Source organism: Pantoea sp. B65 (assembly GCF_047308185.1).
GTDB lineage: Bacteria > Pseudomonadota > Gammaproteobacteria > Enterobacterales > Enterobacteriaceae > Erwinia.
This window is the reverse complement of the sequence record NZ_JAHXPU010000015.1, coordinates 346,028-461,370: the sequence shown is the minus strand read 5'-3', so window position 1 is coordinate 461,370 and position 115,343 is coordinate 346,028. Positions and strand designations below refer to the sequence as shown.

At 54.2% G+C, this 115,343-nt stretch carries 96 protein-coding genes (1 of these 96 cut by a window edge); 42 read left to right on the top strand and 54 right to left on the bottom strand.

The annotated features are described in order from the left end of the window. The 8 genes from JWF83_RS04925 to pilM all read right to left on the bottom strand — a co-directional run. On the bottom strand, positions 1-537 hold the 5' portion of the coding sequence (locus JWF83_RS04925) for an SPOR domain-containing protein (RefSeq protein WP_413649087.1). It extends 471 nt beyond the left edge of the window; 537 of the gene's 1,008 nt are visible here — the first part of the coding sequence; the start codon lies at positions 535-537; the stop codon falls past the left edge of the window. Positions 538-625: 88 nt separating this feature from the next. Beyond that, positions 626-1,714 carry a 3-dehydroquinate synthase gene (gene aroB, locus JWF83_RS04920; protein WP_413649086.1) on the bottom strand — a complete coding sequence of 363 codons (1,089 nt, stop codon included), beginning with the start codon at positions 1,712-1,714 and terminating at the stop codon, positions 626-628. Between the two features lie 191 nt (positions 1,715-1,905). Next, on the bottom strand, positions 1,906-2,427 hold the full coding sequence (gene aroK, locus JWF83_RS04915; RefSeq protein WP_017802997.1) for a shikimate kinase AroK: 522 nt from the start codon (positions 2,425-2,427) through the stop codon (positions 1,906-1,908). Between the two features lie 525 nt (positions 2,428-2,952). Beyond that, positions 2,953-4,197 (bottom strand): DNA uptake porin HofQ, encoded by a 1,245-nt coding sequence (hofQ, locus tag JWF83_RS04910; RefSeq protein WP_413649085.1) that lies wholly within the window; start codon positions 4,195-4,197, stop codon positions 2,953-2,955. Beyond that, positions 4,142-4,525: a HofP DNA utilization family protein gene (locus tag JWF83_RS04905; protein ID WP_413649084.1), complete on the bottom strand. Its 384-nt coding sequence runs from the start codon at positions 4,523-4,525 to the stop codon at positions 4,142-4,144. The genes hofQ and JWF83_RS04905 overlap by 56 nt, the downstream gene beginning before the upstream one ends. Further along, positions 4,515-5,012 (bottom strand): hypothetical protein, encoded by a 498-nt coding sequence (locus JWF83_RS04900; protein ID WP_413649083.1) that lies wholly within the window; start codon positions 5,010-5,012, stop codon positions 4,515-4,517. The genes JWF83_RS04905 and JWF83_RS04900 overlap by 11 nt, the downstream gene beginning before the upstream one ends. Then, entirely contained in the window at positions 5,005-5,550 is a 546-nt protein-coding gene (locus tag JWF83_RS04895; RefSeq protein ID WP_413649082.1) for a PilN domain-containing protein, read from the bottom strand. The genes JWF83_RS04900 and JWF83_RS04895 overlap by 8 nt, the downstream gene beginning before the upstream one ends. Further along, a complete protein-coding gene (pilM, locus tag JWF83_RS04890; RefSeq protein ID WP_413649081.1) occupies positions 5,550-6,377 on the bottom strand; it encodes a pilus assembly protein PilM in 828 nt (275 codons plus the stop codon). The genes JWF83_RS04895 and pilM overlap by 1 nt, the downstream gene beginning before the upstream one ends. 157 nt (positions 6,378-6,534) lie before the next feature. Between pilM and mrcA the strand changes: the two genes are divergently transcribed. Next, positions 6,535-9,087, top strand: coding sequence for a peptidoglycan glycosyltransferase/peptidoglycan DD-transpeptidase MrcA (gene mrcA, locus JWF83_RS04885; RefSeq protein ID WP_413649080.1), 2,553 nt, complete (start codon positions 6,535-6,537; stop codon positions 9,085-9,087). Between the two features lie 43 nt (positions 9,088-9,130). Here the strand turns inward: mrcA and nudE are convergent, their stop codons facing one another. Beyond that, on the bottom strand, positions 9,131-9,697 hold the full coding sequence (gene nudE, locus JWF83_RS04880; RefSeq protein ID WP_413649079.1) for an ADP compounds hydrolase NudE: 567 nt from the start codon (positions 9,695-9,697) through the stop codon (positions 9,131-9,133). A gap of 482 nt (positions 9,698-10,179) precedes the next feature. Here nudE and JWF83_RS04875 point away from each other — a divergent pair, with 482 nt between their 5' ends. The 5 genes from JWF83_RS04875 (at position 10,180) to pckA (ending at position 16,658) form a co-directional block, all read left to right on the top strand. Continuing rightward, positions 10,180-12,318, top strand: coding sequence for an intracellular growth attenuator family protein (locus JWF83_RS04875; RefSeq protein WP_413649078.1), 2,139 nt, complete (start codon positions 10,180-10,182; stop codon positions 12,316-12,318). 56 nt (positions 12,319-12,374) lie between these two features. Continuing rightward, complete coding sequence (gene yrfG, locus JWF83_RS04870; RefSeq protein ID WP_413649077.1) at positions 12,375-13,046, top strand: GMP/IMP nucleotidase; 672 nt, start codon at positions 12,375-12,377, stop codon at positions 13,044-13,046. 16 nt (positions 13,047-13,062) lie between these two features. Continuing rightward, the gene (gene hslR, locus JWF83_RS04865) at positions 13,063-13,464 is read left to right on the top strand and encodes a ribosome-associated heat shock protein Hsp15 (protein WP_413649076.1); all 402 of its coding nucleotides are present in this window, start codon (positions 13,063-13,065) and stop codon (positions 13,462-13,464) included. Positions 13,465-13,486: 22 nt separating this feature from the next. After that, on the top strand, positions 13,487-14,362 hold the full coding sequence (gene hslO / locus JWF83_RS04860; RefSeq protein ID WP_413649075.1) for an Hsp33 family molecular chaperone HslO: 876 nt from the start codon (positions 13,487-13,489) through the stop codon (positions 14,360-14,362). A gap of 676 nt (positions 14,363-15,038) precedes the next feature. Further along, positions 15,039-16,658: a phosphoenolpyruvate carboxykinase (ATP) gene (gene pckA, locus JWF83_RS04855; RefSeq protein ID WP_413649074.1), complete on the top strand. Its 1,620-nt coding sequence runs from the start codon at positions 15,039-15,041 to the stop codon at positions 16,656-16,658. A gap of 64 nt (positions 16,659-16,722) precedes the next feature. Here pckA and envZ read toward each other — a convergent pair whose 3' ends face one another. Together envZ and ompR are read right to left on the bottom strand one after the other, a co-directional pair. After that, entirely contained in the window at positions 16,723-18,084 is a 1,362-nt protein-coding gene (gene envZ, locus JWF83_RS04850) for a two-component system sensor histidine kinase EnvZ (RefSeq protein ID WP_413649073.1), read from the bottom strand. Then, complete coding sequence (gene ompR, locus JWF83_RS04845) at positions 18,081-18,800, bottom strand: two-component system response regulator OmpR (protein WP_001157751.1); 720 nt, start codon at positions 18,798-18,800, stop codon at positions 18,081-18,083. The genes envZ and ompR overlap by 4 nt, the downstream gene beginning before the upstream one ends. A 576-nt stretch (positions 18,801-19,376) precedes the next feature. On the opposite strand from ompR, the gene yjbE reads away from it, so the two are divergent. Next, a complete protein-coding gene (yjbE, locus tag JWF83_RS04840; protein ID WP_413649072.1) occupies positions 19,377-19,625 on the top strand; it encodes an exopolysaccharide production protein YjbE in 249 nt (82 codons plus the stop codon). A 161-nt stretch (positions 19,626-19,786) separates the two neighbouring features. Here yjbE and JWF83_RS04835 read toward each other — a convergent pair whose 3' ends face one another. Next, positions 19,787-20,008, bottom strand: coding sequence for a hypothetical protein (locus JWF83_RS04835; RefSeq protein ID WP_413649071.1), 222 nt, complete (start codon positions 20,006-20,008; stop codon positions 19,787-19,789). A 163-nt stretch (positions 20,009-20,171) separates the two neighbouring features. After that, entirely contained in the window at positions 20,172-21,809 is a 1,638-nt protein-coding gene (locus tag JWF83_RS04830) for an EAL domain-containing protein (RefSeq protein WP_413649070.1), read from the bottom strand. A 419-nt stretch (positions 21,810-22,228) separates the two neighbouring features. On the opposite strand from JWF83_RS04830, the gene JWF83_RS04825 reads away from it, so the two are divergent. The 9 genes from JWF83_RS04825 (at position 22,229) to oxyR (ending at position 35,640) form a co-directional block, all read left to right on the top strand. Next, positions 22,229-22,636 carry a hypothetical protein gene (locus JWF83_RS04825; RefSeq protein WP_413649069.1) on the top strand — a complete coding sequence of 136 codons (408 nt, stop codon included), beginning with the start codon at positions 22,229-22,231 and terminating at the stop codon, positions 22,634-22,636. Between the two features lie 173 nt (positions 22,637-22,809). Further along, positions 22,810-24,927: a UDP-forming cellulose synthase catalytic subunit gene (gene bcsA / locus JWF83_RS04820; protein WP_413649068.1), complete on the top strand. Its 2,118-nt coding sequence runs from the start codon at positions 22,810-22,812 to the stop codon at positions 24,925-24,927. After that, positions 24,917-27,268, top strand: coding sequence for a cellulose biosynthesis cyclic di-GMP-binding regulatory protein BcsB (locus JWF83_RS04815; RefSeq protein WP_413649067.1), 2,352 nt, complete (start codon positions 24,917-24,919; stop codon positions 27,266-27,268). Before bcsA ends, JWF83_RS04815 begins: the two co-directional genes overlap by 11 nt. Before the next feature lie 16 nt (positions 27,269-27,284). Next, complete coding sequence (locus JWF83_RS04810; protein WP_413649066.1) at positions 27,285-30,962, top strand: cellulose synthase subunit BcsC-related outer membrane protein; 3,678 nt, start codon at positions 27,285-27,287, stop codon at positions 30,960-30,962. Positions 30,963-30,965: 3 nt separating this feature from the next. After that, complete coding sequence (bcsD, locus tag JWF83_RS04805; protein ID WP_413649065.1) at positions 30,966-31,421, top strand: cellulose biosynthesis protein BcsD; 456 nt, start codon at positions 30,966-30,968, stop codon at positions 31,419-31,421. A 59-nt stretch (positions 31,422-31,480) separates the two neighbouring features. Next, a complete protein-coding gene (locus tag JWF83_RS04800) occupies positions 31,481-32,398 on the top strand; it encodes a diguanylate cyclase domain-containing protein (RefSeq protein WP_413649064.1) in 918 nt (305 codons plus the stop codon). Positions 32,399-32,498: 100 nt separating this feature from the next. Next, positions 32,499-33,395: a UTP--glucose-1-phosphate uridylyltransferase GalU gene (gene galU, locus JWF83_RS04795; RefSeq protein WP_413649063.1), complete on the top strand. Its 897-nt coding sequence runs from the start codon at positions 32,499-32,501 to the stop codon at positions 33,393-33,395. A 76-nt stretch (positions 33,396-33,471) separates the two neighbouring features. Further along, on the top strand, positions 33,472-34,485 hold the full coding sequence (locus tag JWF83_RS04790; protein WP_413649062.1) for a glycosyl hydrolase family 8: 1,014 nt from the start codon (positions 33,472-33,474) through the stop codon (positions 34,483-34,485). Positions 34,486-34,728: 243 nt separating this feature from the next. Beyond that, positions 34,729-35,640: a DNA-binding transcriptional regulator OxyR gene (oxyR, locus tag JWF83_RS04785; protein ID WP_413649061.1), complete on the top strand. Its 912-nt coding sequence runs from the start codon at positions 34,729-34,731 to the stop codon at positions 35,638-35,640. A 117-nt stretch (positions 35,641-35,757) separates the two neighbouring features. Here the strand turns inward: oxyR and JWF83_RS04780 are convergent, their stop codons facing one another. Beyond that, positions 35,758-36,111, bottom strand: a complete 354-nt coding sequence (locus JWF83_RS04780) for a hypothetical protein (protein ID WP_413649060.1) — start codon at positions 36,109-36,111, stop codon at positions 35,758-35,760. Positions 36,112-36,655: 544 nt separating this feature from the next. On the opposite strand from JWF83_RS04780, the gene greB reads away from it, so the two are divergent. The 5 genes from greB (at position 36,656) to JWF83_RS04755 (ending at position 44,070) form a co-directional block, all read left to right on the top strand. Then, the gene (greB, locus tag JWF83_RS04775) at positions 36,656-37,129 is read left to right on the top strand and encodes a transcription elongation factor GreB (RefSeq protein WP_413649059.1); all 474 of its coding nucleotides are present in this window, start codon (positions 36,656-36,658) and stop codon (positions 37,127-37,129) included. A gap of 96 nt (positions 37,130-37,225) precedes the next feature. Then, positions 37,226-39,559, top strand: coding sequence for a Tex family protein (locus JWF83_RS04770; protein WP_413649058.1), 2,334 nt, complete (start codon positions 37,226-37,228; stop codon positions 39,557-39,559). A 163-nt stretch (positions 39,560-39,722) separates the two neighbouring features. Next, on the top strand, positions 39,723-39,947 hold the full coding sequence (feoA, locus tag JWF83_RS04765; RefSeq protein WP_413649057.1) for a ferrous iron transporter A: 225 nt from the start codon (positions 39,723-39,725) through the stop codon (positions 39,945-39,947). 12 nt (positions 39,948-39,959) lie between these two features. Next, positions 39,960-42,272, top strand: coding sequence for a Fe(2+) transporter permease subunit FeoB (gene feoB / locus JWF83_RS04760; RefSeq protein WP_413649056.1), 2,313 nt, complete (start codon positions 39,960-39,962; stop codon positions 42,270-42,272). A 100-nt stretch (positions 42,273-42,372) separates the two neighbouring features. Then, positions 42,373-44,070: an alpha-amylase family glycosyl hydrolase gene (locus JWF83_RS04755; protein WP_413649055.1), complete on the top strand. Its 1,698-nt coding sequence runs from the start codon at positions 42,373-42,375 to the stop codon at positions 44,068-44,070. Between the two features lie 30 nt (positions 44,071-44,100). Here JWF83_RS04755 and bioH read toward each other — a convergent pair whose 3' ends face one another. Beyond that, positions 44,101-44,877, bottom strand: coding sequence for a pimeloyl-ACP methyl ester esterase BioH (bioH, locus tag JWF83_RS04750; RefSeq protein ID WP_413649053.1), 777 nt, complete (start codon positions 44,875-44,877; stop codon positions 44,101-44,103). A 34-nt stretch (positions 44,878-44,911) separates the two neighbouring features. Here bioH and gntX point away from each other — a divergent pair, with 34 nt between their 5' ends. Both gntX and nfuA read left to right on the top strand, forming a co-directional pair. Then, positions 44,912-45,595 (top strand): DNA utilization protein GntX, encoded by a 684-nt coding sequence (gene gntX / locus JWF83_RS04745; RefSeq protein ID WP_413649051.1) that lies wholly within the window; start codon positions 44,912-44,914, stop codon positions 45,593-45,595. Positions 45,596-45,653: 58 nt separating this feature from the next. Next, positions 45,654-46,229, top strand: a complete 576-nt coding sequence (nfuA, locus tag JWF83_RS04740) for a Fe-S biogenesis protein NfuA (protein ID WP_413649049.1) — start codon at positions 45,654-45,656, stop codon at positions 46,227-46,229. A 131-nt stretch (positions 46,230-46,360) separates the two neighbouring features. Here the strand turns inward: nfuA and malQ are convergent, their stop codons facing one another. After that, positions 46,361-48,433, bottom strand: a complete 2,073-nt coding sequence (malQ, locus tag JWF83_RS04735) for a 4-alpha-glucanotransferase (protein ID WP_413649048.1) — start codon at positions 48,431-48,433, stop codon at positions 46,361-46,363. 145 nt (positions 48,434-48,578) lie between these two features. After that, positions 48,579-50,987, bottom strand: a complete 2,409-nt coding sequence (malP, locus tag JWF83_RS04730) for a maltodextrin phosphorylase (RefSeq protein WP_413649046.1) — start codon at positions 50,985-50,987, stop codon at positions 48,579-48,581. A 561-nt stretch (positions 50,988-51,548) separates the two neighbouring features. Between malP and malT the strand changes: the two genes are divergently transcribed. Next, positions 51,549-54,266, top strand: coding sequence for an HTH-type transcriptional regulator MalT (gene malT, locus JWF83_RS04725; protein ID WP_413649045.1), 2,718 nt, complete (start codon positions 51,549-51,551; stop codon positions 54,264-54,266). Between the two features lie 23 nt (positions 54,267-54,289). On the opposite strand, the gene JWF83_RS04720 is transcribed toward malT, so the two are convergent. From JWF83_RS04720 to glpE, 3 genes are read right to left on the bottom strand one after another with little or no spacing between them, the layout of a single operon-like run. Then, positions 54,290-55,048: a DeoR/GlpR family transcriptional regulator gene (locus JWF83_RS04720; protein ID WP_413649043.1), complete on the bottom strand. Its 759-nt coding sequence runs from the start codon at positions 55,046-55,048 to the stop codon at positions 54,290-54,292. Positions 55,049-55,086: 38 nt separating this feature from the next. After that, positions 55,087-55,908 (bottom strand): rhomboid family intramembrane serine protease GlpG, encoded by an 822-nt coding sequence (gene glpG, locus JWF83_RS04715; protein ID WP_413649172.1) that lies wholly within the window; start codon positions 55,906-55,908, stop codon positions 55,087-55,089. 55 nt (positions 55,909-55,963) lie between these two features. Beyond that, the gene (gene glpE / locus JWF83_RS04710) at positions 55,964-56,293 is read right to left on the bottom strand and encodes a thiosulfate sulfurtransferase GlpE (RefSeq protein WP_413649041.1); all 330 of its coding nucleotides are present in this window, start codon (positions 56,291-56,293) and stop codon (positions 55,964-55,966) included. 229 nt (positions 56,294-56,522) lie between these two features. Here glpE and glpD point away from each other — a divergent pair, with 229 nt between their 5' ends. Continuing rightward, positions 56,523-58,031 (top strand): glycerol-3-phosphate dehydrogenase, encoded by a 1,509-nt coding sequence (glpD, locus tag JWF83_RS04705; protein WP_413649039.1) that lies wholly within the window; start codon positions 56,523-56,525, stop codon positions 58,029-58,031. A gap of 103 nt (positions 58,032-58,134) precedes the next feature. Here glpD and glgP read toward each other — a convergent pair whose 3' ends face one another. The 6 genes from glgP to asd all read right to left on the bottom strand — a co-directional run bounded on the left by glgP (position 58,135) and on the right by asd (position 69,084). After that, complete coding sequence (gene glgP, locus JWF83_RS04700; RefSeq protein ID WP_413649037.1) at positions 58,135-60,582, bottom strand: glycogen phosphorylase; 2,448 nt, start codon at positions 60,580-60,582, stop codon at positions 58,135-58,137. Positions 60,583-60,603: 21 nt separating this feature from the next. Further along, on the bottom strand, positions 60,604-62,037 hold the full coding sequence (gene glgA, locus JWF83_RS04695) for a glycogen synthase GlgA (protein WP_413649035.1): 1,434 nt from the start codon (positions 62,035-62,037) through the stop codon (positions 60,604-60,606). 64 nt (positions 62,038-62,101) lie between these two features. Next, on the bottom strand, positions 62,102-63,394 hold the full coding sequence (gene glgC / locus JWF83_RS04690; protein ID WP_413649034.1) for a glucose-1-phosphate adenylyltransferase: 1,293 nt from the start codon (positions 63,392-63,394) through the stop codon (positions 62,102-62,104). Between the two features lie 10 nt (positions 63,395-63,404). Then, positions 63,405-65,393, bottom strand: coding sequence for a glycogen debranching protein GlgX (glgX, locus tag JWF83_RS04685; RefSeq protein ID WP_413649032.1), 1,989 nt, complete (start codon positions 65,391-65,393; stop codon positions 63,405-63,407). Beyond that, positions 65,390-67,573, bottom strand: a complete 2,184-nt coding sequence (gene glgB, locus JWF83_RS04680) for a 1,4-alpha-glucan branching enzyme (protein WP_413649031.1) — start codon at positions 67,571-67,573, stop codon at positions 65,390-65,392. Before glgB ends, glgX begins: the two co-directional genes overlap by 4 nt. Positions 67,574-67,974: 401 nt before the next feature. Further along, positions 67,975-69,084, bottom strand: coding sequence for an aspartate-semialdehyde dehydrogenase (asd, locus tag JWF83_RS04675; RefSeq protein ID WP_413649029.1), 1,110 nt, complete (start codon positions 69,082-69,084; stop codon positions 67,975-67,977). Positions 69,085-69,358: 274 nt separating this feature from the next. Between asd and JWF83_RS04670 the strand changes: the two genes are divergently transcribed. Further along, a complete protein-coding gene (locus tag JWF83_RS04670) occupies positions 69,359-69,952 on the top strand; it encodes a YhgN family NAAT transporter (RefSeq protein ID WP_413649028.1) in 594 nt (197 codons plus the stop codon). A 47-nt stretch (positions 69,953-69,999) separates the two neighbouring features. Here the strand turns inward: JWF83_RS04670 and gntU are convergent, their stop codons facing one another. From gntU to JWF83_RS04650, 4 genes are all read right to left on the bottom strand, one after another. Continuing rightward, on the bottom strand, positions 70,000-71,340 hold the full coding sequence (gene gntU, locus JWF83_RS04665) for a gluconate transporter (protein WP_413649026.1): 1,341 nt from the start codon (positions 71,338-71,340) through the stop codon (positions 70,000-70,002). A gap of 5 nt (positions 71,341-71,345) precedes the next feature. After that, positions 71,346-71,882, bottom strand: coding sequence for a gluconokinase (gene gntK / locus JWF83_RS04660; RefSeq protein ID WP_413649024.1), 537 nt, complete (start codon positions 71,880-71,882; stop codon positions 71,346-71,348). Between the two features lie 139 nt (positions 71,883-72,021). Next, positions 72,022-73,017, bottom strand: a complete 996-nt coding sequence (gene gntR / locus JWF83_RS04655; RefSeq protein ID WP_413649171.1) for a gluconate operon transcriptional repressor GntR — start codon at positions 73,015-73,017, stop codon at positions 72,022-72,024. A 135-nt stretch (positions 73,018-73,152) separates the two neighbouring features. Continuing rightward, a complete protein-coding gene (locus tag JWF83_RS04650; RefSeq protein ID WP_413649022.1) occupies positions 73,153-73,848 on the bottom strand; it encodes a pirin family protein in 696 nt (231 codons plus the stop codon). 428 nt (positions 73,849-74,276) lie between these two features. Here JWF83_RS04650 and JWF83_RS04645 point away from each other — a divergent pair, with 428 nt between their 5' ends. Both JWF83_RS04645 and JWF83_RS04640 read left to right on the top strand, forming a co-directional pair. After that, positions 74,277-75,848 (top strand): AbgT family transporter, encoded by a 1,572-nt coding sequence (locus JWF83_RS04645; RefSeq protein ID WP_413649021.1) that lies wholly within the window; start codon positions 74,277-74,279, stop codon positions 75,846-75,848. Positions 75,849-76,087: 239 nt separating this feature from the next. Beyond that, positions 76,088-76,585: a GNAT family N-acetyltransferase gene (locus JWF83_RS04640; protein ID WP_413649170.1), complete on the top strand. Its 498-nt coding sequence runs from the start codon at positions 76,088-76,090 to the stop codon at positions 76,583-76,585. A gap of 407 nt (positions 76,586-76,992) precedes the next feature. Here the strand turns inward: JWF83_RS04640 and JWF83_RS04635 are convergent, their stop codons facing one another. Next, positions 76,993-78,000, bottom strand: a complete 1,008-nt coding sequence (locus tag JWF83_RS04635; RefSeq protein WP_413649020.1) for a LacI family DNA-binding transcriptional regulator — start codon at positions 77,998-78,000, stop codon at positions 76,993-76,995. A 129-nt stretch (positions 78,001-78,129) separates the two neighbouring features. Between JWF83_RS04635 and JWF83_RS04630 the strand changes: the two genes are divergently transcribed. Together JWF83_RS04630 and JWF83_RS04625 are read left to right on the top strand one after the other, a co-directional pair. Then, positions 78,130-78,960 carry an SDR family oxidoreductase gene (locus JWF83_RS04630; RefSeq protein ID WP_413649018.1) on the top strand — a complete coding sequence of 277 codons (831 nt, stop codon included), beginning with the start codon at positions 78,130-78,132 and terminating at the stop codon, positions 78,958-78,960. Positions 78,961-78,971: 11 nt separating this feature from the next. Then, a complete protein-coding gene (locus tag JWF83_RS04625) occupies positions 78,972-80,114 on the top strand; it encodes a phytanoyl-CoA dioxygenase family protein (protein WP_413649017.1) in 1,143 nt (380 codons plus the stop codon). A gap of 37 nt (positions 80,115-80,151) precedes the next feature. Here JWF83_RS04625 and ggt read toward each other — a convergent pair whose 3' ends face one another. Then, on the bottom strand, positions 80,152-81,903 hold the full coding sequence (gene ggt, locus JWF83_RS04620) for a gamma-glutamyltransferase (RefSeq protein WP_413649015.1): 1,752 nt from the start codon (positions 81,901-81,903) through the stop codon (positions 80,152-80,154). 184 nt (positions 81,904-82,087) lie between these two features. Here ggt and JWF83_RS04615 point away from each other — a divergent pair, with 184 nt between their 5' ends. Further along, the gene (locus tag JWF83_RS04615; RefSeq protein ID WP_413649014.1) at positions 82,088-82,375 is read left to right on the top strand and encodes a DUF2756 domain-containing protein; all 288 of its coding nucleotides are present in this window, start codon (positions 82,088-82,090) and stop codon (positions 82,373-82,375) included. Here JWF83_RS04615 and ugpQ read toward each other — a convergent pair. The 10 genes from ugpQ to JWF83_RS04565 form a co-directional block, all read right to left on the bottom strand. After that, complete coding sequence (gene ugpQ / locus JWF83_RS04610) at positions 82,372-83,112, bottom strand: glycerophosphodiester phosphodiesterase (protein WP_413649169.1); 741 nt, start codon at positions 83,110-83,112, stop codon at positions 82,372-82,374. The two genes, JWF83_RS04615 and ugpQ, sit on opposite strands and share 4 nt — an antisense overlap. Further along, positions 83,112-84,185 (bottom strand): sn-glycerol-3-phosphate import ATP-binding protein UgpC, encoded by a 1,074-nt coding sequence (locus JWF83_RS04605; RefSeq protein ID WP_413649012.1) that lies wholly within the window; start codon positions 84,183-84,185, stop codon positions 83,112-83,114. The genes ugpQ and JWF83_RS04605 overlap by 1 nt, the downstream gene beginning before the upstream one ends. A 3-nt stretch (positions 84,186-84,188) precedes the next feature. Further along, a complete protein-coding gene (ugpE, locus tag JWF83_RS04600; protein WP_413649011.1) occupies positions 84,189-85,034 on the bottom strand; it encodes a sn-glycerol-3-phosphate ABC transporter permease UgpE in 846 nt (281 codons plus the stop codon). Next, positions 85,031-85,918: a sn-glycerol-3-phosphate ABC transporter permease UgpA gene (gene ugpA, locus JWF83_RS04595; protein WP_413649009.1), complete on the bottom strand. Its 888-nt coding sequence runs from the start codon at positions 85,916-85,918 to the stop codon at positions 85,031-85,033. The genes ugpE and ugpA overlap by 4 nt, the downstream gene beginning before the upstream one ends. An 86-nt stretch (positions 85,919-86,004) precedes the next feature. After that, entirely contained in the window at positions 86,005-87,324 is a 1,320-nt protein-coding gene (gene ugpB, locus JWF83_RS04590; RefSeq protein ID WP_413649008.1) for a sn-glycerol-3-phosphate ABC transporter substrate-binding protein UgpB, read from the bottom strand. Positions 87,325-87,529: 205 nt separating this feature from the next. Beyond that, entirely contained in the window at positions 87,530-88,243 is a 714-nt protein-coding gene (gene livF, locus JWF83_RS04585) for a high-affinity branched-chain amino acid ABC transporter ATP-binding protein LivF (RefSeq protein ID WP_413649007.1), read from the bottom strand. A 1-nt stretch (position 88,244) separates the two neighbouring features. Then, positions 88,245-89,012, bottom strand: a complete 768-nt coding sequence (gene livG / locus JWF83_RS04580; protein WP_413649006.1) for a high-affinity branched-chain amino acid ABC transporter ATP-binding protein LivG — start codon at positions 89,010-89,012, stop codon at positions 88,245-88,247. Further along, positions 89,009-90,283, bottom strand: a complete 1,275-nt coding sequence (locus JWF83_RS04575; protein WP_413649005.1) for a high-affinity branched-chain amino acid ABC transporter permease LivM — start codon at positions 90,281-90,283, stop codon at positions 89,009-89,011. Before JWF83_RS04575 ends, livG begins: the two co-directional genes overlap by 4 nt. Beyond that, the gene (livH, locus tag JWF83_RS04570) at positions 90,280-91,206 is read right to left on the bottom strand and encodes a high-affinity branched-chain amino acid ABC transporter permease LivH (protein WP_413649003.1); all 927 of its coding nucleotides are present in this window, start codon (positions 91,204-91,206) and stop codon (positions 90,280-90,282) included. Before livH ends, JWF83_RS04575 begins: the two co-directional genes overlap by 4 nt. Before the next feature lie 136 nt (positions 91,207-91,342). Then, positions 91,343-92,458 (bottom strand): branched-chain amino acid ABC transporter substrate-binding protein, encoded by a 1,116-nt coding sequence (locus JWF83_RS04565; protein ID WP_413649002.1) that lies wholly within the window; start codon positions 92,456-92,458, stop codon positions 91,343-91,345. Positions 92,459-92,858: 400 nt separating this feature from the next. On the opposite strand from JWF83_RS04565, the gene panM reads away from it, so the two are divergent. Further along, the gene (gene panM / locus JWF83_RS04560) at positions 92,859-93,254 is read left to right on the top strand and encodes an aspartate 1-decarboxylase autocleavage activator PanM (protein ID WP_413649000.1); all 396 of its coding nucleotides are present in this window, start codon (positions 92,859-92,861) and stop codon (positions 93,252-93,254) included. A gap of 49 nt (positions 93,255-93,303) precedes the next feature. On the opposite strand, the gene rpoH is transcribed toward panM, so the two are convergent. Continuing rightward, complete coding sequence (gene rpoH, locus JWF83_RS04555) at positions 93,304-94,161, bottom strand: RNA polymerase sigma factor RpoH (protein WP_413648999.1); 858 nt, start codon at positions 94,159-94,161, stop codon at positions 93,304-93,306. Between the two features lie 25 nt (positions 94,162-94,186). Here rpoH and JWF83_RS04550 point away from each other — a divergent pair, with 25 nt between their 5' ends. Then, positions 94,187-94,459, top strand: a complete 273-nt coding sequence (locus JWF83_RS04550) for a hypothetical protein (RefSeq protein WP_413648997.1) — start codon at positions 94,187-94,189, stop codon at positions 94,457-94,459. Here the strand turns inward: JWF83_RS04550 and ftsX are convergent. The 3 genes from ftsX to ftsY are packed head-to-tail and all read right to left on the bottom strand — an operon-like array spanning position 94,436 to position 97,402. Continuing rightward, positions 94,436-95,422, bottom strand: coding sequence for a permease-like cell division protein FtsX (gene ftsX, locus JWF83_RS04545; RefSeq protein WP_413648996.1), 987 nt, complete (start codon positions 95,420-95,422; stop codon positions 94,436-94,438). The genes JWF83_RS04550 and ftsX overlap by 24 nt on opposite strands. Then, on the bottom strand, positions 95,412-96,080 hold the full coding sequence (gene ftsE / locus JWF83_RS04540) for a cell division ATP-binding protein FtsE (protein WP_413648995.1): 669 nt from the start codon (positions 96,078-96,080) through the stop codon (positions 95,412-95,414). The genes ftsX and ftsE overlap by 11 nt, the downstream gene beginning before the upstream one ends. A 5-nt stretch (positions 96,081-96,085) precedes the next feature. After that, entirely contained in the window at positions 96,086-97,402 is a 1,317-nt protein-coding gene (gene ftsY, locus JWF83_RS04535; protein WP_413648993.1) for a signal recognition particle-docking protein FtsY, read from the bottom strand. Positions 97,403-97,600: 198 nt separating this feature from the next. Between ftsY and rsmD the strand changes: the two genes are divergently transcribed. Further along, the gene (rsmD, locus tag JWF83_RS04530; RefSeq protein WP_413648992.1) at positions 97,601-98,206 is read left to right on the top strand and encodes a 16S rRNA (guanine(966)-N(2))-methyltransferase; all 606 of its coding nucleotides are present in this window, start codon (positions 97,601-97,603) and stop codon (positions 98,204-98,206) included. Then, positions 98,196-98,462: a DUF1145 family protein gene (locus tag JWF83_RS04525; RefSeq protein ID WP_413649168.1), complete on the top strand. Its 267-nt coding sequence runs from the start codon at positions 98,196-98,198 to the stop codon at positions 98,460-98,462. The genes rsmD and JWF83_RS04525 overlap by 11 nt, the downstream gene beginning before the upstream one ends. Before the next feature lie 49 nt (positions 98,463-98,511). Here JWF83_RS04525 and JWF83_RS04520 read toward each other — a convergent pair whose 3' ends face one another. Then, on the bottom strand, positions 98,512-98,865 hold the full coding sequence (locus JWF83_RS04520; protein WP_413648990.1) for a DUF2500 domain-containing protein: 354 nt from the start codon (positions 98,863-98,865) through the stop codon (positions 98,512-98,514). A 172-nt stretch (positions 98,866-99,037) separates the two neighbouring features. Between JWF83_RS04520 and JWF83_RS04515 the strand changes: the two genes are divergently transcribed. Both JWF83_RS04515 and JWF83_RS04510 read left to right on the top strand, forming a co-directional pair. Then, on the top strand, positions 99,038-99,664 hold the full coding sequence (locus JWF83_RS04515) for a lysoplasmalogenase (protein WP_413648988.1): 627 nt from the start codon (positions 99,038-99,040) through the stop codon (positions 99,662-99,664). A gap of 128 nt (positions 99,665-99,792) precedes the next feature. After that, positions 99,793-102,060: a zinc/cadmium/mercury/lead-transporting ATPase gene (locus tag JWF83_RS04510; RefSeq protein ID WP_413648987.1), complete on the top strand. Its 2,268-nt coding sequence runs from the start codon at positions 99,793-99,795 to the stop codon at positions 102,058-102,060. An 89-nt stretch (positions 102,061-102,149) separates the two neighbouring features. Here the strand turns inward: JWF83_RS04510 and tusA are convergent, their stop codons facing one another. Further along, positions 102,150-102,395, bottom strand: a complete 246-nt coding sequence (gene tusA, locus JWF83_RS04505; protein WP_413648985.1) for a sulfurtransferase TusA — start codon at positions 102,393-102,395, stop codon at positions 102,150-102,152. Between the two features lie 277 nt (positions 102,396-102,672). Between tusA and JWF83_RS04500 the strand changes: the two genes are divergently transcribed. Both JWF83_RS04500 and JWF83_RS04495 read left to right on the top strand, forming a co-directional pair. After that, entirely contained in the window at positions 102,673-103,338 is a 666-nt protein-coding gene (locus JWF83_RS04500) for a 7-cyano-7-deazaguanine/7-aminomethyl-7-deazaguanine transporter (protein ID WP_413648983.1), read from the top strand. A gap of 122 nt (positions 103,339-103,460) precedes the next feature. Further along, the gene (locus JWF83_RS04495; RefSeq protein ID WP_413648982.1) at positions 103,461-104,018 is read left to right on the top strand and encodes a DcrB family lipoprotein; all 558 of its coding nucleotides are present in this window, start codon (positions 103,461-103,463) and stop codon (positions 104,016-104,018) included. Positions 104,019-104,081: 63 nt separating this feature from the next. Here the strand turns inward: JWF83_RS04495 and iolE are convergent, their stop codons facing one another. The 4 genes from iolE to iolD all read right to left on the bottom strand — a co-directional run bounded on the left by iolE (position 104,082) and on the right by iolD (position 109,019). Further along, the gene (gene iolE / locus JWF83_RS04490; RefSeq protein WP_413648980.1) at positions 104,082-104,978 is read right to left on the bottom strand and encodes a myo-inosose-2 dehydratase; all 897 of its coding nucleotides are present in this window, start codon (positions 104,976-104,978) and stop codon (positions 104,082-104,084) included. A 46-nt stretch (positions 104,979-105,024) separates the two neighbouring features. After that, a complete protein-coding gene (locus JWF83_RS04485; protein ID WP_413648979.1) occupies positions 105,025-105,909 on the bottom strand; it encodes a sugar phosphate isomerase/epimerase family protein in 885 nt (294 codons plus the stop codon). Between the two features lie 74 nt (positions 105,910-105,983). Further along, entirely contained in the window at positions 105,984-106,997 is a 1,014-nt protein-coding gene (locus JWF83_RS04480; protein ID WP_413648978.1) for a Gfo/Idh/MocA family protein, read from the bottom strand. 81 nt (positions 106,998-107,078) lie between these two features. Continuing rightward, entirely contained in the window at positions 107,079-109,019 is a 1,941-nt protein-coding gene (iolD, locus tag JWF83_RS04475; protein ID WP_413648976.1) for a 3D-(3,5/4)-trihydroxycyclohexane-1,2-dione acylhydrolase (decyclizing), read from the bottom strand. Positions 109,020-109,560: 541 nt separating this feature from the next. Here iolD and JWF83_RS04470 point away from each other — a divergent pair. The 3 genes from JWF83_RS04470 to JWF83_RS04460 all read left to right on the top strand — a co-directional run bounded on the left by JWF83_RS04470 (position 109,561) and on the right by JWF83_RS04460 (position 112,805). Further along, positions 109,561-111,480, top strand: a complete 1,920-nt coding sequence (locus tag JWF83_RS04470; protein ID WP_413648974.1) for a bifunctional 5-dehydro-2-deoxygluconokinase/5-dehydro-2-deoxyphosphogluconate aldolase — start codon at positions 109,561-109,563, stop codon at positions 111,478-111,480. A gap of 205 nt (positions 111,481-111,685) precedes the next feature. Then, positions 111,686-112,522, top strand: coding sequence for a MurR/RpiR family transcriptional regulator (locus tag JWF83_RS04465; protein WP_413648973.1), 837 nt, complete (start codon positions 111,686-111,688; stop codon positions 112,520-112,522). Positions 112,523-112,634: 112 nt separating this feature from the next. Next, positions 112,635-112,805, top strand: coding sequence for a hypothetical protein (locus tag JWF83_RS04460; protein ID WP_413648972.1), 171 nt, complete (start codon positions 112,635-112,637; stop codon positions 112,803-112,805). 49 nt (positions 112,806-112,854) lie between these two features. On the opposite strand, the gene iolB is transcribed toward JWF83_RS04460, so the two are convergent. After that, positions 112,855-113,670: a 5-deoxy-glucuronate isomerase gene (iolB, locus tag JWF83_RS04455; protein WP_413648971.1), complete on the bottom strand. Its 816-nt coding sequence runs from the start codon at positions 113,668-113,670 to the stop codon at positions 112,855-112,857. Between the two features lie 22 nt (positions 113,671-113,692). Beyond that, a complete protein-coding gene (locus JWF83_RS04450) occupies positions 113,693-115,198 on the bottom strand; it encodes a CoA-acylating methylmalonate-semialdehyde dehydrogenase (RefSeq protein WP_413648969.1) in 1,506 nt (501 codons plus the stop codon). Positions 115,199-115,343: the final 145 nt, after the last annotated feature.

Here is a 115,343-nt window from a genome sequence, read left to right as displayed (position 1 = left end):
CGGTGCGGTTGGCAATGAACTGCTGCTTCCTGCTGCGCCCTGGGCTGCGGCATTCACCTGATCCTGCTGTGACGACAGGGCATTATTCAGATCACCCGGCAGCTCCACACGCTGTTGGCCTGGTGGTGTTGGCACCGGCTCGGCTTGCGTTGGCGTTGGGGAAATTGGCGGTACGCTAACCTGCCGATCGCTGCCCGCAGGCTGCGGGGCAGATGAACTCGCTGCCGCATCCGGCGCAGACTGCGTCTGATCCGGCTGACCGCTGATTGATGAAGATGCGGAAAGGTCGATACTCTTTTCGCCGCTGCTGGCAGTATTGCCGCTGACCGACTGCGGGGCTTTCTGCTCATCGCCCGGGCCTTTCAGTGCCGAACCGATGCCAATGACTAACAGCAACAGAACCAGAATACCAATACCCATCATCATATGCTGACGGGAAACCGCAACCTTCGGCGCCGAAGACGCCTTGCGTGACCGCACAGGACGGCGGTCACTGGTGTCAGGTTTTAACTCGTCTTCCGGTTTAAACTCGTCCATTACAACCTCCTCCCGTTTAACGGCATACGCCGCCCACATCCGGGGGTGGCGTTTACAACTCATTCAGTTCGGCAACGCCGACTTCAGCTTAAAATTTCTGGCAATCTTCAATTGCTGCCAGCACGATATCATGTGCGACACCACCACGCACTTCGGCTTTGCCAATTGCGCACGGTAATACCAGCCGTAACTCGCCGGCTAACACCTTTTTATCACGCAGCATATGCGGTAAATAGTCATGCGCACGCATGCTTTCCGGACCATTAACCGGCAATCCGGCGCGCTGCAGCAGCGCAATAATGCGATCGGTATCCGCCGCACTGAACTGTCCGAGACGTTCTGCAGTACGTGCGGCCATCACCATTCCGGCCGCTACCGCTTCACCATGCAGCCAGTTGCCATAGCCCATATGCGCTTCAATGGCATGGCCATACGTATGACCAAGGTTAAGTAAGGCACGCAGACCGGTTTCACGTTCGTCGGCCGCCACCACTTCCGCTTTCAGCTCGCAACAGCGACGAATGCAATACGCCAGCGCATTGCCATCCAGCGCCAGCAGGGCATCGAGATGTTGTTCCAGCCAGTCAAAGAAGTCAGCATCGAGAATAATGCCGTATTTGATCACTTCCGCCATACCTGACGCCAGTTCGCGCGGCGGTAAACTCTTCAGACAGTCGAGATCGATCACCACCGATGCAGGCTGGTAAAAAGCACCGATCATATTTTTGCCAAGGGGATGGTTGACGGCAGTTTTGCCTCCCACCGAGGAGTCGACCTGTGAGAGTAGCGTGGTCGGCACCTGAATAAAGCGCACGCCGCGTTGGTAGCTGGCGGCGGCGAAACCGGTCAGGTCGCCAATCACCCCGCCACCGAGGGCGATTAAGGTGGTATCACGACCGTGCGGTTTTTCCAGTAACGCGGTAAACACCTGGTCCATTACGGACAGGGTTTTATACTGCTCGCCATCAGGCAAAATAACCTGATCGACCTTGATACCCGCGCTTTCCAGCAGGTTACGCAGCGAGTCCAGATAGAGAGGGGCCAACGTCTGGTTAGTCACCAGCATAGTCTGATCGCCCGCTTTCAGCGGCCAAAAAGAAGCCGGATCGTTAAACAGTCCGGCAGCGATGGTGATGGGGTAACTTCTCTCCCCCAGTGTGACGGTGATCCTCTCCATGACGCTGTATAACCCTATATGCGTTGCCCATAACATGGGCAGGTTTTTACAACTGAGTTGAAATCGGCCGCGCGTATCAATCCGGCAGCAAACCAGCGTCAAATGCGCACCCAGCGGGATAAACCGCGCACTATTGCTGGCTCTGACCGTCTCTGACGCTGCACGTCACCCTTTCAACGCGTTTTCACTAATCAGTTCTTTTCCAACATATTAATGATCTGATTAGCCACTACTTTGGCGCTCTGATCGTCGGTGCGAATGGTAACATCCGCAATCTCTTCATACAGAGGATTGCGTTCGTTCGCTAAAGCTTCCAGCACTTCACGCGGTGGCGAGTCAACCTGCAGCAGCGGACGTTTTTTATCACGTTGCGTACGTGCCAGTTGTTTCTCAATAGTGGTTTCCAAATACACCACTACGCCACGGGCGGACAGACGATTACGGGTTTCACGTGATTTTACAGAGCCGCCGCCAGTAGCCAGCACAATGCCCTGTTTTTCGGTGAGTTCATTGATGATTTTTTCTTCGCGATCACGAAAGCCTTCTTCGCCTTCAACGTCGAACACCCAGCCCACATCCGCTCCGGTACGTCGCTCAATTTCTTGATCAGAGTCGAAAAACTCCATATTGAGTTGCTGAGCTAACTGACGACCAATAGTGCTTTTGCCGGCACCCATAGGCCCAACCAGAAAGATATTGCGTTTCTCTGCCATTTTTTCGGTATTACTAAGACAATTCGTTGATGATACCCCGCGTTCAACGATGCTGCCGCTGGCGGGACATGAACTGAAACCTCATGAGCGATAGTTCGAGAGTCAGACTGAAAATTATCTCAACACTCAAGGTAGTTTGGCAACCGAATAAATTGCCTGCTCACTGCGCGCTTACATCGGCGCGTTTCAGTCCGCTTTATTTATCTGACCGATTTCACATGCATCGGAACGCTACTTCAGCGCGATATAAAACGGTTAATACCCTTCCTGCTTCAAATTTGCTTCTTTGTTGGCTCCCTTTGCTTAGCCCGACACATTGTTATCTATGCTCGCGCGGATTCGCTCAGTTGCCACCCCGATGCCACTCGAAGTATTTTGGGTATATTGCATTCTCTGCAACAGGCGCGATGGCCTAATATTCAAAATCGCTAAACCTTGTAAGCTAAATCCGCCCTTGCGTCAAACGCATATGTTAGCAATCAACGAAAAAACGTCCAGGTTGCATGCTTTCCTGGCAAAAAAGCATCATTCGTCACGGATTAGTCGTGGCGTGATAAAAATCACCAGCTCACGCCGCTTCTGCTGACGCACATCATGGCGAAACAGCGTCCCCAACCACGGAATATCGCCCAGTAATGGCACCTTATCGCGTCCCGTTGAGTTCTGTTGCTGAAAAATACCGCCCAGCGCCAGCGTTTGACCATTCTTTAAGCTTACCTGCGTTTCGATTTCCTGCTTATCTATCGTCAGCACCTCAATGTCGCCGCTGTGCAGATTACGCCCCGGCACATTCTGGCTGATACGCAATTTCAGCATAATCCGTCCATTGCCCTGCACCGCCGGCGTCACCTCCATCCCCAGAACCGCCTCTTTAAATTCAATGGTGGTGGCGCCACTGCTACCGCTGGCGACTTCATACGGAATTTCGGTGCCCTGTTTGATGCTGGCAGGCTGCTGGTGCGCGGTGAACAGACGCGGGCTGGCGATAATCTCAATCTGGTTCTCACGCTCCAGCGCACTCAGTTCCAGATCCAGCAGACGCCCGTCAAGGCGTGCAAGATGAAACCCGGCGGTGAATGTCGGTTTCGTCACGCCAAGGTCGATACCCAGTTGGCTGGTACGCAGCGCGCGGTTGATCTGCTGCTCACTGCTCATTCCCCAACTGACACCCAGCTCGCGCAGATTCTCTTCACTGATGGTAACAATATGCGCCGCCAGTTCGATCTGATCCAGTGGTACATCCAGCGCCCGTAGCCACTGTTCCGTTTGTTGCAACGCGGCAGGAATATCGCGCAGCAGTAAGGCATTGGTGCGGGTATCCACCGCCACGCTGCCGCGTGGTGTCATTAATTTTGCCTGCTGCGCCAGCAGGTTTTGATGGACTATCGTCGCATCGGCATGCAGCAGGGTCAGGGTACGCGTCTCCAGCGATAATTGTTGTTGCCGCTGTTCGCTGAGCACCGCTTCACGCTGCTGCCGCTCTTGTTGCCAGCTTTCCGGCCACACCAGCATCACATTGCCCTCGGTTTCAATGGTCAGCCCGGTCATACGGGTGATTAGGCGCAACGCCTGCTGCCAGGGCACCTGCTGTAACCGCAGCGATAGCGTCCCCCCGACGCCGGGCGCTACCATTAAATTCAGTTGCTGATAATCCGCCAGCGCCTGCAACACCCGCCCGACCGGCGCATCATCAAAAGCCAGCGAGATCGGCGCGTTACTGGCGCGCGCGGTTGGGCTGAGCAGCAGTAGCGCGATGAGCATCCATTTCATATAACCGTCCTGTTAGCTGCAGACTGAATTGCCGGGGTTGGCAGCTTTGCGCGGCCTGTAACTGGATACTCAGCCTTTGAATATCCCCGATTTGCCACGGATAAAGCGGAAACTGCCCGCGGTTCGCCACCACCAGCGTCTCGCCTTGCGGTGACAGCAGCCAGCCGTGGTAGTCGGCTTCCCGGCCAATAATGCCTTGCAGACGCCACTGGCTGGGCGCTGGCACCTCGCGCAGACAGCTGGCGGATACCGCCGGAACAAAGGGGTCACGCGCATCGACAGCGCCGCACAACAGACCGAGTAGCCATCCTGCCGGGTTACTCTTCATCAGCATCTCCCAGGCTAAGCGTCATCCGCAGACCTTCCCCGTTGCGCTGCAGTAGTAATCCGTTAATCATTACCGGTGGCTGCCGTGACGCCAGATACGCCAGCAGGCGTTGAAACTGCGTCCAGCTGACCAGCAACGTCAGTTCGCCGCCCTGCGTCGCAGGCTGCCATTTTTCCAGCGCCGCACCATATTGCATCAGTGTTGTCAGGGAAAAAGCTGTGCCGTCAACGGGTTGCAGTGACGCCAGCAGTTGCTGATTTTGCTGCTGCTGCGTTAACAGCGACGGCTGACGCAGCAGCTGCGTCATACGCGCCTGATACTGCTGCTGCAATTGCTGATATTGCTGCGCCAATGCCTGGCGGCTGCTGCGCAGTGGCTGCAGCCCGCACCATGCAATTAACCACAGCAACAGCAGCGTTGCGCCCGCCAGCGTTAACCACTGCCGGTATCGCGGGCCATATTGCCAGCGTAGTAACCACTCACTCATCGCTCAGATCCTCCCGCAGGCTGGCCAGTAAACTGAATCCCATCATGCCGCCCGCCTGACGCTCAATACTGCCGTGACTCACCTGCTGAAACAGCGGCTGACGGCTTAACTGCTGACGAAACTGCGTCACGTCGGCCACCTCAAGGCTGAAGCCGCTAATATGGAAACCCGATATCGCCTGCTGCAGGCTGGTCAGCCACAAAGTCGGCGGCATCAGTTGCGGCAATACCTGTGCAAACTGCTGCCACTGCTGGTTACGGCGCTGTTGTCGTTGCTGCTGCTGCTGCCGTGCCAGTAGCGAGTGGCGCTGCTGCTGTACCTGCGCCAGTGCCTGCGCCAGCCCGTCGATCTGCAATATTGCCGCCTGACGCTGATCAACCCGCAGCTGGCCGCGCAGGTTATCCGCGGCCAGCTGCTGATAAAGCGCGGTCAGTACGCCTGCTGCCGGCAACCATATTGCCAGCAGAGCCAGCAGCCAGCCGCGTTGTCGTGCGGCCAGCTGCCGTTCACGCCATGGCAACAGGTTGACCCACACCATTAGTGATCCTCCGGACGCAGCGCCAGCCCGGCCGCCAGCGCAAAACAGCCGCTACAGCGCGGGAGTGGCGCCTGCATTAGCTGCAGGGCGTCCAGCGGCAGCAGATCACGCGCGTTCTCCGGCAATAAATCGGCATCCACGGCGCTGTAATAGATCACCGAACTGGCGGGAAGATAGCGCATACGTAGGGTGGGGTAATCTGCGGCTTCGGCGTAGCTACACCAGCCGCAAGGCTGCCGGGTATTCTGCGGCGCGAACCACAGCCAGTGGTCGGCAAGACGATGAACCAGCGTGGCGGTAGGTTCCAGCGCCAGCGCCAGTGACAATGAGCGCAGCGCAGTGGCCGTCAGTTCAAAAATCTGTGGCAGTAACCCGGCGCGGCTAAAACATGCCAGCCACTGCTCAAGCATTTCTCGCCGGGCGGCGGTAATGCAGATCTGGCCGGGTGAGTCTGATAACTCGCGGTAATCCAGCGTCAGGGCATCCGGCTCCAGCGGGAAAAACTGTCGCGCCGCCGCCCGCACATAGCTGCTGCGCTCCGGCTCGGATAGCCGCTGGCGCGGAAGATCGAGATGATGCTGTAGCGCCAGCTGGGGAGGAAACCCCACCCGCAGCGAGACCTGACGTGGAAGATGTTTACGCCAGCAGCGCAGTACTGCCGTCAGTTCGGCGGGACGTTGCAGAACGCCATTTCTTAACGTATCTTGCGGCAGCGCATGTTGCCACCAGTGGCGCAGTTGCCAGCCGTTACGACGGCGCTGGATGCCAAGAGCGCAGAGTTGTCCGTTCTGGATATCCAGTCCAATTTGCCATGTCTGAAAAGCCATTTTCGCGCGATCTCCATATCGTTATGAAAAAAATTCGCCGGGGCGATATTTATGCTATCCGTCAGTGCGAAGGAGGTATCAAAGCTACTGGCTTGCCTTTATACTACCGCGCGATTGTTTATAAACTGCCCAAACGACATTAAATGGGAAATCTCAGGTGAAGTTCGTAAAGTATTTTTTGATTCTTACAGTGTGTTGCATTCTGCTGGGAGCCGGCTCGGTTTATGGCTTGTATAAATATATTGAGCCCCAGTTGCCCGATGTAAATACGCTGAAGGACGTCCGACTGCAGACACCCATGCAGGTTTATAGCGCTGAGGGCGAACTTATTGCCCAGTACGGCGAGAAACGCCGTGTGCCGCTGAAACTCCAGCAATTGCCGCCAGAACTGGTCAAAGCGTTTATTGCTACCGAAGACAGCCGCTTTTACGATCATCATGGCGTTGATCCTATCGGTATCTTCCGTGCAGCCAGCGTGGCGCTGATCTCTGGTCACGCCTCGCAGGGGGCCAGTACCATTACCCAGCAGCTGGCGCGTAACTTCTTTCTGAGCCCGGAACGCACACTGATGCGTAAAATTAAGGAAGCGTTCCTGGCGATCCGTATTGAACAGCTGCTGAGCAAAGATGAAATTCTTGAGCTGTATCTGAATAAGATCTATCTCGGTTACCGCGCCTATGGTGTCGGTGCCGCGGCACAGGTCTATTTCGGCAAGAATGTCGATCAGCTGACGTTAAGCGAAATGGCGATGATTGCCGGCCTGCCAAAAGCGCCGTCGACCTTTAACCCGCTTTACTCGCCCGATCGGGCGCTGGCACGCCGTAATGTGGTGCTGTCGCGTATGCTGGATCAGAACTACATCAGCCAGTCACGCTATACCGAAGCGCGTATTGAGCCGCTGGTAGCCACCTATCATGGTCCTGAAATCGCCTTCTCTGCGCCTTATCTGACAGAGATGGTGCGCCAGGAGATGATCAAGCGTTACGGTGAAAATGCTTACACTGACGGCTTCAAGGTTTACACCACCGTCACGCGTAAATTGCAGACCGCCGCGCAGGAATCAGTGCGAAATAACGTGCTCGCTTACGATATGCGTCATGGTTACCGCGGACCGGCTAACGTGCTGTGGAAAGTCGGCGAATCCGGCTGGGGAGAGAGTGAAATCCTCAAAACGCTGAAAGATCTGCCGGTATATGGCCCGCTATTCCCGGCGGTCGTCACCAGCGTCAGCGGCGATGAAGCCACCGCGCTGATGCGCGACGGCAGTCATGTCTCGCTGGGTATGGCCGGCATGCGCTGGGCTCGTCCGTATAAATCCGACACCCTGCAAGGCGCCACGCCGCGCAGCGTAGCTCAGGTGGTCCAGACCGGCCAGCAGATATGGGTACGCAAAGTGGCGAATGACTGGTGGCTGGCGCAAGTACCGGATGTGAACTCCGCGCTGGTTTCGCTCGATCCGCAAGACGGCGCGGTTCGCGCGCTGGTCGGCGGCTTCGACTTTAATCAAAGTAAGTTTAACCGCGCGACCCAGGCGCTGCGTCAGGTGGGTTCCAACATTAAACCGTTCCTGTACACCGCAGCCATGGACCGGGGGCTGACCCTGGCTTCTATTCTGAATGACGTGCCAATCTCCCGCTGGGACGCTGGCGCCGGTTCCGACTGGCGGCCAAAAAACTCACCGGCGACCTATGACGGCCCTATCCGTCTGCGTCAGGGGCTGGGACAATCGAAAAACGTCGTGATGGTGCGCGCCATGCGCGCCATGGGCGTCGATTACGCCGCTGAATATCTGCAGCGTTTCGGTTTTCCGGCACAGAATATCGTGCACACCGAATCACTGGCTCTTGGCTCCGCGTCCTTTACCCCGATGCAGATGGTACGCGGCTACTCCGTGATGGCGAACGGCGGTTTCCTGGTTGATCCTTACTTTATTCGTAAAATCGAAAATGAGCAGGGTGATACGCTATTCGAAGTAAAACCGAAAATTGCCTGTGCCGATTGTAATCTGCCGGTGATTTATGGCGAAACCAGGAAAGCGGTGGCGCTGAGCGAAGACAGTGTAGAAAACGTCGCGGTTTCACAGGAAGGTCGCAACGTGGCAGTGCCGCAACCGGAGCTGGAACAGGTGCCTGCCGTTCCGCAACCGTCAGGCGACCAGCAATATGCGCCGCATGTCATCAATACGCCGCTCTCTTTCCTGATCAAAAGCGCGCTGAACTCCAATATTTTTGGTGAGCCAGGTTGGATGGGGACCGGCTGGCGTGCCGGGCACGACCTGAAACGTAATGATATCGGCGGTAAAACCGGTACCACTAACAGCTCTAAAGATGCCTGGTTCTCCGGCTATGGTCCGGGGGTAGTCACTTCGGTATGGATTGGCTTTGACGATCATCGCCGCGATCTGGGCCGCACCACGGCATCCGGTGCTATTCCGGATCAGATTTCCGGCTATGAAGGCGGAGCGAAAAGCGCCCAGCCAGCCTGGGATGACTTTATGCAGGCGGCACTGAATGGCGTACCGGTTCAGCCGCTGACGCCACCAGCCGGCGTGGTTACGGTGAATATCGATCGCAGTACCGGCAAGCTGGCCAATGGCGGTGGCAACAGCCGCGCCGAATACTTTATCGATGGCACTCAGCCCACCGAGTACTCGGTACATGATGTCGGCACCACTATGATGGATAACGGCGAGAGTAAAGAGTTGTTCTAAGCGACACTGCCGGGGGAGGCTTAATTCCTCCTCCGGCAGTGTTTTAGTATTGCAGTCGTCCCTGCTTCACCAGCCATTCCCGCACCAGGAACAGCGCGCTGACATTACGCGCCTCACAGAAATCAGGTTCTTCCAGTAGTGCCAGCAGATTCTCCAGCGGCCAGCGCAACACCGGCAACGGTTCAGGCTCATCCCCTTCCAGCTTTTCAGGATACAATCCTTCCGCCACCACGATATTCATTTTGCTGGAGAAGTAGGATGGCGCCATCGTCAGCTTACTCAGTGCTTCCAGCGTCGTCGCGCCAAAACCCGCCTCTTCTTTCAGTTCACGGTTTGCCGCTTCAAATACCGTTTCACCCGGATCGATTAATCCTTTGGGAAAGCCCAGCTCGTAACACTCCAGCCCGACAGCATATTCCTGAATCAAAATCAGGTGATTGTCGATAATCGGCACAATCATCACCGCTTCACGGCCGGAAGGGCGCATACGTTCATATACCCGACGCGCGCCATTGCTGAAGCTAAGGTCAACGGCTTCTACGGTAAACAACCGTGAACGGGCCACAGTTTCAACATTGAGTATTTCAGGTTTCTGTAATTGTCTGGTCATAATGGCCCCAGGAAAAAGCCGGATAAGGCGCAACCTGGGTTCAGCAAACCAGGCGCAACGCGTGACTGGCAGCCATTGTGCGATAGCCGCCTGTGGAATCCAATCATTGCATGCTTTAATTTACTTTTTTATAACAAATGATTGTTTATGTTAATAAAAAATTGCATAAAACTTCGCCGCAGGTGATAAAAATAGGACAATGCCGATATTTAAATGAAAATAATCCCGGTAACATCTGCGCAAGGCTTTTTATGCAATATTTATAAAGTTTTGATTTTGTGCGCTATTTTTGTATGTATGGCTGGTTGCCAGTTCCGCCCTGTCCCGCCAAAACTAGCATTTAGCATCATTTAGCATAACGATATATCCCTAAAGTCATTGAAACGCTGCTGGTACAGTAGTCGCTTCAGTTATCCGCGGGATATGGCATTCTGGAGTTTGCGAGATTGTGACCGGAGTACTTTGGCTGGGATGAGCGAAGCATGAGCACAATAATTCTCATATTGGCTGTAATGCTAACCTGCTCGATCATAGCAGGTTGTTTCTTTTGGTACGCTATGCGGCATCGTCCGCCGTTGGCGAAACCACTGCCGTTTATTAGTCCCCCACACCGCAAACTCACCGATGAAGAACGTGTCGCCGTTGAACGCTACGTCGAATCCCTCGCCAGAAGCAGCCACCATGTACTGCCCGGCGGAACCAGCACCGCCTCGGTTAAGCTGACGCTCACTTCACAAAGTAATAATGTCTATCCGGTAACCCGCGCCATTACCCGCTATGGCCTCTCTACCGATGAACCGCATAAATGGCGCTATTATCTTGATGCGGTTGAAGTTCATCTGCCGCCACTGTGGGAACAGTACATCGCCGACGAAAACTATGTGGAGCTGATCAAAACCCAATCCATCCCGCTGGTGATTTCACTCAACGGCCATTCGCTGGCCAGCTACGCGTACGAACAACCGACGCTGCCGCCGATGGTGCGTCCGCTGGCGCCTAATGCCTCCATTCGTAAAGAAGAAGGCGAAAATATTGAACTGCTTAACGTGCGTAAAGAGACGCCGGAAGAGTACGCGCTGTCACGGCCTGACGGCATGCGTGAAGCGGTGGCGATCAGTACGGCCTTGTTACTCTTTTTTATCAGCCTGATCTCACCGCCGCTGCTGATGCCATGGCTGATAGGCGCCGGTATCGCGGTGATTATCGTCAGTTGCTGGTTCCTTTACCGGCGCCCGACGGAAAAGGATCTGCGCGAAATTCACTGTCTGCGCGGCGCGCCAAAGCGCTGGGGATTGTTTGGCGAGTCGAATCAGGGACAAATCAGCAATATCTCTCTCGGCATTATCGATCTGATCTATCCGGCTCACTGGCAACCCTATGTGGCGCACGATTTAGGGCAAACCACTGACGTCGATATTTATCTCAATCGCCAGGTGGTACGCCAGGGACGTTTTCTGTCACTACAGGATGAAGTGCGTAACTTCCCGGTGCAGTTCTGGCGCAAGAATCTGGTTCTGGCCTGCGGTTCTCTGCTGGTGCTGGTATTGCTGGTCAGTTGGATCCCGCTGAGCATGCCGCTGAAATTGAGCATGGCATGGATTAAAGGCACCGAAAGCATCAAGGTAACCACAGTTGACGAGCTGGGGAAAATTCCGCTGCGGGTGGGCGACAGCCTGCAGGTAAGCGGTACGGGTATGTGTTCCGTGCCGGCAGATTATCAAAGCAATCGCGCCTATGCGTTTATGCCGTTCGACTGCTCGGCGATCTACTGGAATAACGCCGCCCCGCTGCCCGAACCACAGTCCGATATCATTGATAAAGCGACCGCATTACAAATCAGTACCAATCAGCAGCTGCATCCGCAGACCAGCACCGATCCGAAACTGAACCCGCAACTGGCTACCGCGATCCAAAAATCGGGCATGATCCTGCTGGATGACTTTTCCGATCTGGTGCTGAAAACCCAGGATCTCTGCAATCAGGAGCAGGATTGCGTGCGCCTGAAGAATGCGCTGGTCAATCTCGGCAACGCCAAAGACTGGGAAGCGCTGGTAGGCCGGGCTAATTCAGGGGCCTTAAACGGTATGAATGTACTGCTGCGTCCGGTCAGCGCCGAAGCGCTGGAGAATCTGGTAAATACCGCCACCTCCTCGTTTTTCTATCGTGAAACGCGCCGCGCGGCGGAAGCGCTGAACAGTCCGCCGCCGGGTGGTTTTCTGATAATCAGCGACGAAGGTCGCCAGCTGGTCAGTCAACCTCAACCGATAATCTCGCTATTTGATTACAATGCGCCGGAGCAGTGGGGCGAATTACAGCGCCTGGCATCAATGCTGCTGCATACCCGCTTTAACGCCAGCGGCATTATTACTAATATCAGCACCGATGCGAATGGCACCCAGCATGTGACGCTGCACAGCGAGCCGGATGCTATCAGCCTGTGGCGCTATCTTGCCACCAGCCTGCTATTAGTGATTGTCAGTCTGTTTCTGCTGGTCAACGGGCTACTGGCCTTAAGACGTATCCATCGTAACCGCACGCGTATCATTGAGATTCAGCGTTACTACGATCACTGTTTTAACCACTCGCTGACCTCAATCCAGGCAGTACGACCGATGTTCTGACCGCTGCATAACTGTGCTACCCTGTCGCCCGGTTTTTACCTCGCGCGGAGTCCTGCATGTCTGATGCACTGAACTGGTCTGAAATTGACACCGTCCTGCTGGATATGGACGGCACCCTGCTCGATCTCGCTTTTGACAGCCATTTCTGGCTACAGCACGTGCCGCTAACGCTCAGTATTAAGCGTGGCATTAGCATTGACGCCGCCAGCCAGATAATTGGCGATAAATACCACGCCGTGCAACATACGCTAAACTGGTATTGTCTCGACTACTGGAGCCGGGAACTGGATCTGGATATCCGCGCCATGACCTGGGAACTACGCGAACGCGCCAGCCTGCGTGAGGATACGCTGCCGTTGCTGCAAGCGCTGCGCAACAGCGGCAAACGCACCATCCTGCTGACTAATGCGCACCCCTACAACCTGGAAGTGAAACTGGCGCAAACTGGCCTCGATCGCCATCTTGATTTATTGCTTTCTACCCACACATTTGGATATCCGAAAGAAGATCAGCGATTGTGGCAGGCGGTTCAACAACACACCGGTTTTGACAACCCGCGCACCTTGTTTATTGACGATAACGAAGTGATTCTCGATGCGGCAAAGCGCTGGGGAGTCGGTTATTGCCTGGGTGTCAGCAATCCTGATTCAGGGCGACCGGATATCAGTTTCGCGCGTCATCCGGTGGTCAGCGACTACCGCAGTCTGGTATCCGCTATCGCCTTATAATGCCGGGAGATAAGCAATGAAAGAGAAAAGCAGCGAGGGCGTGCGGCTCGATAAGTGGCTTTGGGCGGCGCGCTTTTACAAAACCCGCGCGGTGGCACGTGAAATGGTCGAAGGCGGCAAGGTTCACTACAACGGCCAGCGCAGTAAACCGGGCAAACTGGTTGAGCTAAATGCCGAACTGACGCTACGTCAGGGTAATGATGAGCGCACGGTGGTGATCCAGGGGATCAGCGAACAGCGACGCCCTGCCGCCGAGGCGCAACAGCTGTATATCGAAACGGCACAAAGCATTGAAAAAAGAGAAAAAGTGGCGCTGGCACGCAAGATGAATGCGCTGACCATGCCCCATCCTGACCGCCGCCCTGATAAGAAAGAGCGCCGCGACCTGATGAAATTTAAACATTCTGGCGATGAATAAGTCGTTATGACGAGAGAAAACTATGGCCCAAGACCAACTGCACCGTTACCTGTTTGAAAACTATGCCGTACGCGGTGAACTGGTAAACGTATCCAATACCTGGCGCGAAATTATTGCCGGCCATGATTACCCGCAACCGGTTCAGCAACTCCTTGGCGAGCTGCTGGTAGCCACCAGCCTGCTGACGGCTACGCTGAAGTTTGATGGCGATATCACGGTCCAGCTGCAGGGCGACGGCGCACTGAATCTGGCGGTGATTAATGGTAATCATCGTCAGGAGATGCGTGGCGTGGCGCGTGTTCAGGGTGAAATTGCCGCCGGCAGCACCCTGAAAGAGATGGTGGGCAACGGTTACCTGGTGATCACTATCTCTCCGGAGCAGGGTGAACGCTATCAGGGCGTTGTCGGGCTGGAAGGCGACACGCTGGCCGCCTGTCTGGAAGACTATTTTATGCGCTCTGAGCAGCTGCCAACGCGTCTGTTCCTGCGAACCGGCGAAGCGGAAGGCCAGAGCGGCGCAGGCGGTATTCTGCTGCAGGTGTTGCCGGCGGAGGAAACCAACAGTGATGACTTTAATCACCTGGCAACCTTAACCGAAACCATTAAAACCGCCGAACTGATCACCCTGCCCGCTAATGAAGTGTTATGGCGCCTGTACCATCAGGAAGAGGTCACGGTTTATGACCCGCAGGACGTGATGTTCAAATGCACCTGTTCGCGTGAGCGCTGCGGTGAGGTACTGAAAACCCTGCCACAATCCGAAGTAGATGAAATCATTGAGGAAGATGGCGAGATCGATATGCATTGTGACTACTGTGGCAGCCACTATGTATATGATGCGGTAGATATTGCCGCCATCCGCAATGACTCTGCGTCAGGCAGTGAGCAAGTGCATTAATGTGGCGGGATTGTGACGGGAGCCATTAATGTGACGGGAGCCATTAATGGCTCCCCTACAGTGTTTCAGATAACCCATTGTAGGGGCGGCATTAATGCCGCCCGTGCCAATGATTTGCACCGACCGTGATGACGGCATTACAGTGTTTCAGATAACCCATTGTAGGGGCGGCATTTATGCCGCCCGTGCCGATGATTTGCACCGACCGTGATGACGGCATTTATGCCGCCCGTGCCGATGATTTGCACCAACCATGATGACGGCATTAATGCCGCCCGTGCCGATGATTTGCACCGACCGTGATGACGGCATTTATGCCGCCCGTGCCAATGATTTGCACCGACCATGATGACGGCATTAATGCCGCCCGTATCAATGGTACGCACCGGTCGTAACCATGGCATTTATGCCGATTTTCCCCGCCACAGTGATATTTTACCCTGAAAAATAAGCCAGTTAGCCCGCAGTTAACCGCCATCCCCCCCTGAAAAGCATCATTAAATCGTGTTGTGTCTCATTTCTGCCGTTTCGCTCTTCCGCTATGCAGAGACAGGTGTACACTGCGCGCGATTGTGATTTTCCCTGCTTATTGTGGCTTATTTGTCCATGATCACGATCGTCAAAAGTGAAATACCCCAAACTCAGTTGCAGTCAAAAAACCGAAAGGAGCAGTAATATGCGCACTAACGGCCTGACCCCCCAGGACCTCGTCGCTTATGGCATCACTGACACGGTTGAGGTGGTTTATAATCCCGATTACGAAACCCTCTTTCAGGAAGAAACTAAACCCGGCTTGCAAGGTTACGAGCGCGGCGTTCAGACTCAATCCGGTGCGATAGCCGTTGATACCGGCATCTTTACCGGCCGTTCACCAAAAGATAAATATATTGTGCGCGATGACACCACGCGCGACACCCTCTGGTGGTGCGACCAGGGAAACGGTAAAAATGATAATCAGCCACTGTCACAGGAGACCTGGGACGCATTGAAAGTGCTGGTGGCAGAGCAGCTCTCCGGCAAACGCCTGTTTATTATCGACGCCTGGTGCGGCGCCAACGCGGATAGCCGCCTCAGCGTGCGCTTTATTACCGAAGTGGCCTGGCAGGCGCACTTTGTGAAAAACATGTTTATCCAGCCTGATGCGGCCAGCCTGGCCAGCTTTAAACCGGACTTTGTGGTAATGAACGGCGCCAAATGCACCAATCCGAACTGGCAGCAGCAGGGACTGCATTCGGAGAACTTCATTGCCTTTAACCTGACGGAAAACATACAGCTAATTGGCGGCACCTGGTACGGCGGAGAGATGAAAAAAGGTCTGTTCGCGGTAATGAACTATCTGCTGCCGCTGAAAGGCATCGCGGCGATGCACTGTTCGGCCAATGTCGGCGAACAAGGCGATGTGGCGGTGTTCTTTGGTCTGTCCGGCACCGGTAAGACCACGTTGTCAACCGACCCCAGCCGCCAGCTGATTGGCGATGATGAGCACGGCTGGGATGATGACGGCGTGTTTAACTTTGAAGGCGGCTGCTACGCGAAAACCATCAAGCTCTCCGCCGACGCCGAGCCGGAAATCTATCATGCGATCCGCCGTAATGCGCTGCTGGAAAATGTGGTAGTACGCAGCGATGGCTCGATTGATTTTGATGACGACAGCAAAACCGAGAATACCCGCGTCTCCTATCCGATCAACCATATCGATAATATCGTTAAGCCAGTGTCAAAAGCGGGTCACGCGCAAAAAGTCATTTTTCTTACCGCTGATGCCTTTGGCGTACTGCCCCCGGTTTCACGCCTCACTCACGATCAGACGCAGTATCATTTCCTCTCCGGTTTTACCGCCAAGCTGGCCGGAACCGAACGTGGCGTAACGGAACCCACGCCAACCTTCTCCGCCTGTTTCGGCGCCGCCTTCCTGACGCTGCATCCGACACAATACGCCGAAGTGCTGGTGAAACGCATGCAGGACGCCAATGCGGAAGCTTATCTGGTGAATACGGGCTGGAATGGCAGCGGCAAACGCATTTCCCTCAAAGACACCCGCGCCATTATCAATGCGATTTTACAGGGGGAACTCAGCAGCGCAGAAACCTGCACCTTGCCGATCTTTAACCTGGAAATGCCGGTAGCGCTGGAGGGGGTCGACAGCCATATTCTCGATCCGCGCAATACCTACCAGAATGGGGAAGAGTGGGAAGCGAAAGCCCGGGATCTGGCGCAACGCTTTATTGATAACTTCGATAAATATACTGATACGCCAGCGGGCGCCGCACTGGTGCAGGCCGGTCCGCAAATCTGATGCCATGGGCGGGAGCAGTGAAAGCTCCCGCCCGGCATACGCTTTCTACGATGCCGCTACCCGGCTACGCCTGGCCGCCTGCCGGCGGCACTGGCGCGGCGCTCAGCTGCGGTAACGGCAAGTAAGCACGAATCCGCAATCCGCCACGTTCGCTGACGCCGATATCCAGCGAGCCCTGATGAGCATCGATAATACGTTGTACGATGGCCAGCCCGAGCCCGGTACCACTGGTGCTGCGCGCACTGTCGCCGCGCACAAACGGCTGGAACAGATGTTTTAGTTGTTCTGGTTTGATCCCCGGGCCATCATCTTCGACCTGGAACCAGGCGCGTTGCAATTCACTGCCGCTGCTGACCTTAATCCAGCCATTACCGTAGCGCGCAGCATTGACCACCATATTCGCCACCGCCCGCTTGATCGACAGCGGATTAATTTCCACCATCAGTTCGGTCGGCAACACCTGATTCTCAATTTCCCGTTCGTAACCGCTCTCAGCGGCAACCACTTCGCCCAGCACGCTGTTAAGATCGGCAAGTTCGGTCTGCATCTCCTGGCCGGTACGCAGATAGTCGATAAACTGCTCGATAATCGCGTTGCACTCTTCGATATCTTTATTTATCGACTCGGCAAGGTAGCCATCCTCCTGCGCCATCATCTCCGTCGCCAGACGAATACGCGTCAGCGGAGTACGCAAGTCATGACTGACGCCCGCCATCAATAGCGTGCGGTCATCCGCCAGCAACTTCACGCCCGAGGCCATCTGATTAAAAGCGCGTGTTACCGAACGCACTTCCGATGCGCCATACTCACGCAGCGGCGGCGGGATCACTCCCTTGCCCACCTGCAACGCGGCATGTTCCAGTTCGACCAGCGGTCGGTTCTGGATGCGAATAAACAGCCACGCGCCGCCAATCGCCAGCAGCATAATCGCCAGCGTATAGCGGAACAGTGGAGAAAAATCACCCTGATGGATCTCGGTCAGGGGCACCCGTACCCAGATATCCGGCGACAGCCAGGTTTTCAGCCAAACCACCGGCGAGTTTTTATTTACCTCGACCCGGACATCGGTTGGCCCTCCCAGTTGCTGCGCCATCTGTTCGCTGAGGAACTGATAATGTTGCGCCCAGCGTAATCCGCTCTCTTCCGCCGCTGCATTGGTATACAGCGAAATACCCAGTTCCCGATAAATTTCCCGACGAAACGCCGGCGGCACCTCAAGCTGCGTACCATCCTCCAGCTGCAGTCGATCGGTCATCAGCATACGGACTTCGTATGCCAGCACCTTATTAAACTGTTGCAGACTGGGCAGAATGGCGAAGTTAAGCACCACCAGATAGGTCGTTACCAGGCTGACAAACAGCAGAGTAACGATCAATAACAGCGTTCGGGCAAACGAACTGCGCGGAGAGAAGCGGAATCGCCTCATGCTTTACTGCCGTCCGGAACAAAGACGTAACCCAGGCCCCAGACGGTCTGGATATAGCGCGGATGTGCCGGATCTTCCTCGACCATACGACGCAGACGAGAGATCTGCACGTCAATCGAACGCTCCATGGCACTGTATTCGCGGCCACGCGCCAGGTTCATCAGCTTGTCGCGCGACAATGGCTCGCGCGGATGGCTGACCAGCGCTTTCAGCACCGCAAACTCACCGCTGGTTAATGGCATTGGCTCATCTTCACGGAACATCTCGCGCGTGCCGAGATTCAGTTTGAATTTACCAAAGGCAATCACGGCCTCTTCCTGCGAAGGCGCACCCGGCAATTCATTGGCCTGACGCCGCAGCACCGCACGAATACGCGCTAACAGTTCACGTGGGTTAAATGGTTTTGGAATGTAATCATCGGCGCCGATTTCCAGACCAACGATACGATCCACTTCTTCACCCTTGGCGGTGACCATAATGATTGGCATCGGATTGCTCTGGCTGCGCAGACGACGGCAGATGGAGAGACCATCCTCGCCAGGCAGCATCAAATCCAGCACCATCAGATGGAAAGACTCACGGGTTAACAGACGGTCCATCTGTTCGGCGTTAGCCACGCTGCGCACCTGAAAGCCCTGTTCGGTCAGATAACGCTCCAGCAGCGCACGTAAACGCATATCATCATCGACGACCAGAATTTTGTAGTTTTCTTGCATTTTCGATACTCCCAAAGGCGCTATTGCCTGAGACGATATTTTTAAAAAAGTTGCCGTAGTGTGACAGTCATTAATGGTTTATATTGTAGCCGAAATTGTTACAAAGCATATTAAACAGCAGCTTAACCTTCATACTTTACGCTAATTGCGCATTTTTTCACCATTTTTGCCTGCCGCGGACCCGCAGGTCAGTGGCCTTTCGCTGGGTGCTGCGTCTTATCTTAAATCGTTCGGCAGTTTCTGATTATCTCTGGCCGCAGCAGCAGATAAAAACAAACTATAGTTAAATATCAATAATTTAGATAACAATCAGTGCGAAAGTCATTGCGGTTAGTCTTAACCCACAGCAGGCCAAATCAGAATATACATCGTTTTGGTCAATTAGCAGCATAAAATAACGTTATGAAATATTTTACCCGCCGGGTTAATTAGGAATTTATTCAGGAAGGGAAATAACAATACCAGCGTAATTAAAGTTCCAGCGAAATAGCATAAAACAGCGCTTTCCAACAGAAATTAAATAATTCTATATTCATCCTCGCACCGAAGGTTATTTTAATTCACCGGGGATTAATTATGATAAAGACAATAATATTTTCTCTCGTTCTGGCATGCACGGCAATCAGTTCCGCCCATGCTGACACCGCTGCGCCAGGCACCGCCGCCGGTAGTGTTGCCGCCGCTACATCCGAGGGCAATGCTCAGGCCAGAGGTATTGGCGTGATGGCGGCGATTACCGCCATTGCTTTATTGACTGCGGGCGGTGGCAATGGATCCAATAGCGCATCCACCACCACTACCACTTCCACTACTTCAGCGAAATAAATTTGTAACCTGCCAGGTTACTTCCCTCTCCGGGGTTATTTATTATAAATATTCAGTGCAAAACTGAATAACAGTCTGCGCGTTACCGCCTTTGCCTGCGGGGAATAATAACCACCACAGCTTTATTTCAAAAAGCTATTATTCCCTGCTTCTTTTTTTTGCTAAACAGCTGTCGTCCGCAGTGCTGACTGCAGCCGATGCTGGTTATGCTTACTGCGATAGTGAGGAGGAGAATCCGACACGGTATTTATCTCTGCTGTTGTTTCAGATAAAGAGTCAATAAATGCTTTTTGCGCGTTGTTGACAATCCATCCAGATAACAGACCACTCTCCCGCTGTACCGGCAGTGCCGTATCGTCTGGTATCACCACTTTTTTCACCACAGGAACCACCCTATTACTACCGTCCAGAACAGTGAGCAGAAAATGAGCATCACCATCCAGGCGCCTTGTCGGGTCGATAATAACAACATCGCTAATCCTCTATTAAATGTGCCATAGTTCAACCATGTCGAAATTCTCAAGTAACAGCGCAAAAAAAAATGGATTAATGGCTCAGGCTGCGTTCTTCCAGCCAGCTGGCAAGCGCATTGGCGTTCAGCGCCCTCGAATAGAAAAACCCCTGGCCGATATCACATTTTAAGATATGTAATTGTTGCAGTTGCTCCCGTGTTTCCACCCCTTCGGCGATCACTTTGTGCTTCAGACTCTGTCCCATATGCACTACGGTTTTGGCAACTGCTTTCATTTTCTTATCGTTATTCAGATCTTTCACAAAGCTCTGATCGATCTTTAATTCGGTCATCGGTAAATGTGCCAGGCGTGCCAGACAGGAATAGCCGGTGCCAAAATCGTCAATCGAGAGACCGACCCCCAGCGCGCGAATGGCGCAGATAACTTCCATGGTTTCCGGTCTTTTTTCGCGCATCGCGCCTTCGGTTATCTCAATGGTGAGACATTCTGGCGGAAGATTGTATTGCGTCAGTAAGTAACTGATATACGGCGCCAGGGTGCTGTTATAAAAATTAACCGGGGAGAGATTAACCGACACCACCGGAACATCAATATTATTGTTACGCCATTTCGCCATTTGCCGACAGGCCTCATTCAGCGTCCAGCGGCCAATAGCTTCAATATCTCCGGTTTCTTCGGCAATCGGGATGAAAATACCAGGTGATATTTCGCCCATCTGTTGATCGGTCCAGCGCACCAGAGCTTCGACACCATATAACTCATCTTTTTTCAGCCACACCTGAGGCTGGTAGTGCAGTGCCAGTTGATTGTTATCGATGGCCACTTTCAGCGCATTCGCGACACGCAGACGATCCTGGTCCACCTGGTGCATGGTTTCACTATAGAAAAGACAGTGCCCTGCGCCTTTCTGTTTTGCCAGATGAGAGGCATGGTTGGCGAATTGCAGCAGCAAATCACGCTTTTTACTCTGTTCCGGGTAGAGGCTGATGCCAGTGCTGACGGTCACATTCAGCGCGATACCATCAATATCAAAGGGGGTGCGGAACAGCATCTGAATATCTTTTGCAATAGTGGCCGCTTCTTCACGCTGACACTGCGGGACCGCAAGGATAAACGAATCACTGTCAGCATGGTAAATGCCTGCCCGCTGGCCAAATTTGTCCACCAGCCGTCCGGCAATCCTCGCCAGCGCCCGATCGCCAGCTTCATACCCTAAGGCGTCGTTAACACCTTTAAAATGGTCGAGATCGAGGAAGAAGAGCGCAAAGGGGGAGGAAGGGGCCTGGCTGAGTAGTTCATCGACATAGCGGTACATCGCCACACGTTTTGCCAGGCCGGTCAGATTATCATAATTGGTGACCTGCGAGATTTTTTGCTGATCGACATGTAACACCATCAATCTGCTGTTCTTCTCGTCGGTAGTATGCAGCGTCGCCGGAATATCCAGCAGAGCGCCATCCCGTTGCACAATGGTAAGTAGCGCATCGGCGTTGTTCATTTCCTCATGCTGACTGTTTTCGGCAGGAAATAAGGGAACCTCAGCTGTTTTGCGCCCAATCACTTCCCAGCGCAGATAGCCCCATAATTTTTCAGCTGCCTGGTTAAAAAAAGTGATGCAACCGGCTTCATCTGTAAGTAATACCGCATCATGAACCTTGTCGATCACCGTAAATAGATCCAGTGAAACAAGATTGTAATTATTTTTTAACATGTTTTCTTCATCAAAGAATAAAATTTCGTCAGGCGCCGATGGTAATAAAAGACCAGAGAGTGTTCAATATAAAAATGTACAGATTTCATTATATGCCAGTTTAATAGATAGAGAATATGAGTCTGACTCTTTTATTGATGCAGGCTATTTAAATTACTTTTTCCGGTTATTGATATGACTAATATTTGGGATGTGATTTATTTATTTTCTCTATTGATTTTTCTTTTTTTCCCCGACAGAATGGCGTCGATTTATTGCTTTTGATGTGGAATGAAATCTTGCCATTTAATGGGGATTGATTCCGATTTACATCAATGCTGCATTGCAGAAATTGCCACTTTATATCAATAACGAGCATGTACTTTTACACCTGAAAGTTCTTTATCTGTTAAATTAATGTTCCGGGGATGATAAATATTATGTACGATGATATGAGTTCATTAAGTGAAAAGTTGCAGATATCCAGTTTCTCATTTCAGGAAATAATGAAAGAGAAAAAAAACACAGAAAAAACCCAGGATATATCTGCAACGCCACTGCAAGAAGTGAGTAAAGCTGCGGCCATCAGCGATGAGTCCACCACTGATGATGCCCGGCAGCATACAGCCGATTACCGCAAACCTGCGACGTCTGGCGCCGGCCAACTGCCAGCATCAAATAATGACAATAATTTTTTCCCTAATGCGCCGACTGGCGGGGAACTCAGCCGCAATAATATTCTGAGCAGCGTTGCGGGCATGTTAGAGAAAAGTCCGCAGGTTCAGAATGAAAAGCAACCCGTTCGTCTTGATATGTTGTTTTCAATGATTGCTCAAAAAAGGTTCTAGCGAGCAACTCATCTATAAAGAGACAAGCCTTTCCGGAAAGGGATACTGGCGTATACGCAATGCCAGTGTTCTGTTCTGGCGGGTTTCCTTTTTCTGAATTCCAGGCTCTGCCTTTTCTGAATGGTGCGGAATTTTTCTCCGCAAATCTCATTTCTTATTAAAGCCCTGTGGATATGCGAAAATTATTTAATTTTTTCCTTCTGTTACTACTGGCTTTTTGTTCGCTGCTCATCATCATCACCCCCATGAGCAGCGATAAGCAGTATATTTTTGGTCTTTCGATCGTCGCTGTGGTACTTATCGTCGGGCGTTTTAATAATAAAAAATCTACCCTGGCGCTACTGGTCTTCTCGCTGTTGATGTCGGGCCGCTACATTTGGTGGCGCGCGACTACTACGCTGCATTTCGATTCCGTACTGGAAGCGGTGCTCGGTTCGCTGCTGTTTATGGCAGAACTCTACTCCGGGCTGATTTTAGTGCTGGGGTATGTACAGATGTGCTGGCCATTAAAGCGTAGTATCGAGCCATTACCGGCTGATATTTCTCTCTGGCCGACGGTCGATATTTATATCCCTTCCTATAACGAAAGTCTGGATGTAGTGCGGGATACGGTACTGGCGGCTCAGTGTATCGAATATCCGCATGACAAAATGGCCATCTATATTCTTGATGATGGTAAACGCGAGGAATTTCGCCAGTTTGCCGCCGAAACCGGTGTCGGCTACCTGACGCGCCCGGATAACAGCCATGCCAAAGCCGGTAACCTCAATCATGCGATGACCCAGACGCAGGGAGAGTTAATTTGCGTGTTTGACTGCGATCACGTCGCCACCCGGGTATTTCTGCAGGCAACGGTAGGGATTTTCCTGCGCGATGAGAAACTTGCGCTGATCCAGACTCCCCACTATTTTTATTCGCCCGACCCGTTTGAACGCAATCTGACCGCCGCCCGCCATATCCCGCATGAAGGGGCGCTGTTTTACGGTCCGGTACAACAGGGTAATGACAACTGGAACGCCACCTTCTTTTGTGGTTCCTGTGCGGTTATCCGGCGTTCGGCATTAAATGAGGTGGGCGGATTCGCCGTGGAAACGGTAACGGAAGATGCCCATACCGCATTGAAACTGCAGCGTCGTGGCTGGAATACCGCTTTTCTCGATATTCCACTGGCGGCCGGGCTGGCGACCGAACGTCTGGCGCTGCATGTGAACCAGCGTATTCGCTGGGCGCGCGGCATGACCCAGATATTCCGTATTGATAACCCCATGCTGGGCCGCGGGCTGAAGCTGACCCAGCGCATTTGCTACCTGAATGCCATGATGCATTTCCAGTATGGCTTGCCGCGCGCGATCTTCCTGCTGGCGCCACTGGTGTTTATGTTGCTGAATCAGAACATTATTGCCTCATCCGCCACCCTGATCTTTTCCTATGCGCTACCCCACCTGATCCTGTCCAGCTATGTCAGCTCAAAGCTGACCGGACGTCATCGCTACGCTTTTTGGGGCGAAATATACGAAACGGTAATGGCATTTCACCTTATTTTGCCCACCATGCTGAGTATGATTTCGCCGCGTCTGGGCAAGTTTAACGTGACCGATAAAGGGGATTTGACCGATCGGGATTACTTTGATGTCCATACCGTGCGTCCGCTGATAATTGCAGCGTTGCTGATGGCGGGCAGCATGATTTGGGTCATTGTGCGCTATTACTTTAATGATTTTACCGGCGTCGATCCCTGGGTAATTATTCTCAATCTGACCTGGGGTAGCTTTAGCCTGTTGATCCTGCTGGCCTCTATTTCGGTAGCAAAAGAGACCAAACAGATACGCAAAACCATTCGTATCTTTGCCAAATTGCCGACCACCGTTTACTTCTCCGATAAGACGGAAATGCGTTCTCACACCCTCGATCTCTCGATGGGCGGCGCGCGCGTTGCCCTGCAGAAGGGGGGCGATCTGTCACGAAAATCGCCGATCAGCATGTCGCTTGGTTTGGGCAAAGATGAGGTCCGGATGCCGATCCGATCCGCAGGCAGCGGGCTGGGCGACCTGCGGGTTGAGTTTGATGAGATGAACGTCGATATCAGACGCGAGCTGGTACGTGTGGTGCTAACCCGCGCCGATGCCTGGATAAAACCTCCCTATCAGCCGGATAAACCTCTGCGTTCCTTTCTCGGCATCATCCAATGCGTCTGGGAGCTGTTATTTGGTCGCCGTAAAAGCAGCGGCGGCTTTAAAAGCCAGATGGCAGTGGTGGCAAAACCTGCCAGCGAGGTTAAACATGAGCTGTAAAACCTCGATCGCTGCGGCGCTGCTGCTGTGTGCGGTACTGCCGGTAATCCCCCTTATGGCGCAACCGCCGGTCCCGGCGGATGATCTGCCGTCACTGCCGGTGCCAAATTCACTGTTGCCTGCCAGCGCCAGTAGCAACCCGGCAGCGGCGAATCCGGCAGCCAGCGATGATAAGAATCAGGCGATCTCCGGCGCCATCACTTTTGCCGATATGGGCGCCCGCCAGGGTCTGCAACTGAACAGTCAGCAGTTACAATCCGGCGTGGCCTTTACCTTGCCGCATAATATGGTGATCACCACCGCGCGTCTGAAGCTGGCAATCCGCAGCTTTGCTCCCCAGCAGCGCGATCAAAATCTGCAACTGATGCTGAATGGACAGCCGCTCGGGGCATTCCCGCTCGATCGCTCTGCCGGTAATAACAACACCTATACGCTCGATGTTCCGGCGTCGATGATTGCCTCAAAAAATAACCTGAGTTTTCAATTACGCAGCAGTGATGATTTGATCAATAACGACTGGAGCTGCCAGCAGCCTTCGGCAACCCAGGGCAATATCACACTGCAGTCATCCTCGGCGATCGAATTAACCGGACTGTGGCTTAACACGCGCAAAACCCTCGCCGATTTCCCGCGTCCTTTCTTCGATCCGCTGCAGATGAAAGAGACTACGCTCAATATCGCCTATAGCGCCCAGCCGGCGGCGGATGTATTAACCGCCTCCGCGATTGTGGCGTCGATGTTTGGGGTAATCAATCGCGACAGAAACAGCCACTTTAACGCCACCTTCGACCAGTTGCCGCCGCAAAACGGTATCTTGTTTGGTAAACCCGGCGACAAAATCGGCGCGCTAACGCTGCCTGAGATCACTGGCTCAGGATTGCAAATTATCGATAATCCGCTTAACCCGTTGTATAAGTTGCTGATTGTCAGTGGTCGTAATGGTCAGGAACTTCGTCAGGCGGCGATGCGGCTGGCGCAGACCAATCTGCCGGACAGCGACAATTTGCAGGTTGCGTCGCTGTCGGTGCCGATGCGGCAGCCATACGATGCGCCGCGCTGGATTAGCACCCGTCAGCGGGTATCGCTTGATTCGTTAACCGAAGATAAACAGGCGCTGGTTTCCCAGGGGATCTGGCACGGTGAGAATCAGGTTATTTTCCGCGCCTCCCCTGACCTGTTTATGTGGGACGGTAAACTGGTACCGCTGGAACTTAACTACCGTTTCGCACAGAAAAGCTGGCTTGATAGTGGCCACTCGTTCCTTAACGTGTCGCTGAACGGGCAGTTCCTGAAAAGCCTGCCGACTTCACGTAACCGGCTACTGGCCCCGCTGTTTTCCTTTTTAGGTATTGCCGATGGTGAGCACCAGCAACATGCGGTGGTCAATATTGATCCGCAAACCATTTATGGCAGCAACCGGCTGGCGTTTTATTACGACCTGAAAGCGAAAAGCGGCGTCTCCTGCCAGTCAATGGCGAATGACAATAGCAGTAACCAGATTGGCGGTGACTCGACGCTGGATCTGCGCCACTCCTGGCATTTTGGCGTACTGCCAAACACCACCTGGTTTACCAGCGCCCTGTTCCCGTTTACCCGCTATGCCGACCTGGCGAAAACGGTAGTGATGATGCCGTCCCAGCCAGAAGTCAGCGACGTTTCAGTACTGCTGAATTTAATGGCGCGGGCGGGCAATGCCACCGGCGTGCCGGCTAACTATGTGCATATCTTTACCGGTTTCCCGACGCAATCAGCCGATAACGACCTGCTGGCCGATAGCGATGTGATCGGCATTGGCGCCATTAATCGCGGAACCCTGATGCAACAGCTGCTACAGGAGAGCCCCTTTACCAGCAACGGCAACATGTTGAATGTCAAAGATAGCGGGCTGATGCCTCACCTGCAGGCGTTACTGAATGGCAACTGGAAATTTCAGTTTGATGATGTCGCGGATTTCTTTGCCAGCAACCCACGCTGGCGCGGTCTGGTCAGCTTTCGCTCCCCATGGGATGCCCGCCATGTCGTGGTACTGGCCACCGCAAATGATGAAGCGCAACTCCGGCTGCTAACTGACGATATGAACAAACCCGCAGTGAGCAGTGCCAGCAGTGGCGACATGCTGTTAATTAGCGACAGCGGTGAAAGCAAAAGCTGGCGTGTTGGTGAAACATTTACTTCCGGCGATTTGCCGCTCTGGCTGCATGTTCTGTGGTTCGCCAGCCAGCATATTTTCGCGTTGTTACTGGTGGTTTGCCTGTTAGCGCGTAGCGCCAGCCTTTCCTTATATGCGTATTTAAAACAGCACGCCGCAGAGCGTTTACAGGGTCCACGACATCATGAATAAAGCCAACCATAAGCCAATGAGACGCTCCTTATATCTGCTTTGTCTGCTGGGCGCGGCCCACAATGCAGTGGCCAAAGACAACGAGGCGGCGGTCACCACCCTGCTGGCGCAGGCTGGCTACTGGCACAGCAAAGCGCATGACGAGCTGGCGATAGATGCATTGCAAAAAGTACTGGCGGCAGACCAGAACAATATTAATGCCATGTACCTGATGGCGCTGTATCAGTTACAGCAGGGCAACAAGCAGCAGGCCGATATCTGGAGCGACAAAATCCGCGCGCTGTCGCCACAGGATCCGCTGCTCAATGCGCTGAACAGCACTGAGCATATGCAAAATATTTCACCGCCGCAGCTAAGTGCGGCGCGTGAGCTGGCGCGTAGCGGGCGCACAAAAGAAGCGATTGTCGCTTATAAAGCGTTATTTTCCGGCCAAAAACCACCGGCAGATCTGGCGCTGGAATATTACCAGACGCTGGCCGGGGATGACGCTTCATGGTCTGAAGCGGCGCAGGGATTACGCCAGCGTGCGCTCGAACAGCCGGGCGATAGCACTACCAAACAGGCACTGGCGACGGTGCTGACCTACAAAGGTGAGACAAGGCGCGAAGGGATTGCACTGCTGGAAACACTGCCGGCCGGTGCCGCCTCCGACAAAGCCTTACAACAGGCGCTGTTGTGGCTGGAACCGAAAAAAGAGGATTTACCGCTCTACAGCAGCTATCTCAGCCGTCATCCGGAAGACAACAGCCTGGTGGCGCATTTTCGCCAGCAGGTGGATGGCGACATGGTGCGTACCGGCTTTAACGCGCTGAACAACGGTGAACTCACGCAGGCGGTCGACAAATTTAATACCGTGCTGAAAACCCATCCCGATGACAGCAATGCCCTCGCTGGCCTCGGCTATATTGCGCTGCGTAAAAACAATTTTGACCAGGCCGAGCAACAGCTGCGTCATGCGGCACAGGGCGGTAGCGATGAACAGCGACAGCGCTGGTTGCAGGATGCGGATAATGCGCATTTTTATGCCCGCCTGAATCAGGCGCGGACGCTGAGCCAGCATAACCAGTACGATCAGGCGCTACAGGCGCTGGATAGCGTGCAGGCCAGTACTGCGGATCAACGCCTCGCGGCCGGATTACTTCAGGGCGATATCTATCGTCGTCAGGGGCAAAGTGCACAGGCGGAAACACTGTATCGTCAGCTGTTGCGCGAACGCCCGGCCAGCGTGGAGATCAAAAGCGGGCTGCTGTGGGTGTTAAGGCAGCAAAAGAAACAGGCTGAAGCCGATGCGCTGCTTGCCACCCTTCCCGCCGCGCTTCGTAGCCGTTATGCCAACGTGGTTGATAACAGTGAGCCGGTACGCAAAGCCGCAGCGGCTGCGTTGCAGGGCGGAAATAGTGTCCGCGCCATGCAGTTACTACAGGATGGCGTAGCGAAATATCCGGACAGTGTCTGGCTCCGTTATGACTACGCCCGTGCACTGCGCGCCGGCGGAGAAAAACAGCGCGCGGATGATCTGATCAATGCGCTACTTAGCCAGTCCCGCCCGCAGCCTGAAGCCTGGCATGCCGCCGCGCTGTATGCCGACAGCGATAAGAACTGGCCGAAAGTCATGGCGGTGGTGGCGCAGGCGCCAGCGCAGGCGCGCAATGAAGAGCTGCTTACGCTGGAAGCACGGGCGAAAGTGAACCGGCAAATGGATGTCGCGGAAAATTATCTTAATCGCGGCAATGAGGTGGCAGCGCTGAACTCACTGCATATTCTCTCCGCCACGCCACCTGATGATCCGCGCGATGTCGGACGGCTGGCCGAACTGCTGATGAAAGCCGGCGACAGTAATTCCGCTCTGAGCCAGATTTCCCGCAATCAGGCGCAGGGATTGCACGGTTCGGTCGCGGATTACGCCACCCAAATCCAGGTGTTGAATCAGGCGGGCCGGTTTGCCGAAGCGGAGAGCGTCATCAACGCACCGGCGCTGCTGAATACCTCCAGCGAGCAGCAGATCAGGCAGGTACAGAGCGGATATCTGATCAGTCGCGCAGATTTATTACGTCAGCAGGGAGATATCGCCGGAGCATGGCAAATCATTATGCCGGCGCTAAAAGCCACGCCGACCGATACCGCTTTGCTACTGGCGACCGCACGTATTTATCAGGCTGATGATATGGCGGATAAAGCTGGCGAGATTTATCACTATATTTTACGTCGCGATCCGCGCAATCGCGAAGCGCTGTATGGGGCGGTCAACCTGGCGCTGGCTAACCATGATGCCGAAGCCGCACAGCAAAGCTTCCGGCTGCTGGACCCAAGCCAGGATGCGGATTACTTCCTGCTGTCCGCCCGCGTCGCCGCCGCCAACGGCAACAATACGCAAGCCATGGCGCTGTTACGCTCGGCGCAGTGGCGTTTACAGCAAAATAGCAACCCGCTGACGGCGATCACTACCGACGATGCATTAAGCCGGGTCCTCTCCGTTCCCTCTTCTGCACAGCAGGTACAGCAAAGCACCCGCACTGATGTCGATCGCCTGCTGGCCGATTTGCAGGAGAAAACGGCAACCACCGCACAGGCGAGTTTTGCCGTTGATCAGCACTCCGGCGAAAGCGGGCTGAGCTCACTGTCGCAGATCAAAACCCCGCTGACCCTCTCCACCGCGGCGGGCGACGCTGGACGGCTAAACGTGACCGTCACTCCGGTCACGCTGAATGCTGGCGATATGTCGGCGGAATCCGCCAGCCGTTTCGGCAGTGGCGCAATCACCCGCGCGGAACGACGCGCCGCATCAACCAGTACTGACCTCTCCAGCATTAACGCCGACAGCTTAGGCGGGCAACAGGTTAATGGTGTGGAAAGTGGTCTGAGCCTGAGCGGCGATAGCTATAAACTGGATATTGGCAGTACACCGACCGGTGGCGAGTTCACCCGGGTCGTTGGCGGCATCAAATGGCAACCGCAGCTGACACAAAACAGCACCCTGACCCTGCAGGCAGAAAGACGCGCGGTGACCGATAGTCTGCTTTCTTATGTCGGGGCAAAGGACGCGGCCACCGGAGAACGCTGGGGGGCGATCACCCGCAACGGCGTATCAGCGCAATATGCCTGGGATAATGATCTGGTTGGCCTGTATGCGCGCCTCGGGTTTGATACCTATATTGGTGAAAACGTTCCGACCAACCATGGGGTGGATACGGTTGCCGGCAGTTATATTCGTCCGTATCAAACGAAAAATAGCGAATTAAAAGTCGGCGTCAATATGCATTATATGGATTTTGACAAAAACCTGAGCTATTTCACTCTGGGACAAGGGGGATATTTTAGTCCGCAGAATTATCTGGCACTGTCACTGCCTGTTGAGCTGACTTATCACTGGAAAGACTGGGATGTATCGCTCAGTAGCTCAGTGGGATATCAGTCCTATAAACAAAGTCAAAGTGACTATTTCCCTGGCCATGAAAGTCTGCAGTCTCAACTGGATCAATATGCCAGCAGCGACAGTAATATAGATAGCGTTTATAAATCCACCTCTAAGAATGGTATTAACTATCTTGTTGGGATCAACACAAAATATAATTTAAATTCTTCTATGGCGCTTGGTACCAACATAGGGTATAACACCTTCGGTAATTATAATGAAGGTAAGGCGTTATTTTATTTCAGGTATTATTTCAACTCCAAAAAATCATCTGTGGAATAAATCATGTTTAATGACCATGACCATTATTTACAACGTTCTTATCAGGCAGGCTGGCACGATTTAGTGAATTTGTTTTTCAACGAGTTTTCTGCCGGGGAAACCGAACAGGGCTGTGAAACATTACGTCGCATCGGCCGGATGCTGGCTGAGTGGTATCCGGTCGACCGGGTCACCACTGTGTCGATCCTGGAAAACAACATTAATACTGTCCTTGAGTTATTTAACTGGGGATTTGTCAGAATGGCGCCGGCGCAGCGCGAATTAATAATTATGCATTGCGCATGGCCACATGCCCCGGCATCACGCGATGAAGCAAGCTGGCGAAAAGCCAGCGCCTGTATGCTGGAAGGCGCCTACTCTCAGTGGTTACAGTCACAGGGCGGTGGCAATGTCCCGGTGCGCTGGAAAGATAATGCCACGGAAGATGTTTTACTGTTCCGTTATGCCCTTGCTGAATAACAGCTGACACGTAAAGCATTGTTCTTGCCGCTCTGATATTAAGATTACAGGAAACAGATATGTTAAATGAAATTATGATTTCTGGCAGGAAGCTCGATCTTACTGATATCCACTCGGTGGAAGGCAATGTTTTTATGTCGCTGATTCTGGATTTGCATGGTGGGATCCGCTATGCAAATCCATTATATTGCCAGTGCAGTGGTTATTCCTGTGAAGAGCTGATTGGCGAACCCTTCAGATTGTACGATGATATCGTCTTGCTGCAGAAATGGCGCGATGAAAAAATCACTAATCCTGAAGGGAACCAGCGCCTCGAGTTACGTCAGCGCAAAAAAAATGGCGATATATTCTGGCTGGATATCACCCTGGTTCCACTGCGCGATAAACAGGATGAAATTGTCGGCTTCAGTATGATCTGCTTTGATGTGACCCGTCAGGTGTTGATCCGTGAGCGGTTGCATTTCCGCGCCCATAATGATGCGCTAACCAAAACCCTGAACCGGCAGGGCTATTATATCCATAGCCGGAAGATCATTAATGTGGCTAAAGGCCTTCAGAGTCTGGTGGCAGTGGCAATTCTCGACCTGGACGGCTTTAAAAAAATCAATGATGAGCTGGGGCATGCCGCCGGTGATGAAGTACTACGTGACTTTACCTTACGGGTAAAATCCTGTCTTCCTGATGACGCGGTTTTTGGTCGTCTCGGCGGTGATGAATTTGCCTTAACCTTTATTGAAAAACAGCAGGGCGCGGAGAGCGAAGCGTTATTTTCGCGTATTGTTGATCAGGTTAACAAACCAATACTCATTCGCAACATTGAGAAAACGATATTTCCCTCAGTCAGCATCGGCTATGCCCATTATCCACGCGATGGAACTCACTTTTCATCGGTAATGCGCGCAGCGGATATGGCGCTTTATCGGGTCAAATCCCTCGGGGGAAACAACTCATTTTACTATAAAAATTCATTACGATAAGGCAAAGAGATAAAAATGCTCAGCCCGCCAGTTTGCTGCCATAGAAATGCAAAGAACATGTTACACAACAAATAAAACCATATAATTCATGAGGTCAGATATGTTTAAAGCAATTATCCCTGTGGCAGGGCTTGGAACGCGCATGTTACCAGCCACCAAGGCGATTCCCAAAGAGATGTTGCCAATTGTTGATAAACCTTTAATCCAATACATTATTCAGGAGTGTTACGCATCCGGAATACGCGAAGTGATTCTGGTGACCCACTCATCAAAGAATGCTATCGAAAATCATTTCGATACCTCTTTCGAACTGGAATCACTGCTGGAAAAAAGAGTAAAGAATCAAATCCTCGAAGAAATTCGTCAGATTTGTCCGTCAGATATGAAAATAATGCATGTCCGTCAGGGTCAGGCGAAAGGGCTGGGTCATGCGGTGCTCTGCGCACAGCCGTTGGTCGGTGACGATGATTTTATTGTCATTCTGCCGGACGTGCTGATTGATGATCACTACAGTGACCTGAGTCAGGATAACTTATCAGCGATGCTGCGTCGTTTTCGCGAAACCGGGAAAAGCCAGCTACTGATTGAGAAAGTGGCTCATGCCGATGTCGAACGCTATGGCGTGGTCGACTGCGGCGGCGAACATCCGGCCAGCGGTGAGTTTTGCAGTATCTACAATTTAGTGGAAAAACCGCCGGTTGCTGAAGCCCCATCAGATTTGGCGGTGGTGGGCCGTTATGTGCTGTCACGTCATATCTGGCCATTGCTGGAAAAAACGCCGGTTGGCGCAGGTGATGAGATACAGCTTACCGATGCCCTGGCAATGTTATTACAGCAACATCCGGTGGAAGCCTATCACCTGAAGGGAAAATCCCATGATTGCGGTGACAAGATCGGTTATGTAAAAGCTTTCGTGGAGTACGGCACCCGTCATGCTGTTATCGGCAAAAATTTTCGTCACTGGCTCGGCGCAGTTCCCGCACTGGTAGAAGAATAACGATTTTAACTAATCCTACCTTCTGATTGAGCCAGACAAAAGTCTGTTTGTCTGCTTTATAGAGAAAGGAAATATAATGAAAAAATCAAATGCGCCCTTATCAGTCATATTTCTTTTTCTTACATCAGTATTATTTATGACATTGCCCGCACAAGCAGATAACTGGAGTGTATTTAAACAGAACTATCTCAGCCCTGTCGGACGTATCATGGATAAGACCAATGGCATAAGCCATTCGGAAGGTCAGGGATATAGCATGTTGCTGGCGGTCTATAATGATGATCCGGCCACCTTTGCCGAACTCTGGCTTTGGACAGCAAGGACGCTGTTTCGGCCAGATATCGGATTATTCTCCTGGCGTTATGATCCGTCAGCCGGGAAAGTGACCGATACCAACAACGCCAGTGACGGTGATACGCTGATTGCCTGGGCATTATTAAAGGCCGGGCAAAAGTGGCATAATCTGGATTATATTGCTGCCTCCACGAATATTCAGAAGGCAATTATCCATAACCTGGTGATCCCACTGGGTGATGACAAAATTTTGCTGCCGGGAGTGTATGGTTTTAGCAAAGATGATGGTTATATTATCAACCCGTCATACTTTATTTTCCCCGCATGGAAGAGCTTCTATGAGCAAAGTCATGACCCGGTATGGTTAGCATTGCGTAAAGGTGCACTACATATCCTGGACAAAGCGCATTTTGGCGAGGCAAAATTACCGGCAGACTGGTTATGGGTGAATAATGCTGGCGAGGTGAAACCAGCTCAGGGCTGGCCAACCCGTTTTAGCTATGATGCGATTCGCATCCCCCTCTATTTGAGCTGGAGCGATCCGGGCGCGTCACAGTTAATTGCTTTCCAGCATTTTTGGGCCAGATACGATCGCAATAATACCCCGGCATGGATCAATATTTCCGGCGGCGAGGCTGCCGGCTATAGTTTATCTGGCGGAGGGCTGGCTATACGCGATTTAATCATGAAAGATCCTAAACCAGCGGAATCTTCGATTATTCCGGATGAAGGTTACTACTCTTCGGTATTACACCTGTTAGCGTTGCAGGCACAAAAAAGACAAGGAAGCGGTTAGTTATTGTTTATAATATTTTTTTTTGCTAGATTCCCTTTTGCCGACTGTCTGTCGCTGGTTTTTCGCTTCAGACATTAAGCGTTTGGAGATAAAACATAACGTTATAAACACTATAAAAAATACTTCTTTACTTTCTTTAACATATCTATTTAGCAGGACGCCGTAAGGATTATGTAAAATTTAGTAAGAAGAGACTACACAACAATTAATTCGGGGCAGGTTAATCTTGAACCAGGAAAAATAATGAATATCCGTGATTTGGAATATCTGGTAGCTTTGGCCGAATATCGCCATTTTCAGCGGGCGGCTGAAGCATGTAATGTCAGTCAGCCTACACTAAGTACGCAACTGCGTAAGCTGGAAAATGAGCTGGGTTTGCTTCTGCTTGAGAGAACAACACGGAAAGTACATTTCACTCAAATAGGACTGCAGCTTGTTGAGCAGACAAGAACCGTTTTGCGTGAGATTAGTGTATTAAAAAATATTGCTCATACCGGTCAGAAAAGTACCGCTGATACCTTAAATATAGGGATTATCCCCACGCTGGCACCCTATTTGTTCGATCAGATCCATGCGTACTTCAGCGAAAGTTTTCCGAAAATGCAGCTGGAAATCTATGAGGCGGATGCTGAACGCTTAGTCTCAATGCTCAAGTCAGAAGAAATTGAGTGCGCCATTGTGGCTGATTCATACAATCTGGAAAATTATGTCGAACTGCCGTTGTTTGAAGAGCCTCTGGTTTTAGGTGTTCACCCTGATCATCCTTTCGCCAGGCTTGATGAGATTTCTATGGAGCAGTTAAAAGACTCTACGATGCTGATGCTGGATAAAAATAATGGTCTTCACGATCAGATTTTAAAATATTTTTATAAGCATGATATAAAACAGGATAAACGGTTTGTCGCTATGCATCTTGAAACCCTGCGTCGGGGTGTCAGTTGTAATCGCGGCATTGCCTTATTCCCCCTGTTAGCTACCCGTGGGGAGAATCAGAGTCAAATAAAGTATATTCGCTGCGTTAATCCGGTACCGGCACGCAAAGTGGTGATGCTTTTTCGTCGGGGAGACTCGATGCGCAAAAGTTATGAAGCCTTCAGGCGCATGATGGCGATTTTTATCACTGACTACAATGGGACACTCAATCCAGTCCTATGAACAGAGCAATACCCTATCTCGATGCAACCGCTTAGTCAGGGTTGCAAAGTTGATCCTCTCAGTACGCCGCCGTTATCCACCAGAGTACATCACCCCGCTGGAAGCTCAGGGTTTTATCTAAAACTGTGCTCTGATCTCATGGGGAGAGAGGTAGCCCTTGCCATACAGCATACTAATTTTAAAATAAACGCTGGCCAGCATAACGGTAAACTCTTCGACGCGGATGCCAGGTCGTAATTCAGGCAGAAAAGGAGATAGCGCAGTTAATAACTCATAATGGTCAACCGTTAAAGATTCAGAGTCATAACGATAAGGGAGTGCCAGCAACTCCATCATTTCATCTTCATCTTTATGGGTTATATAGGCGAGTCTTGTTGCCGTTTTCTCTACTATTGGCGGCACATTCATTACAGATACTGTCATGTTTTCACTGCTCTCCTTCAACTTTTTTTTGCTTCTTCTTTTACTCATTTCAGCCCTCATCACTGCTTATACTGAAATTGCATGCAAACTAATTGCAGATTGATTCCCTTCACAGCAGTATCGGTCACCAGGGCATAATGTTTATAGCTACTTAAAAATATATCCCAAAAAATCCAAAAAGAAATAATCTAAATTCCTAAATAAATTATAGACTATGGAGAAAAAAAAGCAGTGGAGGCAACTGTTTTTCAGACATTGGCTATGCGCGGTTTTTTATCACATTAATTTGACTTTTGAAAGGAAAAAATTACTAACAAAAGATGTTACACAGTAATTTATCCTGTAAAATTATCAATAAACAGTGACTTTACCCATAATATAGTATTTTATCTTTGGTTAGTCCGGCACAGTTAAAAATTTAACTTGCGCAGCGGATTTATATACAACATCTATATGTTTTTCGTTACGTCCGTTGATAAATAATCTTCCCGGCTACGGGTAATGAGAATTATCAAGGTTGAACCGCAGGCCACGATGCCGCAAAATCCCGGCTATATTCCCGTCATACCTCAGGCTGCAGGACGAGATGCCAATGAAAACCAAACTTGTCACCCGCGAAGGCTACAATAAGCTGAAACAGGAACTGGACTATCTGTGGCGCGAAGAGCGGCCGGAAGTCACCAAAAAAGTCACCTGGGCCGCCAGTCTCGGCGACCGCAGCGAAAATGCCGACTATCAGTACAATAAAAAACGCCTGCGTGAAATCGATCGCCGGGTGCGTTACATCACTAAAAGCCTCGAAGCGCTGCGCATTGTCGACTACTCGCCACAGCAGGATGGCCGGGTGTTTTTTGGTGCCTGGGTGGAGATTGAAAATGACGACGGCGAAACCAAACGCTTTCGCATTGTCGGCTATGATGAGATTTTTGGCCGCAAAGATTATATCTCCATCGACTCTCCGATGGCGCGCGCCTTGCTGAAGAAAGAAGTCGGGGATGCGGTTACCGTTGTCACCCCGGTGGGCGAAGCGCTGTGGTATGTGAATGCCATCGAATATATCGCCTGATGCATTCGGATTATGGCGCAATCCGCGCCGCGCGACTGGCAATTTTGCCCTGCAATCCGTATAACTATCCGCTGTTTTTAAGCCACTAAGTAACCAATGATGAATGATTCGCTGAGCCGCATTATTGCAAGTGAACTTCAGGCCCGACCAGAACAAGTCGAAGCCGCTGTTCGCCTGCTGGATGAAGGGAATACCGTGCCGTTTATTGCACGTTATCGTAAAGAAGTGACGGGTGGCCTGGATGACACCCAGCTGCGCCAACTGGAAACGCGCCTTGGTTATCTGCGCGAACTGGAAGAGCGACGTCAATCCATTCTGAAATCCATTGATGAACAGGGCAAGCTCACCGATGTGCTTGCGGCGGCCATTAACGGCACGCTGAGCAAAGCCGAACTCGAAGACCTCTATCTGCCATACAAACTGAAGCGCCGCACCCGCGGACAAATCGCGATTGAAGCAGGCCTTGAGCCGCTGGCCGATACCCTGTGGCAGGATCCCTCTCACGACCCTGAGCAGCTGGCCGCTGACTATGTTGCGGCCGACAAAGGCGTTGCCGACGTTAAAGCCGCCCTTGATGGCGCGCGCTATATTCTGATGGAACGTTTTGCCGAAGACGCCAGCCTGCTGGCGAAAGTGCGTAACTATCTGTGGAAAAACGCCCACCTTGTTTCCCGCGTGGTGGCAGGCAAAGAAGAAGCGGGGGCGAAATTCCGCGACTATTTCGACCACCACGAAGCCCTTGCCACTGTGCCCTCGCATCGTGCGCTGGCGATGTTCCGTGGCCGCAACGAAGGCGTGCTGCAGCTGGCGCTGAATGCCGATCCGCAATTTGATGAACCGCCGCGTGAAAGCCACGGCGAACAGATTATCAGCGAGCACCTGAATCTGCGCCTGAATAACGCCGCGGCAGACAGCTGGCGCAAAGCGGTAGTAAGCTGGACCTGGCGTATCAAGGTGCTGTTGCATCTGGAGACCGAGCTGATGGGCAGCGTGCGCGAACGTGCGGAAGATGAAGCCATTAATGTCTTTGCCCGTAACCTGCACGATCTGCTGATGGCCGCGCCTGCGGGCATGCGCGCCACCATGGGTCTCGATCCGGGGCTGCGTACCGGGGTAAAAGTAGCGGTGGTCGATGCCACCGGCAAACTGGTGGCCACTGATACCATTTATCCGCACACCGGACAGGCAGCCAAAGCAGCGGTCGCCGTTGCCGGTCTGTGTAGCAAACACCATGTCGAGCTGGTTGCTATCGGCAACGGCACCGCCTCACGCGAAACCGAGCGTTTCTTCCTGGACGTGCAAAAACAGTTCCCGCAGGTACAGGCGCAGAAAGTGATCGTCAGTGAAGCTGGCGCCTCGGTCTACTCCGCTTCTGAACTGGCGGCGCTGGAGTTCCCGGATCTCGATGTGTCGCTGCGTGGCGCGGTGTCCATTGCCCGCCGTCTGCAGGATCCACTGGCCGAGCTGGTGAAAATCGATCCAAAATCCATCGGTGTCGGCCAGTATCAGCACGATGTCAGCCAGAGTCAGCTAGCGAAAAAGCTGGATGCGGTAGTGGAAGACTGCGTAAACGGAGTAGGTGTCGATCTGAATACGGCTTCCGTGGCGCTGTTGATGCGGGTGGCGGGTCTGACCAAAATGATGGCGCAGAATATCGTCAGCTGGCGTGATGAAAATGGACGTTTCCAGAACCGTCAGCAACTGCTGAAAGTCAGCCGGCTGGGGCCAAAAGCCTTTGAACAGTGCGCCGGCTTCCTGCGCATTAACCACGGCGATAACCCGCTGGATGCTTCTACCGTGCACCCGGAGGCCTATCCGGTGGTGGAGCGCATTCTTGCCGCCACCCGCCAGGCGCTAAACGAGCTGATGGGTAACCCGTCTGAGCTGCGCAACCTGAAAGCTGTCGATTTTACCGACCAGCGCTTTGGTGTGCCGACGGTCAGCGACATTATGAAAGAACTGGAAAAACCGGGTCGCGATCCGCGTCCTGAGTTTAAAACCGCCCAGTTCGCCGATGGTATCGACACCATGAACGATCTGCTGTCCGGCATGGTGCTGGAAGGCTCCGTCACCAACGTCACTAACTTTGGCGCTTTTGTCGATATCGGCGTGCATCAGGATGGCTTAGTCCATATCTCTTCGCTGTCCGATAAGTTTGTCGACGACCCGCACAAGGTGGTGAAAGCCGGTGATATCGTCAAAGTGAAGGTGATGGAAGTCGATCTGCAGCGTAAACGCATTGCGCTGACCATGCGCCTTGACGAACAGCCGGGTGAAGGCAACGCCCGGGCGGGCGGCCCGGCTAAAACCACGCCACGCGATAACGGCCGACCGACGCCAGGCAAAGCCCGGCCAAAAGCCGCGCCGGCCGCGGCTGGCAACAGCGCCATGAGCGATGCGCTGGCCGCCGCGCTGGGCAAAAAGCGTTAATCCTGCAGGGGCGGCGTCAGCGTCGCCCCTGACCTTTAAGCCCGCCGCTTCTCCCCTGTTCACAACGAAATTGTTTTAGGTCAACTCTAACAATAACCATTCTCACTACACTCGTAGCATATGAACTATTCTGCCGCTGTGACGGCAATCCTGAGGTGCTCCTGTGCAACTTATTGCCCGGCAACAGTATAAAATTATCGGCTTTACCGCAGCTGTCGGCGCCGCTTACCGCCAGAAGCTCCTCTCCATGGGCATGTTGCCCGGTTCCACTTTCTCCGTGGTACGTATTGCACCGCTTGGCGACCCGCTGCAGATTGAAACGCGCCGCGTCAGCCTGATGTTACGCAGAAAAGATCTCGCCCTGCTGCAACTGGAAGCATTGGGTTAACGGAGCCAGACAATGAAGAGCTGCACCATTGGCCTGATTGGCAACCCCAATGCGGGTAAAACCACGCTATTTAACCAGTTAACCGGCGCCCGTCAGCGTGTCGGCAACTGGGCGGGCGTCACCGTCGAACGCAAAGAGGGCAGCTTTACTACCGCCCGGCAGCGGGTACAACTGGTCGATCTGCCGGGTACCTACTCACTGACCACCGTTTCGCAGCAAAGCTCGCTCGATGAGCAAATTGCCTGCCACTACATTCTCAGCGACGAGGCCGATCTGCTGATCAATGTGGTGGATGCCAGCAACCTTGAGCGTAACCTCTACCTGACGCTGCAATTACTGGAGCTGGGCATCCCCTGTATTGTGGCGCTCAATATGCTGGATATGGCCGAAAGCCAGAAAATCAGCATCGATATTGCGGCGCTGGCCCGGCGTCTGGGTTGCCCGGTGATCCCGCTGGTGTCAACCCGCGGTCAGGGCATCAGCCAGTTAAAACAGGCGATAGACGATCACCCGCTGCGTAGTCATCGCTTCACCGTCGATTATCCTGGCGAAATTGCCGACGCCGCTGCGCAACTGATACCGCTGCTGCCAGATAACTACTCCGGCCAGCAGCGTCACTGGTTAGCGCTGCAGATGCTGGAAGGCGATGTATTCAGTCTCGCCCAGGGCGGTCACGCGGCACAGCAACAGCTGAGCGTCCTGCAGTCTGCCCTCACCCGGGATGCCACGCTGGCGATTGTCGATGCACGCTACCACACCATTGAAAAACTGTGTGCGGCGGTAAGTAACAGTCATCAGGCACTGCCGCACCGACTCTCTCAGCGCCTGGACAGCCTGGTGCTGCATCGCTGGCTCGGCCTGCCGATTTTCCTGCTGGTGATGTATCTGATGTTTCTGCTGGCAATCAATATTGGCGGCGCACTGCAACCGCTGTTTGATGTCGGCTCGGCAGCGCTGTTTATTCATGGTATGCAATGGCTGGGCTGGAGTCTGCATTTCCCGGTCTGGTTGACGGTGTTTCTGGCGCAGGGCATCGGCGGCGGGATCAATACCGTTCTGCCGCTGGTGCCGCAGATTGGCATGATGTATCTGTTTCTCTCCTTTATGGAAGACTCCGGCTATATGGCGCGTGCCGCCTTTGTGGTCGATCGTCTGATGCAGGCGCTCGGTCTGCCAGGAAAATCCTTTGTACCGTTAATCGTCGGTTTTGGCTGCAATGTGCCATCGGTCATGGGCGCACGCACGCTTGATGCGCCACGGGAAAGATTAATGACGGTGATGATGGCGCCCTTTATGTCGTGCGGTGCGCGGCTGGCCATTTTTGCCGTCTTCGCCGCGGCGTTTTTTGGCCAGAATGGCGCACTGGTGGTATTCAGCCTCTATCTGGTCGGGGTCACCATGGCGATTGCTACCGGCCTGCTGCTGAAACACACCCTGATGCGCGGCGAAGCCACCCCGTTTGTGATGGAATTGCCGCTATACCACGTCCCCCATCTGAAAACCTTGTTACTGCAAACCTGGCAGCGCTTACAGGGATTTGTGCTGCGCGCTGGTAAAGTGATCATTCTGGTCAGCATGGTGATTGGCGCGCTGAACAGCTTTTCTTTTAGCGGTGAGCCAGTAAATAATATCAATGACTCGGCGCTGGCCGCCGTCAGCCGCAGTGTGACACCGTTGCTGGCGCCAATTGGCGTGCATAATGATAACTGGCAGGCAACGGTCGGCCTGGTGACCGGTGCGATGGCGAAAGAGGTGGTGGTCGGTACGCTCAATACGCTGTATACCGCGGCGGCAATTAACGAAACCCCATTTGAACCAGAGAAATTTAGCCTGACTGATGAACTGACCAGCGCCGTAACCCAAACCTGGCAGGGTCTGCAAGACACGTTCTCGCTCAGTGTGCTGGCAAACCCGATCGAAGCCAGCAAAGGCGAAGGGGAAATGGCTTCCGGCGCGATGGGGGTGATGAGCAGTAAATTCGCCAATGATGCCGCAGCCTACAGCTACCTGTTATTTGTACTGCTGTACGTGCCTTGCGTCTCAGTGATGGGGGCGATTGCGCGTGAAAGCAGCCGCCGCTGGATGTCATTTTCCATTTTATGGGGATTAAACCTGGCCTATTCACTGGCGACGCTGTTTTATCAGTGCGCCAGCTTTAGCGACCATCCGCGTTATAGCGGCATCGCCATACTGCTGGTATTGCTGTTTAATGCCGGCGTGATCGCCCTGCTGCGTCATCTGCGCTTACCGCCAGAAAGGATTGCGGTCAGCAATCTCGCATCCTCCGGCTGTCGTGGCTGCGCGAAAAGTGGAAACTGTCATTAATCAGCGGCTTCAGCCGTCAGTCAGGTTGCGAATTTAGTCCAACGGTCTACAGTGAAAAAGAGTGCTTTTTATTCTCCCTGCGGTGGCCCGTTGGATAAAAATGGATATTATCAATAACTTAATCGATGAGATCTACCAGGCGACCTTTCCGCTGGCCAGTCGTGAGCGGCTGTTCTCCCATATCCGCGAGGCGCGCGCCGCGATAAAAATGGCCCGCAAGCCGCACTGGGATGAAAAAGATGTGGTGCTGATAACCTATGCCGATCAGTTCCGCGAGAGCGAAGCGCCAACCCTGGCCACCTTCTGCCGTTTTTATCAACAGCATCTGCGTGACACCTTTAACCTTGTCCATCTGCTGCCGTTTTTCCCCTACTCCTCCGACGATGGCTTTTCGGTAATTGATTACCACCAGGTCAACCCAATCTGCGGCGACTGGTCGCATATCGCTGAACTTCACCGCCATACCCGGCTGATGTTCGATTTCGTCTGCAATCATATGTCGGCACACAGCGCATGGTTTAAACACTTTCTGGCGCTCGACCCGGGCTGGGATGACTTTTTTATCAGCATGCCGCCCGCCACCGATCTGAGCAGCGTCACGCGTCCACGCACCTCGCCGCTGCTGACGCCGTTTGATTTCGCCAACGGCGAGAAACGTTTTATCTGGACCACCTTCAGTGCGGATCAGATCGATCTGAACTTTGGTAATCCGCAAGTGCTGATCCGCATGGTGGATGTGCTGCTCGATTACCTGAAAAAAGGCGCTGACTATGTACGGCTGGATGCTGTCGGCTATATGTGGAAAACCCCGGGCACCAGTTGTATTCATCTGGAGAAAACCCACCAGCTGGTAAAACTGTTTCGCGCGATCGCCAATGAGGTGGCGCCGGGTACGGTGATCATTACCGAAACCAATGTGCCGCACAAAGACAACATCAGTTATTTTGGTAATGGCCACGATGAAGCCCAGATGGTGTATCAGTTTTCCCTACCGCCGCTGGTCCTGCATGCCATTCATAACGGTTCCTCACGCGCCTTGCGCCAATGGGCCGCCTCACTCGATTCCGGCGGCGGCAACACCACTTTTTTTAATTTCCTTGCCTCCCACGATGGCATCGGCCTGAATCCGGCACGCGGTATTTTGCCGGAAGTCGAGATTGTCGCGCTGGTGCGCGATCTGGCGATGGAAGGGGCGCTGATCTCGTATAAAAACAATCCCGATGGCACCACCAGCCCGTATGAAATCAACGTCACCTATATGGACGCGTTAAATAAGCAGGATGACGACGACGAAACCCGTCTGCGCCGCTTTATGCTGGCGCACGCACTGCTGCTGGCTTTTCCGGGCGTACCGGCGATCTATATTCAGAGCATTTTAGGTTCGCGCAACGATATGGAAGGGGTGAAAGTCGCCGGACATAACCGGGCGATTAACCGCGAAAAATATGCCGTATCCGGCATCGATCGGCAGCTTACTACGGGTGAAGGTTTGCGCCAGCTGGTCTTTACCCATCTCAGCGCGCTGATCCAGCTACGCACCCGACAGCCCGCGTTTCATCCTGATAATCCGCTGGAAATTCTCGACAGCGACAATGCGCTGTTGATGCTGCGCCGCCGCAGCCGCGACCATCAGCACAGCCTGCTGTGTGTCTATAACCTGAGCGGCAAAAGTACCGAAGTGCAGTTACCGGAAGAGAGAAAGTATCGCGATATTATTCGTGAAGAGATTATCGAGGGGAGTGAACCGGTTACGCTGCCGCCATGGCACTATCTGTGGCTCAAAACGGGCATATCGTAATATACGATATACCCGCAATATCTCGACAGGTTACAGCACCTGCATGGCGGTGAAGTCGATCAGTTGCTGGCAGAACGCCTCGGGGTGCGAAATAAAAGGCGCATGTGCCGCCTTGCCGATGACCGCGGAGCGGCTGTGCGGCCACTGCACATCCAGCAACTGCGCCGCCTTACGCGGCACCAGCCCGTCGAGATAACCATAAATACGCAACAAGGGCAGCGTCAGGCCGCACATCTCAGCGCGCAGATCGGCGGTGCGCAGGATCTCCAGACCGCCCTCCAGCACCGCCACTGTCGGCATGGGCTGCGATAACACCACCTCTTTTAACCGGCGCGCATCCTGACGCGCATACTCGGTGCCCAGCGTTTGCAACGCCAGAAAGCGCTCAACGGTACGCTGAAAATCGCTGCTCAGCTGCTGCTGAAAACTCTGCAAGGTTTGTGGCTTAATCCCCGGCCAGTCGTCCCGCGCGGTAAAGCAGGGCGAAGAGGCCACGCTGATTAACCCCAGCACCCGCTGCGGATAGCGCAGCGCCAGCCGACTGGCGACTAAACCGCCGAGCGACCAGCCAAGCCAGATAGCCTGTTCGGGCATTTGCGGCAGCAGGCTATCCACCATGTTATCCAGCGATAGCGGACCAAAATCACCGCTGCGACCGAAACCGGGCAGATCGACCAGGTGCAGACGAAAATGCGGGCTGAGCCGGTCAATAATGCCATGCCACACGGTGGCATTCAGTCCCCATCCGTGCAACAGCACAAGATCGACTTTTCCTGTGCCGGTAGTCTGCCAGTAAAGCTGCGCCATCGGTTATTGTCCTGTTTTTGCTATCGAGGTCGCTATGCTACCAATGCCGGGATGTTGTTGGCTATGCCTGATGCCGCTGGCGCTGTATCAACAGGGCATCTGTAGTCTGTGCTATCGGCAGTTACCGCCCTGCCCGCCCGTCTGCCCGCGCTGCGGACTACCGTCGGCCGGGGGGCGGCAGCCGTGTGGTCGCTGCCAGCGCCGCCCGCCGCCCTGGCAGGCGCTGATATCAGTTAGCGACTATCAGCCGCCGCTCAGTGTGCTGGTAAACCAGTTCAAATTTCATCAGATAACAGCACTCTCTGTGATGTTGTCGCGGCTTATTTTGCTAAGCTGGTTAAAGCAACGGCGTGCGCACCAACTGGTGCGCCCGGACATGATGCTGGCGGTACCGCTTTATCAGCGGCGGGCATGGCGGCGCGGTTACAATCAGGCCGATCTGCTGGCACGCCGGCTGGCGCACTGGACGGGCTGCGATTACCACCCACAAGGGCTACGCCGGGTACGGGCAGGCAATGTTCAGCATCATCTGAGCGCCAGCGCCCGCCGAAAAAACCTGCGTGGCGCTTTTAAGCTTGAAATAGCGGTACGCGGACGTCATATCGCGTTGGTTGACGACGTCGTCACCACCGCCAGTACCATTAGCGAAATTAGTCGTCTGTTACAGGCCGCTGGCGCTGCCAGCGTGCAGATCTACTGCCTGTGCCGAACCTTGTAGAGCGCCAGTGATGGGCGTATTATAACCAACTGAATTAGTCAACTATTGAGCACTAGCCATGATCCGAATTTCTGATTCTGCGCAAGAACACTTCGCAAAACTGCTGTCAAACCAGGAAGATGGCACCCAGATTCGCGTATTCGTTATTAATCCGGGTACGCCAACCGCCGAGTGTGGCGTCTCCTACTGTCCGCCCGATGCAGTAGAAGCCACAGATACCGAACTGAAGTTCGAAAAGCTGTCAGCCTATGTTGATGAGCTCAGTGCCCCCTATCTGGCTGACGCTGAAATTGATTTTGTCACCGATAACCTTGGCTCCCAGCTAACGCTGAAAGCGCCTAACGCTAAAATGCGTAAAGTTGCTGATGATGCGCCGCTGATCGAACGCGTCGAGTATCAGTTGCAGTCACAGATTAACCCACAGCTGGCGGGCCATGGCGGTAAAGTGTCGCTGATGGAGATCACCGAAGAAGGCTACGCCATTCTGCAGTTCGGCGGCGGCTGTAACGGCTGTTCAATGGTCGACGTGACGCTGAAAGAAGGTATCGAGAAAGAGTTACTGCAGACTTTCCCGGAACTGAAAGGCGTGCGCGATCTTACCGAGCACCAGCGCGGCGAACACTCTTACTATTAAGTTTTTGCGCGCGCGACTTGGCACGGGCGGCATTAATGCCGCCCCTACGGGTGATCTCACTGAAACACTGTAGGGGAGGCATTTATGCCTCCCGTCGCATTTATGCCTCCCGGCGCATTAATGGCCGCGGTTTATACTTTGCGCCGGCGCCGGTCGATATCTTTTAGCAGGCGATTAACGTAATCATCCGCGAAAATCTCCTCCAGAGTTTTACTCAACCGCCGACGCCAGTTGGGATATTGATCGGTGGTGCCTGGCACATTGACCGGCTTTTCCATATCCAGCCAGTCCTCCGGCTGTAACCCCAGCAAAGCACTGCCGCTGTCGGCAATAAACCGCTGCATCCCACGATTCAGTACCGGCGACATCACCATCTTTTCCGCGCGTTTACCGGTGCGCTGCGGCACGCAACCATATTGATGCAGTGCATTCAGCAATGCCTGCCGCTGCCGCTGCCGCTGCTGATGCAGACCACGCAGGATCACTTTATCGGGATACAACCCCAGACTCTCACCGAGTGTCAAATCCCCTGCACTCCAGAAACCACGCAGCGTCGGTAAATCATGCGTGGTGGCGCTGGCCATTGATTGCCGCGGCCAGTCAGCAGGCGCACGATAACTATCCGCCGTCGCCTGTTCAAAATAGAGCACCTTCCACGAGTAGACGCCGCTATCGCGTAGCTTGCCGATAATTTCGACCGGCACAGTACCGAGATCTTCGCCAATCACCATGCACTGATGACGCTGGCTCTCCAGCGCCAGAATCGCCATTAAGTCCTCGACCGGATAATAGACATACGCGCCGTGATCGGCGGTTTCACCATAGGGGATCCACCACAGGCGCAGCATCGACATCACATGGTCAATACGCAAGGCGCCGCAACTGGCCATATTGGCGCGTAACAGATCGATAAATGGCTGATACCCCCGCGCCGCCATCACATGCGGGTCCATCGGTGGCAACCCCCAGTTTTGTCCCAGCGGCCCCAAAATATCCGGCGGCGCCCCGACGGAGGCTTTCAGACAGTAGAGCTCACGGTCGCACCAGGTTTCCGCTCCCCCTTCCGCAACGCCAACCGCCAGATCGCGATACAGCCCGATCGGCATCCGCCGCTGCCGGCTCTGCTGCCAGCACTCATCAAACTGCCGGTTCGCCAGCCATTGCAGCCATAGCCAGAAACGCACTTCCTGCTGATTTTTCTGGCAAAACATCTGCACCGCTTCGTTATCCGCATGCTGATAAGCCTGTGGCCACACCGGCCAGCCCCAGCGCTGCGCATCCTGCTGCAACATCGCACCATGCAGCGCATCGTAAGCCGCCTGATAAAACAGACTGCCGCCGCCCTGGGTGATAAAACGCTCAAAATGGAGACGGGTTTTATCCTGTTCATCACGCTGGCAGAATTGCTGCCAGGCCAGACGCAACCCGGCAATTTTCAAATCGCTAACCGTCTGATAATCAACCCATTCACTGCCGCGCGCCTGATTCAGCGCCTGTTGCGTGGCAGGCAACTGCCACCAGTGCCGGGCAGCATCACTGTGCTGAAAATCAGGTACCCGCGTGACATCGATATAAATCACATTCAGCCAGCGGCGGGAGGAAGGGCTATAGGGGCTGGCACTTTCCGGGTTAGCCGGATAGAGCGAGTGAATCGGATTGAGACCAATAAAGGCGCCACCACGATCGGCTATCTGATCGAGCATCCGCAGCAGATCGCCAAAATCACCAATGCCCCAATTATTCCCGGAACGTACGGTATATAGCTGGACACAGGCGCCCCACAGTTTTTTGCCGGCGCGCAATGCCTCCGGCTCAAAACAGCGTTTCGGCGCGACAATAACGCGGCAGGGCCATTGTTGTTTATCCTGGCTCAGGGTCAGTTGGTGATAACCGATAGCCAGACGTGCGGGTAACGTCAGCATTTCGCCGCCCTTCACCTCACCTTCATACTGCCTGCCACTCTCGGTCTGCAGATGCCAGCGAAAGCGCCCGTTGCCAGCAACCGGCAAATTCAGCTTGCGCGTACCACTAAACACTTTAGCGGCAGGCAATGGCGCAGCGCTGACCGGCTGCGGATTGGCCATCGCCGCCAGCAGGCGTCGTTTGGTTTCTGGCGCAATCGCTTCCGGCTGGCCCTTCGCATTAATATAACTGGATGCAATACCGGCCGCTGTTGCGGCCTTATCAAGTTGTTTTGAATCCATGGAGCGTCCTGATAAACCTTGCCTGTCAGGCGTAATTGTCGCAGCCAGTCCGGACATGGACAGCGCGCAAAACCACAGCGTACCGGCAGTACCTGAGATTGTTGAACACTGTCCGGGTCAGACCAGCAAGTAAAATAGCCGGAAATCAGCCCAGCCTTTTCGCCTGCCAGATCCTTGCCTGATAATCCCTGATGGAGCGATCCGAACTAAACATCCCGGTACGCGCGGTATTCAGAATCGCAGTGCGCGTCCAGCCGTCCTGATCGCGCCACAGCTGTTCCACCCGCTGTTGCGCCGCGCAGTAGCTGGCAAAGTCCGCCAGCACCAGCCAGGGATCGCCGCCTTTGGTCAGACTATGCAGCATCATCTCAAAGGCGTGTTTATCACCATTGCTAAAGAAACCGTTTTCCAGCTCTTTCAGCAGATTATTCAGGTGTTTATCTTTCTTACGCAGCTTTAGCGGATCGTAACCTTTGGCTTTCAGCGCTTTAACTTCATCGACGGTATTGCCGAAGATAAAGATATTCTCTTCACCCACCTGCTGCGCAATTTCAACATTGGCGCCATCCAGGGTGCCAATAGTCAGCGCGCCATTGAGCGCCAGTTTCATATTGCCGGTACCCGAGGCCTCATAACCGGCAGTGGAGATCTGCTCGGAAAGATCGGCGGCCGGGATCATTAATTCGGCGGCGGTAATGCGGTAATCGGGAATAAACACCACTTTCAGGCGATCGCCCACCAGCGGATCGTTATTGATCTTTTCGGCAACTTTATTGATCGCATAAATAATATTTTTCGCCAGGTAGTAGCCCGGCGCCGCTTTGGCGCCGAACAGAAACACCCGCGGCACGCTCTCCTGCTGCGGGTTGTCGCGCAGCTGACGATAGCAGTGCAGGATATGCAACAGCCCGAGATGCTGGCGCTTATACTCATGCAACCGTTTGATTTGAATATCAAACATCGCCTTTGGATTGACCGTAATGCCGGTCAGATGATGGATATAGCTGGCCAGCCGCACCTTATTGTCATATTTAATCTGACGATAGCGCTGACGGAATGCGGCATCATCGGCCAGCGGCTCCAGAGCCGTGAGCGCATCCAGATTATTGGCCCACTCGACATTTAACGTTTCATCGATCAGCGCCGCCAGCGCCGGGTTACACTGCTTCAGCCAGCGACGCGGCGTAATGCCGTTGGTGACATTATGAAATTTATGCGGCCACAGCTGGTAATATTCCGGGAACAGATCTTTCACCACCAGATCGGAGTGCAGCGCGGCCACACCATTAACGGCAAAGCCGCTGACCACACACAGGTTTGCCATCCGCACCTGTTTATCGTGCAGTACCGCCAGTTTCGCCCACACCGCTGCATCACCCGGCCACTGCTTATCAACCAGCTTCTTAAAGCGTCGGTTGATCTCCTGGATAATCATCAGATGACGCGGCAACAGACTGCGCATCAGTTTCTCATCCCAGCGCTCCAGCGCTTCCGGCATCAGGGTATGGTTGGTATAGGCGAATACTTTACTGGTAATCGCCCACGCCGCTTCCCAGGCCATCTGATGCTCATCCAGCAGCACACGCAACATCTCCGGAATAGCGATGGTCGGATGGGTATCATTCAGTTGGATCACTTCGTAGTCTGCCAGTTCGCCAATTTTGCGACCGGCCAGGTGGTGACGGCGTAGAATATCCGCCACCGAACAGGCGCACTGGAAGTACTGCTGCATCAGGCGCAGGCGCTTGCCTTCCTGATGATTATCATTCGGGTAGAGCACTTTGGTCAGTTTGGCGGCATCGATACCCTGCTGCTCCGACTGCAAAAATTTACCATCATTAAACAGCGTCAGATTAAACGGATGACGATGGCTTGCCTGCCACAGACGCAGCGGTTGCGCCACGCCGTTGCGATAGCCGATTACCGGCAAATCCCAGGCTTCGCCGCGTATCACCAGGGCAGGGGTCCAGTGGATTTCACCGTTTTCGCCACGCGTCACTTTGCCGCCAATCGACACATCGACATCCAGCGCGGCATTATGGCGGAACCACGGGTAATACTGGCGCTGCCAGTCATCAGGCGCTTCCTGCTGCTGGCCATCATTAAACGACTGGCGGAACAAGCCATACTGATAGTTAAGACCATAGCCGGTGGCTGACTGACCGACAGTAGCCATCGAATCCAGGAAGCAGGCCGCCAGACGTCCCAGCCCCCCGTTACCCAGTGCCGGATCCACCTCCTCCTCCAGCAGCTCACTCAGGCTGACCTGCTGCTCAGCCAGCAACGCCTGCACCTCATTATACCAGCCGAGATTCAGCAGGTTATTACCGGTCAGACGACCAATAAGAAATTCCATCGAAATATAGTTAACATGGCGCTGATTTTTTACCGCCGCCGCCGCCGGTTGTGCCGCCAGCAATTCGGCCAGCGCGCCGCTGACGGCTTGCCACCACTGATGCTGATTCATTTCCTCGGCGGATTTCAGACCTGCATGTTGCCACTGACGCGTAAGCGCTGCCTCAAAACGTGCCTTATTAAATTTTTGCTGCGACATAAATCTCTTCCGGTAAGTGAATAGTTTCGCCAAAAATTGATGCGCACATGCTGACGGTTGCAACCTCGCGCAGCATCATCCTGTTAGAGGCTTAGACGGGGATGAGTTGCAGGGCGTAGCCTGAAATGTGATCGCCAGCACCGTTAATTTAAGACGGCAATACGGAAAAAAGCTCCCTGTTAACGCTATTCCACGAAAAAAAAGTACAAAAATCATCAGGGGAGCCTACACATGGCAGTAACGCTCTGCGATGACCACAGGCGATAGCAGATCACAGGTCGCAAAAACCATCTCCCCTGGCTGATTATTTCGTAATTTGTTGTGATCCCCGTCGCTTAAAAAATTAACATTTCCGTTAAGGAAGTGTGATGAGGTGCAACATAATGAATTCTCATCGGATCGCGCCTTGCTTTAATCCCCGGTCTGGCTAAATGTATTTAATTACACAGCGTAAAATAATTCCGATTGTTTCCTCTCTATAGCCAAAGATTTCCTGATACTGGCGCTGCACGCCAGCGGCTGGAAACTCCAGAGGTATAGTCACACAGTGAAGTGTCAGCCATGCTAATTCCATCGAAACTCAGCCGTCCATCGCGGCTTCAGAACATCATTGTTCGGGAGCGTTTGATTGCAAGGCTCGCGAACATCAATCTCTATCGACTGGCGCTGGTAACCAGTCCCGCCGGCTATGGCAAAACCACGCTGGTTGCGCAGTGGGCGGCGGATCAAAGCGATCTCGGCTGGTACTCGCTGGATGAGAGTGATAACTACCCGGAACGCTTCGCCAGCTATTTTATGGCGGCGATTCAGCAAGCCACTGGCGGTTATTGCCTGCGCAGCGAAGCCATGGTGCAAAAACGCCAGTATGCCAATCTCAGCGCGCTATTTTCTCAGCTGTTTGTCGAGCTGTCGGAATGGCACCGTCCGCTGTTTTTGGTGATTGATGACTACCATCTGCTGACCAATAGCGCCATCCATCATGCAATGCGCTTTTTTATTCGTCATCAGCCGGAAAATCTGACGCTGGTGATCCTTTCACGCAACCTGCCGTCACTGGGGATCGCCAATCTGCGGGTACGTGAACAGCTGCTGGAAATTAACAGTCAGTCGCTGGCGTTTACCCATGCGGAAGCGAAACAATTTTTTGATTGCCGCCTGCTACAGCCGATTGACGCCAGCCATTCGCAGCGTTTGTGCGATGAAGTGGCTGGCTGGGCCACCGCGTTACAGCTTATTGCCCTATCAGAGCGTCAGTCGAATACGCCCATCCACCAGTCCGCTCAGCGTCTGGCCGGTATCAATGCCAGCCATCTGTCCGACTATCTGGTTGACGAGGTACTCGACTGCGTCGATGAAGCCACCCGTAACTTCCTGCTGCGCAGTTCGGTGCTGCGCTCAATGAATGACGCGCTGATTTCACGGATTACCGGTGAAGAAAATGGTCAGTTGCGTCTGGAAGAGATCGAACGCCAGGGGCTGTTTCTGCAACGGATGGATGACAGCGGCGAGTGGTTTAACTTCCATCCGTTGTTTGCCAGTTTCCTGCGCCAGCGCTGTCAATGGGAACTGGGTAGCGATCTGCAGCAACTGCACCATGCGGCGGCCGAAGGCTGGATGGCGCAGGGCTTTGCCGGTGAGGCGCTGCATCATGCGCTGGCGGCGCAGGATACGCTGTTATTGCGTGATATTTTGCTGCGCCATGCCTGGTCGCTATTTAATCACAGCGAGCTGACGCTGCTGGAAGAAGCTCTGCAAGCTCTGCCGTGGCTGTTGCTGGTGCAAAACCCGCGCTTGATCCTGCTACAGGCCTGGCTGGCGCAGAGTCAACACCGCTATGGCGAAGTCAATCTGCTGTTGGCGCGCGCCGAGCAGGAGATGGCGCTGCAGCAGGTGGCCATTGATGGCGAACTGAGCGCCGAGTTTGATGCCCTGCGCGCGCAGGTCGCTATTAATGCCGGTAAGCCGGAAGAGGCTGAACGGCTGGCGATCCAGGCGCTGAAGATGCTGCCGCTGGCGAACTATTACAGTCGTATTGTCGCCACCTCGGTCAGGGGTGAGGTGTTACACTGCCAGGGCGAACTCAGCCAGGCGCTGGCGATGATGCAGCAAACCGATCAGATGGCGCGTCAGCATGATATCTGCCACTACGCACTCTGGGCGTTACTACAGCAGAGCGAAATTCTGCTTGCCCAGGGCTTTTTGCAAACCGCATATGAAACCCAGCAAAAAGCCTTTGAACTGATCGAGTCCGAAGGGCTGCAACAGCTGCCGATGCATGAATTTTTACTGCGTATTCGCGCACAGCTACTCTGGTCATGGTCGCATCTGGATGAAGCCGAAGCCGTAGCACGCCAGGGGCTGGAGGTGCTGGCAAACTTCCAGCCGCAGCAGCAGCTGCAATGTCTGGCGATGCTGGCGAAATGCGCGCTGGCGCGCGGCGATATCGATAATGCCCGCCGCCACCTCAATCGCTGTGAGAACTTGCTGAGCAACGGCCAGTATCACAGTGACTGGGTCACCAACGCCGACAAACCGCGAGTGATTTACTGGCAGATGACCAACGATAAGGTAGCGGCGGCCAACTGGCTGCGCCTGACGCCAAAACCGGCAGATGCCGATAATCATTTCCTGCAGGGACAATGGCGAAATATTGCCCGCGCGCAGATTCTGCTCGGGCAATATGATGAAGCGGAGGTGGTGCTGGAGGAACTGAATGAAAATGCCCGCCGCCTGCGCCTGGTCAGCGATCTTAATCGCAATCTGTTGCTCAGTAATGCCCTCTGGTGGCAGACCGATCGTAAAAGCGAGGCGCAAAAAGCGCTGATTGAGTCGCTGGCACTGGCAAATCGCACCGGCTTTGTCAGCCACTTTGTGATTGAAGGGGAAGCGATGGCGCAGCAGTTGCGTCAGCTACTGCAGCTGAATACCCTGCCGGAGCTGGAACAGCATCGGGCGCAGCGTATTCTGCGCGACATTAACCAGCATCACCGGCATAAATTCGCCCATTTTGATGAAACCTTTGTTACCCGTTTACTGACGCACCCGCAGGTGCCGGAGCTGATCCGCACCAGTCCGCTAACGCAGCGGGAATGGCAGGTATTAGGACTGATTTACTCCGGGTACAGCAACGATCAGATCGCCAGTGAGCTGGACGTGGCGGCCACCACGATTAAGACCCACATTCGTAATCTGTATCAGAAACTGGGCGTGATGCACCGCCAGGAAGCGGTACTGCAGGCGCAGCAGTTACTGCATTTAATGGGAATGGGGGTGGCCTGAACGGCGCCCCATCCCGCGGCGTTTCAACACAGCTCGAGATGAACCTCATGCTGTTCAATAACCTTCATCACACTTGGCGGCGGCGGCTCGTCGGTATACAGCTGATCAATCAGGCTCATATTCCCCAGGTTCACCATGGCGTTACGGCCAAATTTCGAGTGGTCAGCCACCAGGATCACACAGCGCGAATTCTCAATAATGGCCCGCTTGGTACGCACTTCGTGATAATCAAATTCCAGCAGTGAACCATCCATATCAATACCGCTGATACCGAGAATGCCGAAATCGAGACGAAACTGGGAAATAAAATCGAGAGTCGCTTCCCCCATAATGCCGCCATCGCGGGTACGCACTTCGCCGCCGGCCAGAATCAGCCGGAAATCGGGCTTCGCCATCAGCAGCATCGCGACGTTAAGGTTATTGGTGACGACACGCAGATTATTGTGATTCAGCAACGCGTGCGCCACCGCCTCCGGCGTGGTGCCGATATCAATAAATAGCGTGGCGCCATCAGGGATCTGGCTGGCCACGCGTTGGGCGATGCGCGCCTTTTCCGCCGACCACATCATCTTACGATCCTGCCACGCGGTATTTTCGGAGCTGGAAGGCAGAGCCGCACCGCCGTGATGTCGCTGTATTTTATTCTGATCGGCCAGATCGTTAAGATCACGGCGGATAGTTTGCGGACTGACGTCGAAATGCTCCACCAGCTCTTCAGTGCTGACATATCCCTGACGACGGACCAGATCAATAATCGCGTCGTGACGTTGCGTTTGCTTCACAAAAATCTCCGAGCATGCTACCCGCAGGCAGATGCATTTTATTTGCGTACCTGACGCGTATCGACCAGCGCCATTGCCAGCCCGACCAGCAGGCCAGTAACATGGGCGGCATTGGCAATCGATAAACCAAACGCACCAAAGTAGCCGATAACCAGCCACAAAATAGAGAAGGCCATCAGGCCACGCTCAAGAAAGATGCCGCTGGCCGGATCGCGCTCGCCGCGCAGCCAGGCATATCCCATCAGCGCATACACCACGCCCGATAAGCCACCAAACCATACCCCGCTGAATTTCGCCTGCATCCAGCCACTAAGCAGCGCGGAAATCAGCGCAATCACCACCAGCTTGCCGGTTCCGAGACGCTTTTCGACGGCGCCGCCGAGATACCACCACCACAGCAAATTAAACACAATATGCAATAACGAGAAGTGCAGCAACGCATGACTGAACCAGCGCCACAACTGGAAATATTGTCCTTCATCGGCTGGCCACGCCAGCCAGTACATCACCGCACGATCGCCGACCACCTGCATCAGAATATAGACCGCCACGCAGGCAACCATTATCGTCAGGGTCAGCGGACCGGCACGCTGACGAATAGTGGCCAGAACCGACGTATGCTGATAACGCAGACCGCTGGTGGTGCTGCCCGACTGCCAGCTGGCGGCCTGATAACGCGGGTGCAGCGGATCGCGCACAAACTGCTGAAGTTCGTTTTCGACCAGATCGGCTTTCGAATCATCATCCAGCAAAATAGTATAGGCCTCGTCATGCTCAATACGCAGCACAACGCCGCGCGTGGCCATGTAATCCACAAATGCCTGTGCCAGACGCGGATTGGTGAAATGAGTAATACGCATCATAGTGGGTTTCAGCCCTTGTCCTTATCTGAATTGAGCGTTTTTGCGGAAATAATCAGCGCGTTTCTGCCTCAACCTGCTGCGGGAACGCCACGCGCCAGGCTTCAAAACCGCCGTCCACGCTGTACACCTGCTCGAACCCCTGGGTAAGCAGATACTGCGCGGCGCCTCTGCTGCTATTGCCGTGATAGCACATCACCAGCACCGGCGTAGCGAAATCCGCCTGCTGCATAAAGCGCTGTAGTGAATCATTAGTGAGATGGAAGGCGCCAGTGGTATGCGCCAGGGCGAAGCTTTGCGGATCGCGGATATCAACCAGCAGTGCCGCGCCCTGCGCCAGACGCTGTTGTGCCTGCAGTACGTTGATACATTCAAATTGTTCCATGGTGGGTTCCAGTCAATATCTAAACTAATGAGCATATTGTAACCTGAACCCGGCCAGCAATAACCAGATTAACAGAAAGGTTACCGCTCTTTTCTGACGCCAATTATGTTACCTGCATCACGCATAAATGTTTTTATTACGTTAACGCTGGCATCAATGTTGGTTTACGATTAATATAATGTTCGAAAACGAACATATTTGAACTATTACGAGCATCGGGGGAGATGACGTGGAAACCAAAGATCTGATCGTAATCGGCGGCGGCATCAACGGTGCCGGTATTGCAGCCGACGCTGCAGGACGCGGCCTGTCTGTGCTGATGCTGGAAGCGCAAGATTTGGCCTGCGCGACCTCTTCCGCCAGCTCCAAATTGATCCACGGCGGCCTGCGCTACCTGGAACACTACGAATTCCGGCTGGTCAGTGAAGCGCTGGCCGAACGCGAAGTGCTGTTGAAAATGGCGCCGCATATTGCTTTCCCGATGCGCTTCCGTCTGCCGCATCGGCCGCATCTGCGTCCGGCATGGATGATCCGCATCGGTCTGTTTATGTACGATCATCTGGGCAAACGCACCAGTCTGCCCGGCAGTAACGGTGTGCGTTTTGGCGCGGACTCGGTACTAAAATCTGAAATTGTGCGCGGTTTCGAATATTCAGACTGCTGGGTCGACGATGCGCGCCTGGTTGTGCTGAATGCCCAGGAAGTGGTGAAGCGCGGTGGTGAAGTACGTACCCGCACCCGCGTGACGCGCGCATGGCGTGAAAACGGGCTGTGGATGGTGGAAGCCGAAGATATCGACAGCGGTAAAGTCTTTACCTGGCGCGCCAAAGGTCTGGTGAATGCCACCGGCCCATGGGTGAAACAACTCTTTGACGATGGTCTGAAACTGAAGTCACCGTATGGCATCCGCCTGATCAAAGGTAGCCATATCGTGGTGCCACGCGTTCACACGCAGAAGCAGGCCTATATTCTGCAAAACGAAGATCACCGGATTGTGTTTGTGATCCCGTGGCTGGATGAGTTCTCCATTATCGGCACCACCGACGTTGAATACCAGGGCGATCCGAAAAACGTCAGGATTGACGACAACGAGATCGACTACCTGCTGAAGGTGTATAACGCCCACTTTAAGAAAGATCTGGCGCGTAAAGATATTGTCTGGACCTACTCCGGCGTGCGTCCGCTGTGCGATGACGAATCCGACTCACCACAAGCCATTACCCGTGATTACACGCTGGATGTGCATGATGATGAAGGACAGGCGCCGCTGCTGTCGGTGTTCGGCGGCAAACTGACCACCTACCGTAAACTGGCCGAGCATGCGCTGGAGAAGCTGGCGAAGTACTATCCTGATGCCGGCGCCGCCTGGACCCGTGACTGCGTGCTGCCAGGCGGTAATATCGCCGGTAATCGCGAAGATTACGCCGCCAGCCTGCGTCGTCGCTACAGCTTTATCAGCGAAGCCATGGCGCGTCACTTTGCCCATACCTACGGCAGTAACAGCGAACTGTTCCTGAAAGCGGCCAGCAGTCTTGATGATTTAGGCGAGAACTTCGGTCACGACTTCTATGAAGCTGAGTTGCGTTACCTGGTGCAACATGAATGGGTACGTGAACTGGATGATGCCATCTGGCGTCGTACCAAGCTGGGAATGTGGCTGAATCAGCAGCAGCAGGCGCGGGTTAGCGAATGGCTGGCTGAGCATCAGAAAAAACCGGCGTTATCTCTGGCGTCGTAATTCTGCCGGCGGCATCAATGCCGCTGTTACCGGCGATTGCATTGAAACACCACGGGCGGCATATTTATGCCGCCCGTGGTATTGATGGCCCCATGTGCCGGGGTTACAACCTTATCGGCGAAATATGCCAAATTTCATCAGCATATTCCTGAATGGTACGGTCAGAAGAGAAGTAGCCCATATTGGCGATATTACAGGCCGCACGGCGTTGCCACTCCTCCGGATGCTGATACAGCTCATCCACCCGCTCCTGGGTATCAACATAGCTGCGATAATCAGCCAGTAGCTGATAGTGATCGCCAAGGTTAACCAGTGAATCAAACAGGTTGCGATAACGTCCCGGCTCCTGCGGGCTAAATGCGCCGGTGGCCATCTGCGTCAGGGCCTGGCGCAACTCCGCATCGTCATCATAATACTGATGTGAGTTGTAGCCTTTACGGCGCAGTTCTTCCACCTGCGGCGTGGTATTACCGAAGATAAAGATATTCTCCTCGCCAACATGCTCCCGCATCTCCACATTAGCACCATCAAGGGTACCAATGGTCAGGGCGCCATTCAGGGCAAACTTCATATTACTGGTACCGGAAGCCTCGGTGCCCGCCAGTGAAATCTGCTCGGAGAGGTCCGCCGCCGGAATAATGATTTGCGCCAGGCTGACGCCATAGTTCGGAATAAACACCACCTTCAGCTTATTCTTCACTTGCGGATCGGCGTTAATTACCTTCGCCACATCATTGATTAAATGGATAATCTGCTTCGCCGTGTAATAAGCCGAGGCGGCTTTACCGGCAAAGATATTCACACGCGGCACCCAATTAGCGGTCGGATCGGCTTTGATACGGTTATAACGGGTGATGATATGCAGTACGTTCAGCAGCTGACGTTTGTATTCATGAATACGTTTAATTTGCACATCGAATAACGCCGTCGGATCCAGCACAATATCGAGGTTTTTCGCCACCCACTCCGCCAGCCGCTTTTTGTTGGCCAGCTTGGCTTCCGCGATATCCTGGATAAAACTCGGATAATCAATATGCTGCTTCAGCTCATTCAGCTCGCTCAGGTCGGTGCGCCAGGTACGGCCAATCGCTTCATCCAGCACATGCGATAATGGCGGATTCGCCAGCGCCAGCCAGCGTCGCGGTGTCACGCCATTGGTCTTATTGCAAAAACGGCCAGGGAACAGTTTGGCAAAATCAGCAAACAGTGATTGCACCATCAGATTGGAGTGCAGCTCAGAAACGCCGTTCACCTTGTGGCTGATCACCACGGCCAGCCACGCCATACGCACCTGACGACCATGATTTTCATCGATAATCGAAATGCGCGCCAGCAACTCCCAGTCGTCCGGATAGTGATCCTGAATCGTTTTCAGGAAGTAGTCATTGATATCAAAAATAATCTGCAGGTTACGCGGCAAGATTTTGCCGATCATATCCACCGGCCAGGTTTCAAGCGCCTCACTCATCAGCGTATGGTTGGTATAAGAGAACACCTGGCAGGTTACTTCAAACGCATCATCCCAGGTAAACTTATGCTCGTCGATCAGCAGACGCATCAACTCGGGGATGGCCAATACCGGATGGGTATCGTTGAGATGAATGGCGATTTTATCGGCCAGATTGTCGAAAGTTTTATGCATCAGCCAGTGACGATTCAGGATGTCCTGCACCGTGGCCGACACCAGGAAATACTCCTGGCGCAGACGCAGTTCGCGCCCGGAATAGGTTGAGTCATCGGGATAGAGCACGCGCGACACGTTTTCTGAGTGGTTTTTATCTTCCACCGCAGCGAAGTAGTCACCCTGGTTAAATTTGCCGAGGTTGATCTCATTACTCGCCTGCGCACCCCACAGACGTAAGGTATTGGTGGCATCGGTATCGTAACCCGGGATGATCTGATCATAGGCGGTTGCCAGCACCTCTTCGGTTTCAACCCAGCGCGCCTTACCGCCTTCCTGCTGAATACGACCGCCAAAACGCACTTTATAGCGGGTATTAAAACGCTGAAACTCCCACGGATTGCCATATTCCAGCCAGTAGTCCGGCGATTCCGCCTGGCGTCCGTCAATAATGTTCTGTTTAAACATGCCGTAATCGTAACGAATGCCGTAACCGCGCCCCGGCAGCCCCAGCGTCGCCAGCGAGTCGAGGAAGCAGGCCGCCAGACGCCCCAGACCGCCATTGCCTAAGCCGGGATCGTTCTCTTCTTCCATCAGTTCCGCGAGATCAAAGCCCATCTCTTCCAGCGCGCGGTTAATATCATCGTAGATACCCATTGCCAGCAGCGCGTTGGAGAGCGTGCGGCCGACCAGAAATTCCATCGACAGGTAATAAACCTGACGCACATCCTGTGACAACTGAGCACGATTGGAGCGCAACCAGCGCTCGACCATGCGGTCGCGCACCGCCAGCAGCGTGGCGTTCAGCCACTCGTGCTTATTCGCCAGAGAGGGGTCTTTGCCCAGCGTAAACATCAGTTTATAGGCGATTGAGTTTTTCAGTGCTTCCACACTGAGTGTCGGTGAGGCGTAGGTGAAAGGTGCGTTCATATCAAGTATCCCATATCCTGGTTACAGCAAGCGTTGATAAAGATCGCGGTAGGCAATGGCCGCCACCTGCCAGCTAAAATCCATCCCCATCGCCTGGCGCTGAACAAAACGCCATAGTGAAGGACGTGACCACAACACAAATGCACGCCGGATCGCTCTTAGCAACGACCAGGCATTACTGTCTTCGAACGTGAAGCCACTGGCGATACCATCCGCCAGGTTCTCCAGGGAACTGTCATTTACCGTATCAGCTAAGCCACCGGTACGGCGTACCAGCGGCAATGTGCCATACTTCAGACCGTATAATTGTGTCAGGCCGCAAGGTTCAAAACGACTTGGCACCAAAATCACATCAGCCCCACCAATAATGCGATGGGAAAAAGCTTCATGATAGCCAATCTGTACGCCGACCTGCCCCGGATGCTCCGCCGCCGCCGCAAGGAACCCCTGTTGCAGCACCGCATCACCCGCGCCCAGCAGCACCAGCTGACCACCCTGTTCCAGTAATCCTGGCAATGCCTCCAGCACCAGGTCCAGCCCTTTTTGCCGCGTTAAACGACTGACCACCGCAAACACCGGCACCTTGTCATCGACTTTTAATCCCATGGCAATTTGCAGCTGGCGTTTATTCTCCGCTTTCGCTTCCAGCACGTCACGGTTATAGCGTGCGCTCAACAGCAGATCTTGTGCCGGATCCCAGATCGCCGGATCGACGCCATTCAGAATGCCGCTCAGCCGCCCTTCACGCAACCGTTGCGCCAGCAGTGACTCCATACCATAGCCAAACTCCGGCTGGGTGATCTCATGCGCATAGGTCGGGCTGACCGCCGTGATATGATCGGCATAGAACAGCCCGGCCTTCAGATAAGAGATTTGCCCGAAAAACTCCAGCCCGTGCATATTAAAAAACGACTGCGGCAGCTGGATCTGCTCCATATGATGCGCGGCAAACAGCCCCTGGTAAGCCAGGTTATGTACGGTAAATACCGATTTCGCCGGACGGCCACGCGCCGCCAGATAGGCGCAGGCCAGTCCCGCATGCCAGTCATGGGCATGGATAATATCCGGACGCCACCAGGTATCCAGCCCACATGCCAGCTCACATCCCATCCAGCCAAGTAAAGCAAAACGTAAATGGTTATCGATATAGGAAAACTGTGATTCATCGTGATAAGGGCTGCCGGGACGATCGTACAAGCCAGGCGCTTCAATCAGATAAATCCCGACACCATTAAAATGACCAAAATGCAGGCGAACAAAACCAGCAAAGGTTTGCAGTTCTGCGACCACTTCCGTATTGGTAATCCCTTTGCGCAGGTCAGGAAACATCGGTAATAACACCCGGGTATCTGTACCTTCCGCAATTTGCGCTGCTGGTAATGCCCCTACAACATCCGCTAAGCCACCTGTTTTTAGCAGCGGAAAAAGTTCTGAACAGACATGTAAAACCTGCATTCTGGGCTCCTTTAACTATGCTCTGATGCATTCCTCTGCATCGATAGCAATAACATCTCGTCCGTCAGCCAGCAGCTTTAGCCAGTTTGGCCAACATTGCTCGCGTAACCAGTACGATCCCCTCTTCTGAACGATAAAACCGGCGGCTGTCTTCGTCAGGGTTCTCACCAATGACCATCCCCTCCGGGAGGACACAGGCGCGATCGATAACGCAGCGACGCAGACGACATGAGCGCCCAATCACCACATCCGGAAGCAACACGGAGGAATCAATATTACAGAATGAATTAATCCGCACCCGGGGGAACAACACCGAGTGCACCACCACCGATCCGGAGATAATGCAGCCCCCGGAAACCAGCGAGTTCATCGTCATCCCATGACTGCCGGAGCGATCCTGGACAAACTTCGCTGGCGGCAACTGCTCCATCTGGGTACGTATCGGCCACTCCGTGTCATACATATCCAGTTCCGGCATCACCGAAGCCAGATCCAGATTCGCACGCCAGTAAGCTTCCAGGGTACCAACATCACGCCAGTAAGGCGTTGAACTGTCATCGCTCTGCACACAGGAGATATTGAATGAGTGGGCAAAAGCTTCACCGCTGGCGACGATTTTTGGCAGCAGGTCTTTACCGAAATCATGGCTGGAGTTGGTCAGTTGCAGATCCTCTTCCAGTAGTTGATACAGGTATTCCGCGTTAAATACGTAGATCCCCATACTGGCTAATGACTGGGTATCGTCCCCTGGCATCGCCGGCGGTTCTTTCGGCTTCTCGACAAAGTCGATTACCTTATTTTCGTTATCGACCGCCATCACCCCAAAGGCGGTGGCTTCGGCAATCGGCACCGGAATACAGGCAATGGTGCATTTCGCATCATTCGCCACGTGATCCAGCAACATGCGCGAATAGTCCATTTTATAGATATGATCGCCGGCCAGAATCACGATGTACTGGGCGTTGTAACGCCGAATAATATCGAGGTTCTGGGTGACCGCATCGGCGGTACCGCGATACCAGCTCTCTGTGGAAAAGCGCTGCTGTGCCGGAAGCAGATCAACAAATTCGTTCATCTCCTCATTAAAGAATGACCAGCCACGCTGGATATGCTGCACCAGGGTATGCGATTGGTACTGGGTAATCACACCAATGCGGCGGATCCCCGAGTTAATACAGTTGGAGAGGGCAAAGTCGATAATGCGAAATTTACCGCCAAAGTGCACCGCAGGTTTGGCGCGTTTGGCGGTGAGATCCCGCAGGCGCGTTCCGCGTCCGCCAGCAAGGATCAGGGCTACGGTTTGTGTTGGCAGCTGCCTTGCCAACATAAGATGATCTGCTCTTTCTAATTTGACCATGTCTGACTCCTTATGCTTGCTTTTGGAACACGCTCACGCCATGCGCGGGCCCATGCCAGACAGTTGTGAGGATCGGGTTATCATCCCCGGCAAAAGGGGGAATGGCATGCCATTCCCCAGCTGGTAGTGCGATGTCGCTCACGTCTTCAGTGGCGTTTATTGTTATTAACCAACGGCCGGAGAGCAGAATCTGCAATCTGCGCATCCCCTGTTCCCACTCTTCGCTGCTCAGTGGCTGGCCGTTAGCATTGAGCCACTGCACGTTGCCGTCACCCTCCTGCCACCACTGATCCTGCTGCAGCGCCGGAATACGACGACGCAGATGAATCAGGGCGGCAGTAAAGTTAAACAGCCCGGGATCGTTATTCTGCCAGTCCAGCCACGTCAGCTGGTTGTCCTGACAGTAAGCATTATTATTGCCATGCTGGCTGTGGCCATGTTCATCACCGGCCAGTAGCATTGGCGTACCCTGCGCCAGCAGCAGCGTGGTCAGTAACCCGTGAACGCTGCGGCGGCGGCGCTCAACAATATTCAGCGACACCTTCAGACCTTCACTGCCGTGGTTATGGCTGAAGTTGCTGTTGCTGCCGTCGTTGTTATCTTCGCCATTGGCTTCGTTATGCTTGCGTTCGAAGCTCACAACATCACGCAGCGTAAAACCGTCATGGGCGGTGATCAGATTGATACAGGCCGATGGCGGACGATCAGTGTGCCGGAACACATCACTGGAGGCGGCAAAGCGCCGGGCAAAGGCGCCGTTGCTGATATCGCCATGCAGCCAGAAACGGCGCATACCATCGCGGAAATGGTCGTTCCATTCGGCAAAAGGGGCCGGGAAATTGCCCACCTGATAGCCGCCGGGACCGATATCCCACGGCTCGGCGATCAGTTTTACCTGCGACAGCAGCGGATCGGCGTTAATCGCCGCAAACATTTCCGCCTGCGGATCGTACTGCGGCGTACGCCCGAGCACGGTGGCGAGATCAAAGCGAAAACCGTCGACATGACACACCTCCACCCAGTAACGCAGGCACTCCAGCGTCCACTGCCGCACTGCCGGATGGCTGAGATTTAGCGTGTTGCCACAGCCGGTCCAGTTATGGTTCTCGCCCTGATCGGTAAGCCAGTAATAACTTTTATTATCGATACCGCGCTGCGACAGCGTCGGACCCACCTCAGCTTCCAGTTCGGCGGTATGGTTAAACACCACATCCAGCACCACCTCGATTCCGGCGCGATGCAGCGCTTTGACCGCCTGCTGAAACTCATTAAGCGGATGCAGCTGATCGACGCCGGAGGCGTAACGCCCGTCAAGGGCATAATGCGCCAGCGGGTTGTAGCCCCAGTAATTGCTCAGCCCCAGACGCAGCAGGCGCGGCTCATTGGCAAAAAAAGCGATCGGCAGTAGCTCGAGGGTAGTGATCCCCAGTCGTTGGAAATAGTCGATCATCACCGGATGGCCAAGTGCCGCATAGGTGCCACGGATCGCCTCCGGAATATCAGGATGAAGTTTGGTCAGGCCGCGCACATGGGCTTCGTAGATCACCGTCGTCCCCCAGGGCACGCGCGGCGCAACATCGTCTTCCCAGTCAAAATCATCCACCACCACCACGCTTTTCGGCGCAATATCGGCGCTATCCTGCGTATCGATCTGCTCATCGCCGCAGAAAAAGCGCGCATCGTCCGTCACGTCACCGGTCACTTCCCGGGCGCAGGGATCAACCAGCAACTTTGCCGGATTGAAGCGGTGTCCCTGCTGTGGCTGCCAGGGACCATGCACACGATAACCATACAGCTGGCCAGCTTTAATGGCTGGCAGATAGCCATGCCAGATATCACCACTACGGGCCGGCAGGTCATAGCGTGTCTCTCTGCCCTGTTCGTCAAACAGGCAGAGTTCCACCCGCTGCGCATGTTGCGAGAACAGGGTGAAATTGACACCTTTACCATCGTAAGACGCCCCGGCCGGCGTGGGCTGACCATACTGTAATGAACTCATTCACCCTCCCTGACCAGCCATAAGGTCGCCAGCGGTGGGATGGTCAGACTCAGCGAATGCGGGCGCTGATGGCTGGCAATCGGCTCGCTCAGCAGCAAACCGTTGCCGAGGCCGCTACCGTGATAATGTGCGGCATCGGTATTCAGGATTTCACGCCAGCAGCCCGGCTGGTTAATGCCAAAGCGATAGTCATGGCGCGGTACCGGGGTGAAGTTGGACACCACCATGATCTCATTGCCGTCGCGATCGCGCCGGATAAAAGCAAAGACGGAATTATCATGATCGTCGACCACCAGCCATTCAAAGCCGCTACTGTCAAAATCGAGCTGGTGCATCGCCTTATGGTGGCGATAGGTGAGATTCAGATCGCGCACCAGCCGCTGTACGCCGTTATGCCAGTTATCCTCGCCTTCCAGCAGATGCCAGTCGAGGCTGGTGTCATGATTCCACTCTTTGCCCTGGGCAAACTCATTCCCCATAAACAGCAGTTTTTTGCCGGGGAAAGCCCACATCCAGCCATAGTAGGCACGCAAATTGGCAAACTTCTGCCATGCGTCGCCCGGCATACGGTCGAGAATCGATCGCTTGCCATGCACCACCTCGTCATGGGACAGCGGCAGCACAAAGTTTTCGCTGTAGTTGTACAGCAGGCCAAAGGTCATCAGATTGTGGTGATAGCGGCGATGCACCGGATCGTGCTTCATATAATCGAGCGTGTCGTGCATCCAGCCGAGGTTCCACTTAAACCAGAAACCCAGTCCGCCCATTTCCGCTGGCCGTGAGACGCCGGGATAGTCGGTGGACTCTTCCGCTACGGTAATCACGCCCGGCGCCGCCTGGCCCAGCGTGCGGTTGGTGTAGCGCAGGAAAGAGACCGCTTCGAGATTTTCCCTCCCGCCAAAAGCATTGGGGATCCACTCGCCTTCGGCGCGACTGTAATCGCGATAGATCATTGACGCGACCGCATCGACGCGTAAGCCATCGATGCCAAAGCGCTCCATCCAGTAAAGCGCGTTGCCCGCCAGGTAGTTACTGACTTCACGCCGGCCAAAGTTATAAATCAGCGTATTCCAGTCCTGGTGATAGCCTTCTCGCGGATCGCCATGCTCATACAACTCAGTGCCGTCAAATTTCGCCAGACCAAATTCATCGGAGGGGAAGTGTCCCGGCACCCAGTCAAGCAGCACATTCAGCCCGGCGTCATGGGCGGCGGTAATAAATGCGCGGAAGTCATCGCGGGTGCCGAAACGTCGGGTAGGCGCATACATGCCCAGCGGCTGATAGCCCCAGCTGCCATCAAACGGGTGTTCGTTGATCGGCATCAGTTCAATATGGGTAAAACCCATCTCTTTCACATAGGGCACCAGCTGTTCCGCCAGCTCTTTATAGCTCAGCCAGAAATGATTATCGGTATGACGACGCCAGGAACCAAGATGCACTTCATAAATCGAAATCGGCGCGTCAAAGGCATTGGCTGCCTTACGCTCAGCGGTCATGGCGATTTTTGGCGGCAAACCACAGATCATCGACGCGGTCTCTGGTCGCATCTGGGCTTCGAATGCATAGGGATCCGCCTTCAGCCGCAGCTGACCCCAGGCATCAATAATCTCAAACTTATACATCTGTCCCGGACGCGCCGCCGGCACAAACAACTCCCAGATGCCGCTTTCACGGCGCAGGCGCATCGGATGGCGTCGGCCATCCCAGTAGTTAAACTCGCCGACCACGGAGACGCGATGTGCATTCGGCGCCCAGACCGAGAAACGGGTGCCGCTGACGCCATCAATTACATCGGCATGCGCCCCGAGGGTTTCGTAAGGACGCAAATGGGTGCCTTCCGCCAGCAGCCAGCTATCCAGCTCGGCCAGCAACGGGCCAAAGCGGTAGGCATCATCAATAAGATTCTGCTCACCATGCCAGATCACCGCCAGCTGATAACGGAAAGGCGTTTTACGCCGCGGAATAACACCGCTAAAGAATCCGCGTGAATCAAGGCACTTAAGCTGCGCGCATTGACGCCCGGTACTGGTCTCAATCACCCAGACTTCAGAGGCATCAGGCAGTAAAGCGCGAACCTCCAGCCCGGCGTCGGTCTGATGCATACCGAGCAGCGCGAACGGATCGGCATAATGACCGGAAATAATTGCATTGATCGCCTGGCGATCGGGTAGCTCTGACATGACTTTCTTCCTGTGACATATGGCAAGCGAATCAGCGATACAAAACCGCGATAGGGCATTCACTGAGTGCTGCTCTTCATTGAGCCATCAGCGCGCAGACATGGAGGGCATCCATCCTCTGGAATAGAAAACCACTGCTGCGCACAAATTCAATTCAGTTGGGAAAGCAAAACAGCCAAAAATCAGGACATCTTTTATAAGCATAGCTAAGGCTAACCATTAGCCTGTGAAGAATGCGTAAAATAATTTTTGTCAGTGCTAAAAAAAGGGAAGCGGATCACTTGAAGGACTATTTTGGTGCAGGAACACCGGCCGGATGTTCCGTAAAGGTGCTGTTTTCCTCATAAAAGGGGGGGAGTAATCTCAGTACGGGCCCGGAAGATCCAGGCCCGTTAGTGGCTTTAGTCCACCAGCAAACGCAGCATACGGCGCAGCGGTTCGGCGGCGCCCCACAGTAGCTGATCGCCAACGGTAAATGCCGAGAGGTAGTCTGGCCCCATATTCAGTTTGCGCAGACGTCCAACCGGCGTACTCAGGGTGCCGGTGACTGCCGCCGGGGTCAGTTCACGCATGGTAATTTCACGGTCGTTCGGTACCACTTTTACCCAGTCGTTATGCGCAGCCAGCAGCTGTTCAATTTCCGCCAGCGGCAGATCTTTTTTCAGTTTCAGGGTAAATGCCTGGCTGTGACAGCGCAGCGCGCCGACACGAACACATAAGCCGTCAACCGGGATAGTTTGCGCGGTGTGCAGGATCTTATTGGTTTCAGCCTGGCCTTTCCACTCTTCGCGGCTCTGACCATTTTCCAGCTGTTTGTCGATCCATGGGATCAGGCTACCGGCCAGCGGCACGCCAAAGTTATCCACCGGCAGGGCGCCCGCACGGCTCAGTTCGGTCACTTTACGCTCAATATCCAGGATGGCTGAAGCCGGGTTCGCCAGCTCTGCGGCCACGTGGGTATGCAGCATCCCCATCTGTGACAGCAGTTCACGCATATGACGCGCACCGCCGCCGGAAGCCGCCTGATAGGTGGCGACGGAAGCCCACTCCACCAGATCATTGGCAAACAGGCCGCCGAGCGACATCAGCATCAGGCTGACGGTACAGTTACCGCCGACGAAGGTTTTAATGCCTTTATCCAGACCCTGATGGATCACATGATGGTTGACCGGATCGAGGATAATAATCGCATCATCTTTCATCCGCAGCGTAGAAGCGGCGTCGATCCAGTAACCCTGCCAGCCGCTGGCGCGCAGCTTTGGATAGACTTCGCTGGTATAATCGCCGCCCTGGCAGGTAATGATGATATCCAGCGCCTTCAGCGCATCGATATTATAGGCGTCCTGCAGCGTACCGGCGGCGGCGCCGGCAAATTCCGGCGCGGCCTGGCCATGCTGTGAGGTGGAAAAGAACACCGGGCGAATGACGTCAAAATCACGCTCTTCGATCATCCGCTGCATAAGTACTGAGCCAACCATACCGCGCCAGCCGATCAATCCTACTGATTTCATATTGCACCTGCTGCAGGCTATCTGACTGGCCATTTTACTGTCCGGCAGTGCTCGCAATCCTCACGTACTTTCAGTACGCTCCGGTTGCGGCGCGCTGGCGGGGGTAAACTGGCTACGCCGATGACGCCTGACTTGTTAGAGTTGAAATAAATATGAGTACCACCTTACAAAATGCAGCAAAACTGGCAAGTGAATTAAATCGATAGTTAGCATTATTTTCAGCAGCATGACTTATAACCGGCCTCGGTGACGCCGGAACAAGAGAACAATAACGATGACAGAGATGATCTCCGCAACAATATTATTGTTGCTTATTATGGACCCGCTGGGCAATTTGCCGATTTTTATGTCGGTTTTAAAGCATCTGGAGCCAAAACGTCGACGCGTGGTGCTGATTCGCGAACTGTTGATCGCCCTGGTGATCATGCTGCTGTTTCTGTTCGCCGGCGAAAAGATTTTAACCTTCCTTAACCTGCGCACCGAAACCGTCTCAATTTCCGGCGGCATTATTCTGTTTCTGATCGCCATCAAAATGATTTTCCCGTCGCAGGAGAGTAGTAGCAGCGGTTTATCCGCTGGCGAAGAGCCATTTCTGGTGCCGCTGGCGATCCCGCTGGTCGCCGGGCCATCACTGCTGGCAACGCTAATGCTGTTGTCGCACCAGTACCCGAACCAGATGGGTCACCTGGTGGTAGCGCTGATGATTGCGTGGGGAATGACCGTAGTGATTTTGCTGCTTTCCGGCCTGTTTCTGCGCCTGCTGGGCGACAAAGGGGTCAATGCGCTGGAACGTCTGATGGGGTTGATTTTGATTATGCTGGCAACGCAGATGTTTCTGGATGGCATCCGGGCGTATTTGAAGATTTGAAACCGGCGGTATACAAGGGCGGCACTCTGGCCGCCCTGCGCAGTTAATTATGACAACAAGCTAAAGGCAATCATGCCCACCACGGCGCCAACGGTACCCAGAATGGTTTCCATTAGCGTCCAGGTTTTCAACGTCTGCGCTTCGCTGGCGCCGGTAAAACGGCCAAATAGCCAGAAACCGGCATCATTCACGTGACTTAACACAATTGACCCACCGGCAATACAGATCGACAGCGCCGCCAGCTGCGCGCCGGAATAATGCAATACCTCAATCACCGGCATTACCAGCCCGACAGTGGTCAGGCAGGCCACGGTAGCCGAACCCTGAATCACCCGCACCGCGGCCGCGAGAATAAAGCAGGCCAGCGCAATCGGCAACCCCGCGCCGGTCAGCGCGTTCCCCAGCGCCGGGCCAACGCCCGAATCCACCAGCACCTGCTTAAATACGCCACCGGCACCGATCACCAGCAGAATAATCCCCGCCGGTTGCAGCGCGCTGCCGCAGATCGCCATCACCCGCTCTTTGTCCATTCCCTGACGGTAAGCCAGGCCATAAATCGCCACCAGACAGGCCAGCAGAATGGCGGTAAACGGATGGCCAATAAACTCCAGCCACTGATACAAGCTGCTGCCTTCAATGGTAAAGCGCGCACCGATAGTTTTCAGCCCCACCAGTACCAGCGGAAACAGAATCAGCGCCAGACTGAAACCAAATGACGGCAATTTACTGCTGTCATACTCCGGCTGTGTGACATCTGCCGGTACACGAAACTCGACGTGACGGCTGATAAAATTACCAAACAGCGGCCCGGCGATCAGCATACTGGGGATCGCCGCACACAGGCCAAGCAGGATCATCCAGCCAAAATCAGCGTGCATCTGCGATGCCAGCAGCATCGGCGCAGGTCCCGGCAACAGAAACGCCGCCGAGGCCGCGACACCGGCAAACAGCGGCACCACCAGCTTAACCAGATTGTCATTGGTACGACGCGCCACGGCAAACGCGATGCTAATCAGCAGCACGATCGCCACCTCAAAAAACAGCGGTAAGGCGCAAATCAGCCCGGCGATACCCATCGCATAGTGCGCGCGGTGTTCACCAAAGGATTTGAGCATGCGAATCGCTATCTGATCGACCGCTCCGGTCTCATGCAGGATCTTACCGAACATCGCGCCGAGCGCGACCACAATGGCGAGGAAACCCAGGGTGCCGCCCATGCCCTTTTGCATGGTGTCAGCGATTTTGTCGAGAGGCATGCCGGAGAAGATACCGGCACCGATGGAGACTAACATTAGCGCCACAAAGGCGTGCATGCGGGCTTTCATTACAAGAAACAGCAGCAGTAATACCGAACCTGCTGCGGTCAGAACCAGTGTTGCGGTACTCATCAGAGCTAATCCTTTTGGGTCGCACCTTCGATGGTAGCGACGGTGGCGGCAACAACCTCTTCCAGTGAATGATCAATATCAACCACTAACACGTCCGGTTCATCAGCCGCCGGTTCTTCCAGCGTGGCAAACTGGGTCACCAGCATTTGCGGCTTAAAGAAGTGGCCTTTACGTGCTTTCAGGCGCGACTCAATGGTTTCGAAGTCACCCTTCAGGTAGATAAACGACAGGTTGCTATTACCCTTGCGTAGAATATCGCGATAGCTTTTTTTCAGCGCCGAGCAGACGATAATCGAAATATCGTTGGTGCGTTGCATGGCGAAGGCTGCATCGTTAAGCGCTTGCAGCCAGGGACGGCGATCGTCATCGTTCAGCGGATGACCTTCGGCCATTTTCTCGATGTTGGCACGCGGGTGCAGGAAATCACCATCGAGGAATGCGGTTTTTAACTGGTATGAGACCTGGTTAGCAACAGCGGATTTACCGCTACCAGATACGCCCATCAGGATAAATACATGATGCGACGCGGGATTGGTTTTCATTTTTTTAACTCCGGCAGATAAGGATACGCATGTTACCGATAACAAATACGCATGACATTCTCAGTACGTGCGCCTGTAATGGCAACCGTTCTGCCGGGAAAAGGTTGTAAATGTGAGCTATCTCATAAAAACGCAATAATCAGATGCTGCCGCCTTCCGAAATTTCAAAGCCCACATCCAGCGGTTTCAGCGCGCGTTTATCGCCGCCAATTCGTGCCAGCAGCATTGCCGCCGCCTCCCGGCCCATACGCTCACGCGGCGTCAGCACCGTCGCCAGTTGCGGGTTGACCACCAGCGAAATGTCATGGCCGTGAAAACCGGCGATCGCCATCTCTTCGGGTACGCGCAATCCCTGGCGCTGGCACTCAAACATCGCGCCGACCGCCAGGTCATCATTGGTACAGAACAGGCTGTCCGTCGCCGGAAAACGGCGCTGCGCTTCGCGCATCAGCTCGGCGCCGGCGGTAAATGACGAGGCTTCCTCCATCATCACGCTATTGGGCTGCAGCTGCGCCTCACGCATGGCGATCTCATAGCCGCGTTGTTTCTGCAGGGTTCGTTCATCGAGACGCGCGCCAAGATAAACGGTATGCGTATGGCCTTTGGCGATAATCGCCCGCGTCATCTGACGCGCCGCCTCGACATTATCAAAGCCCACCGCCATATCCAGACACGGCGAGACTGAATCCATCATCTCAATGACCGGGATCCCGGCGGTTTCAATCATGCGCAAACTGCCCGGCGTATGACTGCGCTCGGTAAGGATCAGGCCATCAATGTTCCAGCCCAGCAGCGAACGCAGCTGCAGTTCCTCTTTCTCCTGATTGTAGCCAAAGTGGCTGAGCAGGGTCTGATAACCAGCCGCATCGGTAACCGCTTCGATACCACGCAGCACATCGGCGAAAACCTGGTTAGTCAGCGAAGGCAGTAGCACGCCAATTGCGCGGCTGGTGGCATTGGATAACATATCCGGCGCCCGGTTGGGGATATAGCCAAGTTCATCCAGCGCGACGGCAATTTTTTCACGCAGGGCGGCGGAAACCTGGTCGGGGTTACGCAGGTAGCGGCTGACCGTCATTTTGGTAATGCCGATACGATCGGCAACATCTTGCAATACGGGTCTTTTTTTCTTCATCATTAGCGACTGTATATTGAGGTAACAAGGAGTCTACCAAAAAATACGACGCTAACCTTGCGGTGATCACCACAATACCAGGATGGCCAGCAATCGCTGGCCATCTTTTATGATAATGCGCTAAAAATTACGCGATCAGACCGCTGGCAGATCAAACAGCAGGATTTCGGCGTCGCTGTCCGCCTGAATGGACAGCGTGCTTTCGTCCTGGATCGCCAGCGCATCGCTGGTGGTTGCTGGCTGACCATTCACCTGCACATCGCCTTTCACTACCTGAATCCAGATGCGGCGCGCGCTGGCAACCTCTGCACTGGCCTGCTCACCCTGTTTCAGCACCCAGCGCGACAGAGTCATATCCTGATGGACTTTCAGCGAACCCTCGCGCGCATCCGGCGACAATACCAGCTGGCGTCCCTGGATATCGTCAAAGCGACGCTGCTCATAGCGTGGCGCGATGCCGTTAGTGTCCGGGATAATCCAGATCTGATAAAGATGCAGCGGCTGGTCGCGACTGCCGTTGTACTCGGAGTGACGTACTCCGGTACCCGCACTCATAATCTGAAACTCCCCGGCCGGGATCTGCTCTTTATTACCCATGCTGTCCTGATGTTCAACCACACCCGAGAGCACATAGGTCAGAATTTCCATATCTTTATGCGGATGGGTACCAAAACCCTGACCGGCAGCGATAACGTCTTCGTTAATTACCCGCAGCGCGGAGAAACCCATAAAGTCCGCATCATAGTAATTAGCAAAGGAGAAAGTATGCCAGCTATCCAGCCAGCCATGGTTTGCGTGACCGCGATCATTAGCTTTACGTAAATAAATCATATTCAACCCTCCTCAACGTTTTCACGTAGTCTGGACCTGAAGCGGACAGGATGATAGCTGAAAAACTTCACACCTCTGTTCAAAAAATATGAAGGATATTCCGGCGTATTGCTCAGACAAATTGCCGCTACGCAGCGGATGAAAACAGCGGTGATTATCATTGCGGATGTTTAGCCATATCACAAACTGGCAAAGTTCCCGACGGTGGATAATGGCAAAAAAAGCGCTATTAATGCGAAAAAAAAGCGTATTAAAAATAATAAAATCAACAAGTAACGCATTAATACATTTGAAATTAATATCAATCTATTCGGTTTTATCTTGGTATTAGCTCGGTTTTACTCTATTGGTAACTTTTTCCCGCCACGTAAGATGACAGTCCAATACTACGGCTGTGCTGAACCACTTGGAAATTTCAGGGAAGGAATATGACAGAAAATACTGCGCTCAAACCGCCAGGCCCGATCACCCGCCTGCTGAATACCATCGAATGGCTGGGCAACCTGCTGCCTCACCCGGTCACCCTGTTCGCCATCCTGTGCCTGATGGTGATCATCGCCTCCGGCATTGCCGCCGGATTCAATATCAGCGTTATCGATCCGCGGCCGGAAGGCGCCAGTGGACGCGCCGCCGACGGGGTTGTGCAGGTTGTCAGCCTGTTTAGCGCTGCCGGCTTGCAGCGCATCGTCAGTAATCTGGTGACCAACTTCACCAGTTTTACCCCGCTGGGTACGGTGCTGGTGGCCATGCTTGGCGTCGGCATTGCCGAGCACTCCGGGCTGTTGTCCGCAGCAATGCGCGCGCTGGTGTTTGGCGCGCCAAAACGGCTGCTCACCTTTATCCTGGTGTTCGCCGGGATTATCTCCAATACCGCTTCCGAACTCGGTTATGTGGTGCTGATCCCGCTGTCGGCAATGCTGTTCCACTCCCTGGGACGCCATCCACTGGCCGGGCTGGCGGCGGCATTCGCTGGCGTCTCCGGGGGGTATAGCGCCAATCTGCTGCTGGGTACTCTTGATCCGTTATTGTCGGGCATTACGCAAAACGCCGCGCAGATTATCGACCCCGGCTATACCGTCGGCCCGGAAGTAAACTGGTACTTTATGTTTGCCAGTACCTTTGTTATCGCCCTGCTGGGCACCTGGATCACCACCAGCATTATCGAACCTAAACTGGGTAAGTATCGCGAAACCGACGGTGACGCGCCGCAGGGAGATCTGGGCACCCTTAATCCGCAGGAGAAACGGGCGTTAAAAGGGGCGGGTATAACACTGCTGCTGCTGAGCCTGCTGCTCGGGCTGACGCTGATCCCGGGCTACGGCATTCTGCTCAATCCGCAAACCGGTGGATTTGCCGGCTCGCCGTTTCTGCACGGTATTGTGATGTTTATTATGCTGTTTTTCGCCATTCCTGGTTACGTCTACGGCCGGATAAACGGCACCCTGCGCAGCGACCGTGATGTGATTAATGCGATGGCGAAGAGTATCAGTATGCTGAGCCTGTATATCGTGCTGGTGTTCTTTGCCGCGCAGTTTGTCGCCCTGTTTAGCTGGAGTAACTTCGGCACCGTTATCGCGGTAAAAGGCGCCGGTCTGCTATCCGCAATGGATATCAATGCCCCGCTGCTGTTCTTTGGTTTTATTGTGATCTGCGGCTTTATTAATCTGATGATTGGTTCGTCATCAGCACAATGGGCGGTAACCGCACCGATTTTTGTACCGATGCTGATGCTGACAGGCTTTGCGCCAGAGGTGATTCAGGCGGCATATCGTATTGGTGATTCGGTTACCAATCTGATTACCCCAATGATGAGCTACTTCGGTCTGATTATGGCGGTGGCGGCGCGCTATCAACGCAATCTCGGTATCGGCACCCTGGTGGCGCTAATGCTGCCCTACTCGGTGATGTTTCTGATCGGCTGGAGTCTACTGTTTATGATTTGGGTATTTGGCTTCGGTCTGCCGGTCGGGCCGGGCGCGGCGACTTACTACACCCTGTAGCCGCAAAGCAGGCAAAAAAAAAAGCCAGCACCCGAGCTGGCTAAAAAACACTGGAAGCAATGTGAGCAATGTCGTGCCTTCACAGCAGGTCCAGCGTGGACTTCCTGAGAACGCACGACAATAATAATCATTATCATTCGCATCTGTAAAGTTGTTTTTGTGATAAATTTTCATTTGACCTTTGCGCTAAAGTCCATGATGTTTAAGAGGAATAATCTAACCCGCAAAGGAGTCGCATGATGAGCCAGATTGAGATCCGCCATGTTAATGTTGCAGATGCGCAGGCCATTCAACAGCTTTACAGCCAGCCCGAAACGCTGGCCGGAACGCTACAGGTGCCTTACCCATCACTACAACTGTGGCAGGATCGACTGGCAAATCTGCGTCCCGGCGTGCATTCGCTGGTGGCCTGTATCGACGGTCAGCTGGTGGGACAAGTCACCCTGGAAGTCAATCAGTCACCGCGCCGCCGCCATACCGCCCACTTCGGTTTAGGCGTGGATGTGAACCATCGCGGCAAAGGGGTGGCGCAGGCGATGCTGGCAGCAATTGTCGATCTCTGTGACAACTGGCTGGGCGTCGAGCGCATGGAACTGACGGTGTATACCGATAACGCCGCGGCCATCGCGCTGTATCGCAAGTTTGGCTTCGAGGTGGAAGGCACCGCACGCAATTACGCCCTGCGTAACGGAGTAAAAGTGGATACGCACTTTATGGCGCGTTTTCGCCCGCACTGATAGCAACGCGCGGTGATAACCCTCACCAGGGTTATCATCATCATTATAATAAAATGAATTTATTAGTTTAATTAATTACCCGCTATCGCCGTGAATATGCCCAACCCTGCGAGTTTTTCACACCATCATCGGCAATCTATAAAGATAGTAAATAATCGATGCGGCCCCAGCTTAAGGTGGGTTTTGTTATTTCCCAGCCTGGGGAAGAGGTTTATTAGCTATATAATTTGTGCACTCCAGTAAAAAAACCAGTTTTCCACCGCGCGGTTTGTCTGTAACCGCATATGCACTGGTTACATGAATTCATGGTTTCTTTATTTATGCGCTAAGCTTTAAATGGCAGCTGATAATAATAAACCTCTCCCGACTTATTCAGTCAGGTTCAGCACCTGACGCTCACGTCCCCCCTAAACATTATAAGGCGTCACCACATTTACCCGGGAAAAATGACCCGGCTCTTCTTCCGGCGCCAGAAAGCCATGAAACTGTAAAATCGCCTGAAACGCGCTGCGCGCATCCTGCCGGAGATCGTGATCGATCACCGCATCCAGCTTACCCTGCCGCAGCAACTGACGATTTTCCGCGTCCAGATCATGCGCGATAAACACCTTCAGCCTGCGCTGCGCCTGGTTAAAAGCATCGATAATGGCAGTATTGGCGCCGCCGACGCTATACACCGCATGGATATCCTGATGCTGTACCAGCGCCTGCTCTATTTGTGGCAGAGTCAGCTGATTAACGCCATAGCCGCCACTCACCCGCCTCACCCGCAACTGCGGCGCCAGCTGTTGTAAAGCCTCACAGAAGCCATCAACCCGCTGTTCTTCGCCACGAAAACCATCGCTACTCAGCACCACCGCCACTGATTGCGGCGCCGGCTCCAGCCAGCGCGCCAGTAAATAAGCCGCGGTACGCCCGGCATTATGGTTCTCCATGCCGACATAGCGAATCCGCATGCTGTGCGGCAGGTCCGTTACCAGCGTCACCACCGGCACCCGCAGCTTCAGCAGCTCAGCCACCGCCTGATTAAGCGGAACTTCATCACTGGCTTTCAGCAGTACGCCATAGCTATCAGCACTACAGCGCAACAGCAATCGCTGCAGCCCGCTCACGCTAATCTGCTCAAAAATATGGAAACGCAGCGCCAGCCGAAAAGGGGCAAAGCTGCTGATTTGGCTGAGCAGCGCCTCCGTCACCAACTGGCTAAAGCGTTCCGGCGTGTGCAGCACGATATCAATCGGCAGCGTTCTGCCACTGGCGAGACTGACACGATGCTGCAGCTCCAGGTCGCGTATCCCCTGGGCAATACGCCGCTCAGTTTGCGGATGGACACTGCCGCGCTGATGCAGCGCGCGATCCACGGTCGCCTTACTGACCCCGGACTGGGCGGCAATCTGTTTAATCGAAAATTTCATCGTCATTTTTTGAGGCTTTTTTGAGGTCTTATTGCCATTTTGTTAAACAAATGTAGATGCTAATGTCAACCAGAGCAAGCGTCATACCCCAGATACCTCTTACCCGATTAAAATAAAGGTTCGCTAATTATGCCTGTGAATAACATAGAGTTTTTCCACGATAAAGTTTATGTCGTAACGGGTGGAACCCAGGGGCTCGGCGCTGCCGTTGCCCAGCTACTGGCCGAACGCGGCGCCAGAGGCATTATCATTTGTGGTCGCAACGCGTCGGCTGGCGCAGCACAAGCGGACCGGCTGCAGACGCTGGGCTGCGAAGCCAGGTTTGTGCCGGCAGACATCTCCGATCCCCGGCAATGCGAGCAGGTTATTGCCGCCGCTGAACAACACTTCGGCACCCTGCATGGTCTGGTGAACTGCGCGGGCATGTCGGATCGCGGCACCATTCTTGATACCTCACCCGCCCTGTTCGATGCCATTTTTGCCGTCAATGTCCGCGCCCCCTTTTTCCTGATGCAGGCGGCGATTAGCCTGATGCTGAAAAAACAGGTCGAAGGCAGCATTGTCAATATCATCACCATGACCGCCCATGGCGGACAGAGCTTCCTGACCGCCTATGCCGCCTCAAAAGGCGCCTTAATCACCCTGACCAAAAATGTCGCCTTCAGCGCCATGCGTAACCGTATCCGCGTCAACGGACTGAATATTGGCTGGATGGATACCCCGCACGAGGATGAGATCCAACGCCAGTACCATCAGGCCAGCGATGGCTGGCTGGAAAAAGCCGAGCGCGAACAGCCGTTTGGTCGTTTGCTGAAACCACGAGAAGTGGCGCGGGGCGTTGCATTTCTGTTGTCAGGCGAGTCGGGAATGATGACCGGCTCAGTTATCGATTTTGACCAGGGGGTGATTGGCTGTAGCGATATCGGTTCACCTCAGCCACTTAATGCCTTAGTACCTTAAAGGAGCCTGCCATGTCTCAGATTTTTTTCGATGAAAGCCAGCTGTCGCTGGATGATTTCGCCACCCTCTGCGCGCAATCCACGGATAAAAAAGACTGGCCGCTGGCCAGTGACGTAGCCCTCAACGTGCTGATCTATCAGCGTCGCGATCTGCTAACAGCCGCCAGCAGCCAGCCTCAGGCGCTGCTGAGCGAACTGCATCGCGCACTGTCCGCAGGGCCAGGGGTACTGGTGATCAAAGGGATGTACCCGGATAAGCAGATTATCGATCGCAACAGCGCCCTGTTTGAGCAAATTTTGTCGGCTGAAGCTGCCAGCAATAGCGGAGCCGATCACTTTGCCGCCGCCGGCAACAATGGCCGCATCTGGAATGCGCTGCAAAAAGTTGCCGTACGGGATGCGGATGCATTTATCGACTACTATGCCAACCCGTTGCTGGCGCTGATTTGTGAGGCCTGGCTCGGCCCCGGTTATCAGATCACCGCGCAGGTAAATCAGGTGCGTCCGGGGGGTAAAGCCCAGCAGCCGCATCGGGATTATCACCTTGGTTTTCAGCAGAATGAAGTAGTGAAACGCTTCCCGTTGCCATTGCAGATTCTGTCACAGTATCTGACATTACAGGGGGCGATTGCCCATAGCGATATGCCGATCGAATCCGGGCCCACCCAGTTATTGCCATGGTCACATCAGTATCAGGCGGGTTATCTGGCGTGGCGCGATCCGCAGTTTATCGACTACTTCCGGCAGCACGCCATTCAGTTACCACTGGAAAAAGGCGATGGACTATTTTTCAATCCGGCGCTGTTCCATGCGGCAGGCAATAACCTCACCCATGACCATATCCGCACCGCCAACCTGCTGCAGGTCTCCTCCAGCTTTGGTAAAGCGATGGAAAAAGTCAATTATATCACCGTGCTGAAACAGATTTATCCGGCGCTACGTTTACGGACGCTGCCGGAAGCGGAGCTAAACGCGGTTATCGCAGCGGCGGGAGAAGGCTATTCCTTCCCGACCAATCTGGATACCGATCCTCCTTCCAGCGGGCTGGCGCCGATGACGCAGCAGCAGCTGTTACGGCTGGCGCTGACGGAGAAATGGCAGCCAGAGGCGTTTAATGCCGCACTGGATGAGCATCAGTTAAAGCGGCAGGCCTGAGGCATTGAGCACCGGGCGGCATCAATGCCGCCCCCTATCAATAACCCGCGGTTAAATCGCCCACTGAACGTGGATCCGACGCCCCATACAGCATACCATCCGGGCCAATCATAATGCTCTGAGTGCTGCCCATCGCTGGCTGCACCTTCACATGCTGCCCTTTACTTTCCAGCAGCCGCAAGGTATCCGGACTAAAACCTTTCTCCACGCGTAGCTGATCCGGTAACCACTGATGATGAAAACGCGGTGCATTGGTCGCTTCGGCGACATTCATCCCAAAATCGATACTGTTGACCACCATTTGCAGCACCGTAGTGATAATACGGCTACCGCCCGGGCTACCGGTAACCAGCCAGGTTTTCCCCTCCTTTGCCACAATAGTGGGGGACATGGAGGACAACGGACGTTTATACGGTTGCACCGCATTGGCCTCACCGCCAACCAGCCCATAAACATTTGGCGTGCCCGGTTTGGCCGAGAAATCATCCATTTCGTTATTCATCAGAATGCCGCTATTACCCGCCACAATGCCGCTACCGAAGTAGGTGTTCAGGGTATAGGTCACCGCTACTGCATTGCCGTCTTTATCCACCACCGAAAAATGGGTGGTTTGATTGCTTTCATACGGCGCCAGCTTGCCGGGTTTGATATCCGCCGACGGACGCGCTTTGGCAACATTGATCTGCGCCGCCAGTGATTTGGCGTACGCTTTACTGGTCAGCGCCTGCCAGGGCACCTTAACGAAATCCGGATCGCCGAGATATTCGGAGCGGTCGGCATAAGCATACTTCTCCGCCTCCGCCATCACCTGCATCGCATCAGCGCTGCCGAAGCCCATTTTCGCCAGATCAAAGTTTTCCAGGATATTCAGGATCTGCACAATATGAATACCGCCGGATGAAGGTGGCGGCATCGAGAACACTTCATAACCACGGTAAGTGCCGCTAATCGGCTGGCGCTCCACCGCGCGATAAGCCGCCAGGTCGGTTTTGCTCAGCAACCCGCCATGCCGGGCCATTTCACCGGCAATATCGTCGGCAATCGCCCCTTTATAAAAGGCATCCGGCCCATCGCGGGCAATCAGCCCTAAGCTGCGTGCCAGATTATGCTGCACCAGACGTTCACCTTTCTGATAGGGGGTACCGTCGGCTTTATAAAAGATCGCCTTACTATTGGCATGGTTGACCAGCACCTCTTTGCCGTAGGTGTTCAGATCATCGGCCAGTGCGTCATTGACCACAAAACCATTACGCGCCAGTTCAATAGCGGGTTGCAGTAAACGGCTGAGCGGCAGGGTGCCGTACTTGCGCGCGGCTAAGGCCAGACCGGCTACGGTACCCGGAGTGCCGGAAGCCAAAGGAGAGGTCAGGGACAGCTTACTGTCAGCATTGCCCTGCGCATCAAGGAACATATCGCGGCTGGCTTTGACCGGCGCCATTTCACGGAAATCAATCGCGGTGGCGCGTCCCGCGGCAGTACGCAGCAGCATAAAGCCACCGCCGCCAAGATTACCGGCCTGCGGATGGGTCACCGCCAGGGCAAAGCCAACCGCTACCGCGGCATCCACCGCGTTGCCGCCCTGCTTCAGAATATCGACCCCCACCTGAGTGGCCAGCGCATCTACCGACGCCACCATCCCGTGGCGATCTTTCACCGGATGGAAACTATCCGCATCGACGCCGTAGGAGACCGGAGGGGATGGCGGTGACGCCGCACTGGCGCCCTGCCAGAAACAAAAACATACCATCAGCGACCAGGAAACACGTCGCATAGTGCCGGTTTTGATCATCCTGCCACACCTTTTTATGATTGTTTACATTGGGGTTACATCTGTTAAGTCTGTACCAGATAAGCAAAAAGGCGAATATAAAGTCAAATTCAGCTGATTCCTGACTTCATTCGCCGGCAGAGCAGTTAAACTTAAGCAAGATGACGGAGATTCGGCGGATTATCTGCCTGATGGAGGAAGCATAATGAAAAGATGGTTACTTATTTTTGCCGCACTGTTACCACTCAGCAGCGGTATGGCGAATATGCTGAACAATAGCAGCGATCCGAACCAGCCGGGCTATAACCCAAGCCAGCAGCGGATGAAACAGCAGATGCAGACTGACCAACAGCAACAGGTTCTGAAACTGAAACAGGACCAGCAACGTCAAAGCCAGGATCAACAGCGTAAAATGCAGGAGCAGCGTGACAGTGCCCGGCAGCGCATTATCAAAACGCAGCCGGGCAATAACAGCACTTCACAACAACCTTAAGCGAAGTTTGGTCCGATGGTGTCGATGCGATCGGTACAGATGGCATCGACACCCCAGCTCAGTAACTCACGTGCACGTTCGGTCTGATTAACGGTATACACCAGGATATATAAGCCGGCCGCTTTTAGCGCAGCGGTACGCTCCGGGTTTAACAAACGGTAATTCAGATGGATAGAGGTGCAGTCGAGCGCACGCGTTAATTCCTGCCAGTTATCCTGCCACTCATCAAGCAGCAGACCGCGAGGCAGCTCGGGAGCCGCCAGCTGCGCCGCCGCTAATGCCTGATACGAGAATGATGACAGCAACGGCGCCGTTTGGCCGCGCCACAGTTCACGTGCCGCCAGCGCTACCGCCGTGCCGGTTTGCTGATCCAGCCCGCTGGTTGGCTTAATCTCAATATTCGCCATCATATGATGTTGCTGGCAGCGTGCCGCGACGTCGCTCAGCAACGGCAGCGGTTCATGCTGGAACTCACGGCTAAACCAGCCGCCGGCATCCAGCTGCTGCAGTTTTTCCCACGGCTGTTCGCCGGCAATCCCCCAGCCATTACTGGTACGGTCGAGGGTATCGTCATGCAGCAGAAACGGCTGCGCATCCTGCGACAGTTTGACATCAAACTCGATCATTTTATGGCCATATCTCGCCCCGACATCAATCGCCGCCAGGGTATTTTCCGGTGCCAGCTTACCGCCGCCGCGATGGGCGACAATCGCCGGATAGGGCCAGGCTTTATTTATCATTCCAGACGCATTCCTGTAATCGAATCAAAAAAGTGTAGCGCGCTGGCGGGCAGATGCAGCCATAAACTGCTGCCGACTGGCGGCCGTTCCACATGCGGCAGGCGCACTACTACACTGTTACCGCCCCATGTGCCATGGGCCAGATTATCCGCGCCCAGCATCTCCAGCGTCTCCACCACCAGCGGGATACCGCCCGCTTCGCGCCCGGATAGCTGAATATGCTCCGGACGCACGCCCAGGGTCAACGGGCGATTCGCCCATTTCGTTTTGGCCTGCGCAAGTGGCAACGTAAAGCCCGGTGACAGCGTAAAACCGGTACCGTGACTATTGACGCTGCCTTCCAGCAGGTTCATTGACGGCGCACCAATAAAACTGGCGACAAACCGTGTAGCCGGACGTTCATAGACTTCAACCGGGGTTCCCAGTTGCTCAACGATCCCTTTGTTCATCACCATCACCCGCTGCGCCAAAGTCATCGCCTCAACCTGATCGTGGGTAACATACAAACTGGTGGTATTCAGCCGGCGATGCAGCAGTTGCAATTCAAGACGCATCTGCACGCGCAGACGCGCATCAAGGTTGGAGAGCGGCTCATCAAATAAAAACACCGCCGGTTCGCGCACAATCGCCCGCCCCATCGCTACACGCTGGCGCTGGCCGCCGGACAGCTCACGCGGGCGGCGTTGCAACAGCGCATCCAGCTCCAGACTGCGCGCGGCTTCCAGCACCCGCTGGCGAATCTGCTCTTTACCCATACCACGAATTTTCAGGCCCCAGGCTATATTCTCTTCCACACTCATATGCGGATAAAGCGCATAGTTCTGGAACACCATCGCGATACCGCGATCTTTCGGCTCCAGATCGGTCACGCGCTGGGTATCAATCCAGATATCGCCGCTGGTTACGCGCTCCAGCCCGGCAACCATACGCAATAGCGTCGATTTTCCGCAGCCGGACGGGCCGACCATCACCATAAATTCGCCGTCGTTAATCGTAACATTGAGCGGCTGAATGACCATGTTTTTGCCGTCGTAGGATTTGGTCACCGCCTGAAGTTTTACACCTGCCATCTGCTATTTCTCACTCTCAACCAGCCCACGCACAAAGGCGCGCTGCATTACCATTACCACCACCACCGGTGGGATTAACGTCATTAACATTGCGGCCATCACCAGATTCCACTGGGTGGATCCATCACCGCTGGAGATCATGGTGCGAATACCCGCTACTGCGGTGCCCATGCTGGTATCACTGGTAATCAAAATCGGCCAGAGATACTGATTCCAGCCGTAGATAAAGGTGATGACAAACAGCGCCGCCAGATTGGTTTTCGATAGCGGCAGCACGATATCCCAGAAGAAGCGCATCGGGCTGGCGCCATCAATGCGTGCCGCCTCCAGCAACTCATCCGGTAACGACATAAAGAACTGACGGAACAGAAAGGTGGCGGTCGCCGAAGCCATCAGCGGTAGCGTCAGGCCGGTGTAACTGTCCAGCATATGCAGATTAGCGATCACCTCCACCGTCGGGAAAATACGCACTTCGACCGGCAGCATCAGGGTGATAAAAATCATCCAGAAAAAGAAGTTGCGCAGGGGGAAACGGAACCATACCAGCGCAAAGGCCGACAGCATGGAGACGCTGATTTTTCCTGCGGTGATCGCCAGCGACATAATCGTGCTGTTCAGCAACAACACGCCGATCGGCGCGCTGTTGCTGCTGACGCCGTTATGCCAGAGGATGCTGAGGTTGTGCCACAAATGGCCGCCGGGGATCAGCGTCATGGGGACCTGATAGATCTCAACGTTATCCAGCGTGGCGGCGACAAAGGCGACATACAGTGGAAACAGAATGGTGAGAATGCCAAGGATCAGCATGGTATGACTGAAAAAGGTCAGCCCGGGGCGGTTTTCGATCATTGGTAACGCACCTTACGCTCGACATAACGGAACTGGATCACCGTCAGCACAATCACCAGCAGCATCAGTACCACCGACTGGGCGGCCGATGAGGAGAGATCCAGGCCGGTAAAGCCTTCGCGATAAATTTTGTAAATCAGGGTAGTCGTGGACTGCACCGGGCCACCGGCGGTTGCGGCATCAATCACCGGGAAAGTATCAAAAAAGGCATAGACCAGATTCACCACCAGCAGGAAGAAACTCACCGGGGCGATCAGCGGCAGCGCCAGATAGAAGAAACGGCGCACCGGCCCGGCGCCATCGATCGCCGCGGCTTCAACCAGCGAACGTGGGATCGACTGCAGGGCGGCAAAGAAGAATAAGAAGTTGTAGCTTACCTGCTGCCAGACCGAAGCCAGCACCACCAGAAACATCGCCTGACCACTATTCTGCGCATGGTTCCAGTTGTAACCGAGCAGGGCAAGCATATGGGTGATCAGACCAAGGCCGGGGTTAAACAGAAACATCCACAGCACCGCGGCAATCGCCGGAGCCACCGCGTAAGGCAGCAGTAACAGGGTCTGGTAAAAACCTTTCAGGCGCAGCACATAATCGACCAGTGCGGCGAAAAACAGTGAGATCAACAGGCCACAGCCGGTGACCAGCCCGCTGAAGATCAGCGTGGTCCAGAATGAGGCCAGATAGTATTCATCGTTAAACAGCTGCGTGAAGTTTGCCAGACCGACAAAACGGCTGGATAACCCAAAGGGATCGACGCTCTGCACCGAGTACCACAGCGCTTCTCCGGCGGGCCAGAGAAAAAAGATGGCGGTGATCAGCAGCTGCGGAAAGACCAACAGATAGGGGAGCCAGCTGGTGCGAAAACCGGGACGAACAGAGGACATAGTTTAGCTCGGCGTTGAAGGGAATTTCAGGCGGCATCTCTGCCGCCTCCGTAGGGGACGCCGTTAAGCGCCCCGCGCGGTTGGTTTTATTTAACCTGTTGCTCAAAGCGGCGCAGCAGCTGGTTGCCACGCTCAACGGCGTTATCCAGCGCTGCCTGCGGCGTTTTCTTACCGGTCCAGACGCCTTCCAGTTCTTCATCCACCACGGTACGAATCTGCGGCATATTGCCTAAACGCATCCCTTTGGTATAAGGCAATGGCGGCTTATTCAGCATCTGGCGCGTAGCGATATCCGACCCCGGGTTTTGATCATAGAAACCGGATTTGCGCGTCAGCTCATAGGCTGCAGTGGTAATCGGCAGATAACCGGTTTTCTGATGCCATTCCGCGGCAATTTCCGGCTGGGCGAGGAACTGCATAAATTCCGCTACGCCTTTGTAGGTATTGGCATCTTTACCTTTCATCACCCACAGGCTGGCGCCGCCGATAATGGCGTTTTGCGGTGCGTTTGGTACGGTCGCGTCGTAAGGCATCATGCCAACGCCGTAGTTAAATTTGGCGTAGTGGCGAATATCGGCCAGTGAGCCGGAAGAGGCGGTGGTAATCGCACAGTCACCGTTATAGAACTTCTCGGTGGACTCATCTTTGCGGCCAAAGTAGGTGAAATCACCTTTCTTGTTCATATCGGCCAGTAGCTGGATATGGCGTACCTGGATCGGTTTATTAAACTCCAGTACCGCATCCGTCCCGCTAAAGCCGTTATTCCGCGTGGCAACCGGCAGAGCATGCCAGGCGCTAAAGTTTTCAATCTGGATCCAGCCCTGCCAGCCGCTGGCATAGCCACACTGCATCCCGGCGGCACGCAGTTTGGCGCTGTAGTCGGCCAGATCCTGCCAGGTTTTCGGTGGCTGTTCCGGATCCAGCCCGGCTTTTTTAAACGCGTCTTTGTTGTAGTACAGCACCGGGGTCGAGCTGTTAAACGGCTGGGAAATCAGATGGCCGGTTTTTGCGTCGCTGTAGTAACCGGAAACTGTCGGCACAAACTGTGATTCATCAAAAGCGATGCCGGCATCCTTAAACACGTCATACACCGGCTTAATGGCTTTCGATGCCATCATGGTCGCGGTGCCCACTTCATATACCTGTAAAATGGCAGGCGCCGTGCCGGTACGCACTGCCGCGATCCCTGCGGCCAGACTCTGGTCGTATTTGCCTTTATAAACCGGGACAATTTTGTAATCAGGATGAGCCTGGTTAAAACGCTGGGCCAGAGAATCAACCTCTTTGCCTAACTCGCCGTCCATGGAGTGCCAGAATGGGATGTCGGTTGCAGCCACTGCATGGCCGGTAAGCGCGAACCCCAGCACAATGCTCAGTGCGGTATGACGAAATGTGGTAAATGACATATCAGCTTCCCATGACATGATTGTTACGCGCGATTTCACGCATTTTATGTTCGGGAAGTAACATGACATGCAAAAATGACAGTGAGATAAACGTCTTATGACGGCAGTGTGACAGAGAAGTGACGCTAAGATGGGTTACAGGGGCAGCACGCTCGCCGCCCCTGCGCATCGCCAGGGGCGACATTTATGCCGCCCGTTGTAGAGATTAACCGCCGAGATAAGCGCTTCTGACCGCCTCATTCGCCAGCAACGCATCACCAGTATCTTCCAGCACCACATGGCCGTTTTCCAGCACATAGCCACGGTCGGCCAGCTTCAGCGCCTGGTTGGCGTTCTGCTCGACCAGGAAGATGGTCATCCCTTCGGCACGCAGCTGCTCAATGGTATCGAAGATCTGCTGGATAATAATCGGCGCCAGACCGAGCGATGGCTCATCCAGCAGCAGCAGACGCGGCTGGCTCATTAGCGCGCGGCCAATCGCCAGCATCTGCTGTTCACCACCGGACATGGTACCGGCGCGCTGCACGCGACGCTCCAGCAGACGCGGAAACAGCTCATAAACCCGCTGGATACGCTGCTGATACTGCTGCCGCTCGGCGAAGAATCCGCCCATTGCCAGATTCTCTTCCACCGTCATCCGTGAGAACACGCGGCGCCCTTCCGGTACGATAGCGATCGCTTCACGCATAATACGTGCCGTTTGCCAGTCGGTAATATCCTTACCATCAAAGCTGATGCTGCCGCTGGAAGCACGTGGCTCGCCGCACAGAGTGCCGAGCAGCGTGGTTTTCCCCGCCCCGTTGGCGCCAATCAGGGTCACAATTTCCCCCTGACTGATATGCAGACTGACATCATGCAACGCCTGAATTTTGCCATAATGGGCACTGACGTTGCTTAACGTTAATATCGGGTTCGCCATCTTACGCCTCACCTAAATATGCGCGGATAACATCCGGGTTATTGCGGATCTCTTCCGGTGTGCCATTCGCCAGCGGCGTTCCCTGATTGACTACATAAATGCGGTCGGAAATTCCCATTACCAGCTTCATATCGTGTTCAATTAACAGTACCGAGACTTTGTGCTCGCCACGCAACTCGGCAATCAGCTCATCCAGTTCGTGCGTTTCACGTGGGTTCAGCCCGGCCGCCGGTTCATCCAGCATCAGGATCTCCGGCTGCGTGACCATGCAGCGGGCAATTTCCAGCCGACGCTGCTGGCCATAGGCAAGGTTACCCGCCGAACGGTTAGCCAGCTCCAGCAGACCAACGCGTCGCAGCCAGCTGGCCGCGCGCTCCAGCGCCTCATTTTCGCTTTTACGAAATGCCGGCGTTTTCAGCAGGCCGGAAAACACACCGCTTTTCAGATGCTGATGCTGCGCTACTAACAGATTTTCAATCACCGTCATTTCACGGAACAGGCGCACGTGCTGGAAGGTACGCACGATACCCATGCGGGCAATTTTCTGCCCTGGCAAACCTTCAAGGTGCTGATCGCGCAGCTTAATGCTGCCGCCGGTCGGGCGGTAGAACCCCGTCAGGCAGTTAAACACCGTGGTTTTACCCGCACCGTTCGGGCCAATCAGCGAAACGATCTCTTGCGGATGCAGTTCCAGCTTTACATTGTTGACGGCCAGCAGGCCGCCAAAGCGCATCATCAGGCCATCTACGGCTAACAAAGGCTGACTCATGCCTGCTCTCCTTTGCCATCATGCTTTAACTTCAACTGCGGACGCTGCATTGGCAATAATCCCTGCGGACGCCAGATCATCATCAGCACCATCAAACCACCCAGCACTAACATGCTGTATTCGTTGAGGTCTCGCATCATTTCACGTGATACCACCAGCAGTATCGCCGCCAGAATCACCGCAAACTGTGAACCCATGCCACCCAGTACCACAATCGCCAGCACAAACGCTGACTCGGCGAAGGTGAAAGATTCCGGGCTGACAAACCCCTGGCGCGCGGCAAACAGCGTACCGGCAAAACCAGCAAAGGCGGCACTGATGGTAAAGGCGGTCAGCTTGATGCGACGCGGGCTTAACCCCAGCGAACGACAGGCAATCTCATCTTCACGCAGCGCTTCCCACGCACGTCCCAGCGGCATACGCAGCAGGCGATTAATCACAAACAGCGTCAGCAGCACCAGCAGTATCGCCACCATATACAGGAAGATGATGCGGTCGCCCGGGTCGTACTCAAGGCCAAAGAAATTATGGAAAGTATCCCAGCCGCCATCGCGCACGCTGCGGTTAAATTCGAGACCAAAGAAAGTCGGTTTCGGGATCTGACTGATACCATTTGGCCCGCCGGTAAGTTCGGTATTATTCAGCAGCAGGATACGCACAATTTCACCGAAGCCGAGGGTGACAATCGCCAGATAGTCACCGCGCAGACGCAATACCGGGAAACCGAGCAGCAGGCCAAACAGCGCCGATACCAGCCCCGCCAGCGGCAGACACTGCCAGAAACCAAGGCCGTAGTAGTGGTTCAGTAACGCAAAAGTATAGGCGCCAATAGCGTAGAAACCACCATAGCCCAGTACCAGCAGGCCGGATAAACCCACCACCACGTTCAGACCGAGACCCAACATCACGTAGATCAGCGTCAGCGTGGCGATATCCACCGTGCCGCGCGATACCACAAATGGCCAGACAATCGCGGCGACAATCAGCACCAGCGCCAGCAGCTTCTGCTTTGGCGTAGAACCGTCAAAGCTCGGCAGCACAAAAGACGGACCGGAGATTTTCTTCAGGCCGCTCTGGAACGCCGGGCGCAGTAACTGGAATAAAAACACCACCGCACACCCGACGGCAATCCAGTTCCAGCGCACGCTGCCGGCGTTATTCACTACCAGATGGGTGCCGTCGAGGTTCAGGCGCATCCCCATAAAAAAGGCAGCCAGAATCAGCAGCATCAACGCCGAGACAATGGCGTTGACCAGATTAAGCTGTTTCATACTTTCTCAACCTCCGGACGGCCCAGGATACCGGTTGGCATCACCAGCAGCACCACAATCAGCAGCGCGAAGGAAACCACATCTTTATATTCGGTACTGAGGTAAGCGGAAGTCAGCGCTTCAGCGATACCCAGAATCAGCCCCCCCACCATCGCGCCAGGGATACTGCCAATGCCGCCCAGTACCGCAGCGGTAAATGCTTTCATCCCGGCCATAAAACCGATATAGGGGTTAATCACACCATAGAACTGACCCAGCAACACGCCAGCCACGGCCGCCATCGCCGCGCCAATCACAAAGGTCAGCGAGATCACCCGGTCAGTGTTAATCCCCAGCAGGCTGGCCATTTTCAGATCTTCAGCACAGGCACGACAGGCGCGGCCCATGCGGGAATAGCGAATAAATACCGTGAGTGCCAGCATCGCGAGGAAAGTAACCGACCAAATCACCAGTTGCATGGTGGAGATGGTGGCGGCAAAGCCGTTGCTCTCACCCAGCGTCCACTGGCCGGTAATCAGGCTTGGCAGCGCCAGATCGCGCGAGCCTTGCGTCAGGCTGACGTAGTTTTGCAAAAATATCGACATCCCGATGGCGGAGATCAACGCGATCAGACGCTTGGAGGAACGCACCGGCTTATAGGCCACACGTTCAATACTCCAGCCATAGGCGCTGGCGATCACAATCGCCATAATGAAACCGGCGCCAATCAGGATCCAGCCGACATCAATCCCCATCATCATCAGCGCCGCGATGACAATAAAAGAGACGTAACTGCCGATCATATACACTTCGCCGTGAGCAAAGTTAATCATGCCAATAATGCCGTAAACCATGGTGTAACCAATGGCAATCAGCGCATAGGTGCTGCCCAACGTCACGCCGTTGAACATTTGCTGCAGGAAGTAAAGAAACTGCTCGGACATACCTTATTACCTTACAAATCCGCTCCATAGCGGAAGGTACAAAAACGCCTGTATAGCATGATAAGCGGGAGCCATTAATGGCTCCCGGGAATGCCGTAGGGGCGGCATTAATGCCGCCCGCGGTCAGACGCCTGGCTTACTTCACCGCAGTGGAAGTGCCGTCTGCATGCCACTTGAATACACCAAACTCAAAGCCTTTCAGGTCGCCCTTCGCATCCCAGCTCAGGTCGCCCATTACCGTTGCTACCGGCTGGCCTTCCTTCAGGTTTTTCACGATAGCGGCCGGATCCTGGCTTTTGCTACGTTCCATCGCGGTAGTCAGTGACTGCAGCGCGGCATAGGTAGTCCAGACAAACGGGCCAGTTGAATCCAGTTTCTTCGCTTTCAGCGCATCCACGATAGGTTTGTTGGCCGGAACCTGGTCATAGCGTTTTGGCAAGGTTACGTACATGCCTTCAGAAGCCGCACCGGCGATATTAGACAGCGAAGAGTTGCCCACGCCCTCTGGTCCCATAAACTGGGTTTTCAGGCCAGCAGCACGTGCCTGACGCAGAATCTGCCCCATTTCCGGGTAGTAGCCGCCGAAGTAAACAAAATCGACATTCTCTTTCTTCAGACGGGCCACCAGGGTGGAGAAGTCTTTATCACCGGCGGTGACACCTTCAAACATCACCACATTGCCGCCAGATTTTTTCAGGCTGTCCTGTACCGAGCGCGCCAGGCCTTCGCCGTACTGCTGCTTATCATGCACCACGGCAATACGCTGTGGTTTGATTTCGCTGAGGATATATTTGGCTGCGGTTGGCCCCTGATCGGAATCGAGACCAGTGGTACGCATCACCAGTTTGTAACCACGGGTGGTCAGGTCCGGCGCCGTCGCCGCCGGGGTGATCATCACCACGCCTTCATCTTCATAGATATCAGAAGCCGGTTGGGTAGATGAGGAGCACAGGTGACCGATAACATAACGGATGCCATCGTTAATCACTTTGTTAGCCACCGCGACCGCTTGTTTCGGGTCACAGGCATCGTCGTATTCCACGCCGACCAGTTTGTCACCGTTTACGCCGCCTTTGGCATTGATGTCAGCGATGGCTTGTTTGGCACCGGTGAATTCCATATCGCCATACTGCGCTACCGGGCCGGACATCGCCCCCACAATGGCCACTTTAATATCTTTTGCCATTGCGGCATGGCTCATAGCCAGTGCAACGCAACCTGCCAGAAACGCGCTACCTTTACTGATTTTCATCCGCACTTCCCCATCTGTTTTGTTTGTTGTGTGATTGCTGGTTATTTTTGCCTGGTTTTGTTTAAAAACTCTTTTGGTAATAAAGAGTTAGCAGACAAACCGGCTTTTTCTAGTAATAAGGCTTTATTTTTCAGGTTATTAAACAGGAATTTTCTTCTGTAAATCAACTGACATATGCAGAAATTCGCCTGTCCGACAGCACAATTACCTGGCACTATTGATGGCATTATAGCCACAAATCCAGCGAGTTGTGCTGTCAATATAGTCGTAAGCTGACTTTTTGCTCCGGGAATGGCGCACATCAAAAACAGATCGCGTCGTTTTGGCTCAGGAAAAGTTACACGTCCCCTGAGACACAAATTCGCTACAATATGCCTTTACTACGCAACAGGTGGGATAAATGAAACTGACCATCATACGGCTGCAACAATTCAGCGCCCAGGATCGTCTGGATCTGGGCAAAGTGTGGCCGGGAAAAGATATCGCCGCGCTGGAGCGTGGGCTGGATGAACAGCATCAACTGTTTGCTGCGCGTTTTAACGATCGGCTGCTGGGCGCACTGCGACTGGAGATCAGCGGCACCAGGGGTAAGCTTTATGATTTGCAGGTGCGGGAAGTAACGCGCCGCCGTGGCGTCGGCCAGTATTTACTTGAAGAGACCCTGGCGCAAAATCCGGCAATTAGCCACTGGTGGATTGCGCAGGATGGCGATCAGCCGCCAGCGGTGATTGCCGCCTTTATGCAGATCTGTGGTTTTCGCCGTCAGTCAGATGGCTGGATCGCGGGTGGGTTTTAAAACAGTAAGGGCGGCATAAATGCCGCCCTTACGCTGTCGCGCCTGCAGATTAGGCTTCGATCGCCATGCGTAATTTCTTCATGGCGTTCTTTTCCAGCTGACGAACGCGCTCGGCGGAAACCCCGTACTGATCGGCCAGTTCCTGCAAAGTGGTTTTATTGTCGTCATCCAGCCAGCGTGCACGGATAATATGCTGGCTACGCTCATCCAGACCCAGCATCGCATCGCTCAGTTTATCGGCAGCGTGGTTTTCCCAGTTATCCTCTTCAATGCCGTCGGCAAAGTCAGAGGTTTTATCCTGCAGATAAAGCACCGGCGCCATAGATTTGCCTTCGCTGGATTCATCTTCCGACGACAAATCAAAGGTCATATCCTGCGCGGCCATACGCGATTCCATTTCGCGTACGTCTTTACTGGTTACCCCCAGTTCACGCGCGACCATTTCCACTTCATCCTGGTTAAACCAGCCCAGACGCTGCTTGGTTTTACGCAGGTTAAAGAACAGCTTACGCTGTGCTTTAGTGGTGGCGACCTTCACGATACGCCAGTTGCGCAGCACGTATTCGTGGATCTCAGCTTTAATCCAGTGTACCGCGAACGACACCAGACGCACGCCCACTTCAGGGTTAAAGCGACGCACCGCTTTCATCAGGCCGATATTACCTTCCTGAATCAAATCCGCCTGTGGCAGTCCGTAACCCGAATAGTTACGAGCGACATGAACAACAAAGCGTAGGTGAGACAGGATCAGCGTCTTAGCCGCATCCAGATCGCCCTGGTAATGCAGCCGTTCAGCAAGCGCCTTCTCTTCTTCTGCCGACAGCATCGGCCAGACGTTGGCAGCCCGAATATAGGATTCCAGGTTACCCAAAGGTGCGATAGCTAAAGTTTGCATTTCTTTTGTCATTCAAACCCTCTCATATGTGTATGCCATGTTGCTGCGCGATCCCTTCGCGCCACCCCGTACACTACGTGAATTACCTGCGGAAATCGAAAGCAATCTGTGCTGGTTCGACGATAAAGTTATCCACAAGTTCATTCCATCGGTGCATATTTTACACACCTCTGACAGTTTAGTGAAGATCCTGGCGATGACGCAGAAGGGGCAATTGAGGAGCGCTTCCTCTGCGGCACATTCTCTCGCAGCAGAGGAAGATTATAACAAAAAACGTTGCCGGGGGTTACTGGGGCGTAAATCGACGTAAATGTTGTACCGTCGCCAGCCAGGCGGCGATCCAGCCAATCATCGCCGAAATCAGCAATAACAGCAGGCTCTCATCCCAGGATAACCCGCTGAGATTAAAGGTGGTGCCAAACACCGATGCTACCTGAGTCACCACCGATTCCAGCCGCAGCACCAGCACTTCCGACAGGATCAGTGACAGCAACGCGCCGCTAAAACCTAACAGCGCGCCGCCATACAGAAACGGACGCAGGATAAAGCCGTCAGTGGCGCCAATCAGTTTCTGCACGTTAATGGTGTCACGGCGGGCAAAGATACTCAGCCGCACGCTATTACCAATCACCAGGAACACCGCCACAATCATCAGCACGCCGATCATCGCCGCTACCTGCCCCACCAGCCCGGTAAGCGCCGCCAGGCGGGCAAACCAGCTGTCATCCATGCGCACTTCTTCAACGCCCTGCACCGCCGCCACCCGATCGCGCAGGCTCTGCATCGTAGTGGAACTCTGGAAGTTCATTTTCGGCGTGATAATCGCCACCGCCGGCAGCGGATTCTGCTCCAGCAGATCCAGCGAACCACCAAAGCCCGACCAGTTGCGGAACTCACCCATCGCCTCTTCGCGTGACAGATAGTTAACCTTGTCGACGCCGTCCTCTTTTTTCAGCTGCGCAATCACATTTTCGGCGGCGGTATCATCCAGCGTTTTGCTGAGATACACCGTCAGCTGGGGCGCCGGATACCATTGATCGGCCGCCTGACTGACGTTCTTCCACACCATATAGCAGACACTGGGCAGCGTCAGCGAGATGGCTATCACCATCACCGTCAACAGCGTCGCCAGCGGCTGACGCCACATATCAGACAGCGAACCGTGCAGCGCATAACGCCACTGCTCCTGCCAGCCGCCCTTCAGCGCCCGACTTTTCGACGGCTGTTTGCTCTTCGTCGGCGCCGGCGCGCGCTTATTACGTTTATTCACCATAGCGGCCTCCGTGCAGTCGTCCCTGACTCAGCGACATAACGCGATAATCACGCTGCGCAATCAGCCCCATATCATGAGTGGCCATCAGTACCGTCACGCCCACACGGTTAAACTCTTCAAACAGACGCAAAATATCTTCTGACAGTGCTTCATCAAGGTTACCGGTCGGCTCATCCGCCAGCAGCACCACAGGTTTGTTAACCACCGCACGGGCAATGCCGACCCGCTGCTGTTCACCACCAGAGAGTTGAATCGGGAAACTCTTCGCTTTGTCGAGCAGGCCCACTTTATCCAGCGCCGCCGACACGCGACGACGAATATCTTCCCCGCTGGCGCCGGCAATAATCAGTGGGATAGCCACGTTGTCATACACGGTGCGATCCATCAGCAGATGATGATCCTGAAAAATCATGCCGATCTGACGACGCAAAAACGGTACTTCGCGGCTTTTCAGACGGCTAATATCATGACCGCCAAACCAGATCTGCCCGGCGCTTGGCCGCTCAATGCCACAAATCAGCTTCAGCAAGGTACTTTTCCCCGCCCCGGAATGCCCGGTCAGAAACGCCATTTCTCCCGGACGCAGATGGAAATCTACCCCCTGCAGCGCTTGCCGACCGCCGAGATAAGCCTTACTGACCTCTTCAAAGCGAATCATCCTAATTAGTCCTCTCGGGCAAACAGTGCCTCAATAAAATCGTCGGCCTTAAATGACCGCAAATCTTCAATACCTTCACCAACGCCGATGTAACGAATTGGAATATTAAACTGATCTGCGACCGAGAAAATCACCCCGCCTTTCGCCGTGCCGTCCAGCTTCGTCAGGGTAATCCCGGTCAGACCTACCGCCTCATGGAACAATTTAGCCTGACTAATCGCATTCTGCCCGGTACTGGCATCAATGGTCAGCATCACTTCGTGTGGCGCCGCGTCATCCAGCTTCTTCATCACGCGGGTGATCTTCTTCAACTCTTCCATCAGGTGCGATTTGTTCTGCAGACGACCGGCGGTATCCGCAATCAGCACATCGGCACGGCGCGCTTTTGCCGCCTGAATCGCATCAAAAATAACCGAGGCGGAGTCGGCGCCGGTCTGCTGGGCAATCACCGGAATATTGTTGCGCTGGCCCCACACCTGTAACTGTTCAACCGCGGCGGCGCGGAAGGTATCCCCTGCCGCCAGCATCACCGATTTGCCTTCCGCCTGGAACTGGCGCGCCAGCTTGCCGATAGTGGTGGTTTTACCGACGCCGTTAACCCCCACCATCAGAATAACAAACGGGCTGTTACCGCTGACATCCAGCGGCGCTTCCACTTTCGCCAGAATTTGCGACATCTCGCTTTTCAGCAAACCATATAGCGCTTCGGCATCGCGCAACTGCTTACGGTTCGCCTGCTGCGTCAGGTTGGTAATAATGCGCCGCGTGGTTTCCACCCCGACATCGGCGATCAGCAGCTGCTCTTCCAGCTGTTCAAACAGATCGTCGTCGATCTTCTTACCGCGAAACAATCCGATAAATCCTGAACCGAGATTCTGGCGGGTTTTTACCAGGCTGCGTTTCAGGCGGGCAAAGAAGCCCTCTTTGGTCGGACGCTCCTGTTCTGCCAGCGCCGGGATCGCTACCGTCTCTTCTGGTTCAGGCGCCGACTCTTCCGGCAGCCACTCTTCAGCAGCAGCCGGCACCGGATCCTCTTCGGCGATCGGCATCTCAGGTTCACTCTGCGGCCCGACTGCGGCGGGCTGCGTTGCGCTGTGCATCTCTTGCGCCAGCGTCTCAGTCACAGCGACAATCTCTTCAGCAACCTGTTCCGGGGTGTGTGCCTCAGCGTCTGACGACGGCAGCGTTGCGGCATCCGCAGCATTTTCTACTACCGGCTGCTGCTCCTGTAACGTCTCTTTTTGCTCCTCCTGCTGCGCTGACGCCTCATCACGTCCCAGTCCCAGCCAGGAAAAAAAGCCACGTTTTTTATCTTTTGCCATTGTGCAACCACACTCCTCGATGGCTAAAACCCGGTCGACCGCGCGCCCAGGGTTATGAGACTAATGCGAAAATAACCTGATAATGAATCCCTTAGTCTAACACTTTCCATGCAGGGCAACACCAGCACCCTTTTTAACGTTTCCTCAACCTGATTAGCCCGTTAAACTACGCAACAAATTATTACGGACTTGATTACGATGAATAAAAAACCCCGCAGCGGTGGCGCCGGACAGATTCGCATTATTGGCGGCCAGTGGCGCGGCCGCAAACTGCCGGTGCCGGACAGCGCCGGCTTGCGCCCCACCACCGATCGGGTGCGCGAAACGCTGTTTAACTGGCTGGCGCCGGATATTCGCGAGGCGCGTTGTCTCGACTGCTTTGCCGGTAGCGGCGCACTGGGGCTGGAAGCGCTCTCGCGCTATGCTGCCTCCGCCACGCTGTTAGAGCTGGAGCGCCCGGTTGCCCAACAACTGGAAAAAAATCTGGTCACCCTCGGCGCGACCCATGGCCGGGTGATTAATACCAATACCCTAAGCTGGCTGGCGCAGCCCGGTGAACCGCACGATCTGGTGTTTATCGACCCGCCGTTTCGTAAAGGGCTGCTTGAGCAGACGCTCAGTCTGCTGGAAAGCCACCACTGGCTGGCGGAAGGCGCGCTGATTTATGTGGAGAGTGAAGTAGAAAACGGCATGCCGCCGGTGCCGGCTAACTGGCACTTACACCGCGAGAAGATCGCCGGACAGGTTGCCTATCGTTTATTTGTGCGTCAGGCCATCAACAAGGAGAATGATGATGCTGCTTAATCTGGGACGTTTACTGATGCTGTGCGTATGGGCCTTTCTGCTGCTGAATCTGCTGCAGCCGTTTCCCAAACCCTTAAGGTACTTTGTGGATATCGCTCTGATTTTTATGGTGATAATGCACGGCCTGCAGCTGGTACTGCTGCGCGCCACCCAGCCCAAAGACGGGCCAACCCTCAGCAAGTTGACCCAGGCGAAAATCTTCTTTTTTGGCGTATTTGAACTGCTGGCGTGGCAGAAAAAACACTATCCCAAATAGCCGCGGTCAGTGCCGATGACCGGGAGGTGTGGCGCCTCCCGGGTTAATATCAGGTCGGTACAAAGCAAATAAAACGCGATCCCTTCACCTGCAGCTTCCCGCGCACGCCCTTATCGATCTGATGATAATCTTCGGCACTCAGCACCAGCTTAAAATCACCGGCGCCGTTTAAGGGATGGAACCAGGCTTCATAACGCATGTCTTCAACCGGTATCACTTCACGTTGCCGCGAACGGCGAGACGATACCGCGACTTCCCGTTTGGCCTTTACTTCAACCGGGATAACGCGTAGCGGTGAGGCGTCATTGACCGCCACTTCGCGCCGCTGCCTGATAAACTGGCGCGTGGCAAGAATGGCAATAATCGCCAGTACGATGAAAAAAATTAGCGGTGGCTTGCTCATGTTTCTCTCGTGCTCCTCTGGTTTCTGGTTGAATATTTTAAAACGGGCAAAAGCATACAACCAGATAGCTACTATTGTCACATCTGCAGCCCATAACCGGGACTGAGATCGACCTGAGGGGAATTTAACTGTATGTTTAAAGACATAAGTCCGCAAAAAAAGGAATAAATTTATGCTTTGGTCCTTTTTAGCCGTGCTCTTTTCGGGCTGGCTGTATGTTGATGCATCATATCGTGGTCCACAATGGCAACGCTGGGTATTCAAACCGGTGACCCTGCTGCTGCTGCTGGCCTGGGCATGGCAGGCGCCAGTGCTGAACACCAGCGGTTATCTGATTTTACTCGGCCTGCTGGCAACGCTGATTGGCGATGCGCTGACGCTACTGCCGCAACAGCGCATGCTGTATGCGGTTGGCGCCTTTTTCCTTTCGCACCTGCTGTATACCATCAGCTTTGCCGGGCATATGACGCTGGCCTTCTTCTGGCCGATTCCGCTGACGCTGGTGATTATCGGTGCGCTGCTGATCGCCACCATCTGGACGCGCCTTGCAGAGTTACGCTGGCCGATCTGTACCTTTATTGGTATGACGCTGGTGATGGTATGGCTGACGGCCGAACAATATTTCTTCAACCCCACCGATTACAGCTTCTCGCTGCTGGCGGGCACCCTGTTCCTGCTGCTGGCCAGCATAGTCTGGTTTTTCAGCCATTATCGCCGCCGTTTCAGCGCCGATCGCGCCATTATCGCTGCCTGTTACTTTATGGGCCACTTTATGATTGTGCGTTCACTTTATCTGTAGGCAGTAAAAAAACCGCAGCCGTTGAGAAAAATTCGCATTTGATGCTTGACTCTGGAGTTGACTCCAGAGTGTAGGATGCAGAGACAGGCGGGCAGCATCGCCCGCTGTCTGACTCTTCGGGAGGTTTTATGCATCAACACTCTTCCTGCGGCTGCGGCCAACGCCACGCGGCGAAAAAGCCGGCATGCAGCACCACACCGGCACGCCCGGTTATCCAGAAAATCACCACGCTCTCCGCCGCGCCGGTCGAGGCCAGCTGCTGTCAGGATGGCGCCTGCGCATCGGGCGATAGTCCCGACGACGAGGGCGACAGGCCCCCTGCCGGCGAACGTTTTAGCTGGCAAGTTAGCGGAATGGATTGCCCGAGCTGCGCACGAAAAATCGAAACCGCCGTCAGCCGCCTTGCGGGGGTGAACGAGGTCCGGGTGCTTTACGCCACCGAAAAACTGGTGGTTAACGCCGGGTCGGATATCAGCAAAGATGTCGAGCAGGCGGTAAAACAGGCTGGCTTTACTCTGAAGAGTAGCCAGAGCGGCCAAAACGCGGCGCCGGACGCCAGTTTCTGGCAAGAGAATCGCGCCATTATCCTGCTCAGCCTGTTGATGCTGGCCAGCTGGCTACTCAGTAGCGTTGATGAGAACAGCGGACGCATGGCATTTATCGCCACCACCCTGGTGGGTATCTGGCCGGTCGGTAAAAAAGCCGTGCAGTTAATGCGTAGCGGCACGCCTTTTGCCATTGAAACCCTGATGAGCATTGCCGCCATTGGCGCGCTGTTTATCGGCGCCACCGCCGAAGCCGCAATGGTGCTGTTGCTGTTTCTGGTTGGCGAACGCCTCGAGTCTTTCGCGGCCAGCCGTGCCCGCCGCGGCGTTAGCGCGCTAATGGCGCTAAAACCGGACACCGCCGTGCGCATCCGCGGCGACCAGCGCCAGACGGTGGCGGTCGATACGCTGCGCCCTGGCGATATTATTGAAGTGGCGGCAGGGGCGCGCTTACCCGCCGATGCCCGCCTGCTTGATGCCTTTGCCAGCTTTGATGAAAGCGCCCTGACCGGTGAGTCAGTGCCGGTGGAACGCCAGCAGGGGGAAAAAGTGGCGGCAGGCTGTACCAGCGTTGATCGTCAGGTACAGATGGAAGTGGTCTCACGCAGTGGCGAAAGCGCCATTGACCGTATTCTGCATCTGATAGAACAGGCCGAACAGCGTCGGGCGCCGATTGAACGCTTCCTCGATCGCTTCAGCCGCTATTACACCCCGGCGATTATGGCGCTGGCGCTGCTGGTTACCCTGATCCCGCCGCTGTTGTTTGCTGCGGCCTGGCAACCCTGGATCTACAAAGGGCTGACGCTATTACTGATTGGCTGCCCTTGTGCGCTGGTGATCTCCACTCCGGCGGCGATTACCTCTGGACTGGCGACCGCCACTCGCCGGGGCGCGCTGATTAAAGGCGGCGCGGCGCTGGAAAGTCTTGGTGCGGTACGCACTATCGCCTTTGACAAAACCGGCACACTGACGGAAGGCAAACCGGTGGTCACTGATGTGGTGGCGCTGAACGGCGAGGATGAAAATGCCCTGCTGCTGAAAGCCGCTGCGGTAGAAACCGGTTCATCGCATCCATTGGCGCGCGCCATTGTGGCGCATGCCGCCACGCTGAATCAGCCGATCCCGCTGGCCAGCGGACAGCGGGCGCTGGCAGGCAGCGGCGTCGAGGCCAGTATCAACGGGCGACATCTGCTAATCAGCGCGCCGGCAAAACTGACCCAGCTGACGGATGCCTGGCAGGCGAAAATTGCCGAACTGGAGTCCGCGGGTAAAACCACCGTCGTGGTGCTGGAAGAGCAGCAGCCAATTGGCCTGATTGCGCTGCGCGACCGTGTGCGCGATGATGCCCTGCAGGCGATCAACCAGCTGAAAGCGCTGGGGATTGACAGCATTATGCTTACCGGCGATAACCCACGGGCGGCGGCGGCGATTGCCGCTGAGCTGGGCATCGGTTACCGCGCCAGTCTGTTACCGGCCGATAAAGTTCAGGCGGTGGCGGAGCTGAATCAGCAACAACCGGTGGCAATGGTCGGTGACGGGATTAATGATGCGCCGGCGATGAAAGCCGCCACCATTGGCATTGCGATGGGTGGCGGCAGCGATGTGGCGCTGGAAACCGCCGATGCCGCGTTGACGCACAATCATCTGACCGGTCTGGCGGCGATGATTCGCCTGTCGCGCGCCACCCATGCCAATATCCGGCAAAATATCACCATTGCGCTGGGTCTGAAGGCGATATTCCTGCTGACGACGCTGCTGGGGATCACCGGCTTGTGGCTGGCGGTACTGGCCGATTCAGGGGCTACCGCGCTGGTCACGGCGAATGCGTTACGCTTATTGCAGAAGAAATAGTTCCGGTCACTCTTCTCTGCGGGCGGCAGCCATACCGCCCGCAGACGCGATTATCTGCAACATCGTCGCGCAGCCAGGGATAAGTCCGGCTATAAGCCTTTTTTTAACAGATACTTATATGGCGCGGCATCAACAGACTGTGCCAGCAGGGTATGTTCCATAAAGCGGCAAAAACCGGGGATATCGCGGGTGGTCGCCGGATCATCGGCAATAATCAGCAGCGTTTCTCCCTCCTGCATAACGCGCACGGTTTTGCGCACCATCATTACCGGCTCCGGGCAGCGCAGGCCCAGCGCGTCTAAGGTTTGATCCGGATTGGCGAAGATATCGCTCATAGCACTCTCATACAGCAGTAAAACAAGATTGCCGCTTATTCTACCCCTGAGCGCTTGCTGCGCAAGTAAGATGCCATACGTTAACGTTTGCGTTAAAATTAACCATTGCAAAGGAAGATGAAAGCGGTAAGATTCCGGCCGATTAGTTTACTGGTATCAGCGGCATTATCGTTGCCGCCAGTTAGCTCGCCACTGTGCGCGAGCAGCATGGCAAAAACAGATAGTCCGAAAAAATTCTTGCTGGGTTCCCTCACCCCATCCATTAAAAAGGCTACATATGATTTCGTTTACCCCGCGTCAGCGCGTTTATGCGCTGGTATGGCTATCGCTATTCCACCTGCTGGTGATCACTTCCAGTAACTATCTGGTACAACTGCCAATCTCCGTGTTTGGTTTACACACCACCTGGGGTGCGTTTAGCTTTCCGTTTATCTTCCTGGCAACCGATCTGACAGTACGCATTTTTGGTGCGCCACTGGCACGCCGTATTATTCTGCTGGTGATGATCCCGGCGCTGTTTATCTCTTATGCCCTCTCCTCGCTGTTTTATCAGGGCGAATGGCAGGGTTTAGCGGTACTGCGCGAGATGAATCTGTTTGTCGCCCGTATCGCCTGCGGCAGTTTTATGGCTTATGCCTTAGGGCAAATCCTTGATGTGCATGTGTTTAACCGTCTGCGGCAGAAAGCCAGCTGGTGGGTAGCGCCTGCGGCGGCCATGTTCCTTGGCAATATCAGCGATACCCTCGCCTTCTTCTTTATTGCCTTCTACAAAAGTCCGGACCCGTTTATGGCGCAGAACTGGGTGGAGATCGCCATGGTGGATTACAGCTTCAAAGTGCTGATCTGCATGATCTTCTTCCTGCCGGCTTACGGCGTATTGCTGAATGCCGCGCTAAAACGCCTCGCTGAACGCAACAATAAAACCGAACTGAATTTCGGATAACGCTGCTGACGCGCCAGGCGGGGTGAGTATATTCTGTGACAGTTAGCCGGTTGCTTTTACCGGCTGATTCAGTTTGTATAAATGCCTGAAAATCTGTACGCAATTAATATAAAGGGATCCTGATGCGTAACATTGCGAAATATGTAGGAATCGGTTTGCTGGTGATGGGCTTAGCCGCCTGTGACGGTAAAAATGATAAAGCGGCTGCCAATGATAATGGCGCAAGCAGCAGCCAGTCGGCGCAGACCGTCAATCTGATGGATGGCAAACTGAACTTCAAATTACCGGCAGGCATGTCCGATAAAAGCGGCAAGCTCGGGACTCAGGCCAACAATATGCATGTTTATGCCGATGAGTCTGGTCAGAAGGCGATTATCGTGATTAACGGCGACGCCACCAGCGAAGCGCTGGATGTGCTGGCTAAACGTCTGGAAGCGCAGCAGCGTAACCGCGATCCGCAACTGCAGGTGGTCACCAATAAATCCATCGATCTGAAAGGTCAGCCGGCGCAACAGCTGGATACGGTGATTTCAGCGAATAACCAGTCCTCCTGGTCTTCGGTGGTATTGAGTAAAGTTGATGGCAAACTGCTGACACTGCAAATAACGCTGCCAGCGGATAATCAGCAGCAGGCGCAGACCGACGCGGAAAATATCATTAATACCATTGAGCTGAAATAAGCCGGGTAAAAGGGGAGGCATCAATGCCTCCCCTTACGTTTTTCACTGACCGGCGCCCGTGAGTTACAGGCCTGCGGTTTCGCGAATATATTTGCGCGCTTTTACTGCATATTCGAACGGGTTGGCCAGCGCCGGATCCTGTTCTGCCTCCACCACCATCCAGCCTTTATAGCCGTAATCGTCGAGGATTTTAAACACCGGTTTGAAATCAATCACGCCATCGCCGGGTACGGTGAAGGTGCCTTTCTTCACGCCGTCGAGGAATGACAGTTTCTCATTGCGCACCTGCGCCACAATCTCATCGCGCACATCTTTTAGATGCACATGATTGATACGCGGCAGATATTTTGTCAGCAGCGCCAGCATCTTCTCCTGCGTGCCTTCAGAGTAGTAAGCGTGGCCGGTATCGAAGAGCAGGAACACATCGTCATTAGTCAGTTCCATAAAGCGATCCACTTCTTCCGTGGTCTGAATACCGGTACCCATATGATGATGCAGACAAACCTGCATGCCTTTCGTCGCGGCGATTTTCGCCAGTTCGTTATAGCCTTCAGCCGTCAGACGCCACTCTTCATCGCTGAAATACGGCTTATCTTCCAGCACCGCCAGGGTGGTGCCCTGAATACTCTTGCTCTGTTCGGAGCAGCCAATCACTTTGGCGCCCATCGCATGCAGGAAATTCATATGGTTGGTGAATTCATCAATGGTTTTGGCTTTATCGCCCTGGGCGAAGAAAGTACTAAACCAGGCGTTACAAATCTGGATCCCACGAATCTCCAGCATCGGCTTCAATACCGCCGGGTCGCGCGGATATTTACTGCCGACTTCACTGCCGGTAAAACCGGCCAGCGCCATTTCACTGACAATTTGCTGGAAGGTGTTCTCTTTGCCCAGTTCCGGCATATCATCATTAGTCCAGCCAATCGGGGCAATCGCCAACTTCACATTATCTTTGTTCATCGTAATGCCTCTGACATTCGATAGGGCGGCTCAGCCGCCATAAGTGTTATTTACTCAGCAATTCGCGCTCAATCAGTTCGCGCGTTTCCACTGCCTGAAATTTCATTTTTTCCGGGTAACCAAACAGCGAAGAGGCAATAATCGATTCACCGCCGATTTTGTAACTGCGGTCGGCAAAATTCATCTCGCGCAGCGTCTGGAATAACGTCGTGAAATCTACCTCACCTTCGCCCACACCCACATGCTGGTGAATGGTGGCATCCACGCCCGGCGGGTTGACGATATAGCGGCAATTCTTGGTGTGGTTCATGGTATCAGCGATCAATACATGCGACAGATCGTCACCGGCATACTCCAGCATGCTTTTCACATCGCCCTTCCCTTTGTCATAAAAGAAAGTATGCGGCACGCTGTAGAGATATTTCACATGATCGCTGCGGAATGATTTCACCATATCCACAGTTGGATTGTTCTCCTCGCAGAAATCCCATGGATGAGACTGAATTTCGACGCGGATACCTTCACGCTCAATAATTGGCAGCAACTCTTCCATTGAGCGATAGAACATCTCTTCACAGATTTCCGGCTCATTCGGGGTACCGGACAGCTCGGTGTTAATCACCGGCACGCCCATTTCCACCGCGATCTCAATCATGCGTTTCCAGTTTCTTACTGCCGCCTGGCGACGCGCTTCATCGGGGCCAGACCAGCGATAAACCACGATAAAAGAGGAGATCTCAACACCGGTGGCCTTCAGCGCGTTTTTGTACTCCGTCATAATTTCACGGCTGGCTTTCGGATGTTTATAGAACGGGTTAATCTGCGGATGCGGTGATTGCTCAATATATTTGTAGCCCCAGTCCGCGACCTGGTGAACCATTTTGGTGATGCCCAAATCTTTAATGACATCAACATCAAAAGCGATTTTCATCAGTCTCTCCCTGGATAATCAATAGCAGGTTATTGCCGCGCGACCCCGCTACTCTTCAGGGGTCGCGCTGGCGGTTACTTAGCGTAGAAAGCTGGACGGGTAGGCAGTGAAATCGGCTCAATGGCGCCGCTGTTCTGCGCTTTAATACAGGCATCGGCGGCGACTGAAGCGGCGTAGCCATCCCAGGCCGATGGGCCTTTCAGCTGACCGGCAGTGGCATCGTTAATAAACGCCTGCAGCTCAACGTCGTAAGCATCGATAAAGCGGTCTTTCCAGTCGGTCAGAATGGCTTCAGACAGTTTAGCCTCTTTACGCATCAGCACGGCCTGCGGCTCAGGCAGTTTGGCGATCCCCTCTTCACCGACCACTTCACACTGAATATCGTAGCCATAAGCGCAGTTAACGAAGATCTCGACATCAATGCGAATCCCCTTCTGGGTTTCAAACAGTACGATCTGCGGATCTTTCAGTCGGGCATGTGATTTAGCGGTGGTGCGTGGGAATACCACCTGCACGGAGCGGTAATCATCTTCGGTCAGCCAGCGCAGCACATCCAGCTCATGGATCAGGGTGTTGGTGATCGCCATATCAGTGGTGTAATTTTCCGGCACCGTCGGGTTACGGTGGGCGCAGTGCAGCATCAGCGGCTGACCAATTTCACCGTCAGTGATCACTTTTTTCAGCGCCACATAGCCAGCGTCGTACGGGCGCATAAAGCCAACCTGCACCAGACGTTTGCCGAATTTAATCTCGGCATCAACAATGCGACGACAGCCTTCGGCGCTCATTGCCAGCGGCTTTTCGCAGAATACCGGCTTGCCCGCGGCAATGGCGGCGAGGGTAAACTCTTCATGCGTCGGATCCCAGGAAGTGACCAGAACGGCATCCACCTCGCCTGAGGTCACCACATCATGGCCATCCGCATAGACTTCAGCCTCCAGCCCCAGACGTTTAAGGGCGGCCCTGGCACCATCAACATTGATATCCGATACCGCCACCACTTTTGCCCCCTGCAGTACTTTGCTGCAGCGGCGAATGTGTTCCTGACCGATAGCGCCAGTACCGATAACACCTAAACGTAGCGTCATGATATCTCCAGAATTTTGTAGGGTTGAGAATCAGTAAGTTATCTTCGGTGCCGCGCTTAAGCGCTGCGGGCACCTGAGTGATTAATATTTGCGCGCCTGCTCAATATGTTCGTCGAGCATTCTGGCGACCGCATCGACGCGCTCGGAGGTCGACACCCGCGCGCCGCCGACGTGCCACCAGCTGAAGTATTTGTGCACCATGGTTTTTGGTAATACTTTGATATCGATAAGAGTAGAGACGGTCTGCTTCCGCGCGTCCTCCAGCGCCGCTTTCAGCTGCGGCAGGGTGGTGACACGATAAGTTTTACAGCCGTAACCCGCCGCAATCGCCGCGAAATCTACCGGAATAAACCCGCCGTCAAGCTTGCCGCCTTCGGCATTACGGAAGCGGAACTCGGTGGTAAAGCTGTCCATACCGTGTTCCATCTGCAGGTTGTTAATGCAGCCGTTCGTCATATTGTCGAACAGCACCACGTTGATCTTGGCGCCTTCCTGAATCGAGGTCACCAGCTCAGAGTGCAGCATCATAAATGAGCCATCGCCGACCAGCGTATAGACCTCACGATGCGGCTCGGCCAGCTTCACGCCAAGCGAAGCGCTGACCTCATAGCCCATACAGGAGTAGCCATACTCGACGTGATAGCTGTTGTAATCTTTGGTGCGCCAGACGCGCTGCAGATCGCCGGGCAAACTACCCGCCGCGGCGACAATCACCGCATTCTTTGGCAGTTGCTCGTTCAGCGTGCCCAGCACACTGCTCTGCGTGAGAAATGAGCTGGTCAGACGATTAAATTCGGCGAACAGCGCCTCACGATCGATATTGTCGGCGATTTCCGGAATAAAATCGGCGCCGCTATACTCCACCTGATAGACGCGCTGAGTCTCTTTCAGCAACTTGCTTTGCGCCTGCTCAATCTGCTCGCCCCATCCATTGCTGAAGCCTTGCTGCGTCAGACGACTGTCGAGGGCGGTCAGCGCTTCACGCGCATCGGCTACCAGCTGCACGCCATCCAACTTATAGCTGTCAAAATTGCTGACGTTAATATTCAGGAAGCTGACCGCCGGATTCTGGAAGATCCATTTGGAGGCGGTGGTAAAGTCGGTATAACGGGTACCGACGCCAATCACCAGGTCGGCCTCTTTCGCCAGCAAATTGGCCGCCAGGCAACCGGTCTCGCCGACGCCGCCGACATTCAGCGGATGGTCGGAAACGATAGTGCCTTTGCCGGCCTGAGTTTCGGCAAACGGAATATTGTGATGCTCGGCGAACAGACGCAGCGCCTCACCGGCTTCAGAGTATTTCACGCCGCCGCCGCAGACGATCAGTGGCTTACGTTTACCGGCCAGCAGCTTCAGCGCGTCATCCAGCTGAGCAGCCGTAGGTAAACGGCGATCGAGACGGTGCACGCGTTTCTGGAAGAAATACTCCGGGAAATCCCAGGCTTCACCCTGCACATCCTGCGGCAGCGACAGCGTGACCGCGCCGGTTTCCGCCGGGTCGGTCAGCACGCGCATGGCATTAATACAGGCGGTCATCAGTTGTTCAGGACGGTTGATACGATCCCAGTATTTACTGACCGCGCGGAACGCATCGTTGGTGCTGATGCTGAGATCGTGACTCTGTTCAATCTGTTGCAGCACCGGGTCCGGCTGACGGGTGGCGAACACATCGCCTGGCAGCAGTAATAACGGAATACGGTTGGCGCTGGCGGTGCCAGCGGCGGTGATCATATTTGCCGCGCCCGGTCCGACCGAAGAGGTACAGGCAATAATTTCGCGCCGCAGCTTCTGTTTGGCATAGCCAATCGCCGCATGCGCCATACCCTGTTCATTACGCCCCTGATGCACCACCAGGTCGCCGCTATCCTGTTCCAGCGCCTGACCGAGTCCGAGCACATTACCGTGGCCAAAGATGGCAAAAATCCCTTTCACGAACTTAGTTTCCACACCGTCTACCGACAGATACTGATTATCGAGAAATCTGACCAGCGCCTGTGCCGTGGTTAATCTAATCTTGCCCATGTGCTCATCCTTTACGTTAGGGTCCGCCTGAAACAGACATGCCGCAGTTCGTATATTTAAGGCCGCCGCTGAAGTGAAAGAAGAGGCGACAGCTGATAAGTGAAACGTGATGCGATTATAAACAAATATTTTTTCCACTAAATATAATTACAGAAAAAACATTTCATTTTGCGAGTGAGATCAAATTCTGCCGTCAACGCGGCTGTAACCTGGTGTTTTCCCGGCGTTAACTGAAACATTCATCCATCAATACACTTTAAAAGGAAATTTCATTTCACTTCAATAGCTTCGCGCATTTGCCGGACACGAGTTGCGACAGTGCTCACAGCTTTTGCCAGGCCTGAAACCAGTTAAAAAACGGTGATCAAAGTCGCCAGTCAGCCAGAGTTTTATCTACCTCACATTTTTGGGGTGTAAATTTCATTTCATATTGAATTTGGAATTTTTATTCCTCATACTGCCAAACATGTTAAATCGGTTCGATCGGCTTTATCCGGAAAAGCCCGGCAGAGTCTGCTTATCACAGAAGGAAACCACAGGTATGAGTACACAACAAAAGCGGCTTGATGTGATTTGTATCGGACGCATCGCCGTTGACTTTTATGGTCAGCAAATCGGTGCGCGGCTGGAAGATACCAATACATTTGCCAAGTATCTTGGCGGTTCGTCCGGGAACGTCGCCTATGGCACGGCGATTCAGGGACTGAAATCCGCCATGCTGGCACGTGTGGGTGATGAGCATAATGGTCGCTTCCTGCGGGAAGAGTTACAGCGTGTCGGCGTCGATACGGAATCGCTGATTACCGATCGGTCGCGTCTGACCGGGATGGTGATTCTCGGCATTAAAGATGAAGATACCTTTCCGCTGATCTTCTACCGCGAAAACTGCGCCGATATGGGCCTGATCCCGGATGATATTCGTGAAGAGTATATTGCCTCGTCACGTGCGGTGGCGGTGACCGGCACCCATCTGTCGCATCCGAATACCCGTGCGGCAGTGCTGAAGGCACTGGAGATCGCCCGTCGTCACGGCCTGCGCACCGCGCTGGATATCGACTACCGTCCGGTACTCTGGGGCCTGACCTCGCTCGGCGATGGTGAAACCCGCTTTATCGAATCACAGCATGTCACCCAACAGTTGCAAGAGGTGCTGCACTATTTCGATCTGGTGGTCGGCACCGAAGAAGAGTTCCATATTGCCGGTGGCAGTACCGATACGCTGACCGCACTGAAAAATGTGCGTCAGGCCAGTAACGCGACGCTGGTCTGTAAACGCGGCCCGCTGGGTTGCGTGGTATTTGAAGGCGATATCCCGGATAGCTGGGAGGCGACGAAACTGCAAAGCGGCGTGCGCGTTGAAGTCCTGAATGTGCTGGGCGCCGGCGATGCCTTTATGTCCGGCCTGCTGCGCGGCTGGTTAAATGATGAAGGCTGGGAGCAAGCCTGTCGCTATGCCAACGCCTGCGGCGCGCTGGTAGTATCGCGCCATGGTTGTGCCCCGGCGATGCCGACCAAAGAGGAACTCGACGACTTCCTCGCCCGGGATAAGCAGGTAAAACGTCCGGACCTCGATGCGCGTCTCAACCATCTGCATCGCGTGACGACCCGTAAGCAGCAGTGGCAGGAACTGAATGTGTTTGCCTTCGATCACCGCAAACAACTGGCCGATATGGCCCGCGAAGCCGGGGTCGATGAAGCGCGTATTCCATTACTGAAAACCCTGCTGTTAAAAGGCGCCGAATCGGCGGCAGCTGAAGCGGGGCTTGACCACCGCAGCGGCATTCTCGCCGATACCACCTATGGTCAGAAAGCGCTGAATGCCATTACCGGCAAAGGCTGGTGGATTGGCCGTCCGATTGAATTGCCCAGCTCGCGCCCGCTGCGTCTGGAGCATGGCAATATCGGCTCACAGCTGATCGACTGGCCGCAGGAACACGTGGTGAAATGCCTGGTGTTCTATCACCCGCATGACAGCGCAGAGCTGCGTCAGCAGCAGGATGAGCTAATTCTCGACGTCTGGCGTGGCTGTAACAAGTCGGGTCACGAACTGCTGCTGGAAGTGATTTTGCCGGAAAGCAATCCGGACCATAATGAGTCGTACTACCACGATATTCTCACCCACTTCTACAGTCTGGGTATACAGCCAGACTGGTGGAAACTGCCGCCGCTGTCGCTGGAAAGCTGGCAGTCGATTGGTCAGTTGATTGAGCAGCATGACCCGCACTGCCGCGGCATCCTGCTGCTGGGGCTGGATGCGCCGGAAGAGAAACTGAAAGCGGGTTTTGCCGCCGCCGCACAGGCGCCATGGGTGAAAGGATTTGCCGTCGGCCGCACTATTTTCGGTCAGCCGTCACGCCAGTGGCTACAGGGCGAACTGGATGATGAATCGCTGATCAACGAGGTGAAAAGTAACTACCTGAGGCTGATTGGTTACTGGCGCGAAGCGCGCCCGGCAAAATAAGCATTCGATCATGGCAAAGGCGACCTCAGGTCGCCTTTTTTATCGCCGCAGGCAGGCTGACGCTGAGATCCTCGTCCATATAGTGTGAGTTGATTCATATTGCGATGAAATAAAGCCAGCAATATTCGTCATCAAGTGAAATTTTCCATCCATCTGGTAGAATATCGGTCAGCAAAACGCCAATTTTTTCTAGTGAGCAGAAGTAATGACCAATAATCCGACCCAACTTTCCTTGTTACAGGACGACATTCGTCGTCGTTACGATACACTCAGCAAACGTCTCAAACAGGTAGCTCGTTATATTCTGGATAACAGCAACAGCATCGCTTTCGATACCGTCGCGTCTATTGCCCAGCAGGCCGATGTGCCGCCTTCTACCCTGATTCGTTTCTCCAACGCGTTTGGTTTTAGCGGCTTTAACGAAATGAAACAGGTTTTCCGTCAGCATCTGATGGAAGAGACCGTGAACTATACCGAGCGCGCACGCCTGTTTCGTCAGACCGCAACCGATGAGAGCGCCTCCGCCCCGGAAAGTCCGGCCGAGATCCTCAATGTGTTTACGATGGTGAACTCACAGGCGCTGCAACAGCTGGCGATGCAAACCAATCCGGAACAACTGAATAAAGCGGTAAAAATGCTCGGTGACGCGGAAAATATCTACGTTATTGGTCTGCGCCGTTCGTTCAGCGTCGCCTCCTATCTGACCTATGCATTGCGTCATCTGGAGCGCCGGGCGTTTCTGATTGACGGCCTTGGCGGCATGTTTACCGAGCAGCTGAGTATGGTCAATCCGCGGGATGTGGTGATTGCCATTAGCTACTCGCCTTACGCTCGTGAAGCGGTAGAGCTGGTTGAGCTGGGCGCCAAGCGTGGCGCGCATCTGATTGCGATTACCGACAGCCAGGTCAGCCCGCTGGCGGCCTTCAGTGATATCTGTTTTGTGGTGCGTGAAGCCCAGGTGGATGGCTTCCGTTCGCAGGTAGCTTCACTGTGTCTGGCGCAAACCCTTGCGGTATCACTGGCGCTGAACAGTAGCGAATAACCTCAGCAGCACAAAGTAACCAATGGAAACAGTTACTTTCAGTTATCTCTTTTACCGCCGCCGCCAGTGGGTGTAAAACAACTCAGGTCTGAGCTTAGGGAAGGAGTGAAAGATGAAGAGTCTACTACGTCTCTGCCTGCTAACGATGCTGATAGTCAGCCCTGCGGCGCTGGCATGCCGTAGCCAGCGCGATGCCTGTTATAAAAACTGTAATCGCCTCAGCAGCCCGGTCGCACGCTTTTTCTGTTATCTGGGCGGCAGCCAGACGCCCCCTGCGCGGTAAAAAAAAGGGAGCCAGCGGTAAGCCGGCTCCCTTTTCCATTATCAGTCGTTTACTGACGCGGATACTGGTCGCTATTTACCCAGGCGTGATCCTTCTCCCAGCTAAATTTCCACAGGCGTACCGGCCCGGCCATCACGTTCAGATAGTAGTTATTATAACCTGCGATGGTGGCTACCGGATGATAACCACGCGGTACGCTAACCACATCGCGGTCATATACCGCCATACACTCATCCAGCGAGCGGTCATCGGTGTAAACACGCTGCATGGCAAACCCCTGCGGCGGATCAAACCGATGGTAATAGGTCTCTTCCAGATAAGTTTCGTTTTCTGAGTTTTCCTGATCGTGCTTGTGGCTTGGATAAGAGCTGGTATCGCCCTCATTGGTATATACCTCCACCACCAGCAGGCTATCCGCCGGTTTGTCATCCGGCAGGATATTGTGCACCAGGCGCTTGTTGTGCCCTTTGCCACGCTGTTCGACCCCGACATCCGCCGGGGCAATCAGCCGCGCCGGCAGCTTGCCGCTACCCGGAGAACGGCATACCGCCAGCTCGAGATCGGAATCCGCATAGACTTCCACTTTATCGCTGTGCGGTACATACACCGAATACGGCGGCGTACGCTCAAAGGGCGACATGCGTTTACCGATGCCCGGGAATTCCGCATGCAAGGTTTTGACCGATGCCAGCCCGGCGACCAGCACCAGGCACAGCTCTTTATCACCACTTTCCAGACTCAGAGTTTGGCCTTTCTGCAACTGGTATGCATCAAAGCCAACATAGCGCCAGCCAGCGCTTTCCGGCGTAACATGCTGGATGCGGCCACTGGCATCCGGTTGTTGATATTTGGCAAGCAAAGACATCCTGCTTCTCCTGTATGGGTGATTATCCGAGCGTTGGCATACTGAATTCAGAGACCGTCTTCTGACCACTTGGCCAACGCACAGTGGCAGTTTTCATACGGGTATAGAAACGTACGCCATCTGGCCCATGCACATTCAGCGCGCCAAACACAGAGCGTTTCCAGCCACCAAAGCTATGGAATGCCATCGGCACCGGTACCGGTACGTTAACCCCGACCATGCCCGCCTGAACTTCGCGCACAAAGTCGCGGCCGGTATGACCATTGCTGGTAAAGATGGCGCTACCGTTGCCAAACTCATGACTGTTAACCAGCTGCAGCGCGCTTTTATAGTCTGGCGCACGCATAATGCTCAGCACCGGTCCAAAAATCTCTTCACGCCAGATCACCATATCCGGGGTGACGTTATCGAACAGCGTACCGCCAACATAGTAACCTTCAGCATAGCCCGGCACCTCGATATTGCGACCATCAACCACCAGCTTCGCGCCTTCCTGCTCGCCTTTATCAATGTAGCCCAGCACTTTTTTCTGGTGAGCGGCGGAAACCACCGGCCCCATTTCATTTTCATCTTTGCCTTTCTGCATGCCAGGGCCAACGCGTAGCGCTTTCACCAGCGGCGTCAGGGCGGCAATCAGTTTATCGGCAGTATCGTCGCCGACCGCAACCACTACCGGCAGCGCCATGCAACGCTCACCGGCAGATCCAAAGGCGCCGCCCATAATGGCGTTAACGGTGGCTTCCAGATCGGCGTCCGGCATGACGATGGCATGGTTCTTCGCCGCGCCAAAGGCCTGCACCCGTTTACCATGCGCACTGGCGGTTTTATAGATATGTTCCGCCACGCCAGACGAGCCGACAAAGCTGACCGCCTGGATACGCGGATCGGTGTACAGCTGCTCAGCATCTTCGTTTGAACAGTGAATAACGTTAAATACGCCATCCGGCAGGCCCGCTTCGGTCAGCAGTTCGGCCATACGCACCGAAGCGGAAGGATCCAGCGCCGGCGGCTTCAGCACAAAGGTGTTACCGCAGGCCAGCGCGATCGGGAACATCCATAATGGCACCATCGCCGGGAAGTTAAATGGCGTAATACCGGCCACCACACCCAACGGTTGCATCAGCGAGTAGCTGTCGACACCGGTAGCGACATCCGCAGAGTTTTCACCTTTGATCAGGTGCGGAATACCGCAGGCAAATTCCACCACTTCGAGGCCACGGGTCAATTCACCCAGCGCATCGGACCAGACTTTACCGTGTTCGCTGACAATCAGTTCCGCCAGCTCTTCACGATGCTGTTCCATCAGTGCTTTAAAGTTAAACATAATACGCGCACGGCGCAGCGGTGAAGTGCGGGACCAGTCATCAAAGGCGTTATGCGCTACTTCAATGGCTTTGGCCACTTCTTCTGCGGTGCTCTGCGTCAGCTCGCGTACCGGCTTACCGGTAGCCGGATCGTAGATCGGGATGGTTTCGTTGCTGGCGCTAAGGGAAGTTTTACCGCCAATAAAGTTACCCGTGATATTCATGTTCTTGCCTCTTTGATGTGATGGATCCCTGCAGGCAGACTTTGACGTCACACGCTACCTGACCGGGCAAAACCCGAATGCGTGCTAAGAAAGTATTATATTGAAATAAATTTTTCAAATATTTCCCTTTGAAAAATTCATTTTT

Bases quoted from the DNA above. Each gene is read 5' to 3' on its own strand.
- rsmD (WP_413648992.1), top strand. From the start codon at position 97,601: ATGAATAAAAAACCCCGCAGCGGTGGCGCCGGACAGATTCGCATTATT.
- JWF83_RS04815 (WP_413649067.1), top strand. From the start codon at position 24,917: ATGAGCTGTAAAACCTCGATCGCTGCGGCGCTGCTGCTGTGTGCGGTA.
- ompR (WP_001157751.1), bottom strand. From the start codon at position 18,800: ATGCAAGAAAACTACAAAATTCTGGTCGTCGATGATGATATGCGTTTA.
- JWF83_RS04635 (WP_413649020.1), bottom strand. From the start codon at position 78,000: ATGAAATTTTCGATTAAACAGATTGCCGCCCAGTCCGGGGTCAGTAAG.
- livF (WP_413649007.1), bottom strand. From the start codon at position 88,243: ATGGCGAACCCGATATTAACGTTAAGCAACGTCAGTGCCCATTATGGC.
- tusA (WP_413648985.1), bottom strand. From the start codon at position 102,395: ATGAGCGATATCTTCGCCAATCCGGATCAAACCTTAGACGCGCTGGGC.
- JWF83_RS04780 (WP_413649060.1), bottom strand. From the start codon at position 36,111: ATGAGTAAAAGAAGAAGCAAAAAAAAGTTGAAGGAGAGCAGTGAAAAC.
- glgA (WP_413649035.1), bottom strand. From the start codon at position 62,037: ATGCAGGTTTTACATGTCTGTTCAGAACTTTTTCCGCTGCTAAAAACA.
- JWF83_RS04790 (WP_413649062.1), top strand. From the start codon at position 33,472: ATGAAAAAATCAAATGCGCCCTTATCAGTCATATTTCTTTTTCTTACA.
- feoB (WP_413649056.1), top strand. From the start codon at position 39,960: ATGAAGAGCTGCACCATTGGCCTGATTGGCAACCCCAATGCGGGTAAA.
- JWF83_RS04770 (WP_413649058.1), top strand. From the start codon at position 37,226: ATGATGAATGATTCGCTGAGCCGCATTATTGCAAGTGAACTTCAGGCC.
- glgX (WP_413649032.1), bottom strand. From the start codon at position 65,393: ATGAGTTCATTACAGTATGGTCAGCCCACGCCGGCCGGGGCGTCTTAC.
- JWF83_RS04565 (WP_413649002.1), bottom strand. From the start codon at position 92,458: ATGAAAATCAGTAAAGGTAGCGCGTTTCTGGCAGGTTGCGTTGCACTG.
- glgC (WP_413649034.1), bottom strand. From the start codon at position 63,394: ATGGTCAAATTAGAAAGAGCAGATCATCTTATGTTGGCAAGGCAGCTG.
- JWF83_RS04755 (WP_413649055.1), top strand. From the start codon at position 42,373: ATGGATATTATCAATAACTTAATCGATGAGATCTACCAGGCGACCTTT.
- pckA (WP_413649074.1), top strand. From the start codon at position 15,039: ATGCGCACTAACGGCCTGACCCCCCAGGACCTCGTCGCTTATGGCATC.
- yrfG (WP_413649077.1), top strand. From the start codon at position 12,375: ATGTCTGATGCACTGAACTGGTCTGAAATTGACACCGTCCTGCTGGAT.
- JWF83_RS04450 (WP_413648969.1), bottom strand. From the start codon at position 115,198: ATGAATATCACGGGTAACTTTATTGGCGGTAAAACTTCCCTTAGCGCC.
- ugpB (WP_413649008.1), bottom strand. From the start codon at position 87,324: ATGTCATTTACCACATTTCGTCATACCGCACTGAGCATTGTGCTGGGG.
- JWF83_RS04615 (WP_413649014.1), top strand. From the start codon at position 82,088: ATGAAAAGATGGTTACTTATTTTTGCCGCACTGTTACCACTCAGCAGC.
- nfuA (WP_413649049.1), top strand. From the start codon at position 45,654: ATGATCCGAATTTCTGATTCTGCGCAAGAACACTTCGCAAAACTGCTG.
- bcsA (WP_413649068.1), top strand. From the start codon at position 22,810: ATGCGAAAATTATTTAATTTTTTCCTTCTGTTACTACTGGCTTTTTGT.
- iolD (WP_413648976.1), bottom strand. From the start codon at position 109,019: ATGGGCAAGATTAGATTAACCACGGCACAGGCGCTGGTCAGATTTCTC.
- glgP (WP_413649037.1), bottom strand. From the start codon at position 60,582: ATGAACGCACCTTTCACCTACGCCTCACCGACACTCAGTGTGGAAGCA.
- asd (WP_413649029.1), bottom strand. From the start codon at position 69,084: ATGAAATCAGTAGGATTGATCGGCTGGCGCGGTATGGTTGGCTCAGTA.
- rpoH (WP_413648999.1), bottom strand. From the start codon at position 94,161: ATGACAAAAGAAATGCAAACTTTAGCTATCGCACCTTTGGGTAACCTG.
- ugpA (WP_413649009.1), bottom strand. From the start codon at position 85,918: ATGTCCTCTGTTCGTCCCGGTTTTCGCACCAGCTGGCTCCCCTATCTG.
- malP (WP_413649046.1), bottom strand. From the start codon at position 50,987: ATGTCGCAGCAAAAATTTAATAAGGCACGTTTTGAGGCAGCGCTTACG.
- ugpE (WP_413649011.1), bottom strand. From the start codon at position 85,034: ATGATCGAAAACCGCCCCGGGCTGACCTTTTTCAGTCATACCATGCTG.
- JWF83_RS04460 (WP_413648972.1), top strand. From the start codon at position 112,635: ATGAAGAGTCTACTACGTCTCTGCCTGCTAACGATGCTGATAGTCAGC.
- livG (WP_413649006.1), bottom strand. From the start codon at position 89,012: ATGAGTCAGCCTTTGTTAGCCGTAGATGGCCTGATGATGCGCTTTGGC.
- glpE (WP_413649041.1), bottom strand. From the start codon at position 56,293: ATGGAACAATTTGAATGTATCAACGTACTGCAGGCACAACAGCGTCTG.
- JWF83_RS04900 (WP_413649083.1), bottom strand. From the start codon at position 5,012: ATGAGTGAGTGGTTACTACGCTGGCAATATGGCCCGCGATACCGGCAG.
- JWF83_RS04905 (WP_413649084.1), bottom strand. From the start codon at position 4,525: ATGAAGAGTAACCCGGCAGGATGGCTACTCGGTCTGTTGTGCGGCGCT.
- JWF83_RS04670 (WP_413649028.1), top strand. From the start codon at position 69,359: ATGACAGAGATGATCTCCGCAACAATATTATTGTTGCTTATTATGGAC.
- gntR (WP_413649171.1), bottom strand. From the start codon at position 73,017: ATGAAGAAAAAAAGACCCGTATTGCAAGATGTTGCCGATCGTATCGGC.
- livH (WP_413649003.1), bottom strand. From the start codon at position 91,206: ATGTCCGAGCAGTTTCTTTACTTCCTGCAGCAAATGTTCAACGGCGTG.
- JWF83_RS04645 (WP_413649021.1), top strand. From the start codon at position 74,277: ATGACAGAAAATACTGCGCTCAAACCGCCAGGCCCGATCACCCGCCTG.
- malT (WP_413649045.1), top strand. From the start codon at position 51,549: ATGCTAATTCCATCGAAACTCAGCCGTCCATCGCGGCTTCAGAACATC.
- JWF83_RS04480 (WP_413648978.1), bottom strand. From the start codon at position 106,997: ATGACGCTACGTTTAGGTGTTATCGGTACTGGCGCTATCGGTCAGGAA.
- ftsE (WP_413648995.1), bottom strand. From the start codon at position 96,080: ATGATTCGCTTTGAAGAGGTCAGTAAGGCTTATCTCGGCGGTCGGCAA.
- JWF83_RS04510 (WP_413648987.1), top strand. From the start codon at position 99,793: ATGCATCAACACTCTTCCTGCGGCTGCGGCCAACGCCACGCGGCGAAA.
- bioH (WP_413649053.1), bottom strand. From the start codon at position 44,877: ATGGCGCAGCTTTACTGGCAGACTACCGGCACAGGAAAAGTCGATCTT.
- JWF83_RS04800 (WP_413649064.1), top strand. From the start codon at position 31,481: ATGTTAAATGAAATTATGATTTCTGGCAGGAAGCTCGATCTTACTGAT.
- JWF83_RS04825 (WP_413649069.1), top strand. From the start codon at position 22,229: ATGTACGATGATATGAGTTCATTAAGTGAAAAGTTGCAGATATCCAGT.
- yjbE (WP_413649072.1), top strand. From the start codon at position 19,377: ATGATAAAGACAATAATATTTTCTCTCGTTCTGGCATGCACGGCAATC.
- JWF83_RS04640 (WP_413649170.1), top strand. From the start codon at position 76,088: ATGAGCCAGATTGAGATCCGCCATGTTAATGTTGCAGATGCGCAGGCC.
- JWF83_RS04875 (WP_413649078.1), top strand. From the start codon at position 10,180: ATGAGCACAATAATTCTCATATTGGCTGTAATGCTAACCTGCTCGATC.
- gntU (WP_413649026.1), bottom strand. From the start codon at position 71,340: ATGAGTACCGCAACACTGGTTCTGACCGCAGCAGGTTCGGTATTACTG.
- JWF83_RS04830 (WP_413649070.1), bottom strand. From the start codon at position 21,809: ATGTTAAAAAATAATTACAATCTTGTTTCACTGGATCTATTTACGGTG.
- hslR (WP_413649076.1), top strand. From the start codon at position 13,063: ATGAAAGAGAAAAGCAGCGAGGGCGTGCGGCTCGATAAGTGGCTTTGG.
- ggt (WP_413649015.1), bottom strand. From the start codon at position 81,903: ATGATCAAAACCGGCACTATGCGACGTGTTTCCTGGTCGCTGATGGTA.
- aroK (WP_017802997.1), bottom strand. From the start codon at position 2,427: ATGGCAGAGAAACGCAATATCTTTCTGGTTGGGCCTATGGGTGCCGGC.
- JWF83_RS04895 (WP_413649082.1), bottom strand. From the start codon at position 5,550: ATGGTGTGGGTCAACCTGTTGCCATGGCGTGAACGGCAGCTGGCCGCA.
- JWF83_RS04550 (WP_413648997.1), top strand. From the start codon at position 94,187: ATGTTGCTGCGCGATCCCTTCGCGCCACCCCGTACACTACGTGAATTA.
- oxyR (WP_413649061.1), top strand. From the start codon at position 34,729: ATGAATATCCGTGATTTGGAATATCTGGTAGCTTTGGCCGAATATCGC.
- iolE (WP_413648980.1), bottom strand. From the start codon at position 104,978: ATGAACAAAGATAATGTGAAGTTGGCGATTGCCCCGATTGGCTGGACT.
- JWF83_RS04630 (WP_413649018.1), top strand. From the start codon at position 78,130: ATGCCTGTGAATAACATAGAGTTTTTCCACGATAAAGTTTATGTCGTA.
- nudE (WP_413649079.1), bottom strand. From the start codon at position 9,697: ATGACCAGACAATTACAGAAACCTGAAATACTCAATGTTGAAACTGTG.
- JWF83_RS04575 (WP_413649005.1), bottom strand. From the start codon at position 90,283: ATGAAACAGCTTAATCTGGTCAACGCCATTGTCTCGGCGTTGATGCTG.
- JWF83_RS04515 (WP_413648988.1), top strand. From the start codon at position 99,038: ATGCTTTGGTCCTTTTTAGCCGTGCTCTTTTCGGGCTGGCTGTATGTT.
- JWF83_RS04485 (WP_413648979.1), bottom strand. From the start codon at position 105,909: ATGAAAATCGCTTTTGATGTTGATGTCATTAAAGATTTGGGCATCACC.
- ftsX (WP_413648996.1), bottom strand. From the start codon at position 95,422: ATGGTGAATAAACGTAATAAGCGCGCGCCGGCGCCGACGAAGAGCAAA.
- glpG (WP_413649172.1), bottom strand. From the start codon at position 55,908: ATGCGTATTACTCATTTCACCAATCCGCGTCTGGCACAGGCATTTGTG.
- JWF83_RS04500 (WP_413648983.1), top strand. From the start codon at position 102,673: ATGATTTCGTTTACCCCGCGTCAGCGCGTTTATGCGCTGGTATGGCTA.
- galU (WP_413649063.1), top strand. From the start codon at position 32,499: ATGTTTAAAGCAATTATCCCTGTGGCAGGGCTTGGAACGCGCATGTTA.
- aroB (WP_413649086.1), bottom strand. From the start codon at position 1,714: ATGGAGAGGATCACCGTCACACTGGGGGAGAGAAGTTACCCCATCACC.
- hslO (WP_413649075.1), top strand. From the start codon at position 13,487: ATGGCCCAAGACCAACTGCACCGTTACCTGTTTGAAAACTATGCCGTA.
- JWF83_RS04625 (WP_413649017.1), top strand. From the start codon at position 78,972: ATGTCTCAGATTTTTTTCGATGAAAGCCAGCTGTCGCTGGATGATTTC.
- envZ (WP_413649073.1), bottom strand. From the start codon at position 18,084: ATGAGGCGATTCCGCTTCTCTCCGCGCAGTTCGTTTGCCCGAACGCTG.
- gntX (WP_413649051.1), top strand. From the start codon at position 44,912: ATGCTACCAATGCCGGGATGTTGTTGGCTATGCCTGATGCCGCTGGCG.
- JWF83_RS04470 (WP_413648974.1), top strand. From the start codon at position 109,561: ATGAGTACACAACAAAAGCGGCTTGATGTGATTTGTATCGGACGCATC.
- JWF83_RS04810 (WP_413649066.1), top strand. From the start codon at position 27,285: ATGAGACGCTCCTTATATCTGCTTTGTCTGCTGGGCGCGGCCCACAAT.
- glgB (WP_413649031.1), bottom strand. From the start codon at position 67,573: ATGTCAGAGCTACCCGATCGCCAGGCGATCAATGCAATTATTTCCGGT.
- JWF83_RS04520 (WP_413648990.1), bottom strand. From the start codon at position 98,865: ATGAGCAAGCCACCGCTAATTTTTTTCATCGTACTGGCGATTATTGCC.
- malQ (WP_413649048.1), bottom strand. From the start codon at position 48,433: ATGGATTCAAAACAACTTGATAAGGCCGCAACAGCGGCCGGTATTGCA.
- iolB (WP_413648971.1), bottom strand. From the start codon at position 113,670: ATGTCTTTGCTTGCCAAATATCAACAACCGGATGCCAGTGGCCGCATC.
- JWF83_RS04495 (WP_413648982.1), top strand. From the start codon at position 103,461: ATGCGTAACATTGCGAAATATGTAGGAATCGGTTTGCTGGTGATGGGC.
- ftsY (WP_413648993.1), bottom strand. From the start codon at position 97,402: ATGGCAAAAGATAAAAAACGTGGCTTTTTTTCCTGGCTGGGACTGGGA.
- JWF83_RS04605 (WP_413649012.1), bottom strand. From the start codon at position 84,185: ATGGCAGGTGTAAAACTTCAGGCGGTGACCAAATCCTACGACGGCAAA.
- JWF83_RS04525 (WP_413649168.1), top strand. From the start codon at position 98,196: ATGCTGCTTAATCTGGGACGTTTACTGATGCTGTGCGTATGGGCCTTT.
- panM (WP_413649000.1), top strand. From the start codon at position 92,859: ATGAAACTGACCATCATACGGCTGCAACAATTCAGCGCCCAGGATCGT.
- pilM (WP_413649081.1), bottom strand. From the start codon at position 6,377: ATGGCTTTTCAGACATGGCAAATTGGACTGGATATCCAGAACGGACAA.
- gntK (WP_413649024.1), bottom strand. From the start codon at position 71,882: ATGAAAACCAATCCCGCGTCGCATCATGTATTTATCCTGATGGGCGTA.
- greB (WP_413649059.1), top strand. From the start codon at position 36,656: ATGAAAACCAAACTTGTCACCCGCGAAGGCTACAATAAGCTGAAACAG.
- hofQ (WP_413649085.1), bottom strand. From the start codon at position 4,197: ATGAAATGGATGCTCATCGCGCTACTGCTGCTCAGCCCAACCGCGCGC.
- JWF83_RS04650 (WP_413649022.1), bottom strand. From the start codon at position 73,848: ATGATTTATTTACGTAAAGCTAATGATCGCGGTCACGCAAACCATGGC.
- JWF83_RS04465 (WP_413648973.1), top strand. From the start codon at position 111,686: ATGACCAATAATCCGACCCAACTTTCCTTGTTACAGGACGACATTCGT.
- bcsD (WP_413649065.1), top strand. From the start codon at position 30,966: ATGTTTAATGACCATGACCATTATTTACAACGTTCTTATCAGGCAGGC.